The 115,343-nt window shown below is 66.4% G+C and carries 99 protein-coding genes and 1 tRNA gene (2 of these 100 only partly in view); 50 read left to right on the plus strand and 50 right to left on the minus strand.

Annotated features, from left to right (window positions below; genetic code table 11):
• Both hrpB and QW845_RS04705 read right to left on the minus strand, forming a co-directional pair.
• Positions 1 to 1,003 carry the beginning of an ATP-dependent helicase HrpB gene (hrpB, locus tag QW845_RS04700; RefSeq protein WP_315800489.1) on the minus strand. The gene continues 1,472 nt to the left of window position 1, outside the view, so only the first 1,003 of its 2,475 coding nucleotides appear in the window; the start codon lies at positions 1,001 to 1,003; its stop codon lies off the left edge, out of view.
• A 129-nt stretch (positions 1,004 to 1,132) separates the two neighbouring features.
• On the minus strand, positions 1,133 to 2,452 hold the full coding sequence (locus QW845_RS04705) for a UDP-glucose/GDP-mannose dehydrogenase family protein (RefSeq protein WP_315800490.1): 1,320 nt from the start codon (positions 2,450 to 2,452) through the stop codon (positions 1,133 to 1,135).
• 151 nt (positions 2,453 to 2,603) lie between these two features.
• On the opposite strand from QW845_RS04705, the gene QW845_RS04710 reads away from it, so the two are divergent.
• From QW845_RS04710 to QW845_RS04725, 4 genes are all read left to right on the plus strand, one after another.
• Positions 2,604 to 3,656: an acyltransferase family protein gene (locus QW845_RS04710; protein ID WP_315800491.1), complete on the plus strand. Its 1,053-nt coding sequence runs from the start codon at positions 2,604 to 2,606 to the stop codon at positions 3,654 to 3,656.
• A 282-nt stretch (positions 3,657 to 3,938) separates the two neighbouring features.
• Positions 3,939 to 7,016 carry a DNA polymerase I gene (gene polA, locus QW845_RS04715; RefSeq protein WP_315800492.1) on the plus strand — a complete coding sequence of 1,026 codons (3,078 nt, stop codon included), beginning with the start codon at positions 3,939 to 3,941 and terminating at the stop codon, positions 7,014 to 7,016.
• A 996-nt stretch (positions 7,017 to 8,012) separates the two neighbouring features.
• A complete protein-coding gene (locus QW845_RS04720) occupies positions 8,013 to 9,212 on the plus strand; it encodes a glycosyltransferase family 87 protein (RefSeq protein WP_315800493.1) in 1,200 nt (399 codons plus the stop codon).
• 85 nt (positions 9,213 to 9,297) lie between these two features.
• Positions 9,298 to 9,933, plus strand: coding sequence for a LysE family translocator (locus QW845_RS04725; RefSeq protein ID WP_315800494.1), 636 nt, complete (start codon positions 9,298 to 9,300; stop codon positions 9,931 to 9,933).
• A 222-nt stretch (positions 9,934 to 10,155) separates the two neighbouring features.
• Here the strand turns inward: QW845_RS04725 and QW845_RS04730 are convergent, their stop codons facing one another.
• Positions 10,156 to 10,782 (minus strand): glutathione S-transferase family protein, encoded by a 627-nt coding sequence (locus tag QW845_RS04730; RefSeq protein WP_315800495.1) that lies wholly within the window; start codon positions 10,780 to 10,782, stop codon positions 10,156 to 10,158.
• 167 nt (positions 10,783 to 10,949) lie between these two features.
• Between QW845_RS04730 and pyrE the strand changes: the two genes are divergently transcribed.
• Positions 10,950 to 11,507: an orotate phosphoribosyltransferase gene (pyrE, locus tag QW845_RS04735; RefSeq protein ID WP_315800496.1), complete on the plus strand. Its 558-nt coding sequence runs from the start codon at positions 10,950 to 10,952 to the stop codon at positions 11,505 to 11,507.
• A 188-nt stretch (positions 11,508 to 11,695) separates the two neighbouring features.
• The gene (locus QW845_RS04740; protein ID WP_315800900.1) at positions 11,696 to 12,511 is read left to right on the plus strand and encodes a DUF2865 domain-containing protein; all 816 of its coding nucleotides are present in this window, start codon (positions 11,696 to 11,698) and stop codon (positions 12,509 to 12,511) included.
• Positions 12,512 to 12,640: 129 nt separating this feature from the next.
• Here QW845_RS04740 and QW845_RS04745 read toward each other — a convergent pair whose 3' ends face one another.
• On the minus strand, positions 12,641 to 13,072 hold the full coding sequence (locus tag QW845_RS04745; RefSeq protein WP_315800497.1) for a hypothetical protein: 432 nt from the start codon (positions 13,070 to 13,072) through the stop codon (positions 12,641 to 12,643).
• 178 nt (positions 13,073 to 13,250) lie between these two features.
• Here QW845_RS04745 and QW845_RS04750 point away from each other — a divergent pair, with 178 nt between their 5' ends.
• From QW845_RS04750 to QW845_RS04760, 3 genes are all read left to right on the plus strand, one after another.
• Positions 13,251 to 13,553, plus strand: a complete 303-nt coding sequence (locus QW845_RS04750; RefSeq protein WP_315800498.1) for a GIY-YIG nuclease family protein — start codon at positions 13,251 to 13,253, stop codon at positions 13,551 to 13,553.
• A 226-nt stretch (positions 13,554 to 13,779) separates the two neighbouring features.
• A complete protein-coding gene (locus QW845_RS04755) occupies positions 13,780 to 16,287 on the plus strand; it encodes a glycogen/starch/alpha-glucan phosphorylase (protein ID WP_315800499.1) in 2,508 nt (835 codons plus the stop codon).
• A gap of 105 nt (positions 16,288 to 16,392) precedes the next feature.
• Positions 16,393 to 17,208 carry a thioesterase family protein gene (locus QW845_RS04760; RefSeq protein ID WP_315800500.1) on the plus strand — a complete coding sequence of 272 codons (816 nt, stop codon included), beginning with the start codon at positions 16,393 to 16,395 and terminating at the stop codon, positions 17,206 to 17,208.
• Between the two features lie 251 nt (positions 17,209 to 17,459).
• On the opposite strand, the gene QW845_RS04765 is transcribed toward QW845_RS04760, so the two are convergent.
• The 3 genes from QW845_RS04765 to QW845_RS04775 form a co-directional block, all read right to left on the minus strand.
• A complete protein-coding gene (locus QW845_RS04765) occupies positions 17,460 to 19,073 on the minus strand; it encodes a phosphoenolpyruvate carboxykinase (protein ID WP_315800501.1) in 1,614 nt (537 codons plus the stop codon).
• A gap of 109 nt (positions 19,074 to 19,182) precedes the next feature.
• On the minus strand, positions 19,183 to 19,455 hold the full coding sequence (locus tag QW845_RS04770) for a hypothetical protein (RefSeq protein WP_315800502.1): 273 nt from the start codon (positions 19,453 to 19,455) through the stop codon (positions 19,183 to 19,185).
• A gap of 298 nt (positions 19,456 to 19,753) precedes the next feature.
• Positions 19,754 to 20,479: a HugZ family protein gene (locus QW845_RS04775; protein ID WP_315800901.1), complete on the minus strand. Its 726-nt coding sequence runs from the start codon at positions 20,477 to 20,479 to the stop codon at positions 19,754 to 19,756.
• A 217-nt stretch (positions 20,480 to 20,696) separates the two neighbouring features.
• Here QW845_RS04775 and QW845_RS04780 point away from each other — a divergent pair, with 217 nt between their 5' ends.
• From QW845_RS04780 to QW845_RS04800, 5 genes are all read left to right on the plus strand, one after another.
• Positions 20,697 to 21,398 carry a response regulator transcription factor gene (locus tag QW845_RS04780; protein ID WP_006611449.1) on the plus strand — a complete coding sequence of 234 codons (702 nt, stop codon included), beginning with the start codon at positions 20,697 to 20,699 and terminating at the stop codon, positions 21,396 to 21,398.
• Between the two features lie 226 nt (positions 21,399 to 21,624).
• Positions 21,625 to 23,430, plus strand: coding sequence for a sensor histidine kinase (locus QW845_RS04785; protein WP_315800503.1), 1,806 nt, complete (start codon positions 21,625 to 21,627; stop codon positions 23,428 to 23,430).
• Positions 23,427 to 23,888, plus strand: coding sequence for an HPr kinase/phosphatase C-terminal domain-containing protein (locus QW845_RS04790; RefSeq protein ID WP_315800504.1), 462 nt, complete (start codon positions 23,427 to 23,429; stop codon positions 23,886 to 23,888). Before QW845_RS04785 ends, QW845_RS04790 begins: the two co-directional genes overlap by 4 nt.
• A gap of 195 nt (positions 23,889 to 24,083) precedes the next feature.
• Positions 24,084 to 24,485 carry a PTS sugar transporter subunit IIA gene (locus tag QW845_RS04795; protein WP_006611446.1) on the plus strand — a complete coding sequence of 134 codons (402 nt, stop codon included), beginning with the start codon at positions 24,084 to 24,086 and terminating at the stop codon, positions 24,483 to 24,485.
• On the plus strand, positions 24,482 to 24,811 hold the full coding sequence (locus QW845_RS04800) for an HPr family phosphocarrier protein (RefSeq protein ID WP_315800505.1): 330 nt from the start codon (positions 24,482 to 24,484) through the stop codon (positions 24,809 to 24,811). Before QW845_RS04795 ends, QW845_RS04800 begins: the two co-directional genes overlap by 4 nt.
• Positions 24,812 to 24,871: 60 nt before the next feature.
• On the opposite strand, the gene QW845_RS04805 is transcribed toward QW845_RS04800, so the two are convergent.
• Positions 24,872 to 26,476 (minus strand): glycosyltransferase family 39 protein, encoded by a 1,605-nt coding sequence (locus tag QW845_RS04805; RefSeq protein WP_315800506.1) that lies wholly within the window; start codon positions 26,474 to 26,476, stop codon positions 24,872 to 24,874.
• A 116-nt stretch (positions 26,477 to 26,592) separates the two neighbouring features.
• Here QW845_RS04805 and lepA point away from each other — a divergent pair, with 116 nt between their 5' ends.
• Both lepA and QW845_RS04815 read left to right on the plus strand, forming a co-directional pair.
• Positions 26,593 to 28,404: a translation elongation factor 4 gene (gene lepA / locus QW845_RS04810; RefSeq protein ID WP_315800507.1), complete on the plus strand. Its 1,812-nt coding sequence runs from the start codon at positions 26,593 to 26,595 to the stop codon at positions 28,402 to 28,404.
• A 151-nt stretch (positions 28,405 to 28,555) separates the two neighbouring features.
• A complete protein-coding gene (locus QW845_RS04815) occupies positions 28,556 to 30,523 on the plus strand; it encodes a methyl-accepting chemotaxis protein (RefSeq protein WP_315800508.1) in 1,968 nt (655 codons plus the stop codon).
• Positions 30,524 to 30,709: 186 nt separating this feature from the next.
• On the opposite strand, the gene QW845_RS04820 is transcribed toward QW845_RS04815, so the two are convergent.
• Positions 30,710 to 31,108 carry a rhodanese-like domain-containing protein gene (locus QW845_RS04820; protein ID WP_315800509.1) on the minus strand — a complete coding sequence of 133 codons (399 nt, stop codon included), beginning with the start codon at positions 31,106 to 31,108 and terminating at the stop codon, positions 30,710 to 30,712.
• Between the two features lie 96 nt (positions 31,109 to 31,204).
• Here QW845_RS04820 and ftrA point away from each other — a divergent pair, with 96 nt between their 5' ends.
• Positions 31,205 to 32,236 (plus strand): transcriptional regulator FtrA, encoded by a 1,032-nt coding sequence (ftrA, locus tag QW845_RS04825; protein ID WP_315800902.1) that lies wholly within the window; start codon positions 31,205 to 31,207, stop codon positions 32,234 to 32,236.
• On the opposite strand, the gene QW845_RS04830 is transcribed toward ftrA, so the two are convergent.
• Positions 32,210 to 34,423: a putative bifunctional diguanylate cyclase/phosphodiesterase gene (locus QW845_RS04830; protein WP_315800510.1), complete on the minus strand. Its 2,214-nt coding sequence runs from the start codon at positions 34,421 to 34,423 to the stop codon at positions 32,210 to 32,212. The genes ftrA and QW845_RS04830 overlap by 27 nt on opposite strands.
• Before the next feature lie 394 nt (positions 34,424 to 34,817).
• Between QW845_RS04830 and mepA the strand changes: the two genes are divergently transcribed.
• Both mepA and QW845_RS04840 read left to right on the plus strand, forming a co-directional pair.
• A complete protein-coding gene (gene mepA / locus QW845_RS04835; protein WP_315800511.1) occupies positions 34,818 to 35,759 on the plus strand; it encodes a penicillin-insensitive murein endopeptidase in 942 nt (313 codons plus the stop codon).
• A 189-nt stretch (positions 35,760 to 35,948) separates the two neighbouring features.
• On the plus strand, positions 35,949 to 36,467 hold the full coding sequence (locus tag QW845_RS04840; RefSeq protein ID WP_315800512.1) for a hypothetical protein: 519 nt from the start codon (positions 35,949 to 35,951) through the stop codon (positions 36,465 to 36,467).
• A 3-nt stretch (positions 36,468 to 36,470) separates the two neighbouring features.
• Here QW845_RS04840 and QW845_RS04845 read toward each other — a convergent pair whose 3' ends face one another.
• The gene (locus tag QW845_RS04845) at positions 36,471 to 38,264 is read right to left on the minus strand and encodes a potassium/proton antiporter (RefSeq protein ID WP_315800513.1); all 1,794 of its coding nucleotides are present in this window, start codon (positions 38,262 to 38,264) and stop codon (positions 36,471 to 36,473) included.
• A 209-nt stretch (positions 38,265 to 38,473) separates the two neighbouring features.
• Between QW845_RS04845 and QW845_RS04850 the strand changes: the two genes are divergently transcribed.
• The 3 genes from QW845_RS04850 to QW845_RS04860 all read left to right on the plus strand — a co-directional run bounded on the left by QW845_RS04850 (position 38,474) and on the right by QW845_RS04860 (position 41,617).
• Positions 38,474 to 39,793: a mechanosensitive ion channel family protein gene (locus QW845_RS04850; protein ID WP_315800514.1), complete on the plus strand. Its 1,320-nt coding sequence runs from the start codon at positions 38,474 to 38,476 to the stop codon at positions 39,791 to 39,793.
• A 98-nt stretch (positions 39,794 to 39,891) separates the two neighbouring features.
• Complete coding sequence (gene map, locus QW845_RS04855; RefSeq protein WP_315800515.1) at positions 39,892 to 40,716, plus strand: type I methionyl aminopeptidase; 825 nt, start codon at positions 39,892 to 39,894, stop codon at positions 40,714 to 40,716.
• A gap of 97 nt (positions 40,717 to 40,813) precedes the next feature.
• Positions 40,814 to 41,617, plus strand: a complete 804-nt coding sequence (locus tag QW845_RS04860; RefSeq protein WP_315800903.1) for an intradiol ring-cleavage dioxygenase — start codon at positions 40,814 to 40,816, stop codon at positions 41,615 to 41,617.
• Here QW845_RS04860 and QW845_RS04865 read toward each other — a convergent pair whose 3' ends face one another.
• The gene (locus QW845_RS04865) at positions 41,618 to 42,808 is read right to left on the minus strand and encodes an MFS transporter (protein WP_315800516.1); all 1,191 of its coding nucleotides are present in this window, start codon (positions 42,806 to 42,808) and stop codon (positions 41,618 to 41,620) included.
• Between the two features lie 212 nt (positions 42,809 to 43,020).
• Complete coding sequence (mddA, locus tag QW845_RS04870) at positions 43,021 to 43,800, minus strand: methanethiol S-methyltransferase (RefSeq protein WP_315800517.1); 780 nt, start codon at positions 43,798 to 43,800, stop codon at positions 43,021 to 43,023.
• 147 nt (positions 43,801 to 43,947) lie between these two features.
• On the opposite strand from mddA, the gene QW845_RS04875 reads away from it, so the two are divergent.
• The 3 genes from QW845_RS04875 (at position 43,948) to radC (ending at position 46,882) form a co-directional block, all read left to right on the plus strand.
• On the plus strand, positions 43,948 to 45,498 hold the full coding sequence (locus tag QW845_RS04875; protein ID WP_315800518.1) for an alpha/beta fold hydrolase: 1,551 nt from the start codon (positions 43,948 to 43,950) through the stop codon (positions 45,496 to 45,498).
• 60 nt (positions 45,499 to 45,558) lie between these two features.
• Positions 45,559 to 46,098, plus strand: coding sequence for an MAPEG family protein (locus QW845_RS04880; RefSeq protein ID WP_315800519.1), 540 nt, complete (start codon positions 45,559 to 45,561; stop codon positions 46,096 to 46,098).
• 70 nt (positions 46,099 to 46,168) lie between these two features.
• The gene (gene radC / locus QW845_RS04885; RefSeq protein WP_315800904.1) at positions 46,169 to 46,882 is read left to right on the plus strand and encodes a RadC family protein; all 714 of its coding nucleotides are present in this window, start codon (positions 46,169 to 46,171) and stop codon (positions 46,880 to 46,882) included.
• 89 nt (positions 46,883 to 46,971) lie between these two features.
• On the opposite strand, the gene QW845_RS04890 is transcribed toward radC, so the two are convergent.
• Positions 46,972 to 47,694 (minus strand): Crp/Fnr family transcriptional regulator, encoded by a 723-nt coding sequence (locus QW845_RS04890; protein ID WP_315800520.1) that lies wholly within the window; start codon positions 47,692 to 47,694, stop codon positions 46,972 to 46,974.
• A 323-nt stretch (positions 47,695 to 48,017) separates the two neighbouring features.
• Between QW845_RS04890 and QW845_RS04895 the strand changes: the two genes are divergently transcribed.
• Both QW845_RS04895 and QW845_RS04900 read left to right on the plus strand, forming a co-directional pair.
• Entirely contained in the window at positions 48,018 to 49,691 is a 1,674-nt protein-coding gene (locus tag QW845_RS04895) for a PAS domain-containing methyl-accepting chemotaxis protein (RefSeq protein ID WP_315800905.1), read from the plus strand.
• Between the two features lie 90 nt (positions 49,692 to 49,781).
• On the plus strand, positions 49,782 to 50,495 hold the full coding sequence (locus tag QW845_RS04900; protein WP_315800521.1) for a hypothetical protein: 714 nt from the start codon (positions 49,782 to 49,784) through the stop codon (positions 50,493 to 50,495).
• Positions 50,496 to 50,506: 11 nt separating this feature from the next.
• On the opposite strand, the gene QW845_RS04905 is transcribed toward QW845_RS04900, so the two are convergent.
• Complete coding sequence (locus tag QW845_RS04905; RefSeq protein ID WP_315800522.1) at positions 50,507 to 51,367, minus strand: DMT family transporter; 861 nt, start codon at positions 51,365 to 51,367, stop codon at positions 50,507 to 50,509.
• A 112-nt stretch (positions 51,368 to 51,479) separates the two neighbouring features.
• Here QW845_RS04905 and QW845_RS04910 point away from each other — a divergent pair, with 112 nt between their 5' ends.
• On the plus strand, positions 51,480 to 52,928 hold the full coding sequence (locus tag QW845_RS04910; RefSeq protein WP_315800523.1) for a PLP-dependent aminotransferase family protein: 1,449 nt from the start codon (positions 51,480 to 51,482) through the stop codon (positions 52,926 to 52,928).
• Between the two features lie 3 nt (positions 52,929 to 52,931).
• Here the strand turns inward: QW845_RS04910 and QW845_RS04915 are convergent, their stop codons facing one another.
• From QW845_RS04915 to QW845_RS04945, 7 genes are all read right to left on the minus strand, one after another.
• On the minus strand, positions 52,932 to 53,261 hold the full coding sequence (locus QW845_RS04915) for a hypothetical protein (RefSeq protein ID WP_315800524.1): 330 nt from the start codon (positions 53,259 to 53,261) through the stop codon (positions 52,932 to 52,934).
• Positions 53,262 to 53,367: 106 nt separating this feature from the next.
• Complete coding sequence (locus QW845_RS04920) at positions 53,368 to 55,020, minus strand: PAS-domain containing protein (RefSeq protein ID WP_315800525.1); 1,653 nt, start codon at positions 55,018 to 55,020, stop codon at positions 53,368 to 53,370.
• A 155-nt stretch (positions 55,021 to 55,175) separates the two neighbouring features.
• The gene (locus tag QW845_RS04925; protein ID WP_315800906.1) at positions 55,176 to 55,772 is read right to left on the minus strand and encodes an AprI/Inh family metalloprotease inhibitor; all 597 of its coding nucleotides are present in this window, start codon (positions 55,770 to 55,772) and stop codon (positions 55,176 to 55,178) included.
• An 86-nt stretch (positions 55,773 to 55,858) separates the two neighbouring features.
• On the minus strand, positions 55,859 to 56,845 hold the full coding sequence (locus QW845_RS04930) for a 2-hydroxyacid dehydrogenase (protein ID WP_315800526.1): 987 nt from the start codon (positions 56,843 to 56,845) through the stop codon (positions 55,859 to 55,861).
• Positions 56,845 to 57,651 carry an ABC transporter permease gene (locus QW845_RS04935; RefSeq protein WP_315800527.1) on the minus strand — a complete coding sequence of 269 codons (807 nt, stop codon included), beginning with the start codon at positions 57,649 to 57,651 and terminating at the stop codon, positions 56,845 to 56,847. The genes QW845_RS04930 and QW845_RS04935 overlap by 1 nt, the downstream gene beginning before the upstream one ends.
• 2 nt (positions 57,652 to 57,653) lie before the next feature.
• On the minus strand, positions 57,654 to 58,451 hold the full coding sequence (locus QW845_RS04940) for an ABC transporter ATP-binding protein (RefSeq protein ID WP_315800528.1): 798 nt from the start codon (positions 58,449 to 58,451) through the stop codon (positions 57,654 to 57,656).
• Between the two features lie 25 nt (positions 58,452 to 58,476).
• Positions 58,477 to 59,466, minus strand: coding sequence for an ABC transporter substrate-binding protein (locus QW845_RS04945; RefSeq protein WP_315800907.1), 990 nt, complete (start codon positions 59,464 to 59,466; stop codon positions 58,477 to 58,479).
• Positions 59,467 to 59,575: 109 nt separating this feature from the next.
• On the opposite strand from QW845_RS04945, the gene QW845_RS04950 reads away from it, so the two are divergent.
• The 6 genes from QW845_RS04950 (at position 59,576) to QW845_RS04975 (ending at position 68,397) form a co-directional block, all read left to right on the plus strand.
• Entirely contained in the window at positions 59,576 to 60,418 is an 843-nt protein-coding gene (locus QW845_RS04950; RefSeq protein ID WP_409997871.1) for a creatininase family protein, read from the plus strand.
• 147 nt (positions 60,419 to 60,565) lie between these two features.
• Positions 60,566 to 60,847: a hypothetical protein gene (locus QW845_RS04955; RefSeq protein ID WP_315752260.1), complete on the plus strand. Its 282-nt coding sequence runs from the start codon at positions 60,566 to 60,568 to the stop codon at positions 60,845 to 60,847.
• A 348-nt stretch (positions 60,848 to 61,195) separates the two neighbouring features.
• Positions 61,196 to 63,181, plus strand: coding sequence for a carbohydrate porin (locus QW845_RS04960; RefSeq protein WP_315800529.1), 1,986 nt, complete (start codon positions 61,196 to 61,198; stop codon positions 63,179 to 63,181).
• A gap of 396 nt (positions 63,182 to 63,577) precedes the next feature.
• The gene (locus QW845_RS04965; RefSeq protein WP_315800530.1) at positions 63,578 to 64,888 is read left to right on the plus strand and encodes a hemolysin family protein; all 1,311 of its coding nucleotides are present in this window, start codon (positions 63,578 to 63,580) and stop codon (positions 64,886 to 64,888) included.
• Between the two features lie 459 nt (positions 64,889 to 65,347).
• Positions 65,348 to 67,081, plus strand: a complete 1,734-nt coding sequence (locus QW845_RS04970) for an ABC transporter permease subunit (RefSeq protein ID WP_315800909.1) — start codon at positions 65,348 to 65,350, stop codon at positions 67,079 to 67,081.
• A gap of 14 nt (positions 67,082 to 67,095) precedes the next feature.
• Complete coding sequence (locus QW845_RS04975) at positions 67,096 to 68,397, plus strand: nitrate/sulfonate/bicarbonate ABC transporter ATP-binding protein (protein ID WP_315800531.1); 1,302 nt, start codon at positions 67,096 to 67,098, stop codon at positions 68,395 to 68,397.
• Between the two features lie 11 nt (positions 68,398 to 68,408).
• Here QW845_RS04975 and QW845_RS04980 read toward each other — a convergent pair whose 3' ends face one another.
• The 6 genes from QW845_RS04980 to QW845_RS05005 form a co-directional block, all read right to left on the minus strand.
• Entirely contained in the window at positions 68,409 to 68,726 is a 318-nt protein-coding gene (locus tag QW845_RS04980; protein WP_315800532.1) for a cupredoxin domain-containing protein, read from the minus strand.
• Positions 68,727 to 68,735: 9 nt separating this feature from the next.
• Positions 68,736 to 69,257, minus strand: coding sequence for a DUF4142 domain-containing protein (locus QW845_RS04985; RefSeq protein WP_315800533.1), 522 nt, complete (start codon positions 69,255 to 69,257; stop codon positions 68,736 to 68,738).
• Positions 69,258 to 69,353: 96 nt separating this feature from the next.
• Positions 69,354 to 70,040: an RNA polymerase sigma factor gene (locus QW845_RS04990; protein WP_315800534.1), complete on the minus strand. Its 687-nt coding sequence runs from the start codon at positions 70,038 to 70,040 to the stop codon at positions 69,354 to 69,356.
• A gap of 81 nt (positions 70,041 to 70,121) precedes the next feature.
• A complete protein-coding gene (locus QW845_RS04995) occupies positions 70,122 to 71,747 on the minus strand; it encodes an FMN-binding glutamate synthase family protein (protein WP_315800535.1) in 1,626 nt (541 codons plus the stop codon).
• A 213-nt stretch (positions 71,748 to 71,960) separates the two neighbouring features.
• A complete protein-coding gene (locus QW845_RS05000; RefSeq protein ID WP_315800536.1) occupies positions 71,961 to 73,526 on the minus strand; it encodes an acyl-CoA synthetase in 1,566 nt (521 codons plus the stop codon).
• Between the two features lie 210 nt (positions 73,527 to 73,736).
• On the minus strand, positions 73,737 to 74,510 hold the full coding sequence (locus QW845_RS05005; protein ID WP_315715287.1) for a ferredoxin--NADP reductase: 774 nt from the start codon (positions 74,508 to 74,510) through the stop codon (positions 73,737 to 73,739).
• 288 nt (positions 74,511 to 74,798) lie between these two features.
• On the opposite strand from QW845_RS05005, the gene QW845_RS05010 reads away from it, so the two are divergent.
• The 3 genes from QW845_RS05010 (at position 74,799) to QW845_RS05020 (ending at position 78,614) form a co-directional block, all read left to right on the plus strand.
• Positions 74,799 to 75,752 (plus strand): RimK-like protein, encoded by a 954-nt coding sequence (locus QW845_RS05010; RefSeq protein WP_315800537.1) that lies wholly within the window; start codon positions 74,799 to 74,801, stop codon positions 75,750 to 75,752.
• Between the two features lie 112 nt (positions 75,753 to 75,864).
• Entirely contained in the window at positions 75,865 to 77,004 is a 1,140-nt protein-coding gene (locus QW845_RS05015) for an FAD-dependent monooxygenase (RefSeq protein WP_315800538.1), read from the plus strand.
• Positions 77,001 to 78,614, plus strand: coding sequence for a benzoate-CoA ligase family protein (locus QW845_RS05020; RefSeq protein WP_315800539.1), 1,614 nt, complete (start codon positions 77,001 to 77,003; stop codon positions 78,612 to 78,614). Before QW845_RS05015 ends, QW845_RS05020 begins: the two co-directional genes overlap by 4 nt.
• Positions 78,615 to 78,652: 38 nt before the next feature.
• Here QW845_RS05020 and QW845_RS05025 read toward each other — a convergent pair whose 3' ends face one another.
• Together QW845_RS05025 and maiA are read right to left on the minus strand one after the other, a co-directional pair.
• Complete coding sequence (locus tag QW845_RS05025) at positions 78,653 to 79,162, minus strand: MarR family transcriptional regulator (RefSeq protein WP_315800540.1); 510 nt, start codon at positions 79,160 to 79,162, stop codon at positions 78,653 to 78,655.
• Complete coding sequence (gene maiA, locus QW845_RS05030) at positions 79,152 to 79,784, minus strand: maleylacetoacetate isomerase (RefSeq protein ID WP_315800910.1); 633 nt, start codon at positions 79,782 to 79,784, stop codon at positions 79,152 to 79,154. Before maiA ends, QW845_RS05025 begins: the two co-directional genes overlap by 11 nt.
• A gap of 102 nt (positions 79,785 to 79,886) precedes the next feature.
• Here maiA and gtdA point away from each other — a divergent pair, with 102 nt between their 5' ends.
• Entirely contained in the window at positions 79,887 to 80,924 is a 1,038-nt protein-coding gene (gene gtdA / locus QW845_RS05035; protein WP_315800541.1) for a gentisate 1,2-dioxygenase, read from the plus strand.
• A gap of 10 nt (positions 80,925 to 80,934) precedes the next feature.
• Here gtdA and QW845_RS05040 read toward each other — a convergent pair whose 3' ends face one another.
• The 10 genes from QW845_RS05040 to QW845_RS05085 form a co-directional block, all read right to left on the minus strand.
• Positions 80,935 to 81,762: an ABC transporter permease gene (locus tag QW845_RS05040; protein ID WP_315800542.1), complete on the minus strand. Its 828-nt coding sequence runs from the start codon at positions 81,760 to 81,762 to the stop codon at positions 80,935 to 80,937.
• Positions 81,755 to 82,528 (minus strand): ABC transporter ATP-binding protein, encoded by a 774-nt coding sequence (locus QW845_RS05045; RefSeq protein ID WP_315800543.1) that lies wholly within the window; start codon positions 82,526 to 82,528, stop codon positions 81,755 to 81,757. The genes QW845_RS05040 and QW845_RS05045 overlap by 8 nt, the downstream gene beginning before the upstream one ends.
• 42 nt (positions 82,529 to 82,570) lie before the next feature.
• Positions 82,571 to 83,572 (minus strand): ABC transporter substrate-binding protein, encoded by a 1,002-nt coding sequence (locus QW845_RS05050; protein WP_315800544.1) that lies wholly within the window; start codon positions 83,570 to 83,572, stop codon positions 82,571 to 82,573.
• 112 nt (positions 83,573 to 83,684) lie between these two features.
• A complete protein-coding gene (locus QW845_RS05055) occupies positions 83,685 to 83,912 on the minus strand; it encodes a hypothetical protein (RefSeq protein WP_315800545.1) in 228 nt (75 codons plus the stop codon).
• A 137-nt stretch (positions 83,913 to 84,049) separates the two neighbouring features.
• Positions 84,050 to 84,643, minus strand: a complete 594-nt coding sequence (locus QW845_RS05060) for a hypothetical protein (protein WP_315800546.1) — start codon at positions 84,641 to 84,643, stop codon at positions 84,050 to 84,052.
• On the minus strand, positions 84,633 to 85,325 hold the full coding sequence (locus QW845_RS05065; RefSeq protein ID WP_315800547.1) for an alpha/beta family hydrolase: 693 nt from the start codon (positions 85,323 to 85,325) through the stop codon (positions 84,633 to 84,635). The genes QW845_RS05060 and QW845_RS05065 overlap by 11 nt, the downstream gene beginning before the upstream one ends.
• 59 nt (positions 85,326 to 85,384) lie before the next feature.
• On the minus strand, positions 85,385 to 87,400 hold the full coding sequence (locus QW845_RS05070) for a methyl-accepting chemotaxis protein (RefSeq protein ID WP_315800911.1): 2,016 nt from the start codon (positions 87,398 to 87,400) through the stop codon (positions 85,385 to 85,387).
• Between the two features lie 35 nt (positions 87,401 to 87,435).
• Positions 87,436 to 88,329 (minus strand): TRAP transporter substrate-binding protein, encoded by an 894-nt coding sequence (locus tag QW845_RS05075; protein WP_315800548.1) that lies wholly within the window; start codon positions 88,327 to 88,329, stop codon positions 87,436 to 87,438.
• A gap of 265 nt (positions 88,330 to 88,594) precedes the next feature.
• The gene (locus QW845_RS05080) at positions 88,595 to 89,239 is read right to left on the minus strand and encodes an NAD(P)H-binding protein (protein ID WP_315800549.1); all 645 of its coding nucleotides are present in this window, start codon (positions 89,237 to 89,239) and stop codon (positions 88,595 to 88,597) included.
• Positions 89,240 to 89,404: 165 nt separating this feature from the next.
• A complete protein-coding gene (locus tag QW845_RS05085) occupies positions 89,405 to 91,717 on the minus strand; it encodes a Tex family protein (RefSeq protein WP_315800550.1) in 2,313 nt (770 codons plus the stop codon).
• Positions 91,718 to 91,913: 196 nt separating this feature from the next.
• Between QW845_RS05085 and QW845_RS05090 the strand changes: the two genes are divergently transcribed.
• Complete coding sequence (locus QW845_RS05090) at positions 91,914 to 93,974, plus strand: ATP-dependent helicase (protein ID WP_315800551.1); 2,061 nt, start codon at positions 91,914 to 91,916, stop codon at positions 93,972 to 93,974.
• Between the two features lie 238 nt (positions 93,975 to 94,212).
• Here the strand turns inward: QW845_RS05090 and QW845_RS05095 are convergent, their stop codons facing one another.
• Complete coding sequence (locus tag QW845_RS05095) at positions 94,213 to 95,175, minus strand: fatty acid desaturase family protein (RefSeq protein ID WP_315800552.1); 963 nt, start codon at positions 95,173 to 95,175, stop codon at positions 94,213 to 94,215.
• A gap of 14 nt (positions 95,176 to 95,189) precedes the next feature.
• Positions 95,190 to 96,221: an alpha/beta fold hydrolase gene (locus QW845_RS05100; protein ID WP_315800553.1), complete on the minus strand. Its 1,032-nt coding sequence runs from the start codon at positions 96,219 to 96,221 to the stop codon at positions 95,190 to 95,192.
• A gap of 827 nt (positions 96,222 to 97,048) precedes the next feature.
• Here QW845_RS05100 and QW845_RS05105 point away from each other — a divergent pair.
• Positions 97,049 to 98,086, plus strand: a complete 1,038-nt coding sequence (locus QW845_RS05105; protein ID WP_315800554.1) for an LLM class flavin-dependent oxidoreductase — start codon at positions 97,049 to 97,051, stop codon at positions 98,084 to 98,086.
• Positions 98,087 to 98,322: 236 nt separating this feature from the next.
• On the plus strand, positions 98,323 to 98,709 hold the full coding sequence (locus QW845_RS05110) for a hypothetical protein (protein ID WP_315800555.1): 387 nt from the start codon (positions 98,323 to 98,325) through the stop codon (positions 98,707 to 98,709).
• A 39-nt stretch (positions 98,710 to 98,748) separates the two neighbouring features.
• Here QW845_RS05110 and QW845_RS05115 read toward each other — a convergent pair whose 3' ends face one another.
• The 3 genes from QW845_RS05115 to QW845_RS05125 all read right to left on the minus strand — a co-directional run bounded on the left by QW845_RS05115 (position 98,749) and on the right by QW845_RS05125 (position 101,886).
• Positions 98,749 to 100,854, minus strand: coding sequence for a tetratricopeptide repeat protein (locus tag QW845_RS05115; protein WP_315800556.1), 2,106 nt, complete (start codon positions 100,852 to 100,854; stop codon positions 98,749 to 98,751).
• 82 nt (positions 100,855 to 100,936) lie between these two features.
• Entirely contained in the window at positions 100,937 to 101,629 is a 693-nt protein-coding gene (locus tag QW845_RS05120) for a flavin reductase family protein (RefSeq protein WP_315800557.1), read from the minus strand.
• Positions 101,630 to 101,809: 180 nt separating this feature from the next.
• A tRNA-Arg gene (locus QW845_RS05125) sits at positions 101,810 to 101,886 on the minus strand.
• A gap of 398 nt (positions 101,887 to 102,284) precedes the next feature.
• Here QW845_RS05125 and QW845_RS05130 point away from each other — a divergent pair.
• From QW845_RS05130 to QW845_RS05140, 3 genes are read left to right on the plus strand one after another with little or no spacing between them, the layout of a single operon-like run.
• On the plus strand, positions 102,285 to 103,208 hold the full coding sequence (locus tag QW845_RS05130; RefSeq protein ID WP_315800558.1) for a fused MFS/spermidine synthase: 924 nt from the start codon (positions 102,285 to 102,287) through the stop codon (positions 103,206 to 103,208).
• Positions 103,205 to 103,822: a fused MFS/spermidine synthase gene (locus QW845_RS05135; protein ID WP_315800559.1), complete on the plus strand. Its 618-nt coding sequence runs from the start codon at positions 103,205 to 103,207 to the stop codon at positions 103,820 to 103,822. Before QW845_RS05130 ends, QW845_RS05135 begins: the two co-directional genes overlap by 4 nt.
• Before the next feature lie 21 nt (positions 103,823 to 103,843).
• The gene (locus QW845_RS05140) at positions 103,844 to 104,788 is read left to right on the plus strand and encodes a M28 family peptidase (RefSeq protein ID WP_315800560.1); all 945 of its coding nucleotides are present in this window, start codon (positions 103,844 to 103,846) and stop codon (positions 104,786 to 104,788) included.
• Positions 104,789 to 104,797: 9 nt separating this feature from the next.
• Here QW845_RS05140 and QW845_RS05145 read toward each other — a convergent pair whose 3' ends face one another.
• The gene (locus QW845_RS05145; RefSeq protein WP_315800561.1) at positions 104,798 to 106,924 is read right to left on the minus strand and encodes a phytoene desaturase family protein; all 2,127 of its coding nucleotides are present in this window, start codon (positions 106,922 to 106,924) and stop codon (positions 104,798 to 104,800) included.
• Between the two features lie 353 nt (positions 106,925 to 107,277).
• On the opposite strand from QW845_RS05145, the gene QW845_RS05150 reads away from it, so the two are divergent.
• The 3 genes from QW845_RS05150 (at position 107,278) to QW845_RS05160 (ending at position 108,986) form a co-directional block, all read left to right on the plus strand.
• Positions 107,278 to 107,994, plus strand: a complete 717-nt coding sequence (locus QW845_RS05150; protein ID WP_315800562.1) for a hypothetical protein — start codon at positions 107,278 to 107,280, stop codon at positions 107,992 to 107,994.
• Positions 107,995 to 108,095: 101 nt separating this feature from the next.
• Positions 108,096 to 108,692, plus strand: a complete 597-nt coding sequence (locus tag QW845_RS05155) for a YidB family protein (protein WP_315800563.1) — start codon at positions 108,096 to 108,098, stop codon at positions 108,690 to 108,692.
• A gap of 27 nt (positions 108,693 to 108,719) precedes the next feature.
• A complete protein-coding gene (locus QW845_RS05160; protein WP_315800564.1) occupies positions 108,720 to 108,986 on the plus strand; it encodes a GlsB/YeaQ/YmgE family stress response membrane protein in 267 nt (88 codons plus the stop codon).
• Between the two features lie 131 nt (positions 108,987 to 109,117).
• Here the strand turns inward: QW845_RS05160 and QW845_RS05165 are convergent, their stop codons facing one another.
• Complete coding sequence (locus QW845_RS05165) at positions 109,118 to 109,897, minus strand: SDR family oxidoreductase (protein WP_315800565.1); 780 nt, start codon at positions 109,895 to 109,897, stop codon at positions 109,118 to 109,120.
• Positions 109,898 to 110,143: 246 nt separating this feature from the next.
• On the opposite strand from QW845_RS05165, the gene QW845_RS05170 reads away from it, so the two are divergent.
• The 3 genes from QW845_RS05170 to QW845_RS05180 all read left to right on the plus strand — a co-directional run bounded on the left by QW845_RS05170 (position 110,144) and on the right by QW845_RS05180 (position 113,425).
• Positions 110,144 to 111,208, plus strand: coding sequence for an acyl-CoA dehydrogenase family protein (locus QW845_RS05170; protein WP_315800566.1), 1,065 nt, complete (start codon positions 110,144 to 110,146; stop codon positions 111,206 to 111,208).
• 19 nt (positions 111,209 to 111,227) lie between these two features.
• Entirely contained in the window at positions 111,228 to 112,385 is a 1,158-nt protein-coding gene (locus QW845_RS05175; RefSeq protein ID WP_315800567.1) for an acyl-CoA dehydrogenase family protein, read from the plus strand.
• A 233-nt stretch (positions 112,386 to 112,618) separates the two neighbouring features.
• Positions 112,619 to 113,425, plus strand: a complete 807-nt coding sequence (locus QW845_RS05180; RefSeq protein WP_315800568.1) for an enoyl-CoA hydratase/isomerase family protein — start codon at positions 112,619 to 112,621, stop codon at positions 113,423 to 113,425.
• Between the two features lie 57 nt (positions 113,426 to 113,482).
• Here the strand turns inward: QW845_RS05180 and QW845_RS05185 are convergent, their stop codons facing one another.
• The 3 genes from QW845_RS05185 to QW845_RS05195 all read right to left on the minus strand — a co-directional run.
• The gene (locus QW845_RS05185) at positions 113,483 to 114,253 is read right to left on the minus strand and encodes a hypothetical protein (protein WP_315800569.1); all 771 of its coding nucleotides are present in this window, start codon (positions 114,251 to 114,253) and stop codon (positions 113,483 to 113,485) included.
• Positions 114,254 to 114,321: 68 nt separating this feature from the next.
• Positions 114,322 to 115,116, minus strand: coding sequence for an enoyl-CoA hydratase (locus tag QW845_RS05190; RefSeq protein WP_315800570.1), 795 nt, complete (start codon positions 115,114 to 115,116; stop codon positions 114,322 to 114,324).
• 145 nt (positions 115,117 to 115,261) lie between these two features.
• Positions 115,262 to 115,343: the final stretch of an ABC transporter substrate-binding protein gene (locus tag QW845_RS05195; RefSeq protein WP_315800912.1), read on the minus strand. The gene runs 1,103 nt beyond the window's last position; only the last 82 of its 1,185 coding nucleotides appear in the window; the start codon falls outside the window, past its right edge — the gene reads right to left on this strand; it ends in the stop codon at positions 115,262 to 115,264.

Here is a 115,343-nt window from a genome sequence, read left to right on the forward strand (position 1 = left end):
CGGTGCGGCCGGCGCGGCCGCGGCGCTGATCCACGGCGGCGCGCGAAGCCCGCACCGTCTCCAGCCTGGTCAGGCCGATGTCCGGCTCGTAGCGCGGCACCCGGGCGAGGCCGGAATCGACCACGATGCGCACGCCCTCGATGGTCAGCGAGGTCTCGGCAATCGAGGTCGCCAGCACCACCTTGCGCTGCCCCTTCGGGGCGGGCGAGATGGCGCGGTCCTGCACGGCGGAATCGAGCGCGCCGAACAGCGGCACGATCTCGACGCTGGCATCGTGGACGCGCTCGGCCAGCATGGTCTGGGTGCGCCGGATTTCGGCGGCCCCCGGCAGGAACGCCAGCACCGAGCCCGCGTCGGCGCGCAGCGCGGCCGCGATGGTCTCAGCCATCTGGCGTTCGACCGGCGCATCCGGCTTGCGGCCGACATAGCGCGTCTCGACCGGATAGGCGCGGCCTTCGCTCTCGACCACCGGCGCATTGCCGAGCAGGCTGGCGACGCGGGCGCCGTCGAGCGTCGCCGACATCACGAGGATGCGGAGATCCTCGCGCAAGCCCTGCTGCGCATCGCGTGCCAAAGCGAGGCCCAGATCGGCATCGAGCGAGCGCTCGTGGAATTCGTCGAACAGCACGGCGGCGACGCCGGTGAGCTCGGGATCGTCGAGGATCTGCCGGGTGAAGATGCCTTCGGTGACGACCTCGATGCGGGTCGCGCGCGAGACCTTCGAGCCGAATCGTACGCGATAGCCGACGGTCTCGCCGGCACGCTCGCCGAGCGACTTCGCCATCCGCTCGGCGCTGGCGCGGGCGGCGATCCGGCGCGGCTCCAGCACGATGATCTTGTTGGTCCCGACCCACGGCGCATCGCGCAGCGCCAGCGGCACCCGGGTCGTCTTGCCGGCACCAGGCGGCGCCACCAGCACGGCGGTGCTGCTGCGTGCGAGCGTGCCGGACAGTTCGTCCAGCACGGCATCGATGGGCAGCGGTGTATCGAAGCGAAGCGGCAATCGTCGAACCCGTCATTGCCCGCGAAGGCGGGCCATCCAGTAAACGCAGATCTCGCAGATGACGAAGATCGGGCGTACTGGATACCCCGCCCTCGCGGGGTATGACAACGCCATGTCACGCACGCCGCATCACGCGCCCTTCACCGACGGCCGGCCCACGCTCTCGTAGACGAAGCCGTGCGCCGCCATCTCGTCCGGGCGGTAGACGTTGCGCAGGTCGACGACGACAGGACTGGCCATCACCTCCTTGAGGCGATCGAGGTCCATGGCGCGGTACTGCACCCATTCGGTCACCAGCACGATCGCATCGGCGCCCGTCGCGCACGCATAGGGATCATCGTAATAGGCGATCTCCGGCAGCTCCTTCTTGGCCTGCTCGATGCCGACGGGATCATGCGCCCGCACCTTGGCGCCCATGTCGAGCAACCCGGTCACCAGCGGGATCGACGGCGCCTCGCGCATGTCGTCGGTCTCCGGCTTGAAGGTGAGGCCGAGCACAGCGACTGTCTTGCCGCGCAGATTGCCGCCGACGGCATGCGCCACCTTGCGCGCCATCGCACGCTTGCGGTTGTCGTTGACGGCCAGGACGGATTCGACGATGCGCAACTGCGTATCGTAGTCCTGCGCGATCTTGATCAGTGCGCGCGTGTCCTTCGGGAAGCACGAGCCGCCGAAGCCGGGACCGGCATGCAGGAACTTGGCGCCGATGCGGTTGTCGAGACCGATGCCGCGCGCCACCTCCTGCACGTCGGCGCCGACCTTCTCCGCGAGATCGGCGACCTCGTTGATGAAGGTGATCTTGGTCGCGAGGAACGCGTTGGCGGCGTATTTGATCAGCTCGGCGGTGCGCCGCGCCGTGTACATGACCGGCGCCTGGTTCAGCGATAACGGCCGATAGATGTCGCCGAGCACCTTGCGACCGCGGTCATCGTCGGTACCGACCACGATACGATCGGGCCATTTGAAGTCGCGGATCGCCGCACCCTCGCGCAGGAATTCCGGATTGGAGGCGACCACGACGTCGGCCGCCGGATTGGTCTCGCGGATGATGCGCTCGACCTCGTCGCCGGTACCGACCGGCACGGTCGATTTGGTCACGACGACCGTGAAGCCAGTGAGCGACGCGGCGATCTCGCGCGCCGCGGCATAGACGTAGGTGAGGTCGGCGTGACCGTCGCCGCGCCGCGACGGCGTACCGACCGCGATGAACACGGCGTCGGCTTCCGCGACCGGCTGCTTGAGATCGGTGGTGAAATCGAGCCGCTTGGCCTTCACGTTGGCCGCGACCAGCGCATCCAGCCCGGGCTCGAAGATCGGGATTTCTCCGCGATGCAGCGCGGCGATCTTGCTCTCGTCCTTGTCCACGCAGGTCACCTGGTGACCGAAATCGGCGAAGCAGGCACCGGACACCAGACCCACATAGCCCGTGCCGATCATCGCAATTCGCATCGAAACCCATCCTTCAAGGTTAATACTTTCGCGTCTTAAACCATTTGCGGTTCAAGGGGAATTTAGAAAACGGCATGACGTTTGGATGACAGAGAGGAGTATTAACGGCTCTGCCCGACAATGCGGCAGCTCCGCGCCAAAGAGGGACAGCATGACCGCGAATGGTACGCCGAAAACGGCCGGAACCGAGACGCGCATCGACTGGGTGGACTACGCCAAGGGTATCTGCATCATCATGGTGGTGATGATGCATTCGGTGCTGGGCGTCGAGCTCGCCGCCGGCGAGACCGGCTTCATGCACGCCGTCGTCGCCTTCGCCAAGCCGTTCCGGATGCCCGACTTCTTCCTGATTTCCGGCCTGTTTCTGCCACTGGTCATCAACCGCGACTGGCGCACCTATCTCGACCGCAAGGTCGTGCATTTCGCCTATTTCTACGTATTGTGGGTGACCATCCAGTTCGGCTTCAAGGCGCCCGGCTTCGCCGCCGCGTCCGGCTGGCCGCACGCCGGCTATATGTATCTGGAATCCTTCATCGAGCCGTTCGGCACGCTGTGGTTCATCTATCTGCTGCCGATCTTCTTCGTCGTCATCAAACTGACACGGAGGCTGCCGGCGCCGGTGATCTGGGGCATCGCGGCCGGCCTCGAAATGGCGCACATCGTTACCGGCTGGACCGTGATCGACGAATTCTGCGCCCGCTTCGTCTACATCTATTCGGGCTATCTGTTCGCGACCTACATCTTCGCAGTGTCGGACCGGGCCCGCGCGCAGCCCATGCTCGCGATCATCGGCCTGCTCGCCTGGGCTGTCATCAACCAGTCGCTGGTGAACCTCGGCGTCAGCGAGTGGCCGGCTGTCTCCCTCATGCTCGGCTATGCCGGCGCCGTCGCCATCATCATCGCCGGCACGCTGCTGGCGCGCGCGCAGCTCCTCAACGCATTGCGGTTCTGCGGCGAGCATTCGATCGTGATCTATCTCGCCTTCTTCCTGCCGATGGCGGCGACGCGTACGGTGCTGCTGAAGACCGGGATCATCACGGACATCGGAACGATCTCGCTGCTCGTCACCATCGCCGGCGTGCTCGGCGCGCTCGCGATCTGGCGCCTCGCGCTGCGTACCGGCGCCCGCTTCCTGTTCGAACGCCCGATCGCGTTCTGGATCGCGCCGCCAAAGCCGAAGGCTGTGTTGCAGCCGGCGGAGTAGCCACATCCATGGTGTCGTCCCGGGCGAAGACCCGGGACCCATAACCGCCGTCCTCCATGTGAGGCACGCTGTGGCTCCAGCATGCCGCCTCATCACCGCCTGGGAGTGTAGGTCCCGGGTCGGCGCCCCGCCAGCGCTTCGCGCCGTCGGGGCTTGCCTGGGACGACAGCGGAGTTTTTGGCGCGAGCACGGCTCGCAGCCGGCGCCGATTTGCGTGGGGAACGCGCCGGATTCTGCCGTTCCGAGGGTGTCAATCCCGGCCAAATTCCCTACATTGCGGCCATGCCCAAAGCTCCCCAGAAAGCCGCCGCCACGCCCGCCGCCCCTGTGCCTGCCGCCGCCAAGAATTTGGCGAAGGGCGCGGCCAAAGGCGATCATGTGTTCCTGGTCGACGGCTCGTCCTACATCTTCCGCGCCTATCACGCGCTGCCGCCGCTCAACCGCAAGTCCGACGGTCTGAATCTCAATGCCGTGCTCGGCTTCTGCAACATGCTGTGGAAGCTGCTGCGCGACATGCCCGAGACCGACCGGCCGACGCATCTGGCGATCGTGTTCGACAAGTCCGAGGTCACGTTCCGCAACAAGATCTATGCCGACTACAAGGCGCACCGGCCGCCGGCGCCCGACGACCTGATCCCGCAATTCGCGCTGATCCGCGAGGCGGTCCGCGCCTTCGACCTGCCGTGCCTGGAGCAGTCGGGCTTCGAGGCCGACGACCTGATCGCGACCTATGCGCGGCTCGCCTGCGAGCGCGGCGCCACCACCACCATCGTGTCCTCCGACAAGGACCTGATGCAGCTCGTCAACGACTGCGTCACGATGTACGACACGATGAAGGACCGACGCATCGGCGTCGCCGAGGTGATCGAGAAGTTCGGCGTGCCGCCGGAGAAGGTGGTCGAGGTGCAGGCGCTGGCCGGCGATTCCACCGACAACGTGCCGGGCGTGCCCGGCATCGGCATCAAGACCGCGGCGCAGTTGATCACCGACTATGGCGACCTCGAAGGCCTGCTGACTCGCGCGGTCGAGATCAAGCAGCCGAAGCGACGCGAGGCTTTGATCGAGAACGCCGAGAAGGCGCGGATCTCGCGCCAGCTCGTGCTGCTCGACGACAAGGTCGCGCTCGAGGTGCCGCTGGACGATCTGGCCGTCCACGAGCCCGATCCGCGCAAGCTGATCGCCTTCCTCAAGGCGATGGAGTTCTCGACGCTGACGCGACGCGTCGCGGAGTATTCGCAGATCGATCCGGCGGATGTGACGGCGGATGAGCAGTTGAAAAGTGGCGCAGGCACTGCTCCCTCCGTTCCCTCCCCCCTTGTGGGGGAGGGTCAGAGAGGGGGGCGCTCCACGAGCGGTCCCTCCGGAGCACCCCCCTCCCCAACCCTCCCCCACAAGGGGGGAGGGAGCCCTCGCACCGGAGATCCGCGGATAGACAAGTCCGCAATGAGCAAGGGCACGCCCGCTGGTCTCGCCGAGACCAGGGCGGAGGCGGCCAAGAGCGCGCGGATCGATCGCGACAAGTATCAGACTGTCCGCAGCCTGCCCGAGCTGAACGCCTGGCTGGCGCGCGTGCACGATCTCGGCCGCGTCACGATCGATGTGAAGGCCAGCTCGATCGACCCGATGCAGGCGAGCCTGTGCGGCCTTTCGCTGGCGCTGGCGCCGAACGAGGCCTGCTACATCCCGCTGGCGCATCGCCAGGCCGGCGATGGCGGCGGGTTGTTCGATGCCGGGCTCGCGCCCGACCAGATCAAGGAAAGCGATGCGCTTGCGGCGCTGAAGCCGATCCTCGAAACGACCGGGCTGCTGAAGATCGGCTACAACATCAAGTTCCTCGCCGTGCTGCTGGCGCAACACGGCATCATCCTTGCGAATGTCGACGACATCCTGCTGATGAGCTACGCGCTCGACGCCGGACGCGGCTCGCACAAGCTCGACTCGCTGGCCGAGCATGTGCTCGCCCACGCGCTGCTCAGCGAGAGCGAGCTGATCGGCAGCGGCCGGAACAAGCTGACCTTCGAGCAGGTCGCAATCGATCGCGCCACCGCGCATTCCGCGGAAGCCGCCGATGTCATCCATCGGGTCTGGCGCGTGCTGAAGCCGCGCCTCACGGCCGAGCGCATGACCGCCGTCTACGAGACCTTGGAGCGGCCGCTGGTCTCCGTGCTCGCACGCATGGAGCGGCGCGGCATCTCGATCGACCGGCAGGTGCTGTCGCGCCTCTCCGGCGACTTTGCCCAGACGGCGGCGCGCGTCGAGGCCGAGCTGCAGGAGCTGGCCGGCGAGCCGATCAATGTCGGCAGCCCCAAGCAGATCGGCGACATCCTGTTCGGCAAGATGGGGCTTTCGGGCGGCACCAAGACCAAGACCGGCGCCTGGTCGACATCCGCATCGATCCTCGATGACCTCGCCGAGCAAGGCAACGATTTCGCGCGCAAGATCCTGGAATGGCGCCAGGTCTCGAAGCTGAAATCGACCTACACCGATGCGCTGCCGACCTATGTCAACCCGCAGACGCATCGCGTGCACACCACCTATGCCCTGGCGGCGACCACGACGGGACGGCTGTCGTCGAACGAGCCGAACCTGCAGAACATCCCGGTCCGGACCGAGGACGGTCGCAAGATCCGCCGCGCCTTCATCGCCGCACCCGGCCACAAGCTGGTGTCGGCCGACTACTCGCAGATCGAGCTGCGGCTGCTGGCGGAGATCGCCGACATTCCCGTGCTGAAGCAGGCGTTCAAGGACGGGCTCGACATCCACGCGATGACGGCCTCGGAAATGTTCGGCGTGCCGATCAAGGACATGCCGAGCGAAGTCCGCCGCCGGGCCAAGGCGATCAATTTCGGCATCATCTACGGCATCTCCGCCTTCGGCCTCGCCAACCAGCTCGGCATCGCCCGCGAGGAGGCTTCGGCCTACATCAAGCGCTATTTCGAGCGCTTCCCCGGCATCCGCGACTATATGGACGAGACCCGCGAGTTCTGCCGCAAGAACGGCTATGTCGTCACGCTGTTCGGCCGCAAGTGCCATTACCCGGAGATCAAGGCGTCGAACGCCTCGGTCCGCGCCTTCAACGAGCGCGCCGCGATCAACGCGCGGCTGCAGGGCACGGCTGCGGACATCATCCGCCGCGCCATGACGCGGGTGGAAGAGGCGCTGGCGCAAAAGAAGCTGTCGGCTCAGATGCTGCTGCAGGTGCATGACGAATTGATCTTCGAGGTCCCGGACGACGAGGTCGCGGCAACTCTGCCGGTCGTGCAGCACGTCATGCAGGACGCGCCGTTCCCGGCCGTGCTGCTGTCGGTCCCGCTGCACGTCGACGCACGCGCGGCTGATAATTGGGACGAGGCGCATTGAGCTGATAACACGGCGCCCTCCTGCATCATCGACGGTTGGTGGAGGCCTCGCTGTATCGCCGCCCCCTTCTGTCGTCCCGGCCTTGAGCCGGGATCCATACCCCCAGGGAATGGTTTGAGGCGCACTGGTCATTGGCCCTTTGCCCGGCACGACCGCCGCGGCGTATGGGTCCCGGATCGGCGCCGTGCCGCGCTGGCGCGCGTCACGGCTTGTCCGGGACGACAGCGGGGCGAGAAGACGCATTCACGTTTCAAACAACTGACGACAGAATAAGGACAAGGCTTTGCATTCTCGCGGCACATCGTGCCCGAGGCTTGCGATCAGTCGGCCCTTTTGCAACGGCGCAAAGGGCGCAGGGAAGGCCGGGCCCCGACTGAGGCCCGTGGCCCGCCTGCGAAAAAAATGCAGGCGGCAGGTACCACAGGTTCAGCCGGACAGACCCGGCCCTCCCTGCGCGATGGGTTGAACGTCTGCTCCGCGCTCTCCCCGGGGACCGGCTTGTTTGCCCCCGTCACCAGCGCGACACGTGATGTCACGCAGGCTTGGCGCCAGCTTCGGGGCGCCAGGACCACACGGCTTGAACGTCCGCGAGCTGCCAATCGTCCAGCGCATCAGCACCTGACAGGCCCGCGGCCACCGCTCCCCGCCTCTACGTATCGTGACGACGCGTACGCCCCTCTGCATGAGGACGGGATGCACGGATCAAACCATGATTTCGGAAAAATAGCAACAAGAAAGTTTTGGGGCGAGAACGTTGCTTGATGCGGCGGCGACGCCGGCCCCCAACCGAGGTCACTCGGCCCCCGCGGCGATTTTACCTGTCGTTAGGCACGATGAGATCGCGCCTGGTCATCCGGACGACCGGTAACACGGCGTGCAGCGAGCCCTGGCAGGGTTGGAGGGGCACCGCGTGCGCGTGATCGCGTGACGGCATCGACCAACCCTACGCCACGACTGCGCCGATGGCGCCGAACACCCTTGCCTCGACAGGCTCCCATGACCGCGATCTCATCCGCAGCCCACCCCGAGATGCGCGACCGGCGCGCGCTGCTGATCGTGCTGGTCGCGCTCGTGCTCTACAATGGCGCCTATCTCGTCAGCTGGGCGCTGTCCTCGCCGCAGCCGGCGTTCGGTGACTTCTTCGGCCTGTGGTCGTTCGGCAAGTATGCCGCGCTGTCTGGCGCCGGCATCTACGATCCTGTCGCGCTCGCGCGCTACCAGCAGACGCTGGATCCCGCCCTCGGCGGCGGCGGATTTCCCTATCCTTACCCGCCGACCTTCCTGCTGGCGTTGATCCCACTGGGGATGCTGGCGCTGCCTGTCGCCTATGTCTCTTGGATCTCGGTGACGTTCGCGCTGCATGGCCTGGCGACGCTCGGCCGCGACTGGCGCTCGCTGTCGGGCCTTGCGCTGCTCGCCGCGCCGACGACGCTGATCAACGCGATCACCGGCCAGAACGGTTTTCTCTCGGCGGCCTTGCTGATCGGCGGACTGCGCCTGCTCGCGCGCCATCCCGTCATTGCCGGCGTCCTGCTCGGCCTGCTCGCCTACAAGCCGCAATTCGTGCTGTTGATGCCGGTCGTGCTGCTGGCGTCGCGCAACTGGCGCGCCATCCTGTCGGCCATCGCCACGACCGTGATCGTCGCGGTCGTTACCAGCGCTGCGCTCGATCCGTGGATCTGGCTCGAATGGATCGTGAAGTTTCCGAGCTATCAGGCGCAATTGCAGGCCAACCAGCCCAGCCTCGATCACATGATGCCGACGGTCATCGCGGGCCTGCACACGCTCGGCGCGCCGCCGCCGATCGGCTACCTGGTTCAGCTGCTGTTGTCCTGCTCCATCGTCGTGATGGTCTGGGATGCCTGGCGACGCGGCTCAACGCAGCAGGCGATCGCGCTGGTCGCGGTCGGCAGCATCATCGCCACGCCCTATGCGATGATCTATGACATGCCGATGGCGGCGGCGGGGATCGCGATCCACTGGAAGGCGCGGAGCGACGCCGGAGAGCCGATCGCGCCGCTGGAGATCGGCGTGGTGATCGCGCTGGGGGCCTGCCTGCTCGCCATGATCGGGCACTCCGTGCCGCTCGCGGCGGCCATTCTGCTGGTGCTGCTGGCATTGAGCATCGCCGGTGTGTTCGACCGCTCCGGCAGACGGCTGCCGGCGCTGAACGCCGCGCCGCCGCCGGCGGGCTGATTGCTCTCGGTGCAATCGATCGGATGACGATGCGTGATCGTCCGCGCTAAAGCAGGCGGCAGAGATCCCGATCATCGAGCCAGTCATGCCGCACACATCGTCCCTGCTCGCCTTCGCGCTCGTCTCGCTCGGCATGGTGCTGACGCCCGGGCCGAACATGATCTATCTGATCTCGCGCTCGATCACGCAGGGCCACGCCGCCGGCCTGATCTCGCTCGGCGGCGTCGCCACAGGCTTTCTGGCCTACATGCTGGCCGCGGCGTTCGGCATTACGGCGCTGCTGTTTGCCGTGCCGTTCGCCTATGACGCGCTGCGCCTCGCCGGCGCGGCCTACCTGCTTTATCTGGCCTGGCAGGCGGTGAAGCCGGGCGGACGCTCGCCATTCCAGGTGAGGAAGCTCGCCATCGACAGCCCGCGTCGGCTGTTCCTGATGGGGCTCGCCACCAACCTGCTGAACCCGAAGATCGCGATGCTGTATCTGGCGCTGCTGCCGCAGTTCATCGATCCCGCTGTCGGCAGCGTGCTGACGCAGTCGGTGGTGCTGGGCGCGATCCAGATCGTGATCAGCGTCAGCGTCAACGCCATGATCGCCATGGCGGCGGGATCGATCGCGCTGTTCCTGGCGACACGGCCGAGCTGGGCGCTGGTACAGCGCTATCTGATGGGCACGGTGCTCGCGGGACTTGCGGTGCGGATGGCGCTGGAGGCGCGGCGCGGGTGATTTCCATCGGCTCCTCCGTCCTGTCCGCCGAAGCTCCCTTTAGCGACGGGGGATGTGGAAGAGGCCGGCTCACGCGCCGGCATGCGACGGGGCGGGCATGTTCGCGCTAGAGCGATACCGCCCGCGTGGCTCCCCCTCCCCGACCCTCCCCCGCAAGCGGGAGAGGGAGCGCACCGCCGGCGCCGAAGACAGCATCGCCCCCCAGCGACAGAGCAGCGGCCATCAATCCAGCTTCGCCTCCATGCCGCGCTTCACGGCGGGGCGGGCCATCAGGGTATCGTACCAGCGCTTGACGTGGGGGAAGTCGGCCAGATCGACCTTGTGGCGCGGGTGGCGCCAGGCCCAGCCGAGAATGGCGAAGTCGGCGATCGAGAGCGCGCCTGCGACGAACTCGTGCTGCGCCAGCCGGCGGTCGAGCACGCCATAGAGCCGGACCGTCTCGGCCATGTAGCGCTTGAGGCCGTAGGCGCGGTCCTGTTCGTCGGTCAGCGCGATGAAATGGTGCACCTGGCCGGGCATCGGGCCGAAACCGCCCATCTGCCACATCAGCCATTCATAGACCGGGATCCGCTCGGCGACGGATCCCGGCAGGAACTGGCCGGTCTTCTCGGCCAGATAGAGCAGGATGGCGCCGGACTCGAACACGCTGACCGGCTTGCCATCCGGGCCGTCGGGATCGACGATCGCCGGGATCTTGTTGTTGGGGCTGATCGCCAGGAACTCCGGCGCCATCTGGGCGCCCTTGGTGATGTCCACCGGAATGACGCGGTAGGGCAGCGCCATCTCCTCCAGCGCGACCGAGATTTTGCGCCCGTTCGGGGTGTTCCAGGTGTACAGCTCGATCGTCATACGGGCATCCTTCCCAATCGTCCTTGCTTGGTCGCGGGCTCCCATTAGCTCGAAACTGCATCCGGCTTCAAACGTAGCGTTGTTGATGGGACATCGTGGCGGCTGGCCTCCGCCGCCCGCCCCCGATAGATTGCGACACCCAAGAATCCACCCTCAGGGGAAACGCCGTGTCCAAATCCGCCTCCCGCGCCCGCCTTCTCGAGATCATCCGCAGGCGCTCGTTCGGCCGTGGCGAGATCACGCTGGCCTCCGGCCGCAAGAGCGACTTCTATTTCAACCTGAAGCCGACCATGATGGACCCGGAGGGCGCCACGCTGCTCGCCGAGCTCACCTATGAGGCGCTGAAGGACGAAGGCTTCGATTATATCGGCGGCCTGGAGATGGGCGCGGTGCCGCTGGCCGGCGCCATCGCCCAGATCTCCTGGATCAAGGGCCATCCGATCGCGGCCTTCTTCGTGCGCAAGAAGCCGAAGGAGCACGGCGCCAGGCTGGCGATCGAGGGCCTCGCCCGGGACGAGACCCTGGCGGGCAAACGCATCGTCGTGGTCGAGGACGTCACCACCACCGGCGGCTCGGCGATGAAGGCGGTGGAAACCCTGCGCGAGGCCGGCGCCGAGGTGGCGCTGGTGTTCACCATGGTCGATCGCGAGGAAGGCGCCGCCGAGACCTTCGCCCAGGCCGGCCTGCCGTTCCAGGCGCTCTACAAGGCGCGCGAATTCCTCTGAGGCGCCTGGCGCGCGGCGCAATTCACTGCCCGCGCATACCGCTCATTTACCAACGCCCGTTAAGGTTACCGCAAAGCTGATGACGCCGTGCCTTGGGCATGGCGCGTTCGATCGCACATGATCGGGCGACGTGGGTTGCCGCGTCACGGCGTGGCTTTGCGGTGAAGATCCTGGCGATGGAGCGGGCGTTGCGTAGCGTGTTGTCGTTTCGGCGGAGGTCCCGCCACGTCGCTGTCGCGGCGACGGTCGGCCTCGTCGCCGCCGGCGCGCTGGCGCCGCGGATGGCGTCGGCCCAGGGCCTGTTCGACTTCCTGTTCGGCGGCTTCAACAAGCCGCAATCGCAGCGGCCAGCGCAGGGCAGCTCCTTCGATCCGTTCGGCACCAACCCGCAGGCCGCCCCACAGCCGCGCGTGGCGTCTGGATCAGGCGCGGCGTTCTGCGTGCGCACCTGTGACGGCCGCTATTTTCCGCTGACGCGCGGCCTCGCCTCGCCGGCGCAGATGTGCCAGGCGTTCTGCCCGGCGAGCCCGACCAGGATCTATTACGGCTCCAACATCGACTACGCGACCGCCAGCAATGGCGAGCGCTATGCCGACAGCGAGACCGCGTTCGCCTATCGGCAGGCGCTGCGCGCCGACTGCACCTGCAACGGCCGCGATCCGGCCGGGCTGGCGCCGGTCGACCTGTCGCTCGACACCTCGCTGCGTCCCGGCGACGTGGTCGCCACCAGCGACGGCCTCGTCGCCTATTCGGGCACGCGCGGCAGCGGCGGCCAGCCGGCCGACTTCAAGCCGGTCGCCTCCTATCCCGGGCTGACCTCGGACACGCGGGCCAAGCTGAGCGAGATGAAGGTGGCGCCGGTGCGCGCCGAGATGCTGGCGGCCGATGCGCTCGCCGCCATGCCGCCGCCCGAGGCCAATGCCGGCAATGTCAGCGTCGCGCCGCCGATGGCAATCGCGCCGAAGCCGGCCACGGGCCGCGCCAAACGCGCGGACGTGGATTGAATTTTAGTCCTCGTCATTGCGAGCGCAGCGCAGCAATCCAGAGTCTCGCACTCCACCCTGGATGCTTCCGCCTTCGCCCTGCGGGCTTCGGCGGATACGTCGCTGCGCTCGCAATGACGGAACGCTGACCTAGCGTCCCACGATCACGCCGATGACGTTCGGCGCTTCCAGGTACTTTTCCTCGATCGCCGCCCGCGCGGCGGCGCGGTTGTCCGGCGTCAGCAGGCCGCGCTTCTCGGCGAGGATCATCCAGCAGAAGCCCCACCAGTCCGACAGCATGCCTTCGTCGTCGACTAGGTCGTAGCCTTGCTCGGCGGCAAAGATGCGCGCCCGCGCCTCGTCCAGGCCATCGAGGAAGGTGTGGTCGGTGGCCGAGAACAGGTCGTCGGAAATGTCGTCGGTGGTGTAGCCCCAGACCGACATGCACACCGCGTTGAACGCGCGGTCGATCTGGTCGTCGTCGACGGCCCGCCGCCGCGCGGTCTTGTGCAGCCGCGTCAGACTGCGCGCGAAGTCGGCAATGCGGGTCAGGGCCAGAGGATCGAAGGCGATATTGGACATGGGTGTCCTCGCGGGATGCACTGATGCCGGGGGCTGGCGGATCGAATCGCTGTAGGGATAACGATCGCTTGCTAAATTGTTCTTAATTTGTTCTATTTGAAAAAGGAAGTCAATTGTCGTCGTCCCGGCCCCCGAGCCGGGACCCAGACCCACCGCAGCCGATTGTTTGGCACGCGCTATGAGCACTGAGGCCGCATGGACGGTCTACATTCTTGCCAGTGGCCACCACGGCACGCTGTACATCGGGGTGACCAACGATGTCAGGAAGCGCCTTGAATACCACCGTGCCGGGCGAGGGTCCAAGTTCGTCAGCAGGTACAAGGTTTTTCGGCTTGTCTATGTCGAACGTTTCGCGCGCCCGCTAGAGGCGATCGCCCGCGAGAAGCAGCTCAAGAATTGGCATCGCGACTGGAAGGTCGAGCTGATTGAGACGGACAACCCTGATTGGAGTGACTTGTCGGGCCTGATCGTAGGCCGGTGAGTCTGGATCCCGGCTTTCGCCGGGATGACGACGGTCGAGAGACCTCGATCCATCTCTCCCACGCACCCGCAGCAACAGCCTTCCGCGTTCCCTGCCCGGAACCCGGCCTGAACTTTGCATCATTTTCCATCACCTTGCTGTGCGGACCAGCCTTTCCCCGGGTTTCGGACCGCGCGCAACCATCGTATGCTTTTACCGGTTCCTCGTAGCATCACAGGTTTCCAAGGTGACAGATCAGCCGTCCCAGCGCAGCTTCGTAAGCACCGGCCAGCCCGTCGACGAATTGGCGGTCGCTGAGATCAAGAGCGACATCCTGGCCAAGCTTCGCCTCGCCATCGGCAAGGAGGCGAGCCAGGCGACGCAACAGGACTGGTATCACGCCGCGGCGCTGACCTTGCGCGACCGCATCGTGCATCGCTGGCTGACCGCGGACAAGGAGAGCTACGATGCCGGGCGCAAGCGGGTCTATTATCTCAGCCTCGAATTCCTGATCGGCCGTCTGTTCACCGACGCGCTCAACAACATGGGCCTGATGAAGGTGTTCGAGACCGCGCTCGGCGATCTCGGCGTCGGCCTGATGGACCTGCGCAAATGCGAGCCGGATGCCGCGCTCGGCAATGGCGGCCTGGGACGACTGGCGGCCTGCTTCATGGAAAGCATGTCGACGTTGCAGATCCCGGCGATCGGCTACGGCATCCGCTATGATTTCGGCCTGTTCCGCCAGGTCATCGTCGACGGCTGGCAGCACGAATATCCCGACGTCTGGCTGTCGTTCGGCAATCCCTGGGAGTTCCAGCGCCCCGAGGTGGTCTATCACGTCCATTTCGGCGGCGGCGTCGAGCATGTCGACGACAAGGGCCGCGACCGCGCGATCTGGCATCCCGGCGAAACCGTGCAGGCGGTCGCCTATGACACGCCGATCGTCGGCTGGCGCGGCCAGCATGTGAATGCGCTCAGGCTGTGGTCGGCGCGCTCGCCCGACCCGCTGAAGCTCGACGTGTTCAACTCCGGCGACTATCTCGGCGCCTCCGCCGAAGAGGCGCGCGCCGAGGCGATCTGCAAGTTCCTGTATCCGAACGACGAGAGCCCGGCGGGACGCGAGCTGCGGCTGCGCCAGGAATATTTCTTCGTCTCGGCCTCGCTGCAGGATCTCGTCAAGCGCCATCTCGGCTCCGACGGCCAGTTGCGCAGCCTGGCGCAGAAGGCCGCGGTGCAGCTCAACGACACGCATCCTTCGCTCGCGGTCGCCGAGCTGATGCGGATCCTGGTCGACCTGCACAATTTCCGCTGGGACGAGGCGTGGAAGATCACCATCGCGACCTTGTCCTACACCAACCACACGCTGCTGCCGGAGGCGCTCGAGACCTGGCCGGTCGAGCTGTTCGAGCGCCTCTTGCCGCGCCATCTCGAGATCATCTACCGCATCAATGCGCAGCATCTCGCGCTCGCCGAGCAGCGCGCGCCGGGTGATATCGACTACCGCGCCTCGGTGTCCCTGATCGACGAGAAGAGCGGCCGCCGCGTGCGCATGGGCCAGCTCGCCTTCGTCGGCTCGCACCGCATCAACGGCGTCTCGGCGATGCATTCCGACCTGATGAAGGAGACCGTGTTCCACGATCTCAACCATCTCTATCCCGGCCGCATCACCAACAAGACCAACGGCATCACCTTCCGCCGCTGGCTGACCCTGGCCAATCCCAAGCTGACGAACCTGTTGTGCGAGGCCTGCGGCGACGCCGTCGTCGACGATCCGACCTTGCTCTCGAGCCTCGAGAGCTACGTCGCCGACGCCGGCTTCCACCAGAAGTTCCGCAGCGTGAAGCACCACAACAAGGTGCTGCTGGCGCGCCTGATCGGCGAGCGCATGAACGTGCGCCTCGATCCGGGCGCGCTGTTCGACGTGCAGATCAAGCGCATTCACGAATACAAGCGCCAGCTCCTGAACATCCTGGAAGCGGTCGCCCTGTACCAGGACATGAAAGATGATCCGCAGCGCGACTGGGTTCCGCGGGTGAAGATCTTCGCCGGCAAGGCGGCGGCGAGCTACCGCTACGCCAAGCTGATCATCAAGCTGATCAACGACGTCGCCGAGGTCGTCAACAACGATCCCGCGATCGGCGGCAAGCTGAAGGTCGTGTTCATGGCGGACTACAATGTCAGCCTGGCCGAAGCGATCATTCCCGCGGCGGATCTCTCCGAGCAGATCTCGACCGCCGGCATGGAGGCCTCCGGCACCGGCAACATGAAGCTGGCGCTGAACGGCGCGCTTACCATCGGCACGCTGGACGGCGCCAACATCGAGATCCGCGACAATGTCGGCGCCGACAACATCGCGATCTTCGGCATGGAGGCCGACGAGGTCATGCTCCGCCGCAAGCAGGGGCTGGACGCGACCGACGTGATCCACCGGTCACCGCGGCTGGCGCGCGCGATCGATGCGATCGCGACCGGCGCGTTCTCGCCGGACGAGCCCGGCCGGTTCGAGCCCATCGCACATGCGCTGCGCCATCTCGACCACTACATGGTCTCGGCCGATTTCGATTCCTACTACGAGGCCCAGCGCGGCATCGATGCACGCTGGCAGACCGTGCCGGCCTGGACCCGCGCCTCGATCCTCAACGTCGCGCGCATGGCGTGGTTCTCCTCCGACCGCACCATCCGCGAATATGCCGACGACATCTGGAACGTGCCGGTCGGCCCGGTGATGGCACCGGTGCACGCGCAGCGGGCGTGACGGGCCCTTCCCCTCGCCTTCAGCAATGACCCATGACGTCATTGCAGAGGCGTTCCATTGCGTTTCACCTGACGGCCATCATACGATGACCGTCAGGAGGAATGCATGACCGAACCGCCAGTTCACCTGTTCGACGAGGCCACCCGCGTCACCGCCGGCGACAGCCGCTGGCAGGGAAGGACCAGCCCGGACTACTGGGCTTTCGTCGGCCCGTTCGGCGGCGTCACGGCGGCGACCGTGCTGCGCGCCTTGATCCAGCATCCGCAAATCGCCGGCGATCCGCTGGCGCTGACGGTCAACTACTGCGCGCCGATCGCGGAAGGGCCGTTCGATCTCGACGTCCGGCTGGTGAAGGCCAACCGCTCCTCGCAGCATTGGTGCGTCGAGCTGAGCCAGGGCGATGCCGACGCGGCCACACTGGCGACCGCTGTCTTCGCCGAGCGCCGGCCATCGTGGTCGCACCAGCCGGCCGTCAAGCCCGACGCGCCGCCGTTCGATCAGGTCAGGCGCTATCCTGATGCGGGAATGTCCTGGACCAAGCAGTACGACTTCCGCTTCGTGGAGGGACGGCCGGAGTTCGGCAGTCGTTCAGACGAACCGCGCAGCGCCTATTCGCGGCTGTGGATCTCCGACCGCAAGCCGCGCAAGCTGGATTGCCTGTCGCTGCTGTCGATGTCGGATGCCTTCTTCGGCCGCGCGTTCCATGTCCGTGGCGAGTTGATTCCGTTCGGCACGGTGTCGCTGACCACCTACTTCCACGTCAGCCGCGAGGAACTGGCCGCCGAGGACATCACGCATGTGCTCGCGACCGCAGACGCCAAGGTGTTCAACCGCAGCTACCAGGACCAGCATGGCGAGCTGTGGTCGCCGTCCGGCCGGCTGCTCGCGACGACGACGCAGATCGCGTATTTCAAGGCGTGAGCCTGGACGCCGGCAAAATGAACGGTGTCGTCCGGCCTTGAGCCGGGACCCATAACCACCGTCGGCAATTTGGCGAAGGCTGGAGCGGCCAGCATGCCGCATCACACCGCCCTGTGGTTATGGGTCCCGGCGTTCGCCGGGACGACAGCGGTGGATGGGGCTTGAGTTCGCCCCTCTCGTGCATCAGCAGAGGGAGCGGGAAAATAGTAAGAGCCAGCCGCAATGCGGCTGGCCCATTTGCGTTTGCAGCCCTACTCCGCAGCCAGCTTCAGATCCGGCGCCGCAGCGCGGACGTCGGCGTCAACCTGGGCTTCGAACTTGGCAAAATTCTTCTGGAACATGCCGACCAGCGCGCGCGCGGTCTTGTCGAACTCGGCCTTGTCCTTCCAGGTGTTGACCGGGTCGAGAATCTCGCTCGGCACGCCCGGCAGCGCGGTCGGCACCGCGAAGCCGAAATATTTGTCGGTGCGGAACTCGACGTTGCGCAAGGAGCCGTCGAGTGCCGCCGTCAGCAGCGCACGCGTCACCTTGATGGGCATGCGCGAGCCCGTGCCGTACTTGCCGCCGGTCCAGCCGGTGTTGACCAGCCAGCAGTCGACATTGTGCTCGGCGATCAGCTGCCGCAGCATGTTGCCGTAGACCGACGGATCGAGCGGCAGGAACGGCGAGCCGAAGCAGGTCGAGAACTCCGGCTGCGGCTCGTTGCCGAGGCCGCGCTCGGTGCCGGCGACCTTGGCGGTGTAGCCGGACAGGAAGTGGTACATCGCCTGCGCCGGCGACAGCTTTGCGATCGGCGGCAGCACGCCGAAGGCGTCGGCGGCGAGCATCACGACGTTCTTCGGATGCGGCGCGCGGCCCGTGCGCGAAGCGTTCGGAATGAAGTCGAGCGGATAGGCGGAGCGGGTGTTCTCGGTCTTGGAGCCGTCGTCGAAATCGGGGACGCGGTTGTCCTCGTCGAGCACCACGTTCTCGAGCACGGCGCCGAAACGGGTCGACGCCGCGAAGATCTGCGGCTCGGCTTCCTTCGACAGCTTGATGCACTTGGCGTAGCAGCCGCCCTCGAAGTTGAACACGCCGGACGGGCCCCAGCCGTGCTCGTCGTCGCCGATCAGGGTGCGGTTCGGATCGGCCGACAGCGTGGTCTTGCCGGTGCCGGACAGGCCGAAGAAGATCGCGGTGTCGCCCTTCGGCCCAACATTGGCCGAGCAGTGCATCGGCATCACGCCGCGCGCGGGCAGATAGTAGTTGAGCGTCGTGAACACGCTCTTCTTCATCTCGCCGGCATAATAAGACCCGCCGATCAGGACGATCTTGCGGGCGAAATCGATCGCGACGACGTTCTGCGAGCGCACGCCGTGACGTTTCGGGTCGGCGCGGAAGCTCGGCATGTCGATGATCGTGAGCTCCGGCACGAAGGTGTCGAGCTCGATCTTTTCGGGACGGATCAGAAGCGTGCGGATGAAAAGCGAGTGCCAGGCGAGCTCGGTGAAAACGCGCGTCTTGATGCGGAAGGTGGGGTCGGCGCCGCCATAGAGATCCTGCGCGAACAGGGTCTTGCCTTCGGCGTGCTTGATGAAATCCTGATGCAGCGCCTCGAACTGCTCGGGCGTGATCGCCTGGTTGCCCGCCCACCACATTTTTTCGGTGGAGGCGTCTCGCACCGTGAACTTGTCCTTCGGGCTGCGACCGGTGAACTCGCCAGTATCCGCGCAAAGCGCCCCGTCGGCCGACAGCACCGCCTCGCCCGCCGCCAGCGAATACTGATAGAGCTGGGGAGCGCCGAGATTCCAGTGCACCTGCTTGAGGTTCTTTAAGCCGAACTTGTCGGCACCGAAGGCGCCGTTGCGAATACCCGTCTCTTGCACGAAGATCCCTCCTGAGAGCCCGCGTCTGTTGCGCGCAGTCGCGCGCGTTGCGCGGTGACCGTTGCCGTTACATCGCCTTATCGAAGCGCGGTCGCCGACCTAATACTGATCAACGCTGGTCTTGCCAAGACGATCCGGCCCAATTGGTTATTGGCAATTCGTGATGCACGTAGCTCATCTTTTGCCGCGCCATGCACATTCCAGCAGCAGCCACCTGCGCCGCGCTCAGATGCTGCAACGCAACAGATATATCAGCGCGGTTGGGTTTCACGAGGAACGACGAACGACGCTCGAATCGACGGATTCGCGCAGGCAAACGAAGACCAAGCGACGACCGGGCATCCGGCAGCGGCTGTCGCAGCGCCTCGCGGAAACCGATCAAGGGAGGCCGCCCGAGCCGACGGAATGTGCCGGTGATCGGCCGTGTCGTCGCCACACCCGATCAGCCAGCTTCCCTTCACGATGGCCTCGCGCCTGCGGGATCACATCGTCCGATTCTCCCGGCCGCGACGTCAACGAGCTCACTCGCGCCCACGCCACGAAGTTTGCGCGACGCTCACCCTCTGCAGGACATGGAGCGCGCACATCGAGATTCACCACAAGCTGCCTTCATGCGTGAACTTCGCCGTCTTCCGTCACGGGAGATGAGCACAGTCATCAAAGTGGGCTCGAACTACACCTCACTTCGCGCGGGCCTCGTCAGCAAGCCGCACCAGCATCTTGCGCAACGCCCCGGGCGTGGTCACGCGCTCGGGAAACTCGAGCCGCAGCGTCCTGCCGTCGGCCATCAGATCCAATCCCTCCGGGTCACAGCCGCTACACCGCCACTCCGCTGCTTCGGCGCCGAGCAGCTTCGTCGCGTAGAGGGCGAGCGCCTCGCGGTGATCTTCGTTCATGTGATCGACGGCGCCCTGCTCTGCCAGAATCAGTTCGTCAGCAACGGATATATCCGTGAGAAACTGCTCCGGCTTGAGATCGACGATGCGGCCGAATCCGGCGACGAGATGCGCGCCTGACGGACGAATCACGAAGAACGAGAAGTCGGCGAATTCAGCATAGTCCGCAGCGGACGGATGCGCATTGAGATACCGACGGCGCAGCACCTCGCGATTGTCGTCGGTGGCCTGCTCGGCCTTGCCCGACAGCATGATGCGAGATCCCTCGAGCGGATCGCCCGGCGCGCGTTCATCGAGCATCAGCGACACGCGCGAATCGGCAAGTAGATTTCTGGTGTGCACAGCTAATCGCGAAATCAGGATGATCGGAGCACCATCGGACGCGGTGGCGACGTTGACGAGGGAGCAGTAGGGATCGCCAGAACCAACCATCAAGGTCGCAAGGGCGCCCTGCCGGCTTCGGCGCAGCAGGGAATGCGTGACGCGGTTAGGGTTAAAGCTCGCAGACATCGTCTTTCCCTCGTCCATCCAGTTGCAATGAAGGCCTTTTTTCGGCTAAACGGGCCACAAACCTGGGCACGGCACAAGACTTTGCCATGGTATTTGTGGAACTCGGTCACACTTCAGCCCAGCTTGCATTGCTCGTTGACCATGTTCGAAGCCCAAATACGCGGCCCTTATCTTGATTCTCGAAGTCTCGGCGTAACCAGACTCTGAAAGCAGGCTCATGCCCACAATCGCCTTGGTCGATGACGACCGCAACATTCTGACATCCGTCTCCATCGCGCTCGAGGCCGAGGGTTATCGGATCATGACCTATACCGATGGTGCGTCGGCGCTCGACGGTTTTCGGACCAGCCAGCCTGATCTCGCCATCCTCGACATCAAGATGCCGCGCATGGACGGCATGGAGACCCTGCGGCGGCTGCGCCAGAAGTCCGACCTGCCGGTGATCTTCCTCACCTCCAAGGACGAGGAGATCGACGAGCTGTTCGGCCTGAAGATGGGCGCGGACGACTTCATCCGCAAACCGTTCTCGCAGCGCCTGCTGGTGGAGCGCGTCAAGGCCGTGCTGCGCCGCTCGCAGCCCAAGGATCCGACGGCGCTGCCGAAGGAGAACGACGCCAAGGCGCTCGATCGCGGCCTGCTGCGCATGGATCCGGAGCGCCACACCTGCACCTGGAAGAACGAGCCGGTCACGCTGACCGTCACCGAGTTCCTGATCCTGCAGGCGCTGGCGCAGCGTCCGGGCGTGGTCAAGAGCCGCAATGCGCTGATGGACGCGGCCTATGACGACCAGGTCTATGTCGACGACCGCACCATCGACAGCCACATCAAGCGGCTGCGCAAGAAGTTCAAGATGGTCGACGAGGAGTTCGAGATGATCGAGACCCTCTACGGCGTCGGCTATCGCTTCAAGGAAACCTGAGGCCAAGGCCTGAAGCAGGGACCTGAAGCATTGCCTTGCGCGACGTCATGCGAAATTGCGCGCTGACGTCGCGGTCTCGATTGGATAGGCTACGCCTCCTGCGCGTTTATCCGGGCGCAGATGCCGGAACGGGGCCATTGTTGCGGCGAATTCGGGTGCGGCAAGTCGAGTTCTCACGGGAATTCGCCGCACAACCCCTACGAAATTCGGAATCGGAGCACTCACATTGCTCGATCGCACGCAGCTTGACCCAGCAGTGAATGGCCACGACGCCGCGGCGACGATCGCGTCCGACGCGGCGGAGGAGACCCCGAGGGTCTCCGGCTGGCAGCGTCCGCTGAGCTGGCTGCGCCGCGCCGGACAGTTCCTGTTCGCGCTGTCGTTCTCGAGCCTCACCCGCCGCATCGTCTCGCTGAACATCGCCGGCTTGCTCGCACTGGTTGCAAGCATTCTGTATCTGTCGCAGTTCCGCGCCGGCCTGATCGACGCGCGCGCGCAGAGTCTGCTGGTGCAGGCCGAGATCATCGCCGGCGCCATCGCCGCCTCGGCAACCGTGCAGACCAACACCATCACCATCGACCCCGAGCGCCTGCTCGATCTCAAGCCGGGCGAGAGCTACGGCGCGCCGGACGAATATTCGCCGCTCGATTTCCCGATCAATCCGGAACGCGTCGCGCCGGTGCTGCGCACGCTGATCTCGCCGACCAAGACGCGCGCGCGCATCTACGATCCGAATGGCGGGCTGCTGCTCGACAGCCGCAATCTGGAGAACGTGCTGCGGTTCGACCTGCCGCCGCCGTCGAGCGAGAAGCCCGGCTTCGTCGAGCGCGCGCTGATCTCGGTGCGCACCTGGCTCAATCGCGGCGACCTGCCGCTGTACCGCGAATACGGCCCCGAGAACGGCAACGGCTACGAGGAAGTCGCCGACGCGCTGAAGGGCCAGAAGCGCAGCATGGTCAGGGTCAACTCGCGCGGTGAAGTGATCGTCTCGGTCGCGGTGTCGGTGCAGCGCTCGCGCACCATCCACGGCGCCCTGATGCTGTCGACGCAGGGCGACGACATCGACCAGATGGTCACCGCCGAGCGGCTTGCCATTCTGAAGGTCGGCGGCGTTGCCTCCGCGGTGATGATCGTGCTGTCGCTCTTGCTCGCCAGCACCATCGCAGGTCCGGTGCGCCGGCTCGCCGACAGCGCCGAGCGGGTCCGCCGCCGCATCAAGACCCGCGTCGAGATCCCCGACTTCACCCGCCGCCGCGACGAGATCGGCCATCTCTCCGGCGCGCTGCGCGACATGACGGACGCGCTCTACAACCGCATCGAGGCGATCGAGATGTTCGCCGCCGACGTCGCCCACGAGCTCAAGAACCCGCTGACCTCGCTGCGCTCGGCGGTCGAGACCCTGCCGCTGGCGCGCAACGACAACAGCCGCGCCCGCCTGCTGGCCGTGATCGAGCATGACGTGAAGCGGCTCGACCGGCTGATCTCCGACATTTCCGACGCCAGCCGGCTCGATGCCGAGCTGCAACGCCAGGACATGACCCTGGTCGATCTGCGCCGCCTGCTGAACACGCTGACCTCGGTCGCCAACGAGACCAAGCTCGGCACCGACGTCACCGTCGAGGTCCGCTTCGAGGGCCGCGGCGCCAACGACACCTTCTCGGTGCCCGGTCATGATTCGCGGCTCGGCCAGGTGATCTCCAACCTTCTGTCGAATGCGCAATCGTTCTCCGCCGCCGGCGGCAAGGTGCGCATCACCTGCCGGCGCGTGCGCTCGGAGATCGAGATCACCGTCGATGATGACGGTCCCGGCATTCGCGAGGACGCCCTGCAGCGCATCTTCGAGCGGTTCTATACGGACCGGCCGCACCAGGGCTTCGGCCAGAATTCCGGCCTGGGCTTGTCGATCTCCAAGCAGATCATCGACGCTCATGGCGGGCGGATCTGGGCCGAGAACCGGCCCGGCCCTGTCGACGCCGACGGACATCCGACCTCGGCCGGGGCTCGCTTCATCGTCCGGCTGCCGGCGTCGTGACGAACGAAACGGCGAGCATCCATGCATCTGCCGTCCAGGTGGGGGAGCAGGCCGTCCTGATCCGGGGTCCCTCCGGTTCCGGCAAATCCCGACTCGCCTTCGATCTGATCCTCGCCGGACGCGCGGGGCAGCTGCCGCCAACGGTTCTGGTGGGCGACGACCGTGTTCATCTCGCCACACGCAGCGGGGAAATGTGGGTGAGCCCCGCGCCCGCCCTGGCCGGGCTGATCGAGATCCGCGGCCTTGGAATCCGCGCCTGCGACCATGTGTCGGAGGCGAAACTTGGGCTTGTGGTTGACCTGATGGCCGAGGACGCTGCCCGCCTGCCGAACGCCGAATCGCTTCGGATTCACCTCAACGGTATCGAATTGCCACGGATACCCGTGGGGCCGGGTTTTTCACCCTTCCCGATGGTTGTGGCGGCACTTATTACCACCCAGACTTTCATGTTCCGGTAATCTTTCGGCCGATTGTGTGGAGCAAATTGGTAACCATATCAGCCCCACTATCGCGACCGATTAGACCGCCGCCAGCTCCCATTCTGTATGCCAGAATCCGGGAGACTCGCGAATATGCCCCCTTGCGCGAGGGCTCCGGATGGTCAAAGTGGCGCGTTCGTGCGGTGCACCCAAGGCGCCCGCGAGGAGTATCCGATGATTGGCCTGGTACTGGTGACCCATGGGCGCCTCGCCGACGAGTTCAGGGCGGCGCTGGAACACGTCATGGGTCCTCAAAAACAAATCGAAGCGGTCACGATTGGCGCCGACGATGATTCCGATCTCTGTCGCAGCGACATCATCGAAGCCGTGAACCGCGTCGACACCGGCGACGGTGTCGCCATTCTCACCGACATGTTCGGCGGCACGCCGTCGAACCTCGCCATCTCCTGCATGAGCCGGCCCAAGGTCGAGGTGCTCGCCGGCATCAACCTGCCCATGCTGGTGAAGCTCGCCAAGGTGCGCGAGGAACGCTCGCTGCCCGACGCCATCGCCATGGCGCAGGAGGCGGGCCGCAAATACGTCACCATCGCCAGCCGCGTGCTCGCCGGCAAATGAGCGACGAGGATGCTCCGCAGGACAACGTCGCCGGCCCGGCCGTCCCTGCCGGAGCCCTCTCGCGAGAGCTGCTGATCACCAACAAGCGCGGCCTGCATGCGCGGGCCTCGGCGAAATTCGTGCAGATGGTCGAGAAGTTCCAGGCCGAGGTCTGGGTGACGCGCGGCGGCGAGACCGTCGGCGGGCGCTCGATCATGGGCCTGATGATGCTGGCGGCGGCGCCGGGAACCAAGATCCTGGTCTCCGCCACCGGCCCCGAGGCCGACGCCGCGCTGCAGGCGATCACCGACCTGGTGAACGACAAGTTCCACGAAGAAGGCGTGTGACCACCTAGGATCGTCATTCCGGGGCGCGCGAAGCACGAACCCGGAATGACGTGCTCTGGGTTACCTGCCCGGTCCCTGAATATACACCTTCCAAACGATTGCAGGGCCCGCCTGGCCGTGGAAGAAGCGCTGGGTGGTCATCACCAGCGGCTCGGCCTTCGGGGCCTCCTTGGCCATCCAGGCCTCGCAGGCCGCGATCCGGTTGTCGGTGGTGTCGCAGATGCCGATGAACCCCTCGCGCTCGAGGTCTTCCAGCGTGCTCAGGCCGGAACTCCAGGTTTCCTCTGCCGTGTAGGGCACGGTGAACGGCCGCGGGTGGTCCGGGCTGTAGAAGGTCATCGGCGTGTTCATCTCGGAAAAGCCGGCCACCAGCGGCCACGGCGAGCCGAATCGGGCGTGCCAGGCTTTGGTCAATTCCCGCGCCAGCTCCGAACGGGCGCCGTAGCCGGTGGCGCCGTTCGGATTGGCGGCCATCTCGCGCCGGGCAATCCAGGGCGAGACGATCAGCGTGAGCAGCGACAGCACCAGCCAGACGGCGGCGAGCCGCGGCAGCATGACCGACCGCAGCCTCAGCGCAGGGATCGCGATCAGCGCCAGCGGCACCAGGAAGAACAGCGAGATGCCCCAATCGGTCTTCATGTAGATCGTGAAGGCGAGGCCGCCGAGCGGCGGCCCGACGGCAACGATCGCCTGCACCAGCCAGACATTGATCGCCTGGCTCACATTCACGCCGGGATTGGGACCGCCGCGCCAGTTGCGGAAGGCGAAGCGCGGCGGCCAGGCCATCACCAGCGCCGCCAGCGCCAACGGCAAAGCCAGCAGCGCCAGATTGTGGCCGACATAGCCGAGCACGAGCTCGGCGGCCCGGCCGCGGTCCGACAGCGTATAGACATCCCCGGCATAGGTGATGGCGACGAAATCGACCCGCCACAGCCACACCAGATGTGGGATCATTGCCACCAGCATGGCGACGATCGCGACCCACGGCGCGGGCGACGCCAGGAAGCGCAGCCGTTCCGGGTGCAGCAGCGCGGCAAGGCCGATGGCGCCGATCATGGTCAGCACCCAATATTTGGTCATCAGCGCGGCCGCGCCGGCGAGGCCGAGCCACAGGCCGGAGGCGGCGCTGCGCTTTTCGAACGCGTTGAGATAGGCCAACACCAGCAGCGGCAGGGTCAGCAGCTGCACCAGGTCGGCGTTGTACTTGAAGCCCTTGAAATTGAAGATCGGGTACAGCGCGACCATCACCATGACGAAGAAGGCGCGGCGGCGGTCGACCACCTTGAGGCTGGCGAGCCAGACGATGACGAGGCCGCTGCCGTTCACGGCCATCGCCAGCGCATAGGTCGCCCAGTCCTTGACCGGAAACACCGAGAACCACAGCCCGGCGATCCAGCCCGACAGTGGCGGATGCTTGCCGTAACCGAACAGGAAGCGGCTGCCCCAGGCATAGGCCTCGGCAACGTCCATGTGGACGTCCTGCGCCGCCTTCAGATTGGTCAGGATCGCGGTCCACAGCACGGCATGGACGACCACGAAGGCGATGACCACCCAGGCCGACGTTGCAGGCGCCGTGGCGCGCGCCACCAGCCAGGCGGAGATTCGCCGCGGTCCGAGACGGCCGCGCATGCGCGCCGCGAGAGGCGGAAGAGAGGTACTCGACATCCGCCCTCGGTAGCCTGTTTTCGGGCCACGGGGAATCAGCTTGGCGTGAAGAAAGGCCCTGGAAATTCAGCAATATGGTTGCTGGTTGGGGGCTCGGGATGCTATCTGCGCGACCCATGACGACCGTCCCCATTCCCAACTTCCGCAACTTCTCCATCGTCGCCCATATCGACCATGGAAAGTCCACGCTCGCCGACCGCCTGATCCAGATGACGGGCGGCCTGTCGGACCGCGAGATGGCGGGCAAGGAACAGGTGCTCGATTCGATGGATATCGAGCGCGAGCGCGGCATCACCATCAAGGCGCAGACCGTGCGCCTGCAGTACCGCGCCAAGGACGGCAAGGACTACATCTTCAACCTGATGGACACGCCCGGCCACGTCGACTTCGCCTACGAGGTGTCGCGGTCGCTCGCCGCCTGCGAAGGCTCGCTGCTGGTGGTCGACGCCAGCCAGGGCGTCGAGGCGCAGACGCTCGCCAATGTCTACCAGGCGCTCGACAACAACCACGAGATCGTTCCGGTCCTCAACAAGATCGACCTGCCGGCCGCCGAGCCCGAGAAGATCAAGCAGCAGATCGAGGATGTCATCGGCATCGACGCGTCCGACGCGGTGATGATCTCGGCCAAGACCGGCCTCGGGATTCCCGACGTGCTGGAGGCGATCGTCACCCGGCTGCCGCCGCCGAAGGGCGACCGCGATGCGACCCTGAAGGCGCTCTTGGTCGACAGCTGGTACGACGTCTATCTCGGCGTCGTCGTTCTCGTGCGCATCGTCGACGGCGTCATGAAGAAGGGCCAGCGCGTCCGGATGATAGGCACCGGGGCCGCCTATGACGTCGAGCGCGTCGGCTTCTTCACGCCAAAGATGCAGCAGGTCGACGAGCTTGGGCCCGGCGAGATTGGCTTCATCACCGCCGCGATCAAGGAGGTGGCCGACACCCGTGTCGGCGACACCATCACCGACGACCGCAAGCCGGTCTCGGAGATGCTGCCGGGCTTCAAGCCGGCCATCCCGGTCGTATTCTGCGGCCTGTTCCCGGTCGACGCCGACGATTTCGAGACGCTTCGCGCAGCGATGGGCAAGCTCCGGCTCAACGACGCCAGCTTCTCGTTCGAGATGGAGACATCCGCCGCGCTCGGCTTCGGCTTCCGCTGCGGCTTCCTTGGCCTGTTGCACCTCGAGATCATCCAGGAGCGGCTGTCGCGCGAGTTCGATCTCAACCTGATCGCGACCGCGCCCTCCGTCATCTACAAGATGAAGCTGACCGACGGCGAGGAGATCGAGATCCACAACCCCGTGGACATGCCCGACGTGGTCAAGATCGCCGAGATCCAGGAGCCCTGGATCGAGGCCACGATCCTGACACCGGACGAATATCTCGGCAGCGTGCTGAAGCTGTGCCAGGACCGCCGCGGCAATCAGAAGGAGCTCACCTACGTGGGCGCCCGTGCGATGGTCAAATACGACCTGCCGCTGAACGAGGTCGTGTTCGATTTCTACGACCGGCTGAAATCGGTCTCCAAGGGCTACGCCTCGTTCGACTATCATTTGACCGACTACAAGCCGGCCGACCTCGTCAAGATGCAGATCCTCGTCAACAACGAGCCGGTCGATGCGCTGTCGATGCTGGTGCACCGGACCCGCGCCGAAGGGCGCGGCCGCGCCATGGTCGAGAAGATGAAGGACCTGATCCCGCCGCACATGTTCCAGATCCCGATCCAGGCGGCGATCGGCGGCAAGGTGATCGCGCGCGAGACCGTGCGCGCGCTGCGCAAGGACGTCACCGCCAAGTGCTACGGCGGCGACATCACGCGCAAAAGGAAGCTTCTGGAGAAGCAGAAGGAAGGCAAGAAGAAGATGCGGCAGTTCGGCAAGGTCGACATCCCGCAGGAAGCCTTCATCGCCGCGCTCAAGGTCGATAGCTGAGGCGCGGGTCCGCCCCCTGTCCTGGTTTCATCAGCACCATAGGCTGAAGAAAAACCGGATTCCAAAGCGGAACCAGCGCTCCCGTGCAACTACGGTATCTGTTCCTTAATGGTATTCTGGGACCCTTGCTGCAAAGCAAGGAATGCCCCGAATGTCCCGTCTCCGGTCGATCTCCGCCCGCCTGATCATCGCGCTCTCGCTCACCGTCGCCATCGCCTGTGCCGTGCTCGGCACCTTCTCCGTCATCCAGCAGCGCGCCCTGACCCGACTGGCGCTGGAGCAGCAGTTGAAGCTGCAGTTCGACAGCGTGTCGGCAGGCATCGACTATGAAGGCCGCGCCGCGCTGGCGGTGAGCTCGACCCTGGCGGCGCTGCCGCCGATCGCCGATGCCTATCTCAAGGGTGACCGCGACGCGCTCGGCGCCCTGCTCGGCGGCGCCATGACGTCGCTGAAGGCGCAAGGCATTCCGCTGGTGAACGTATGGGCGCCGCCGGCCACCAATTTCTATCGCGTGCATGAGCCGAAGGTGTTCGGCGACGACACCTCGAAGCGCCGCATCACGGTGGTGCAGGCCAACCAGACCGGCCGCCTGATCGCCGGCGTCGAGCAGAGCCGGCTGTCGCTCGGCATCTTCGGCATGACCCCGATCGTGCGCGACGGCAAGGTGATCGCGACCGTCGACGTCGGCGCCGCCTTCGGCAAGGAATTCGTCGAGCGCGCCAAGCAGCGCTTCGGCATCGATCTCGCCGTCTACTGGATCAACGACGGCCAGCCGAAGCGGCTGTCCTCGACGTTCGGCGACGAGACCGTCGCCACCCCGGACGAGGTGCTCGCAGTGTTCAAGGGCACGGCGCTGCTGCGCGATGCCACCCTGGCCGGAAAGCCCGCCGCGGTCTATGCCGGCCAGATCAGGAACTACGCCGGCGACCCGATCGCCGTGCTCGAGCTGATCAAGGACACCACGGCTTACGAGGCCGCCGCCGCCAGCGCGCAGCAGCAGCTGATCATCGGCACGGTCGTGATCCTGCTGCTCGCCGTCATCGTTGCGCTGTTCGTCGCCCGCGGCATCTCGCGCCCGCTGGTCGCCATCACTGCCGTCATGCACCGGCTGTCGAGCGGCGACACCGAGGTCGCAATCCCCGGCGGCCAGCGCAAGGATGAGCTCGGCACGATGGCGCAGGCGGTCGACGTGTTCCGCCGCAACATGATCGAGACGGCCAGCCTGCGCGAGTCGCAGGAGGCGACGCAACACCGCGCCGAGCAGGAGAAGCAGGCGCTACAGCGACAGATGGCCGACCGGTTCGAGGCCGACGTCAAGGGCGTCGTGTCCTCGGTCGCCAAGGCGACGGCGGACATGGAGCGCGTCGTCCACGAGATCACGGTCAGCGTCAACGGCACCTCGCAGCGCACGGCGGCCGCGGCGGCGGCGTCCGAGGAAGCTTCCAGCGGCGTATCGACCGTCGCCGCGGCCTCGGAGGAGCTCGCCTCCTCGGTGACCGAGATCGGCCGCCAGGTCGCGCATTCCAGCAAGGTCGCCGACGGCGCCGTGATCAAGGCGCGGCAGACCACCGAGATGGTCGAGAGCCTCGCGGCCGCCGCCGAGCGGATCGGCGACGTGCTGCGCCTGATCGACGCGATCGCGAGCCAGACCAACCTGCTCGCGCTCAACGCCACCATCGAGGCGGCGCGCGCCGGCGAGGCGGGCCGCGGCTTTGCGGTCGTCGCCGCCGAGGTCAAGGAGCTGGCGGGTCAGACCGCCAAGGCGACGGAAGAGATCGCCGGCCAGGTCACCTCGATCCAGGCCGCGACGTCCGACTGCGTCAGCGCCATCGGCGGCATCAGCGGCACGATCCAGGAGATCAGCGGCATTGCCGCGACCATCGCCGCCGCCGTCGAGCAGCAGGGCTCGGCGACGCGCGAGATCGCGCGCAGCGTCCAGCAGGCGGCGTCCGGCACCAACGAGGTGTCGCAGAACGTCGTCGGCGCCAGCGACGCGGCCGAGCAGTCGCGCCAGCTCGCCGATCACGTCATGGTCGCGACGCGCGACCTCGGCAAGCATGCGAACGACCTGTTCAAGAGCGTCGACACCTTCCTCGCCGGCTTGCGCAAGGCGGCGTAGTGATAGTTGCCGACGCTGCGCCCCCGAAAACCGGTGTCGTCCCGGCCCCTTGAGCCGGGATCCATAGCCACCGGCTGGCGTGAGGCAGACAACTGCCAGCCCCCGTCCCTCGATAGCTCCCGCGGTATGGATCCCGGCGTTCGCCGGGACGACACGGAGGATGGCGTAAGAACCGGGTGCTCAGGTTCAATCGCCGGTCGTGAGCGCAAAGCCCTCGTCCTGCCAGCCGGTGATGCCGCCGATCATCATCTTCACGGGCCGTCCCAGCCGCGCAAGCCGGATCGCGGCGCGGTTGGCGCCGTTGCAGTGCGGGCCGGCGCAGTAGACCACGAACAGCCTGTGGTTCGCGTACTCGGCCATCCGCTCCGCGGTCATGGTCCGGTGCGGGATGTTGATGGCGCCGGCGATATGCCCCCTGGCAAACGAGGCCGGGCCCCTGACATCCACCAGGATGAAGTCCGGAGCTGCTGCATGCAGACTCTCGTGCACGTCCCAGCAATCGGTCTCGAAGGAGAGCATCGCCTCGAAATGGGCGAGCGCCTGGGCTGACGGGGCTGCGGGCACCTCGGTGACATGGGTCGTCATCGTCTCTCTCCTGCGACGTTGCGTGAGCTCCAATCTCGCGCGCTACGCCGGGCGACCCAAGTGACGGATCGGACAAAGTCCGGTAGGTTTCCGCCAATGCAGTCAGCCGCAGCCAGCAGCCCTCCGCACGATCCCGGCCTCGTCGCCGTCATCGCCTATGACGGGCTGTGCACGTTCGAGTTCGGCATCGCGGTCGAAGTCTTCGGGCTGCCACGGCCAGAGTTCGATTTCCCGTGGTACCGGTTCAAGGTGGTTTCGGCCGAGGGACGAAGGTCACGCGCCATCGGCGGCATCGTGGTGGAGGCCGGCGCGCCGCTTGCGCGGCTGAAGGATGCCAGCACGATCATCGTGCCGGGATGGCGCGATCGCAACGAGCGGCCGCCCGAGCGCCTGCTGCGCGCCATCGCGCAGGCGGCGGCGCGCGGGGCGCGGTGCCTGTCGATCTGCTCGGGCGTGTTCGTTCTGGCGGCGGCAGGGCTGCTCGACGGCAGACGCGCCACCACGCATTGGCGGCACATCCCCGACCTGAAGCGACTCTATCCGAATATTCGCATCGAGGAGGACACGCTCTACGTCGACGAGGGCAATGTCATCACCTCGGCCGGCAGCGCGGCGGGCATCGACGCCTGCCTGCATCTGGTCCGGCGTGACTTCGGCAGCAAGGTTGCGAACAGCGTTGCCCGGCGGCTGGTGATGCCGCCGCACCGGGACGGCGGGCAGGCGCAGTACGTCGTCGCACCGGTCCAGGCCCGCCCGGGACGGACGGTCGGCGACGTCATGGATTGGGCACGGGCGCGACTGGCGCAGCCGATCGCGATCAGCGCGATGGCCAAACGCGCCGGGATGAGCGAGCGGACCTTGCTGCGGTCGTTCAAGGACAGCACGGGCGCGAGCCCTGCGGCCTGGCTGCAACAGGAGCGCATGACGCGGGCGCGGGAGCTGCTGGAGAATGCGTCGCTCTCCTTGGCCGATATCTCCGCGCAGTGCGGCTACCGGTCGCTCGAAACGTTTCGGGTCGCTTTCCGGCGCATCGTCGGAACATCACCCGCGGCGTATCGCCGGCGCTTCGAGGCGCGTCCGACATCGGCCGGCGTCGCTCGCTCAAGCCACCAGCGCGTTGCCGGGTGAGGCGCCGTGCATGGCGTCCCGCTGCGCCTGCAACAGCCGGACGATGTCGGCATTGGGCCGGGGCCGGCTGAACAGATAGCCCTGCCCTTCATGGCAGCCCTCGGCGCGCAGACAGCGCAGCTCCGCCTCCGTCTCGACGCCCTCGGCCGTGATCGTCACGCCGAGCCCCTTGCCGAGGCTGACGATCGAGCGGACGATCGCCTGCGCCTCGCGATTGGCGGCGAGACCGCGGATGAAGGACTGATCGACCTTGATCTTGTCGAACGGAAAGCTGCGCAGATAGCTCAGGCTGGAATAGCCGGTGCCGAAATCGTCCATCGAAATGCGGACGCCCAGCGCGCGCAACGCATGCAGGGTGGCCAGCACCTGGCCGCTCTTCTCCAGCACCAGCGTCTCGGTGATCTCGAGCTCGAGCCGGCTCGCCGGCAGGCCCGACTGCTTGAGCACGTCCATCACCAGCGACAGCACATTGCCGACGCGGAACTGCAGCGGCGACATGTTCACGGCGACACGGACGTCGTCCGGCCATTTCGCCGCGTCGTTGCAGGCCTGGCGCAACATCGCGCGGCCAAGCGCCGAGATCAGGCCGGTCTCCTCGGCGACCGGGATGAACTCCGACGGCGGGATCATGCCGCGCTCGGGATGCGGCCAGCGCGCCAGCGCCTCGAAGCCGGTGATGCGTCCGGTCGAGAGGTCGATCAGCGGCTGATAATGCGGCTGTAGCACGTCGCGCTGGATGGCCTCGCGCAGCTCGGATTCGATCTTGCGCCGGCTCTGCGCCCGCGCATCCATGCCGGATTCGAAATAGCTGAAGGTGCCGCGCGTCTCGTTCTTCGCGCGCGACAGCGCCATGTCGGCATTCTTGAGCAGCTTCTCGGCGTCGTCGCCGTCGTTCGGCGCCATGGCGATGCCGATCGTGGCGCCGATCGTCACCGAGCTGCCGTCGATGAGATAGGGATCGGCGATCGCCTCCAGCAGCCGGCGGCAGAGCTGGGCCGCATCCTCCGGCCGCGCCTGCCCTCCCTGCACCACCGCGAACTCGTCGGAGTTCAGTCGCGCGACGATGTCCTCCTGACGCAGGACCGAGCGCAGCCGCTTGCCGACCCCGCGCAACAGCCGGTCGCCGACCGCGTGGCCGAGGGTATCGTTGATCGACTTGAAATTATCGAGGCCGAGCACCAGCACGGCGATCTTCTCGGAGCCGCGCCGCATCTGGGCGAGCTTGTCATCGACCTTCTGGCGCAGCAGGTTGCGGCTCGGCAGGCCGGTCAGCGCGTCGTGCTGGGCCAGGAAGGCGAGCCGCGCCTCGGCGCGCTTGCGCTCGGTGATGTCCATCAGCGCCAGCAGCACCGCGGGCTGGGCGTTGTGGACGAGATGGCGCGAATAGATCGCGAGATCGATCAGGGCGCCATCGGCGCGGACATGCTTCCAGGTGCGCGCCGCCTGCTCCTCGCTGGACTGCTCGCCGGCCCAGGGCGGCTCGCTGTCATAGGCCTGCAGGCTGCGGATGCTGAGCCGCTCGAAGGCATCCCGGCTGTAGCCGTAATGCTGGGCCGCCGCTTCGTTGACGCCGAGCACGCGCCCGTCATCGGTCGCGCAGACGATCATCGGCACCGGATTGCCGTCGAACAGCAGGCGGAACGACTCCTCGCGCTGCTTCAATTCGGTGATGTCGACACGCAGGCCGACGATGCCGCCATCGCCGGTCAGGCGCTCCTCGATCAGGATGGTGCGGCCGTCCGACAGCTTCTGCTCGTGGCGACCGCTCGGATGGAACAGCTTTTCGAGCCGCTCGGCGATCCACTCCTCCTCGCGGCCGGCGGCTTCCGGATAGTCGCCGCGGGCAACGCCGATCCGGATCGTATCCTGCAGCCGGGCGCCGGATTCGAACAGGTCCGAGCTGCGGTTGTAGATTTCGGCGTATTTCTTGTTCCAGAGGATGTAACGGCCGTCGGCGTCGAGGAACACGATCCCCTCGGGAAGAAGGTCGATCGCTTCGATCAGCCGATCATGCGCCTTCTTAGCCTCCGCCATCGCCATTTCGGCGCACTTGCTCCCATCGCCAGGGCCAAGCTTGCGCAGGTTGTGCCGCCGCAATTTCGGGCTTGGCTTGACCGGGTGAACTGCATCGCGGGCGCTTGGCACGCGATTGCGCTTTTTTGCCGTGGGTGGCCGAACGGGCCGCATCGCGTGCCTCACTCTCCTTCTCAAAAGGCAGTTTTCAGCCACGTTTCTGAAAAAATGGTATCTTGATGCAGAACACGACAGCCATTGGTTACGGGAATAGGGAGATGCACTCGCGTATTTGGAGAGTTGAGCCTTGCGCCGAGGATCAACCAAGGGCTGCGGTACAACCAGCGATATGTGACGTCGGTTGCCACCGGCCAGAAAAGACCCGCATACCGTGCAGTGGCCTTGCGCTTATTGTTCATTTACCGAACGAACTCACGCAATTGAACCGAGTTCAGCCAGTTCCGCCAATCCGGCAGCAGGGTTAGAGCCAGGTTAAAATAGCTTGAATGACCTGCTGTTGACGTAGAATTGGGCAACTCGGCCGGTCGGCAAACGCTACACTGGCTTCATGCATGTCCGCCTGATTCTGGTCGCCATCATCAGTTCGGCCGTCATTGCCGCGGCGACCCCGGCCAATGCCCAGGACAAGGGCAGCGTCGAGCCAAAGGCCCTGCCGCCATTGGCGCATCCGGACGATCCGAATACGCCGGCCAAGGAGCTGTTCGCTCGCAGGATCCTGCCGTCGGCGCAACCGACCAAGGTGATTGGAACCTACAATCGCGGCTGCATCGCCGGCGCCGAGCGAATGCCGATCAATGGCGAGGGCTGGCAGGTGATGCGGCTGTCGCGCAACCGCAATTTCGGCCATCCCAACCTGATCGCGCTGCTGAAGCGGCTGGCGACCCGCGCGCACAAGGATGCTGGCTGGCCCGGCATCCTGGTCGGCGATATCGGCCAGCCGCGCGGCGGTCCGGCGCTGAGCGGCCATGCCAGCCATCAGATCGGGCTCGACGCCGACATCTGGCTGACGCCGATGCCCGACCACAGGCTGTCGCGCAACGAGCGCGAGGAGATGTCGGCGGTCATGATGGTTCGGCCCGATCGCCTCGATGTCGATCCGCGCGTGTTCACGAAGGGCCACCTCGCCGTGATCCGGGCCGCCGCCCAGGAGCCGTCGGTGCAGCGCATCTTCGTCAACGCCGCGATCAAGAAGGCGCTGTGCCGGGACGCCAGGGGCGACCGCAGCTGGCTCACCAAGGTGCGGCCGTGGTGGGGACACGACTATCACTTCCACATCCGCATGGTGTGCCCGCCGGGCAACCCGGACTGCCACGGCCAGACCAACCAGGAGGGCGGCGATGGCTGCGGCGACCTCGACTATTGGTTCTCGGACGCGGTGCTGCATCCGCTGCCGCCGAAAGAGCCACCCAAGCCGCCGCAACCGATTACGATGGCGCAACTGCCGCCTGGCTGCCGAGCGGTGCTGCATGCGCCGGACGCCAAGAATTGATTCAGCGACGGCTGACGCGGCGCAGGAATCGCAGTAAGGCTGAATCGCAGTAAGGCTGGATTGCTTTAGAATGACATCGTTCGCGCCGTGAGCGCGACGATCGAAGGGGATGACGGTCCCTCCACCTCCTGTTATCGCGGTATCGAAATGCCGCGCGCCGCTGCGCGGCGCAACAGTCGCGAGTCCGTCATGATCCTGATCCGTCCCGCCACGACTGCCTTCCTCCTCACGCTGGCCGCGAGCTCGGCTGCGGTTGCCGCCGAACCGAGCGGCTGCGACAAATTCAAATGGGACATCGCGCGCGAGCGTGCCGCTCTGACCGCGGCCAACCGCGAGAAGCTGGTATCGGGCGCCGAGATCGCCGCCATCCCGGCCACCGGCATGGTGCTGGAGCTGCGTCCGACGGCCGAGGCCAGGCTGGCGATGCCACCGGAACGCGCGCCCAAGGACGGCACCTTCGCCGGCCTCACGCGGATCACCGCAGCGCCCAAGGCCGGCGTGTACACGATCAGCCTGTCGGCCGCGGCCTGGATCGACGTCGTGCAGGACGGCAAGATCCTCAAACCCGCCGGCTTCAGCGGCGCCACCGATTGCGACGGCATCCGCAAGACCCTGAAGTACGAGCTGGGATCGCATCCCCTGGTGTTGCAGGTCAGCGGCGCGCCGGACAATGCGATTTCGATCGCGGTCCTGCCCGCGGCAGAGTGACGCTCACACTCCCGCAACCGACGACCAGACTTCGGCCAGTCTGCGCTTCATCCGCTCTTTGCGCGTCAGCACCGGCACCTCTTCTTCGTCCTCCGGCAGGCGCAGGCCGACGACGTTGACGCGGCCGCCGGAGATCGAGCGGGCGACCAGCACGATGGTGTCGAGCGCCACGGTCGCGCCTTCCTTCGGCGCGTTGTCGAGGTGGATGTCGAAATAGTCGGCCAGCGTCAGCTTGTCCTCGCCCTCGCCGAGCCTGACGCCATAGATGCCGGCGACCTCGTCGAGCGTATGCTCGGCCGAGACCATGAAGTCGCCGAGCAGATGCGGGTCGGGCGCCGCCGACGGCGGCATGTCGACGAAGAAGCGGTCGAGCGACTCGGCCTTTTCCGGCGGCGCCAGCAGATAGAGGTAGTCACCGGGCGCGATCGGCTCGGCCTCGGGCGGCGACAGGATCTGCTGGTTGCGGATCACCAGGGTCGGCTTCGACCAGGACGGGATCAGGCCGCGGCGGAAGTACAGGCTCTTGGAGCGGATCGAATAGCCGACCAATTGCTGCTCGAGCTGGCCGGGCAGATCGAGTTCGATGCGGCGCGGGCCGCGATCGGTGCGCGGCAGCGCCACGTGCAGCTTGCGCGCGGCGATGCCGAGCGTCCAGCCCTGCGCCAGCAGCGAGATGATCACGACCACGAACGCGACGTCGAAATAGAGATAGGCGTTGGACAGACCGACCAGCAGCGGGATCGAGGCCAGGAAGATCGCGACCGCGCCGCGCAGGCCGGTCCAGGCGATGAACGCCTTCTCACGCCAGTTGAACCGGAACGGATAGAGGCAGAGAAACACCGCGACGGGTCGCGCCACCAGCATCAGCATCAGCGCGACGGCAATCGCCGGCAGCAGGCTGTCGAGCAGCCGCTGCGGCGACACCAGCAGCCCGAGCAGCACGAACATCACGATCTGGGCGAGCCAGGTCGCGGCATCGAGGAAGGTGACGACAGAGTTGTGCGCCCGCGTCGGCCGGTTGCCGACGATCAGGCCGGCGAGATAGACCGCGAGGAAGCCGGAGCCGTGGGCGATCTGCGCCATGCCGAAGATGACCAGCGCAGCGGTGGTCACGAACGGCGCGTGCAGCCCCTGCGGCAGCGAGACCCGGTTGAGGCCGATGACGACGAGGCGGCCGCCGACGATGCCGAACAGCGTGCCGAGCACGGCCTCGCGGACCAGCTCGAACACGAAATGTCCGATACTGCCGTGGCCGACCGAGATCAGCTCGACCAGCATCAGCGTGAGGAACACTGCGAACGGATCGTTGCTGCCGGATTCCGCCTCCAGCGTGGCGCCGACGCGCGGGCGCAGCCGCAGGCCCTGGGCGTGGACCAGCAGGAACACGGCCGCCGCATCCGTCGAGGCAATGACGGCGCCGACCAGCATCGCCTCGGTCCAGCCGAGGTCGAGGGCATATTTCGCCACCGGCGCGGTGATGAAGGCGGTCAACAGCACGCCGACGGTCGCAAGCACCATCGAGGGCGCCAGCACGGTGCGGATGCTCTGGAAGCGCGTGCGCAGGCCACCGTCGAACAGGATCAGCGCCAGCGCGACGGAGCCCACCAGATAGGTGGTGCGGACGTCCTGAAACTCGATATGACCAGGGCCGGAATCGCCCGCCAGCATGCCGATCACCAGGAACACCAGCAGCAGCGGTGCGCCGAAGCGCAGCGCCAGCAGGCTCGACAGGATGCCGGCCATGACGAGGACCGCACCGAGGAGGATCGCAATGCTGACGGCGTCGAGGGATGTCATGAAAAAACGTTGATGAATCCGAGTTTTACATCCTTATCGTCGCCACACTTGCACGCCAACCGGATTTGCTCTTATCGCGGCGATATGCCCATTTTTCCATCCTTGCCAGCGTTCGGGGTATATTTCGCGGCAATCGCCCGTGACGAAAACGAACTAAATCCCGCTGATCCGGCCAACCCGCGCCCCTGTTCCCCTCCGAGACCCCGCTGATGGACCTCGACCTGAAAGACGTTCTCGAATTCCTGCAGACCGTTGGCCGCTCGATCGGCGCCGAGGTCACTTCGCCGTGGTTCTATCTTCAGCTCGGGCTGGTGCTGAGCGGCGCCGGCATCGCCTTTGCCGCCAGCGCCGCCGTGCGCGCCCGCATCGACATGACCTCGCTGGCGATGGGCTGGCCGGGCCCGCTGCGGCAGCTGCTGCGGGTGCTGCTGGAGAGCGTCACCACGGTCGTGTTCGTGATCCTGATGCGGATCGCCCGCACCGGCATGTTGCTGTGGACCTGGCCGAGCCGCAGCTACCTGCTCGCCGTCGCGCTCAAGCTGGCGCTGGCCTGGCTGGTGATCCGGCTGATCACTTCGGTGATCCGCAGCACCTTCATCGTGCAGATCGTGTCGATCTCGGCCTGGCTGGTCGCCGCGCTCAGCATCATCGGCCAGCTCGACAATGTGGTCGACGCGCTCGATTCCATCTCGGTCGTGCTCGGCGGCCTCAGGCTGACGCCGCTGCTGGTGATCAAGCTCGGCGTGCTGCTGCTCGCGGTGCTGTGGCTGACCAACGTCGCCAGCAATTTCGTCGAAAGCCGCATCACGCGCTCGACTGACCTGACACCATCGATCCAGGTGCTCCTGATCAAGATGGTCCGCATGGGCCTGATGATCCTCGGCGTTGCGATTGCGATCAGCGCGGTCGGCATCAACCTGTCGGCGCTGGCGATCTTCTCCGGTGCCGCCGGTGTCGGTATCGGCCTCGGCCTGCAGCGCATCGTCGCCAATTTCGTCGCGGGCATCATCCTGCTGGCCGACAAATCGGTGAAGCCGGGCGATCTCGTCACGATCGGCGACAGTTCGGGGCGCATCAGCGCGATGAACACGCGCTACATCTCGGTCGCCGCCGGCGACGGCCGCGAGTTCCTGATCCCGAACGAGGATCTTGTCACCCAGAAGGTGACCAACTGGACCTACACCGACAAGAACACGCTGGTGAAGGTCAATTTCGGCACCAACTACGACGCCGATCCCCGGGTCGTCTGCAAGCTCGCCACCGAGATCGCGGCCGAGACGCCGCGCACCTTGAAATCGAAGGCGCCGAACTGCCTGCTGACCGAGTTCACCGAGGCCGGCATGAAGTTCTCGCTGACCACCTGGATCGCCGATCCCAGCTACATGGACAGCGTCAAGAGCGAGGTGATGCTGGCGCTGTGGGAGGCCTTCAAGCGCGAGGGCATCCGGGTGCCGTATCCGGTGCGAGAGCTTCGCGTTCGCGGCGGCGCGCTGCCGGTCGAGACCACGCTCGAGGTGCCGACCGGCTAGGGCGGCAGATTCAACCGTACAGACCCGGCTTGCACCGGGCGGCACGATCATTAAATTAGACGATCACCCCGCGACATGTTCGAGAACGAAACAGGCCCATGAACTATATCGAAGCGACCGACGCCGCTGCGCGCAAGAACGGCCAGATCAAGCTGCACGGCCCGAGCGGCTTTGCCGGCATGCGCAAGGCCGGCGCGCTGGTGTCGAAGTGCCTCGATGCGCTCACCGACATCGTCAAGCCGGGCGTGCCGACCTCCCGAATCGACGATTTCGTTCGCGACTTCGCCTTCAGCCATGGCGCCTATCCGGCGACGCTGATGTATCGGGGCTATCGCTACTCGACCTGCACGTCGATCAACCACGTGGTCTGCCACGGCATGCCGAACGACCGGCCGCTGAAGGAAGGCGACATCATCAATGTCGACGTCACCTTCATCGTCGACGGCTGGTACGGCGATTCGAGCCGCATGTATGCGATCGGGCCGATCGCGCGCAAGGCCGAGCGGCTGATCGAGGTGACCTACGAATCGATGATGCGCGGCATCGCCGCGGTGAAGCCCGGCGCCACCACCGGCGATATCGGCCATGCGATCCAGAGCTTCGTCGAGCCGCAGGGCATGAGCGTGGTGCGCGACTTCTGCGGCCACGGCCTCGGCCGGCTGTTCCACGACGAGCCGAACATCATCCATGTCGGCCGTCCCGGCGAGGGCGTGCTGCTCAAGCCCGGCATGTTCTTCACCATCGAGCCGATGATCAATCTCGGCAAGCCGCATGTGAAGATCCTGTCCGACGGCTGGACCGCCGTCACGCGCGACCGCTCGCTGTCGGCACAGTTCGAGCACTCGGTCGGCGTCACCAATGACGGCGTCGAGATCTTCACGCTCTCGGAGCGCCATGGCGAGAAGCCGCTGACGCAGGTGTGAGCGGGCTGCCTGGCCCAATGGTCGCCGGGCGTCCGATTGTTGCCATGCCGGGCTGATCGACTGCCGCTTCCATCGCATGCGACCGCGGGAGGCTGCTCTGACCAACGCAACACGCCGTGGCGTCCTCGGCCTGCTCTCGGCGGGCGCAGCGCTGCTGACGCCGCCGGCCCGCGCAGCGTCGGAGACGGCTCCCGCGTCGGCGAATGCCGACGAGGCCTGCTTCCTGACGCCGCAGTCGGAATCCGGTCCCTATTATCTCGATCCCAAGCTGGTGCGCGCCGAGATCGCCGAGGACCGGCCGGGCGTGCCGCTCAGGCTGCGTCTTCGCGTCATCGAGGCCGGCACCTGCGCGCCGGTACCAGGCGCGCGCGTCGACATCTGGCACTGCGACGCCCGCGGCATCTATTCGGGCTATCCCGGCCAGAGCGACACCCACAAGCTCGACCAGAGCGGCAAGACGTATCTGCGCGGCACGCAGATGGCCGATGCCGCCGGCTGGGCCGGCTTCAGGACGATTTATCCCGGCTGGTATGCCGGCCGCGCCACCCACATCCACTTCAGGGTGTTTGTCGACGACGCCACGGCGCTGACCGGACAGACGTTCTTTCCCGAGGCGCTGAACGAGTTCATCTACACCAACGTGCCGGACTACACGGGACGGCCGAAGCAGCGGCTGGTCATCAATGCCAATGACCGCGTCGCGACCGAAGCCGATCCCGAACACCGCGCGCATTGCGCGGTGAAGGAGGAGCGCGACCACTATCTCGCGACCCTGACGCTCGCCGTGAGCCGCAAGCCGGCCGCCGCGGTCGAGATGCCCACCGGAAAGCTGCCGCCGGCGCCATGGATCAAGGACCGGCTCGCGGCGCTGGTGCCCGGGCTCAAGCGCAGCCCGTTCTGATCAATTCGGCTCGGTGAACTGATAGGCCAAAGCGGCGAGCGGCAGCGCCGTGCCGAGCGCGGCGGCGGCTGTCCAGCCGCCATGGGCGTATGCCCAGGCACCGAGACCGGAGCCGGCGGCGCCGGCGACGAAGAAGGTGGTCATATAGAGCCCGTTCAGCCGGCTGCGCTGGCTGGCGCCGAGCACGAACAGCACGCGATAGCCGAGGATCAGGCTGAGCTGCGCGCCGCAGTCGATCGCGATGGCGGCGATCACCAAAGTCGCCAGCGACCAAGGGGTTCCGAGCGGTGCCGCCAATGTCAGCGCGAAGCCGAGCGCGCACATCAGCATCGAGGCGATCGTCGCCGGCCGCGTCCAGCCACGGTCGGCGATGCGGCCGGCGACCGGCGCCATGATCGCGCCGGCGACGCCGGCCAGCGCGAACAGTGCGATGCCGGTCTGCGACATCCGGAAATCGGGCCCGGCCAGCAGCAGCGGGGACGTGGTCCAGAACACGCTGAAGCCGCCGAACAGCGCGGCCTGGTACAGCGCACGGCGGCGCAGCGCCGGCGTGTCGCGATAGAGCTCGACCATCGAGCCGAGCAGCTGGCCGTAGCTCAGCCGCGCCTGCGGCTCGCGCGGCGGCAGGGCGAGGCGCAGCACGACGGCCAGGATCAGCATGGCGAGCGCCGAGGCGGCATAGATGACGTGCCAGGACGCATGCGCCGCGACGAAGCTCGCCAGCGGCCGCGCCAGCATGATGCCGAGCATCAGGCCGGTGGTGACGTTGCCGACGGTGCGGCCGCGGATCGCCTCCGGCGCCATGTGCCCGGCATAGGGGATCAGGATCTGCACCGCGACCGAGCCGAAGCCGATCAGCAGCGCCGAGAGCAGGAACGTCGACGGGCTCGTCGCCAGCGCCGCGCAGCCGAGCGCGGCCGCGCCGACGATGATGGTCGTGATGACGAGCTTGCGGTTCTCGATGAGATCGCCGAGCGGCACCACGAACAACAGACCCGCGCCGTAGCCGATCTGGCTCATCGTCACCAGCAGTCCCGCGAGCTGCGGCCGCAGCCCGAGGTCGGCGCTGATCGGCCCGATCAGCGGCTGCGCGTAATAGATGTTGGCGACGATCAGCCCGCAGGAAAAGGCCAATAGCAGCGTGATCCAGGCCGACAGCGAGTCGCCGGAATCGGACGTGATGGTGGTCAACGTGGATCTCTCTCGGGGAGGAACGGCAGGCCATAGGGCCCGATGAGAACGGAGGCTGTCGATCTGCGATTTTGCATCGCAGCATTCAAGCCCGACATAGGTGCTGAGGTCCCCCGCTCCAATTCACGTCTGCGTGGGCGCTGCATCGAGCAAGTCCGCAATCAAAGGCGAGCGCGCTCGACGAGGCCCTGGCGACGTCGAGCCCGCGCCGGCTACTGCGCGCCGTGCACCTCCGTCTCGGTCTCGGCAGTCCGCCGGCCGCCGATCAGCCGCGGCAGCAGCATCGGCACCCGGCGGCGGTAGCGCTGGTAGGTGTCGCCGAACTGGGCGACCAGATCGCGCTCCTCAAGCTGCAGCCCGAGCAGGATGTAGGCTGTGCTGAGGGCGGCGAACAGCAGGTGGCCGAGCGACATCTCAGGCGTGGCCCAGAAGGCGAGCAGGAAGCCCAGCATCAGCGGATGACGCACCAGCCGATACAGCAGCGGCGTTCTGAAAGGCTGCGCTGTCCCGGCGCTGCCGCGAAGCGCAAGGACCGCCTGGCGCAGGCCGAACAGGTCGAAATGATCGATCATGTAGGTCGAGGACAGCGCGATGATCCAGCCGAGCCAGTGGAGGCCGGTCAGCACGCCCGCGGCAACACCCTCGACGTGCCAGACCGGATTCGGGATCGGACGCCATTGCCAGAACAGCAGCAGCAGGATCAGGCTGGACAGCAGCACATAGGTGCTGCGCTCGACGGCCGCCGGAATGATGCGCGTCAATGCGCGCTTGAAGGCCGGCCGCGCCATCACGCTGTGCTGGATCGCGAACAGCGCGAGCAGCAGCACGTCGACGACGACGGCCTCGGTCACGGCGCTGGACACGCCGACGTCGATCGACTTGGCCGTGAGATAGTTGTAATTGCCGACGAAACCGACCGCCCATACGAACGACCCAAGAAAGACGGCATAGCTCGTGATGGCGTAGAGCATGATGAGGAGGCGTCCGGACATGAATGTTTCCTTGTTGCATCGAGGACGGCATGGCCGTGATCGAGACGCCCGATCCTGGGATCGGTCACGTCTCGTGCGAGCCTGAGCCCTTACCAATCGACCGTCCCCCGAGCGTCCCCCGGACGCAGCCATGCAGGTCGCATCCCGATGGTTCAGTTCCGCGTCCGGACATTTGGCTTCCCCGAGCTGCATCGCGACGGTCAGCCATGCCCGCTGGCGCTGCGCAAGGGCCTCGCCCTGCTGGTCTATCTGGCGGAAGCCAAAGGCCCCGTCGCGCGGGACGTGCTGGCGACGATGCTCTGGCCCGAGAGTTCGGAAGAGGTGGCGCGCGCAAGGCTGCGCCGCCTGCTGCACCGGCTCCAGCTCACGCTCGGCGACGGCTGCCTCACCATCGATCGCGCGACGGTTCGATGGGCCGCCGCGGTCGAGCTGGAGGTCGACTCGGGGTTGTTCGAAACGGCCTGCGACCGCGGCGAATTCGAGCTGGCCTGCCGCCTCTATTCCGGCGACTTCCTGGACGGCTTCACGCCCGGCGACTGTCCGCAGTTCGAGGAATGGGCGTTCTTCCGGCGTGAAGCCCTGCGCGGCCGGGCAGTCCAGGCGCTGGAGCGCGTGGTGCAGGACCGAAGCGCGGCCGGTGATCATGGCGCCGCCACGGTCCATGCCGCACGCCTCGTCGCGTTCGATCCGCTCAGCGAGGTCTATGGCCGCGCCCTGATCCGCAGCCTGCTGCTGGCCGGCGACCGCGCCGCCGCCGAGCGCCATCTCGGCGCCCTGACACAGCGGCTGCGCGACGAGCTCGGCGTGCCCCCCGAGGCGGAGACGCTGGCGCTGCTGGCGCAGGGCGTCGCGGCCCACGGCGAAAGCGCGCCGCCGACGCGCTATGTCCTCGGCGACGGCGTTCATCTCGCCTATCAGACCTACGGCGCCGGTCCGCTGGACATTCTGCTGCTGCCCGGCTTCGTCTCGCATGTCGAACGGATCTGGGAGGAGCCGCGCTGCCGGGCCTTGCTGTCCGCGCTCGCCAGAATCGGCCGTCTGATCCTGTTCGACCGCCGCGGCATCGGGCTCTCCGACCGGGTCGGTTTCAGCCCGAGCGTCGAGGCGACCGCGCGCGACATCGCGACCGTGCTCGACGCCGCCGGCAGCCGGCGCACGGTGCTGCTCGGCGCCTCCGAGGGCGGACCGGCCTGCATCACCTTCGCGGCCGACCATCCCGAACGTGTCGCCGGGCTGATCCTGTTCGCCTCGCTCGCCAAGGGCAGCGCTGCGGCCGACTATCCGCATGCGCTGCAGGCCGGCCAGTACGGCATCTGGCTGCGGCAGCTCGTGGCCGGATGGGGCGGACCGGCCGGCATCGAGACGTTCGCGCCGAGCCTGGCCGGCGATCCCCAGGCGCGCGCCTGGTGGGCCGGACTGCTTCGCGCAGCATCCAGCCCCGGCGCCATCAAGGGCCTGCTCGAAGCCTTCAGCGATATGGACGTGCGCCACCTGCTCGCACGGATATCCGCACCGACCCTGGTGCTGCACCGTCGCCACGATCGCGCGGTGGTCGTCGGGGCCGGGCGGCATCTCGCCGGCCAGATCCGCCACGCACGTTTCGTCGAGCTCGACGGCGCCGACCATTGGATGTTCGCCGGCGACCAGAGGCCCGTCCTCGCCAGCATCGAAGCCTTCCTCCGCGGTCTGCCATTGTAAGCAGGATCGCCGGACTGGCAAAATGGACGTCGTCCGGTGCCCCAGGAGGACTCGATCGCCATGGCCGAGGATGCAGCATTCCATCGCGAGCAGACCCAGGTCGCCGCCGGCATGGCCGCAGCCGCGCTGATCGCGATCGCGGCCATCGGCGTCGCGCTGTGGCGAGGCGACGGCCCTGCGGAGCCCGCCGCAGAGCGCCTCGCCATCGCGCTGCGGCTCGATCTGTTCGTGATCGTCTGGCTGCTCGCCGCGATCGGCAATGTCGCCCGGCTGCGCTTCTTCTCGGCCCAGGACATCGCCGGCAGCGCGACCACGGTCGCGAGCGATGCGGTCCGCAGGGGAAATGCGATCCTGCAGAACACGCTGGAGCAGGCCGCGCTCGCGGTCACGGTGCATCTCGGCCTGGCGGCGACGCTGCCTCATCCCGCGCCGCTGCTGCTCACGCTCGTGATCCTGTTCGGCCTCGGGCGGCTGCTGTTCTGGCTCGGCTATGCCTGGGGCGCGGCGGGCCGCGCCTTCGGCTTTGCGCTCACCTTCTATCCCACAGCGTTTTCGCTCATCGTCGGCCTCGCCGTCGTGCTGACGGGACGCGCGGCCTAGCAAGGCGCGCCCCATGGCGCGCGAGCACTTCGAGGTTGCAAAAATGCGGCATCACGGCATGCTGACGCCGATGCCCGAGAAAGCCCCTCCTTCCAACGATACGCCGCCGGACACGCCGCACTATCACGGCCACCGGCAGCGGCTGCGCGAGCGCTTTCACAGCGCCGGCCCCGACGCGCTCAACGACTACGAGCTGCTGGAGATGGTGCTGTTCGCCGCGCTGCCGCGGCGCGACGTCAAGCCGCTGGCGAAGGCGCTGCTGAAAACGTTCGGATCGTTCGCCGAGGTGATCCACGCGCCGGAGCCGCGGCTGCGCGAGATCGACGGCGTCGGCGACGCATCGATCACCCAGCTCAAGCTGATCGCCGCCGCCGCGCACCGCATCGCCAGGGGCGAGGTGCGGCAGAAGCACGCGCTGGCGTCCTGGCAGGACGTCATCACCTATTGCCGCACCAGCATGGCGTTCGCCGACAAGGAGCAGTTCAGGCTGTTGTTTCTCGACAAGCGCAATCAGCTGATCGCCGACGAGGTGCAGCAGACCGGCACCGTCGATCATACGCCGGTCTATCCACGCGAGGTGATCAAGCGGGCGCTCGAATTGTCGGCCACCGCGATCATCTTGGTGCACAACCATCCCTCGGGCGATCCGACGCCGTCACAGGCCGACATCCGGATGACCAAGACGATCGTGGAGATCGCCAAGCCCCTGGGAATCACGGTTCACGACCACATCATCGTCGGCAAGAACGGCCACACCAGCCTGAAGAGCATCGGGGTGATGTGAAGGCTACGCGGATGCGATGACCTCCTGCCCGACGGCGGCGCAGCTCCGAGCGGCATTTGCGATGCCTCGTACGGCGAAGGCGGCTCAGGCTATGTCAGCGCACCCGCGTCCTCGAGCGCCGGCAGGTCGTGCACGATGATGCTGCCCTCGCTGATCGTCAGCATGCCACGATCGCGAAACTGCGCCAGGATGCGGCTGACGTGAACGGTGGTAAGGCCGACCGTGTCGGCGATGTGCTGCTGGCGCAGCGGCAGCGAATATCTTCGAGATTGATCGAGCCGGCCCGCGTTAGCCCGTCTCATCAGGCTGAGAATGAGAAAGGCGATCCGGCCTTCGGCGGGGCGCTGTCCCAGAACGCTCGCGAGCTCATACGCGTCCGACCTCTCCTGCAAGAGCAGCTCGAACCCGAGCGCCACCAGGGAGGGATCAGTCAGGCACTTCCTGCGCAAGGCGCCGGCGTGGAAAGCGCAAACTTGGACATCCGAGAGCGACTTGACGGAAAAATCCGCACGCGACGGCACGTTCGAGAAGATCATCCGGACGGACGCAAAATCTCCCGTGAACAGGAACTTCACGATCTGCCGCCTGCCGTCGCTGAACGGCAGATAGCGGAACGCCCATCCACTGCAGAGGACGATGATGTCCGAGTCGGTTCCTACGGGATGGCCGGCCGCGACCGTGAAGAAGCGTTGATCCAGCTCCTTGAAAGCCGCTCGATCGCCGCACGACGCAAAGATAGCTCCGCAAAATCCCTTGTCGCTGGCAGGACAAGAGGCACATCTCGTCGGCGGTCCGATGTCCTGTCTCCCCATCAGGGGCGCTTCTCTGTGCGCATCACGGCAGCATTAAATCAGGAACGATCCCGAGCACAAGTGCATAACATTCGTTAAACGCCGAAGCGCAAATCTTAAGAAGATTTCGCCACTTTCGTCGATGTTAGCTGGCTCGCGAACGACGCGAATCTCCCCTGCTAAGAGCCGAGATGCTGTCGGCTGAATTAGTTCAGTGTGCCGGAAGGTTCGACGGCAGGTCGTTCGTTCGAGCCGTCCCCTTCTCTGCCGCCGGTAGATGCGTACAGCTAACAACCCGCAAATACCATCATCGAATTCGCTCCCATCTGGAAGGACTCCGCTCGATGTTCGCTCGCAAGACCGCTGGAGGCGCAGAGGCTCAACTCGCTGCCATCAGCCGCTCCCAAGCCATGATCGAATTCGACATGGACGGCACTATCCGAACGGCGAACAAGAACTTTCTCGACGCACTTGGCTACCGTCTCGAGGAGATTCAGGGCAAGCATCATTCGATGTTCGTGCCCGCGGATCAGCGCGAGAGCGCGGACTATCGCGCGTTCTGGGCCGCGTTGAACAAGGGAGACTTCCAGGCTGCGGAATTCAAGCGGATCGGCAAGGGCGGCCGCGAGGTTTGGATCGAAGCCTCGTACAATCCGGTTCTCGACGCCAAGGGCAAGCCCTGCAAGATCGTCAAGATCGCCATCGACATCACGGCCAAGAAGATCGCCCACCTCAAGGACAGTGGCAAGATCGCCGCGCTCGACCGCTCTCAGGCCGTGATCGAGTTCAACATGGACGGCACGGTCACCACGGCCAACGAAAACTTCCTGAAGGTCATGGGTTATGAGTTACGGGAAATCCAGGGCAAGCACCACAGCATGTTCGTCGAGCCCGCCGAGCGCGACAGCGCGGCCTATCGCGACTTCTGGGCCAAGCTCAATCGCGGCGAATACCAGGCGGCCGAGTACAAACGGCTCGGCAAGAACGGCAAGGAGGTCTGGATTCTCGCGTCCTACAATCCGATCCTCGACGAGCGGGGCAAGCCGTTCGCGGTGGTCAAGTTCGCGACTGACGTCACGGCCGCAAAGCTGAAGACCGCCGATCTGGCCGGCCAGATTGCGGCGATCGGAAAGTCGCAGGCGGTGATCGAGTTCAACATGGACGGCACGGTGATCACGGCGAACGACAATTTCCTGGCCGCGCTCGGCTATACACTCGGCGAAATCAGCGGCAAGCACCACAGCATGTTCGTCGAGCCAATCGAGCGCGACGGCGCCGGCTATCGCGACTTCTGGGCCAAGCTCAACCGAGGCGAATATCAGGCCGGCGAATACAAGCGGATCGGAAAGGGCGGCAGGGAGGTCTACATCCAGGCGTCGTACAATCCGATCCTCGATCTGAACGGCAGGCCGTTCAAGGTCGTCAAATACGCGACCGACGTCACGAAGCAGGTTCTGGTGCGAATGGGCAACGAGCGCGTGCGCGGCATGATGGAATCGGTTGCGGCCGGCGCCGAGGAGCTCAACGCCTCCGTGCGCGAGATCTCCGAGGCCATGACCAAGTCGCGGGAAACCGCGATGGGCGCAGTCGATCGCGTCGGGGCGGCGGACACCCAGGCGCAGCATCTCTCCGCCGCGACGCAAGCGATGAGCGGCATCGTCGAGATGATCGACAACATCACCGGGCAGATCAATCTGCTGGCACTGAACGCGACGATCGAATCCGCCCGCGCCGGCGAGGCCGGACGCGGCTTCGCCGTCGTGGCCTCCGAGGTGAAGAGCCTCGCCAATCAGGCCAAGCACGCCACCGACAAGATCGGGCAGGAGATCGAAGGTCTCAACAACATCTCGGGCGAGGTGGTGCTGGCGCTCGGCGAGATCAAGCAGGCCATTCACAATGTGAGCGAGTATGTGACCTCGACGGCGGCAGCCGTCGAGGAGCAGAGCACGGTGACGACCGAGATGTCGAACAGCATGCAGCGCGCGGCGAGCGAAGCCGCCAAGATCGCCGCGGGATAGACGAGCGGGATAGACGAAACGTCGGGCCGGTTTGAACCGGCCGTCTTCCCGCGCCGGCTAATGCTGGCGAAGCGTGGAGAGGAACGACGGATGCGCGCGGCCTTCATCGGACTGATCCTGGGCGTCCTGCCCCTCACGGCGGCCGCCGCCTACGACGCCAACGATCCCGCCAATTGCAATGGCGTCGGCTGGGATGATGCGCGGCCGCTCGTCGTGGCCAAAGTGAGCGGCCAGCCGCGGGTGAACTTCGTCAAGAGCCCCTATGACGACGGCTTCAAGGCCGCCAGCTGTCCCGCTGCGACCGACGCCTGCCGGAAGAAGGCTTACCTCGTCCGCGACGACCTCGTGCTGGTCGACAGGACCCGCGGCGCTTTCGTCTGCGTCAGCTACCAGCAGCCGCATGCGAAGGCACAGATCTGGACCACCGGCTGGTTGCCGCGCGCTGCCCTCACCGCCGTCGAGCCGATGGCCGCGCCGACGACAGCCGACTGGACCGGAAGCTGGGAGCACCCTGGAGGGGGGCTGACGATCAGGAAAGAGGCCGGCAACCGGCTCCGGATCGAAGGCGATCAGGTGCTGCCGGCCGGGCGCGAGTTGCGCAACGGATCGCTCGGCGCCACGGCAGAGCCGAAGGGCGGCCTCATTGCCTTTGTCGACGACGGCAGCACGCCGTTCGAGCGGCCGAATGCCGGCGACGAGTGCCGCGTGCGCCTGCAGCGAATCGGCGCGCTTCTGCTGGTCGAGGACAACAATGATTGCGGCGGCGCCGGCGTCAGCTTCACCGGACTCTATCATCGCAAATAGCCGCCGACGGCTTACGCCCAGCGGCGCGCCATCGCCACGCAGACGACGACGATTCCGGCTGCGGCAATCATCGTTGCCGACACCGGCTCATGCAGCAGCAGGCTCGCGAAACCGAGGCCAAGGAAGGGCTGCAGCAGTTGCAGTTGGCCCACCGTCGCAGTGCCGCCACGGGCGAGCCCGCGGTACCAGAAGGCGAAGCCGACGAACATGCTGAAGACGGAGACATAGGCGAGGCCCAGCAACGCCGCGGCCGTGATGTCACGGGATGCGGCGGGCAGCGTCAGCACCGCCATCAGCAGCATCAGCGGCGCGGACAACAGCAGCGCCCACGAGATCACCTGCCAGCCGCCGAGCCTGCGCGTGAGCATGGCGCCCTCGGCATAGCCCAGGCCGCAGACGATGATCGCGGCGATCATCGCGAGATCGCCGATCGGCGACGCGACGCCATCCTGCGACAGGGCGAAGCCCGAGACCGCCGCAGCCCCGAGCGCAGCGAACAGCCAGAACAACGGCCGCGGCCGCTCGCCGCCGCGCAGCACGCCGAACAAGGCGGTCGACAGCGGCAGCAGACCGACGAACACGATCGCGTGGGCCGAGGTGATGTGCTGGAGCGCCAGAGCGGTGAGCAGCGGAAAACCGATGACGACACCGAGCGACACGACTGCCAGCGACGCCAGATCGCGCCGGCCGGGGAGCGGCTGACGCAGCAGCATGAGACAAAGCGCGGCCAGCACGGCCGCGAGCGTCGCGCGTGCGCCCGTCAGGAACAGCGGCGAAAAACCCTCCAGTGCCGCCCGCGTCGCCGGCAGCGAGCCGCTGAAGATCGTCATGCCGACGATGCCGCTCCCCCAGCCTTCGATCGATCCCTTCATGCACGGCTCCTCCTCGCAGATCCCATAGCCCGACCAGGCTTGTTGCGGCAGCGACAGACCGATACAATTTCCACAATCTGTATTGGTGCAAAGGGCGACACACTTGGGAGAAGTGACGCGCGATTCCCGCCGGGGCGGCACGCGGACCATCGCCGTGGTCGATGCGATCCGGCAGCGCTTGGCGACGCGCGCGCTCAGCGCCGGCCAGCGTCTGCCCTCGATCCGCGCCTTCGCCGCGGCGATGGGGGTCTCGCCAGCCACCGTCGTCGAGGCCTATGACCGACTTGCCGCGGAAGGCGTGATCCGCGCCCGGCGCGGCTCCGGCTTCTATGTCGCCGATACGGCGCTGCCGCCGCTGGCCCTCGGCGATCGCGAGCCGCGCCGTCCGCGCGCGGTCGACCCGTTTTGGGTGTCGCGGCAGTCGCTCGACGCCGGGCCGGGAACGCTGACGCCCGGCTGCGGCTGGCTGCCGGCCGAGTGGATGCCGCAGGACGCGCTGCGGCGCGCGGTCCGCGCGCTGGCGCGCGGCGGCGGGCGGGTGCTGAGCGACTACGGCGCTGCACGCGGATCGGCGGCGCTACGGCGGTTGCTGCAGGGCCGCCTTGCCGCTATCGGCATCGACGCGTTCAGCGAGCAACTGGTGCTGACCTCGTCCGGTACGCAGGCGATCGACCTGATCTGCCGCATGCTGCTGCGTCCCGGCGACGCCGTGCTGGTCGACGATCCCTGCTACTTCAACTTCCTCGCCCTGCTGCGCGCGCATCAGGCGCGGATCGTCAGCGTGCCGATGACGCCGGGCGGACCCGACATCGCCCGGTTCGAGGCAGTGCTCGCGGCCGAGCGCCCGCGGCTCTACATCACCAATTCCGGTCTGCACAATCCGACCGGGGCGACGCTGTCGCTGCAGACGGCGCACCGGCTGCTCAACGCCGCGTCAGCGCATGACACGATCATCGTCGAGGACGACATCTACGGCGATTTCGAACCCGCGCCGTCGCCGCGGCTCGCCGCGCTCGACGGGCTTGCGCGGGTGATCCTGGTCGGCAGCTTCTCCAAGACACTGTCGGCCTCGGTGCGCTGCGGCTACATCGCGGCGCGCGCGGACTGGATCGAGCCGCTGATCGACCTGCAGATCGCGACCGGCTTCGGCGGTCCCGGACAATTCGCCGCGGAGACGTTGACCCAGGTGCTGACCAGCGGCAGCTACCGCAAGCACGTCGAGGACCTGCGGGCACGGCTTGCGCGAGCGCGGCCGCGGGTGGCGGCACGGCTGCAGCGCATCGGTATCGCCCCATGGCTGATGCCACGCGGCGGCTTTCATCTGTGGTGCAGGTTGCCGGACGGCTGTACGGCGATCGAGGTGGCCCAGGCCGCGCTCGAGGAGCACGTGGTGCTCGCGCCCGGCGACGTCTTCAGCGCGGCGCAATCCGCCGCGACGATGATGCGCTTCAACGTCGCGCATTGCGAGGATCCGCGCGTCATCCAGGTGCTGGAGCGCGCAACCAAGTCGCCGGCCGCGCGTTCATCGCGCGGCCAAGCGGCCAATTCGGCCGACGGATAAGGCTTAGTAGCAGTAGCGCGGATGCGCGCGAACCCAGGAGCCGTCGCCGCGTTGCAGATAGCAGCCGTTGCGATAGGAATAATAACCGCCACGACGGCGCTCGCCGTCGGCCGCGATGGCAGCTCCGGTGCCGGCCCCGATCACCGCGCCGATCGCAGCACCACGGCCGCCGCCGATCGCGCCGCCCAGAATCGCGCCGCCGGCGCCGCCGAGGATGGCGCCACCCAGCGCGTCCTGCGCGGCAGCCTGATGCAGCGGCGCTGCGACCGCAAGCATGAGCAGCGCGGCAGCGCCCAAGCGCGTGGCGAAAGGAATCCCCAGACGTCGGATCATGAACAGGTCTCCGTTTCGGGCACGCTATTCCACCCGGCGGGGCCGTTCTTGATGCAGATCAAGGCGACGTCAAGGCAGCAGGATCCCGGACTGCTGCGACAAGGCGTCAGGCCGCGGCGCGTTGTTCCGGCGTGCGATCCTCGATGATATTGAGAAGATATTTCGGCGCCCCCTCGCCGATCGAGACCGGCAGCCGGCGCACCACCACGTCGCGGCGGCGGTTGCCGGGCATCTCGACGCTGTGCGCCTTCGGAGTTTCATCGGACACGTCGGCCAGCAGCTGGCGATCGAAATCCTCGATGAGGGTGCATGTCGGCTCTGGAAACAGGTCGCGCGCGGCGCGGCCGATGATCTCCGACCGCGGCAGACCGAACAGGACCTCGGTGGCGCGATTGACGAAGACGTAACGCAGCGATTCCGCATCCTTTGCCACCACCGCCTGTGGGATGTTCTCGAGCAGGGCGGCGAGGAAGTATTCGGCGCGCGCCAGGATACGCTCGTTGCGGCGCTGGGCGGTGAAATCCTCATGCGTTGCGACCCAGCCGCCGCCATCCATCGGACGCTCCGACACACGAATGATGCGGCCGTCAGCGAGCGCGACCTCGACGATCTCGGCTCTTCGCTCCTTCATGCGCTCGCGCAGCGCGGCGAGGAATTCCGACGGCTTCTCACGCATCAGGCCGAGCTTGGCGCGATGCGCGAGGATTTCGCGCATGTGCGCGCCGGGCTTGGCGATCGACGCCGGAACACCGTAGAGCTTGCGGTACTGATCGTTGACCATCAGCACATAGCCGAAGCCGTCGAGCATGATCAGGCCCTGGGCCATGTTGGCAACCGCCGCATCGAGCCGCTGCTGGCTGCTGATCGCACCCTGCTCCAGCTGCTCGTGCTGGCGCAGGATGTCGGTGTACTGGCGTTCGATCTCGACCTCGTGCTGCTCGAGCTCCTGCAGGCGGAACGCACCGTCCTGATAGGTCGCGACGGCCTGCGCGACCCGTCCGATCTCGTCATGACGCCGCGCATGCGGAATCTTGAGCTTGATGCGGCCGGCGGCGATGCGGTCGGTGACGCGGGCGATGTCGAGCAGCGGCATCAGCACGCCGCGGCGCAGCGCCAGCGCGGCGGCCGCGATCAGCGTGATGATCACCGCTCCGAGCGCCCCCAGATAGAACGCGGCCATGCCGCGCGCATCGGCCGCCTCGCCGAGCTCGCGAGTGCGGTCGGCATAGAGCCGCGACAACTTCTCGAGGTCCTCGTTGAGCGCGGTGCGCACCGCGCGATTCTCGTCATTGTCGCCGAGCTCGCGCGCCGCCGACGATCCGACCGAAATCGTCTGCCGCGCCATCTCGGTGCGGAATGCGACGAACTGTTCGATCCGCTTCTTGAATGGGGTGAATAGCGCGGCGTCACCGTCGGTGACCTGGGCTTCCCACTCCTCCACCACCTTGCTCAGCTGCGCCAGCTTCACGAGCTGCGCATCGGCATAGCGCCGCGCGACGGTGCGGTCCGCCGACATGTAGATGCCGCGCGATTCCATCACGACCGCGTAGATCAGCGCGTTGGTCCGCTCGGTGTTGCGGGACGCCGCGGCAAGCGCTTCGAGCCGATCGTAGAACAGGCGCTGCTCGCGCAGCGCCGACAGCGCGCCCAAAGTGGACAGCATCACCAGGACGGCGAATGCGGCCGCAGCCGCGGAGATCTTGTCGTTCAGGCTGAACGACGGCAGCGACCTGTTGAACCGGCGCAATAGCTCACGCATGGCGGGCTCCCTGGGTGGAGTACAACCATCAGACGCACAATGCGTAAACAACAAGTTCCGATGCGTGGAACCAGCGCGCAACCAGTCGTTAACCAAACGGTGCCGGAACAGACGTGCCCGCCGCGCAGCAGGGCCTCAGCGGCGCGCGGCTCGCCTTACTGCCTGAGCATGATCAGCGGATTGGCGCTGTCGGGCACGAGCCGCCACTGCGCATTGTCGTCCGCTTCGAACCGCCAGGTCTCGCCACGGTCCGACATCAGCATCATCTGGCCATGCTCGAGCCGCCATTGGCTCGGTGCGAACGCCGCGACGGCGGGATCGCATTTCGGCTTCACGAACACCTGGAAATTATCATTGCCGGCGTCGTTGTTGGTCAGCACCAGGCTGCAGATCGTGGCGCCGTTGCCGCGGACCATGGCCCAGTCGCCGATCATCTGGTCCATGGATTTCGCCAGCGACCGCGCCGCCGCCAGGTTCTGCAGGATGTAGACGCCCTCGCCCTGGCGCAGGCCTTCGAAGATGCCGGCCTCGACCTCGGTGAAATCGATCACCGCCTCGCCATTGGCGGCCTGGAGGCTGACGATGTCGAGGCCCTTCACGTTCCAGCCGGCGATGTCCTTGGTGAAGGGCAGCGCCGTGGCGCAGCTCGGCTCCAGCTCGAGCTTCTGCCCGCGCGGCGCGACGTCCGGCTTCAGGGTCACGACGCAGGTCTTGCTGCGCTCGGTGGTCGCGAGCTCCCACTGCCCGATCATCGCCTTCTTCAGGCTGGCGGCGTCTTGTGCGACGACAGGGACGCCCGCCACCGACAGCAGCGCGATCAGCAATGGGAGCGGACGTTTCATCGGCGACCTTTCACCGGCGTTTCCGGAACGGGCGTCAGCGGCGGCTTGCCGGCAAACCAGACCTTGAGGTTGTCGACCACCAGCTGATCCATTGCGTTGCGGGTTACGATGGCAGCCGAGCCGATGTGTGGCAGCAGCACGACATTGTCCATCGCCTTGAGCGCGTCCGGCACCGCCGGCTCCTTCTCGAACACGTCGAGGCCGGCGGCGAGAATGGTGCCGGACTTCAGCGCTTCGACCAGAGCCTGCTCGTCGATGACCGAGCCGCGGGCGACGTTGACGACGACGCCGCGCGGTCCGAGCGCCTTCAGCACCTCGGCGTTGACGATTTTGTTGGTGCCGGCACCGCCAGGCACGATGACGACCAGCGTGTCGACGTCCTTGGCCATCGCGAGCAGGTCGGGATAGTGTTTGTTGGCGACGCCCGCCGCCGGGTTGCGCGAGTGATAGACGACGGGGACGAGCGACGCTTCGAGCCGGCGCGCGATCGCCTGGCCGATGCGGCCCATGCCGACCATGCCAACGGTGCGGTCGCGCAGCGAGCCGACGCTGAGCGGATAGGGCTTCTCGCTCCACTCCCCCGAACGAACGAAGCGATCGGCCTTGATGAATTCGCGGCACGTCGCGATCAGGAGCCCGAGCGCCACGTCGGCGACCTCCTCGGTCAGCACGTCCGGTGTGTTGGTGACGATGATGCCGTGCTGTCCGGCGTGCGCGGCTGCGATGTGGTCGTAGCCGACGCCGAAGCTTGCGATCATCTCGAGCTTCGGCAGCATCGCCATCACGGCGGCGTCGGTCTTCACGGTGTGGAAGGTCACGGCGATGCCGCGGATCCGGCCCTTCACGTCCGCCGGCAGCGCTTCGAGATCGGCCTGCGTCGTCGCATGGTGCACGTTGAAGCTGTCCGGGAATCCTTTTTCCAGGATCGGCCGCAGCGGCCCATAGACCAGAACATCGATCTTGTCAGACGAAGTCGCCGCCATCAGTTGTCCTTTCCAAGCGCGCTCTCATGCCAGCGCCGTAAAACGAGGTGCGAAACTAGCGCCAGCAAGCCATAAATGACAATCCCGGCGACCGACAGCAGCACCAGCGCTGCGAACATGCGGGGTATGTTGAGACGATAGCCGGATTCCGCGATGCGATAGGCGAGACCGGATCCGGCACCAGCGCTGCCCGCCGCGATCTCGGCGACGACCGCGCCGATCAGCGACAGGCCGCCGGCGATGCGCAGGCCGCCGAGAATGTAAGGCAGCGCCGCCGGCAGCTTCAGATAGCGCAAGGTCTGCCAGCGCGAGGCGCCATAGAGCTGGAACAGCCCGGCGAGATTGCGATCGACCGAGTTGAGGCCGAGCGCGGTGTTGGACAGCACCGGGAAGAAGCCGACGATCCAGGCGCACACGACCACCGCCGTCTGCTGCGGCAGATAGATCAGGAGCATCGGCGCAATCGCGATGACCGGTGTCACCTGCAGCACGACGGCATAGGGAAACAACGCCCATTCCAGCCATTTCGACTGGTTGAACAACAGCGCCAGCGCGATGCCGCCGAGCGCTGCGGCGATGAAGCCTTCGAATGTCGTGATCAGGGTCGTCAGCAGCGATTGCGCGAGAATGTCCCAATCGGCGACAAGCGTCTTCAGCACCAGCAGCGGCCCGGGCAACACATAGGGCTGGATGCCGTTGAGGCGCACAACCAGCTCCCACGCCGTCATCGCAGCGACGAACACGATCGCGGGAAAGGCGAGGCTCGCAAGCCGCGCGCCCGAGAGGGACGATTCTCGACCCTGCATGCTCACAGCGCATGCACTCCGGTATAGGCCGGTGCGAGCGCGTCAGAGACCCGGCGGCAATCATCGGCATAAGCCGGCGAGGCACGGAACGCATCATCGCGCTGGTCAGCGTCGATCCTGATCTCGGCACTGAGCCGGCCGGGTCGCGCCGTCATCACCAGCACGCGCTGCGACAGATAGACCGACTCGAACACCGAATGGGTGACGAACACGACCGTCATGTTCAGCCTGCGCCACAGCTCCAGCAGATCATTGTTGAGGCGGAAGCGCGTGATCTCGTCGAGGGCAGCGAACGGCTCGTCCATCAGCAGGATGCCGGGGTGCGTGACGAGCGCGCGCGCCAGCGAGGCGCGCATCTTCATGCCGCCGGATAGTTCGCGCGGAAAGGCGTCGGCAAAATCAGCGAGACCGACCTGCTCGAGCGCCGCATCGATCCTTGGACGCGCCTGGCTCGCCGGCACCCGCGCAAGCTTCAACGGCAGGCCGACATTGTCGCGCACGCTGGTCCAGGGCATCAGGGTCGGCTCCTGGAACACGAAGCCGACGCGATCGCCGGGATGCGCCTCTGACGAGGCGGCGACATCCACCGTCCCGGCGCTTGGCGCCACCAGACCCGCAATCAGGCGCAGCGCCGTCGACTTGCCACAGCCGGAGGGGCCGAGCAGCGAGACGAATTCGCCTTTGGCGATGGTCAGATCGATCGGCCCCAGCGCGGCGACGCCGGACTCGTACACCTTGGTGACGCCGCGCAGGCATACCGCGGTCGCAACGGCGCGCTCGGACGAAGGGGGTGAGCTCATTTGCTAAAAGCGCCGCTCGAGCGTCCTACTTCTTCGGCCGGAGATCGATGCCGACGCCCTTGTTGACGAAACGCAGCGTATACGACTTGCGATAGTCGATCGTCGACTTGACGACGCCGGCCCGCACCATCTTGTCGAAGAAGCTCGCGACGCGCTCGTCCGTCATGGCGCCGATGCCCTTCTCCACGCTGTCGCCGGAATCGACGATGCCGTACTCCTTCATCTTGGCGACCGAATAGGCAAGGAGATCATCGGTCATCTCCGGGTTCATCTTCTTGATCAGCGCGTTGCCCGCGGAATTGTCGCCGTAGATGTAATTGTACCAGCCGATGATCGAAGCATCGACGAAACGCTGCACCAGGTCCGGCTTGCTCTCGATGAGGTCGCGCCGCGTCTCGATCAGGGTCGAATAGGTGTTGAAGCCGTTGTCCGCGAGCAGGATCACGCCGGGCTTGAAGCCGGCGGCGCGCTCGACCGCGAACGGCTCCGACGTGACATACCCCTGCATTGCGCTCTGCGGCGTAGCGATGAAGGGCTGCGGATTGAATGTGTAGGGGCGGACATTCTTCTCGGAGAAGCCGTATTCCGATTTCAGCCATTGATAGTAGCTGGAGATGCCTTCCTTGGAGACGAACAGGGTCAGCGGCTTCAGCTCCTCGAGCTTGGTGATCCTGGACTCCGGATGGGTCAGGAACACCTGCGGATCCTTCTGGAACATCGCCGCGATCGACACCACCGGCACGTTGTTGGCGACGGCGTCGAACGACATCAGCGTATTTGCGGCCATGAAGAACTCGATCTTGCCGGAGATCAGCAGCATGCGGTTGTTCTCGTTCGGACCGCCCGGCACGATCGTCACGTCCAGTCCGTAGCGCTTGTAGGTGCCGTCGGCGACCGCCTGGAAGAAGCCGCCATGCTCGGCCTCGGCAACCCAGTTGGTGCCGAACGAGACCTTGTCCAGCATCTGGGCCTGAGCCGCCGAGATCAGTCCGGCTACGACCAGCGATGCCGCCATTAACGTTCGCGACAGAAGCGCCTGCGCCATGTCTGGTCTCCCCGGTTCTTTCTGGCTGAACATGCTAAGATCAATCGGTGATAACTACCCTGCCCGACGGACGAAGGAAATGGCCCGCGCGATGACCGTGCCGCCCCGCGACTGGACCGAGCTGCACTGGCCGGATTTTGGAGCGCCCGACTCGGGAACGCCCGAGACCGCGCGCTGGATCGCGGTGCTGCCGCTCGCCGCCACCGAGCAGCATGGGCCGCACCTGCCTCTCGGCACTGACGTCTACATTGCCGAGGCTTATCTCGCGCGCGTCCGCGCGCTGCTGCCGCCGGCGCTGCCGGTGACGGTGCTGCCGGTGCAGCCCGTGGGGATCTCGACCGAGCATATCGACTATCCGGGCACGCTGACCGTGCGGACGGAGGTCGCGCTGCGGAGCTGGCGTGCTCTCGGCGACAGCGTCGCGCGCGCTGGACTCAGGAAGCTCGTGATCGTCACCAGCCATGGCGGCAACAGCGCTGCGATGACCCTGGTCGCGCAGGATCTGCGCGCTGATCACCGCATGCTGGTGGTGACGACGTCATGGTCGCGCTTCGGTGCGCCCGATGGGTTGTTCTCGGCCGATGAGCTGCGGCACGGCATCCACGGCGGCGCCGTCGAGACCTCGATCATGCTGGCCTGCCATCCCACGCTGGTGCGCACCGATGCCATCGCCGCTTTCCCCTCGCGCGGCGCTGAAATGGAAACCACCTGCAAGGTGCTCTCGACGCAGCGGCCGGCGCCGATGGCCTGGCAGACGCAGGACCTGAATGCGAGCGGTGCGGTCGGCGATGCCACGCAGGCGTCGGCGGAGAAGGGCGAGCGCGTGCTGGACCACGGCGCGCGGGCGTTCTGCGCGCTGCTGGAGGACGTCGATAACTTCGACGTGAACACGCTTCGCCGCGGCCCGTTGCCGGGCTGCTGAACCGAGGCCAAGCCCCTGTATCAACGAACGAATTTTCAGGGCGCCGGGCACCTCATCCGGCGATTCGAACCGGTTTCGAAAAGGCTCCGTCCAATTTGGCAAGCGGCCGACGCCGGCCGCCCCAATAGCAAACAGGAGCCTTCGACCATGTCGATCAAGACCAAGATTGCCGCCCTCGCACTGACCGCGCTCGCCGTCACCGGCAGCATCGCGGCGACGTCGACGCCCGCTGCGGCCAACGGCTTCCACCATCATCACTGGGGCTGGGGCGTCGGTGCCGGCCTCGTCGGAGCCGCCGTCGTCGGCAGCGCCATCGCCGCCAGCAACGACGGCTACTATTACGGCGGTGGCTATCGGTACTGCCGCTGGGTGCCGCAGTACAACGTCTACGGCCAGTATGTCGGCCGCGTCAGGGCCTGCGGCTATTGATGCTGGGCGCTCGCCTCGCCCCGCCCAATCACGGCCAAGGCCCGCCTCGCCCCATCCGCCACGGCCGGGCTTCCACCTGCCCCGATCCGCGATCTCGACAACCCGCCGGCCGCCCCGGGCGGGTTTTTTGTTGCGCAGGCGCCACACCCGCAATCAGAAACCGAATGAACCAGCCCTGCGCTTGCTGTTGCGAATTAATCGCAATATAAATCATCCCTAAATCGCCGCAGCTCATCCACACTTCCGATCGAACATCATCTACTCCGTAATCTTCTCGTGACTGTGCGCGGGCAATCAGGTGTGACGTTGCCGGTGTCGTCGTGTGCCTCGCCTTGGGAATCTGCTGCCATGATCCGTTCGAACTGCACCCGGGAGACGATCGCGACCGCCGCCATGATCGCCGCGCTCGCCGCCCCCGCTGCTGCCGCCGACCTGCCGGTCAAGGCCCGGATGGCACAGACGGTGTTCGACTGGACCGGCCTCTATGTCGGCGTCCATGCCGGCTATACCCGTGACCATGCCCGGGCGACCCTGACCGACCCGAGCGGGACGGCCAGCGCCGGCAGCCCGTTCAGCGGCCTCACCGGTGGCGCGCAGGCCGGCTACAACTGGGTCACCCGCTCCGGCCTGCTGCTCGGGCTCGAGGGCGATTTCAGCTTTCCGAACTATCTCACCTCCAACCACACCGTCGCGATGCTGGGCACACCCGGCTCGAACGTCTCCGAGCTGTGGGACTATGTCGCCACCGCCCGCGGCCGGGTCGGCTACGTCAGGGGCGACTGGCTGGTCTATGCCACCGGCGGCCTGGCCTGGACCGGCGGCCGCTTCATCAACACCACTGCGGCCGGCGACACCGAGAAGCTGCTGACGACGCGGCTCGGCTGGGCCGCCGGCGCCGGCATCGAGCGCAGCTTTGCGCCGCATTGGAGCTGGCGCCTCGAATATCTCTACAGCCATTTCGAGAACGCCGGCGTCCGCTTCTCCAACGGTGCCAGCTACAATTCCGCGCTCGAATTCCAGACCCTGCGGGTTGGGCTCAACCGCAAGCTGGACTTCGCCGGCGGTCCCGATCTGAAGCTCAAGAGCGATCCGTCCGATCCCGAATCCGACCGCTGGGAGATCCACGGCCAGGCGACCGTGCTCGGCCAGGGCTATCCGGCGTTCCGCGCCGCCTATACCGGCGCCAACAGCCTGACGCCCGCGCGCCAGTTCCAGGAGACCTGGAGCAACAGCCTGTTCATCAATGCGCGGCTGTGGGACGGCGGCGAGGTCTATTACAATCCCGAGCTGCTGCAGGGCTTCGGCCTCAGCAACACCGTTGGCCTTGGCGGCTTCCCCAATGGCGAGGCGCAGAAGTCGGACTTTCCATACCCCCACTACAACACCTCGCGCCTGTTCCTGCGCCAGACCTTCGGCTTCGGCGGCGAGCAGGAGCAGCTCGGCAGCGGCCAGTTGCAGCTATCGGGCAAGCAGGACGTCTCGCGGCTCACCGTGCAGGTCGGCAAATTCCCCGTGCTCGACGTGTTCGATGGCAATGCCTACGCCAAGGACGCGCGCAAGGACTTCATGAACTGGTCGGTGTGGGCGCCCGGCGCCTTCGACTACGCCGCCGACAAGCTCGGCCTGACCTACGGCGCGACAGCCGAGCTCAACCAGAAGAGCTGGGCGCTGCGCGCCGGTTATTTTCTGGTCGACGCGACCTCGAACTCGAACAATTTCGACATGAAGGTGTTCAAGCGCGGCAGCTACGTCGTCGAGCTGGAGACGCGCTATCAACTGTTCTCGCAGCCCGGCCATCTGCGCACCATCGGCTTCTTCAACAATACCTTCTCCGGCAGCTACCGCGAGACGCTCGACAATCCCGCGCTCAACGCCGACATTACCCAGACCCGTCGCGGCCGCAGCAAATACGGCTATGTCGTCAGCTTCGACCAGGCGGTGACGGACGATGTCGGCCTGTTCGGGCGCTGGAGCTGGAACGACGGCAAGACCGAGATCATGGCGTTCACCGACATCGACAACAGCCTGTCGCTGGGCACCTCGATCAAGGGCACCCGCTGGGGCCGTCCCGACGACACGATCGGCCTCGCCGGCGTGACCAACGGCCTGTCGCGCGACCACCGCGCCTTCCTCTCCGCCGGCGGCCTCGGCCCCTTGATCGGCGACGGCGCGCTGAACTACCGGCGCGAGAGCATCATCGAGGCCTACTACGCCTATTCCATCAACAAATACCTGACCTTCACCGCCGACTACCAGTTCGTCAACAACCCCGCCTACAACGCCGACCGCGGCCCGGTGTCGATCTTCTCGGGGCGCTTGCACGGGGATTTCTGAGGAGCGGTCGCGCAGGCGTTGCGCCCTGCGGCCTGACGCCAGTGAGAGCCGAAACTGGCGCTCCACAAAAGGTGTCGTCCCGGCGAACGCCGGGACCCATACCGCGGACGCCATCGAGGGACCTCGCTGGCAGTTGTCCTGCCTGATCGTCAGCGCCCGTGGTGGCGGCAATTCGTCGCCGTTCCGAGTGCCTTCGATAGATCGCGCGGTATGGGTCCCGGCGTTCGCCGGGACCACACGGGAGGTTCAGGAGCTGCCCGTGCCTCAAGCGAACCAGCCTCCCACTTTCAGCCCTCCCATGCACGCCACCTCCGCACACCGGCATTGGGCGCTTGCCGTCCCCATATGCTAGGACCTGTCCCCATCCTGCCCCTCCGGGCGCCAGACAAGGTCGAAATGCTCTCCGTCGAACTCGCCATCATCGTCGTCCTCATCGTCGTCAACGGACTGTTATCCATGTCCGAACTCGCGATCGTGTCGTCGCGTCCCGCGCGGCTGGCGCTGCTGGCGGAAAAGGGCGTTTCCGGCGCCCGTCGGGCGCTCGCGCTGGCGTCCGATCCCGGCCGGTTCCTCTCGACGGTGCAAATCGGCATCACCCTGGTCGGGGTGCTCTCCGGCGCATTCTCCGGCGCCACGCTCGGCCAGCGCCTGACGCAGTCGCTGCTGGAGCTCGGCCTGTCGGCTTCCGTCGCCGACATCGTCGGCGTCGGCCTCGTCGTCACCATTATCACCTATGCCACGCTGATCGTCGGCGAGTTGGTGCCGAAACAGCTCGCGCTGCGTGATCCCGAGGCGATCGCCGTCCGCGTCGCGCCGGCCATGCAGTTGCTCGCCAAGGTGTCGCTGCCGCTGGTGGTGCTGCTCGACCTTTCCGGCAAGCTGATCCTGACGCTGCTCGGCCGCTCCGGCGAGGCCGAGGAGAAAGTGTCGGAGGAAGAGATCCATCATCTGGTGCGCGAGGCCGAGACCGCCGGCGTGCTCGAGCCAGGCGAGAAGGAGATGATCGCCGGCGTGATGCGGCTCGGCGACCGTCCGGTCGGCGCCATCATGACGCCGCGGCCCGAGGTCGACGTCGTCGACCTCAACGACGACCCCAAGGCCATTCGCGAACTGCTCGCCAAGAGCCCGCATTCGCGCCTGCCGGTGTCGGACGGCGAGCGCGACCGTCCGATCGGCGTGCTGCAGGCCAAGGACCTGCTGGCGGCGTATCTGCGCGATGAGACGCCGGACCTGCGCAGCCTGGTGCGCGAGGTGCCGATCATTCCGTCCACCGTCGATGCGCGCGACGTGATCGCCATCCTGAAGGTGGCGCCCGTGCATATGGGGCTGGTGCACGACGAATACGGCGCGTTCGAAGGCGTGGTGACCGCGGCGGATATCCTGGAGTCGATCGTTGGCGCGTTCTCCTCCGAGGAGGGCCCGCCCGAGCCGGCCTGCGTCCGCCGTGACGACGGCTCGCTGCTGGTCTCCGGCTGGATGCAACTCGACGAGTTCGCCGACGTGCTGGCGATCGAGGTGCCGCCGCATCGCGGCTATCACACCGTCGCAGGCCTCGTGCTGCAGCACTTCGGCAGCGTGCCCGAGGTCGGCCAGAGCTTCGAGCTGCAAGGCTGGCGCTTCGAGATCATCGACCTCGACGGCCGCCGCATCGACAAGATCCTGGCGACGAGGCTCGCGCCGGACGGCGGCGAGCCGAACGTGGGGTGATTGAGCCCCACTGCTGCGGCCCGACCAGTGCGCTCCCTCTCCCGCTTGCGGGGGAGGGTTGGGGTGGGGGCGCCACAGCGGCAGTCGCTCCCGGAGCATTCCCTACCCGCATCGCACCTGACGATGCGATGCGACCTCCCCCGCAAGCGGGGGAGGCGCTGACCGTCGTCGGCGCGACAGATGTGACCCGGCGTCTCCGTACCGATGGAGCCCCAAGCCAAGCCGCATCTGCGTTCGACTAGCCTCGTCGCGGGAACGTGAAGAGGCTGCCTGCGTATCCTTTGATAGGCCGGACCGAGAGGCCGGATCCCGACCGCTCCGCTTGATATCAAACCATCACACAGGGCACTTAGGGTGCGGATTCGGCCGGCACTGTCCGGCCGACCAGCCCTCAAGCCACGACACGGCCACGTCCGCAGCCTCCGCCGATGGTTGCGGCCGACCAGACGAGACATGCCGATGCTGCTCCGGGACATCAGGACGACCGTGCTGCGCGAAACCGTGCGCCCCAATATCTGGGACGTCGTCGCGCTGATCATCGTGGTCGGCGCGATGGTGCTGATCGTCTATGGCGGCGAGCAGACCACCCAGCCCTTGTCCGCGCTCGACACCGCCCCTGTCTCGCTCGATCCGTCCAACCTGCCGCTCTACGCGCTGCGCACCACCTTGCGCATGCTGCTCGCCATCGCGTGCTCGCTCGTCTTCACCTTCGTCTATGCGGCGCTCGCGGCCAAGAGCCGGCGCGCCGAGATCGTGCTGATCCCGCTGCTCGACATCCTGCAGTCGGTACCGATCCTCGGCTTCCTGACCTTCACCGTCGTGTTCTTCATGAACCTGTTTCCGGGCCAGGTGCTGGGCGCCGAGCTCGCCTGCGTGTTCGCGATCTTCACCAGCCAGGCCTGGAACATGACCTTCAGCATGTACCAATCGATGCGCAACGTGCCGAAGGACCTGGAGGAGGCGACGCGCAGCTTCCACCTCTCCGGCTGGCAGCGCTTCTGGCGGCTCGACGTGCCCTATGCGATGCCCGGCCTGATCTGGAATGCGATGATGTCGATGTCCGGCGGCTGGTTCTTCGTCGTGGCGTCGGAGGCGATCACGGTCGGCAACACCACCGTCACCCTGCCCGGCATCGGCTCCTATGTCGCGCTCGCCATTCAGCAGAAGGATCTGGCGGCGATCGGCGCCGCGCTGCTGACCATGCTGCTCGTCATCACCGCCTATGACCAGCTGCTGTTCCGCCCGATCGTGGCCTGGGCCGACAAATTCCGCTTCGAGCAGACCGCCTCCGGCAATCCGCCCACCTCCTGGATGCTCGATCTGTTCCGGCGCACCCGCGCCCTGCGCTCGCTGTCGATGCCGTTCGCTGCGCTCAACCGCACCTTCTCGAACCTGCGGATCAACTGGCCGAAAGCCTGGAGCGGCCCCGTGCGCCACGCGCCGCCGTCGCAGATGGTCGACGGTCTCTGGCTTGCCGTGGTCATCCTCGGCTGCGTCTATGCCGGCTGGAAGACCTATCTCTATCTCTCGGCGACGCTGGCGCTCACCGACGTCCTCACCGCGATCGGCTACGGCCTGATCACGCTGATCCGCGTCGCGGTGCTGATCGCGCTGGCGTCGCTGATGTGGGTGCCCGTCGGCGTCTGGATCGGGCTGCGGCCGAAGCTCGCCGAGCGCATCCAGCCGCTGGCGCAATTCCTCGCCGCCTTCCCGGCCAACCTCGCCTTCCCGGTGTTCGTCGTGCTCATCGTGCGCTTTCGCCTCGACGCCAATGTCTGGTTGAGCCCGCTGATGATCCTGGGCACGCAGTGGTACATCCTGTTCAACGTCATCGCCGGGGCCAGCGCCTTCCCGACCGACCTGCGCGAGGCCGCCGCGAGCCTGCATCTCACCGGCTGGCGCTGGTGGTTCAAGGTCGTGCTGCCCGGAATCTTCCCCTATTACATCACCGGCGCCATTACCGCCTCCGGCGGCTCGTGGAACGCGGCGATCGTCGCCGAGGTCGCGAGCTGGGGTGATACCCATCTCACCGCAAGCGGGCTCGGCGCCTACATCGCTGCGGCCACCGAGCACGGCGACTTTCCGCGCGTCGTGCTCGGCATTGCCGTGATGTGCATTCTCGTCACTCTGTTCAACCGGCTGCTGTGGCGGCCGCTCTATGCCTTCGGCGAACGCCGGCTGCGGCTCGGCTGACCGGGAGAATTGTCATGCGCGACCAGGTCAAGGACTCATCGCTGATCGAGATCAAGAGCGTCAGACGGCTGTTTCCCAAGGGCAGCGGCGAGGATCTCGTCGTGCTGGAGAAGGTTGACCTCACGATCCGCGCCGGCGAGATCGTCGGCCTGCTCGGACGCTCCGGCTCCGGCAAGTCGACGCTTCTGCGGATCATCGCCGGCCTGGTGTCGCCATCCTCGGGCGAAGCGCGCTGCCGCGGCGAGATCATCGCCGGCCCGCCCGTTGGTGTCGCCATGGTGTTCCAGTCGTTCGCACTGTTTCCCTGGCTGACCGTGCTGCAGAACGTCGAGCTCGGCCTCGAGGCGCTCGGTGTCGACAGCGCCGAGCGGCGCAAGCGCGCGCTGGCCGCGATCGACCTGATCGGTCTCGACGGTTTCGAATCCGCTTTTCCAAAGGAGCTCTCCGGCGGCATGCGCCAGCGCGTCGGCTTCGCCCGCGCGCTGGTGGTGCATCCCGACCTGCTGCTGATGGACGAGCCGTTCTCGGCCCTGGACGTGCTGACCGCCGAGACACTTCGTACCGACCTCGTCGATCTCTGGACCGACGGGCGGCTGCCGATCAAGTCGGTGCTGATGGTGACGCACAACATCGAGGAAGCGGTGCTGATGTGCGACCGCATCCTGGTGTTCTCGTCCAATCCCGGCCGCGTCGCCGCCGAGTTCAAGGTCGACCTGCCGCATCCGCGCAACCGGCTCGATCCGGCGTTCCGCCAGCTCGTCGACAGTCTCTATGCCCGCATGACGCAGCGGCCCGAGCCGAAGCTGCCGAGCACCGCCAGCGCCGGCGTCGGCATGGTGCTCAGCCACGTGTCGTCGAACTCGATCTCGGGCCTGATCGAGACGCTCGCCGGCGAACCTTATAATGGGCATGCCGACCTGCCGGTGCTGGCGGGCCATCTGCAGCTCGAGGTCGACGAGATCTTTCCCTTGGCCGAGGCGCTGCAGCTCCTGCGCTTCGCCCAGCTCAGCGAAGGCGATCTGACCCTGACCGAGGCCGGACGGCGGTTCGCGCATCAAGAGACCGACGAGCGCAAGAAGCTGTTCGCGCAGCATCTGATGGAGAACGTGCCGCTGATGGGGCTGATCCGCCGCGTGCTCGACGACCGCCCCTCGCACGCCGCGCCGGCCGCGCGCTTCCGCATCGAGCTCGAGGACTACATGTCCGAGCACTATGCCGACGAGACGCTGCACACCATCGTATCATGGGGCCGCTACGCCGAGCTGTTTGCCTATGACGAGCAATCCGAGACCTTCAGCCTGGAAAACCCGCATTGAGGCCAGCGGCGTCACGGCGCGATCGTCAGGGTCGCCTTCATGTTGGGGTGAAAGCGGCAGTAGTAGTCGACCGCGCCCGCCTTCTTGAGGACCGAACTCACCGTCTTGCTCGGCGGCAAAATGACATCGAATGCGCCATCCCGCGCCGTCGCCGTATGAGCCAGCGCATCCTTGTTGACCCATTCGACGGTGTCGCCGACCTTGGCCGAAGCCGCGGCCGGCGAGAATTCGAGCTTGTCCACCACGATCCGGATCGTGGCCGCGCGCGCCGGAACGCTCACGGCGGCGAGCACAACCATGCTCACGAGAGTGATGCGTCCCGACAGCATCGGATCGTCCTACTTCAGATCCGCCGCGACATGCTCGGCGTGCTGCTCGTGGCCCTGGAACAGCTTCAGGCCGGTCTGCAGCAACTCCTTCAGCTCGGCGTTGGTTGCGGACGGAATGAGCTGCGTCTCCAGCGCGCCGTTCACCGTCTTGTGGTAGGCGACCTCGTTGGCGATATAGGCCTTGTCGAAGGCCGCGCCCTTGAGCTTGCCGAGCTCGTCGAGCTTCTCGCTCGCCTGCTTCGACAGTGCGCGGCTGGTGTCGTTATCCTCAGGCGTGACTTTCAACTTCTTGACGAGGGCGAGGGCCTGCTTGTTGACCGCCTCGTGGTCACGCACCATGCCTTGGGCGAACTCCTTGACTTCCTTGCTCCCGGATTTGTCCAAGGCCTGCTTCGCCGCCTTGATGTCGATTTCGCCGGCTGTGTAGGCGATATGCGCGATCTGCGGATCGCTGAGCTTGGCGCCCTGCGACAGGGCGGCGCTGCTCGTGACGCAGAGCGCGACGGCGATCGTGCCGATATGCTTGAACATGGTTCTCATCTCCTGTGGCGCCGGACCTCGTGGCCGGCGGGTGAATGGCTGCACAGGGATTGGATGAAAAGCGGGAGCCGACGTTCCCGGGAATCTTCACGCCGGACGTCGAAGACGATCGAGCACGGCGTCGGTCAGCCGCTCGCAACGCGGGCCGGCGAAGGGAAACGCGTCCAGAAGGACGGGACCGATCTGCTTTTCGACGTTCTCGCGCAACATGCCGCGGGCGCGATGCAAGCGCGTCTTCACGGTCTCGGGCTTTAATCCGAGCAAGTCCGCCGTCTCGTCGATGCTCATCTCCTCGATCACGCGGGCGATGAACACCAGGCGAAACGGCTCGGACAGGTCATCGATCGCCCGTTCGACGACGGCCTGGATCTGGCGCTGCGCCACAGACTTCTCCGGATCGCTCGACGTAGCGGGAAATTGGATCACCTCGGCCCCTGGCCTGTCTTGGTGCTGCACATCCAGTTGCAGTGCGGGCCGTTGTCCGCGCAGGCGTCCCATCGCCTCGTTCATTGCGATGCGGACCAACCAGGTCGACAGGCTGGACTGGCCGCGAAACTCGTCGAGATGGGTGAGCGCCCGGACATAGGTCTCCTGCACGACGTCCTCCGCCTCACTGTCATTGCGCAGGATGCCGCGGGCGATCCGGAACAGGCGACGGTTGTTGGCCTGGAGGATGGCCCGGATGGCGGTCTCGTCCCGGGCTTTTGCCCGTCGGATCAGGTCATCCTCGCCGCTCGTCGCCGCGGAGACTGTGGTCGCTGTGGTCCAAGGCATTGTCGATCATCCAAGCTGAGCACGCGTGGCTTAGATGGAATTGGAGCCGGAAGGTTCCCAAGAACAATCACGCAAGGCGTTTTACTGCACCGCCGCGAACGTATCGGCTCGCGCCATCGCCCAGGCGTCGCGGAAGCGGACGTCCTGGGTGCCGTCGAGCAGCTCGCCAGGACGCAGCGCCGGATACAGCTTGGCAAACGAGGACACCTCAGTGGTCGACGTCCGCTGTGAGAAGTGGATCGGCCGCAGGTCCTGCGGATGTTCGAGACCGGCGGCGGCGAGCAGCTCGGCCAGCGCATGCAGGGTCGCGTGATGATAGTTGTAGACGCGGTCGAGCTTGTGCGGGACGACCAGCGCGCGAGCGCGCGTCGGATCCTGGGTGGCGACACCGGTCGGGCATCTGTCGGTATGGCAGCTCAAGGACTGGATGCAGCCGAGCGAGAACATGAAGCCGCGCGCCGCGTTGCACCAGTCGGCGCCGATCGACATCGCGCGCGCCATGTCGAACGCGGTGGCGATTTTGCCGGAGGCGCCGATCTTGATGCGGTCGCGGATGCCAAGGCCGACCAGCGCATTGTGCACGAAGCTGACGCCCTCGCGCATCGGCATGCCCAGATGGTCCATGAACTCGAGCGGCGCGGCACCGGTGCCGCCTTCATTGCCGTCGACCACGATGAAGTCGGGATAGATGCCTGTCTCCAGCATGGCCTTGCAGATCGCGAGGAATTCCCAGGGGTGGCCGATGCACAGCTTGAAGCCGGCCGGCTTGCCGCCCGACAGTCGCCGCATCTCGCCGATGAACTGCATCATGCCGATGGGCGTCGAGAACGCGCGATGCGCCGGCGGCGAGATGCAATCCTCGCCCATCGAGACGCCGCGGATCTTCGAGATCTCCTCGGACACCTTGGCGGCCGGCAGCACCCCGCCATGGCCAGGCTTGGCGCCCTGGCTGATCTTGAGCTCCACCATCTTGATCTGGTCGTGGCTCGCGACCCGCGTGAACGCCTCGGGATCGAACGTGCCATCATGACGCCGGCAGCCGAAATAGCCGGAGCCGATCTCCCAGATGATGTCGCCGCCCATTTCGGCGTGATAGGGACTGAAGCCACCTTCGCCGGTGTCGTGGGCGAAGCCGCCCTTCTTCGCCCCGCCATTGAGGGCACGCACCGCATTCGGGCTCAGCGCGCCGAAGCTCATGGCGGAGATGTTGAACACCGAGGCCGAATACGGCTTGGTGCAATCCGGACCACCAATGGTGATGCGGAACTTCTCCTCCGCATGCGGCTTGGGCGCGATCGAATGGTGCATCCATTCGTAGCCCTCGCGGTAGACGTCCTCCTGGGTGCCGAACGGGCGCTTGTCGAGCTCCATCTTGGCGCGCTGATAGACCACCGCGCGGGTGTCGCGCGAGAACGGCATGCCGTCCTTTTCGCTCTCGAAGAAATACTGCCGCATCTCGGGCCGGATCTCTTCGAGCAAGAACCGCATATGTGCCGAGATCGGATAATTGCGCAGCACTGCGTGGCTCTTCTGCACGAGATCGCGGATGCCGAGCAGGGTGAGCGCACCGAAGATCAGCAGCGGGATCAGGACGAGATCGAAGATCTTGCGGTCGTAGATGCCGAGGATCAGCAGCAAAGCGGTCGCCGTGGCGCAGATCGTCAGCACGATGAAGCGCGGCGAGAACGGGAGCAGCAGCGTATCCATGGGAGGCCTCGGGGCAGCTCGTGGAAGGTCCGGTGTCACGATAGTACTGCTATCGCGAAGCAATCGTTACACAAGCGCGCGCAATCGGCCATCGATGATATCACAACGTCGATAGCCCAAGGCTATCGGCTGCGGCACTGCGAGATCGGCCCACGGCGCCGTAGCGGCCTCGGCGCCTCCCCGCCGAGACACGCGATCGCCAAAGGCAGCTGCTTACCCCTCCGCAAACAACCCCGAATGCGCCTCGCGCAACTGACGCTTCAAGAGCTTGCCGCTCGGATTCTTGGGCAGCGCATCGACAAACACGATCCGCTTCGGCGTCTTGAAGGTGGCGAGCCGTGCCGAGGCCTGCTTGAGCACCGCCTCCTCGGTCAGCTCGCAGCCGGACTTGACCACGACCATCGCCACGACCGCCTCGACCCAGCGTGGATGCGGCAGGCCGACGACGGCGACCTCCGACACTTCCGGAATCAGATACAGCGCCTCCTCGACCTCGCGGCTGGCGACGTTCTCACCGCCGGTCTTGATCATGTCCTTCTTGCGGTCGACGATGGTGATGTAGCCTTCGTCGTCGATGGTCGCGAGATCGCCGGAATGAAACCAGTCGCCGTGGAAGGCGGCGGCAGTGCGCTCGTCGTCATGGAAGTAGCCGAGCATCAGATGCGGCGAGCGGTGCACGACCTCGCCGACCTCGCCCGGGGCGACATCATTCATGTCGTCATCGACGACTCGGGTCTCGACGTTGAGCACGGCGCGGCCGCAACTGCCCGGCTTGCGCAATTGATCGTCGGGTCCGAGCATCGTCGCCAGCGGCGCGATCTCGGTCTGGCCATACAGATTCCACAGACGCACCTTCGGCAGCCGCTGCGCCAGCTCGCGCAGCACCTCGACCGGCATGATCGAGGCGCCGTAATAGCCCTTGCGCAAAGTGGACACGTCGGTGGTCTCGAACAGCGGCGAGCGCAGAATCGAGATCCACACCGTCGGCGGCGCGAAGAACGAGGTGATGCGATATTTCGCGATCAGCGGCAGCAGATTGTCCGGCGTCGGAAACGCGGTGATGATGTTGGTGGCGCCGACATAGATCGACGGCCCGAAGAACACGTCGAGCTGCGCGCAGTGATACAGCGGCAGCGCGTGGAGGGTGACATCGTCGGCGGAAATGCCGGCATCGACGATACAGCTGACATACTGCCAAATGACGGCGTCATGGGTCAGCATCGCGCCCTTCGGCAGCGACTCCGTGCCGGAAGTGTAGACGATCTGCGCGACGTCGCCTCCGGCGATCTCGACGGCAGGCACCGTCGCCGTCGAGGCCGCGAGCTCGGCAAAATCGATCATGTCGGCCTGCCGCTCGCTCGAACCTTCCGACGGCAGCCAGATCAATTGCTCGACCGCCGGCACCAGCGCCTTGGCAGCACGTGCCACGCCGGCAAAGCCGCTGTCGGTCGCGAGCAGCCGCGCGCCCGCATGCTTGAGGATGTAGGCGACCTCCTCCGGCTTGAGCATGAAATTGATCGGCACCAGGACAGCGCCGAGCCGCGCCAGCGCGAAGCGCAGGGCGGCAAAGGCATGAGAGTTGCGCGCGAGGATGGCGACCCGCTCGCCCTTGCCGACGCCGCGCGCGGCGAGGCCGGCCGCGAGGCGGTCGACGATGGCGTTGAACTCGGCGTAGGTCCAACGCGTATCGCCGCAGATCACCGCCGTCTTGCCTGGCGTGCGCGCCGCGCTCCGCCGCAGGAGGTCACCGAGCGTCTGTCTGCGAACGATGGAATCCATGGCCGTACCCCTCATTGTATCGGGGATGGCCGCCGCTCGGGCAATCCAAGTCCCCTCCCTGTGTCGCGCCGGACGTCTGCAGGTCCGGTCTTGCTGCCGAAAATCGCACGGCCGCTTCGAAACGCGCAAGGAGGATATTGCCAACGAAAAGAGCGCCCCGATTGCGTCGAGGCGCTCTTTCGAAAGTGTCAAAGTCGGAAGCTTGGCGGCTCAGCGCTCGACGAACGCTTTCTCGATCACGAAATGGCCGGGTTCGTTGCCGCTGCCTTCGAGGAAGCCGCGGGATTCGAACATGGTCTTGAGCTCCTCCAGCATCGCCGGGCTGCCGCACATCATGATGCGGTCCTTGGCGATGTCGAGCTCATGCTGGCCGATATCGTTGAACAGCTGCTGCGACGAGATCAGGTCGGTGATGCGGCCGCGGTTGCGGAACGGCTCGCGGGTGACGGTCGGATAATACTGCAGCTTGCCGTCGAGCAGCTCTCCGAACAGCTCGTCCTCGCGCAGCTTGGCGACGACGCTCTCGCCATAGGCGAGCTCGGCGACCTGGCGGCAGCCGTGGACCAGCACGATACTCTCGAAACGCTCGTAGACGTCGGGATCCTTGATCAGGCTGGCGAACGGGGCAAGGCCGGTGCCGGTCGACAGCAGCAGCAGCCGGCTGCCGGGCAGCAGGTTGTCGGGGATCAGCGTCCCGGTCGCCTTGCGGCCGACCAGGATGGTGTCGCCTTCCTTGATCTTCTGCAGCCGGGAGGTCAGCGGACCGTCCTGCACCTTGATGCTGAAGAACTCGAGTTCCTCCTCGTGATTGGCGCTCGCCATGCTGTAGGCGCGCAGCAGCGGCCGGCCCTCGACCTCAAGGCCGATCATCGCGAACTGACCATTCTGGAAGCGGAAGCCCGCATCGCGGGTGGCTCGGAAGGAGAACAGGGTGTCCGTCCAGTGGTGAACGGAAAGAACTTTCTCTTTATAGAACGCGCTCATGTCGTTTGTTTTTTCACGTGGGCTGAAGTTGGAAGAAACAAGTCGTGACGGAGGCAGGACCGCAAAAACCCTATAGATCCAGCGATTTCGGCGCCTGATGTACGTGAAAACAGCGAATAATCAACCCGCGTGGACGCACCATTGATCACGATCAAATGCATGCCGGCTGATGCCCGGAATCGCCTCGATCGGCCGTTCATTCGTACACAAACGATGTGGGTAATTTACTTGCCGAGATTCCGATTTTCCAGCACTTTAATTCCGCATCTCCGGCCCAATCCTTGAGCAATGATTAACCATCCGCAGACCCAGCTCGCCGCCATCACCCGCTATTGCGTCGAACGAGGCATCGCGCTCGACGTGCGGGAGGACGGCTGGTTGCTGGTGCTCGAGGATGCCACCCGGCGTCACCTGATCTTCGGCTATGATCTCGGCCTGAACAGTGCGGTGGCGCACAGGCTGGCCTGTGACAAGGCGGCGACCTCGGCGCTGCTGAGAGCCGACGGGATTGCCGCGGTTCCACACGCATTCTTTCTGGCGCCGGTCCTTGGCGGCCAGTCCGGCCAGACGGCCGAGGCCGTGCTGGCGCTGCTCGAAACGCATCCGCGCGGGCTGGTGGTCAAGCCCAACGAGGGCACCTCGGGGCGGTCGGTGGTCCGCGTCACGGCGAAGGATGACCTGCTGCGCGCAGTGAACGGCATCTTCGAGACCGACGCGAACGTCGCGATCGCGCCGCTCATGGACATCATCGACGAAGTCCGGGTCGTGCAGCTCGATGACGCAGCCATGATCGTCTATCGCAAGCAGCGCCCCATCGTGATGGGCGATGGCGTCAAGTCGCTCCGCGACCTCGCGCTGGCGGCCACTCCGGCCGCGGGACACGCGCAACTCCTGCGGCGCCTCGACGCAGAATTCGACGCGTCTGCGCTGCGCGCCGTCGTGCCGCGTGGCGAGCAGCGCCTGCTGAGCTGGCGCCACAATCTCGAATTCGGGGCTCAACCCGAGCTGCTCGAACCCGGCGCGCAACGGGACCTCTGTGCTGCGCTCGCCACCGCGGCGGCGCGCGTCATCGGCATCCGCTACGCATCGGTCGACCTCGTGCTGGCCGATGGACGCTGGCAGGTGCTCGAAATCAATTCGGGCGTGAAGATGGAGGCGCTCGGCCGGCATGCGCCGGAGCTGGTCGAGAGCACTTATTTCGCCGTGCTCGACACCATCTTCGGCAGAGGCCCACCGAAATGACGCGCGGCCGGCGGCCCGATCTCCAGCAATAAGATTTCTCTGGCCTCGATCAGGATGAGGGATTAGTCTCCGGTCCAAAATAAACAGTATACTGTCAATATGGAGGACGTCCTTGCGCATCGCCGTGCTCGGCGGCGGCCCTGGCGGGCTGTATTTCGCCTATCTCTGGAAGAAGCGGCACCCCGCCGCCGTGGTCGATCTGTTCGAGCAGAATCCGGCTGGAGCGACCTGGGGCTTTGGCGTCGTGTTCTCCGACCAGGCGCTTGAATTCCTGCGCGCCGACGATCCCGACACCGTGGACGCGATCGCGCCGCGCATGGAGAGCTGGCGCAACATCACGCTCAATCTGCGCGGCGAGACCGTCGAGATCGACGGCGTCGGCTTTTCCGCGATCGGCCGGCTCGAGCTGTTGAAGCTGCTGCAGGCCCGCGCCGAGAGCGTCGGCGTCGTCGCCCGCTACGGCACGACCGTCCAGTCGCTAGACCAGCTCGCAGGCTACGATCTGATCGTCGCTGCCGACGGGCTGAACTCGCTGGTCCGCCGCAGCTTCGAAGGCGATTTCGGCTTCTCCGTGTCCTACTCCAGCAACAAGTTCGCCTGGTACGGCACGTCGAAGACATTCGCGACGCTGTCGCAGACCTTCGTCGCGACCGACCACGGCAGCTTCAACGCGCACCATTATCGCTATGCGCCGGACATGAGCACGTTCCTGGTGGAATGCGATCGCGCCACCTGGCACGCTTATGGCTTCGCCGAGATGTCGGTCGATGAATCCCGGCGCGTCTGCGAGCAGGTGTTTGCCGCCACGCTCGATGGTCACGCGCTGGTCTCCAACCGATCGGTATGGCGCAATTTCCCCTGGGTCTGGAACGAGCACTGGTGGCACCGGAATATGGTGCTGATCGGCGACGCGCTGCATACCGCGCACTTCTCGATCGGCTCCGGGACGCGGCTGGCGATCGAGGACGCGATCGCGCTCGCCAAGGCGCTCGATGCCGAGAGGAGTCTCTCCGACGGCCTCGCCCGCTATCAGGCCGAGCGGCAGCCAATCGTGAAGAAGCTGGTGACGGCGGCCCGGACCAGTAGCGACTGGTATGAATCCTTCCCGGCCCACATGACGCTCGGCCTGTTGGATTTCGCCTACAGCTATATCACCCGGTCCGGGCGCATCGATGATTCCAGGCTGCGGGCGATGGCCCCGCAATTCATGGCCCGCTACGAGGCAGCTCGGCGCACGGGAGCGCACGGATGACGAACGAGATCGCCGACAAGGTTCCGCGCGACAGCGCCGGCGCGCGCGAGATCGGCTTCGCGATTCCCGCCCGCTACAATGCCAGCCGTGTGCTGTTCGACAATCTCGCCAGAGGCAACGCCGACAAGGCTGCGCTGATCGGTCCCGCCGGCCAGCGCAGCTATGCCGAGCTGTGTGCCGACGCCTGCCGTTGGGGCAACGGCTTCGCCGCGCTCGGGCTCAGCCGCGGCGATCGTGTCCTGCTGTTCCTCGACGATACACCGGCCTATCCGGCCGCGTTCTTCGGCGCAGTGCGCGCCGGCTTCGTGCCGCTGCTGATCAACACGCTGACGCCGCCGGATCTGCTGCAATTCTATCTGGCTGATTCCGGCGCCAAGGTCGCGGTCGCCGACGCCGAGTTTGCCGCACGGTTCGACGCCCAGGCCTGCGCCGAGACCGCGCTGCGCACGCTGATCGTCGTCAACGGCGATGTGCCGGCCACGGCCGTCGCAACGACGGTTGCCGTCGATGCGTGGATGCACGACTTCAGCGATCAGTTGGCGGAGGCCGACACCCACCGCGACGAGATGGCGTTCTGGATGTACTCGTCCGGCTCCACCGGTCGCCCCAAGGGCATCGTCCATCTGCAGCACGACATGGCCTATAGCGAGCAGGCGTTCGCGCGCAACGTGCTGCGGCTGACGCCGGACGACATCTGCTTCTCGGTGCCCAAGATCTTTTTCGCCTACGGTTTCGGCAACGCGATCACCTTTCCATTCTCGGCCGGAGCGACGACGCTGCTGCTGCCCGGCCAGCCGAAACCCGCCGCCATCTTCGATGCGATCAGCCGCTTCCGTCCCACCGTGTTCTTCGGCCTGCCGACGCTCTACACCGCGCTCACCAAGGCCGAGGGTGCGAAGGAGGCGGACTTCTCGTCACTGCGGCTCGCGGTCTCCGCGGCCGAGGTGCTCTCGGCCGAGGTCTTCAACGGCTGGAAGAGCCTGACCGGCCTGGAGATCGTCGAAGGCCTCGGCTCGACCGAGGTGCTGCACGTCTATCTCTCGAACCGCGAGGACCGCAAGAAGCTCGGCGCCGCGGGCCTGCGCGTCCCCGGCTACGAGATCGCGCTGCGCGACGGCGAAGGACGCGAGGTCGTCACCGGCGAAGAGGGCATTCTCTGGGTACGCGGCGACTCGAACACGCCGCTCTACTGGAACCGTCCGGACAAGACCGCGGAGACGATCCGCGATGGCGGCTGGATCTACACCGGCGACCGTTTCGTGCGTGATGCCGACGGCTTCCATTTCTTCCGCGGCCGCGCCGACGATCTGGTCAAGATCTCCGGACAATGGGTCTATCCGCTCGAAGTCGAGCTCTGCCTCGCCGAGCATCCCGATATCCGGGAGTGCGCCGTGTTTGCGCACGAGTTGCCGGATCGTCGCATGAGCCTGAAGGCCGTGGTGGTCACCAACGGCAGATCCAGGGACGAGCCCGCAACGGTCAAGGCGCTGCAGGATTACGTGAAAACGAAGCTGCTGCCTTACAAATATCCGCGCGAGATCGTGTTCCTCGACGAGTTGCCGAAGACGGGCACGGGCAAGATCGATCGCCAGGCGGTGATGCGGCTGTGAATCGACGCCGTCCGCCCGAGAGCCGCGGAGCTCCGCGATCAGCCGGCCTTGCCAAGATGCTCCAGTGCATCCTCGGCGCGCAGCGGCACCCGCGAGACCTCGTTGTTGAGATCGACGAGCTGCGCCAGCAGGGCCATCAGCATCTTGCGATCCGCGGCCTTCAGCGGCGCCAGCATGCGGGCCTGGGCGCGATCGACCGCCGGCATGATCGCACGGAGCAGTGCGCCACCCGTTCTGGTCAGGTAAAGGAGCTTGACGCGCTTGTCCTCGGCCGACGGTTTGCGCTCGATATGGCCCTTACTCTCCAGCCGCTCGATCACGCTGCCGAGCGTCGAACGGTCGAAGGCGATCACCGCCGACAACCGGGTAGCATCGATGCCCGGGTGCGTCTGGATCGCGACCAGCGCCGCGTATTGCACCGGCGTCAGGTCGAACTCCCGACACTCCTCGACGAAGATCGACACCGCAATCTGCTGCATCCGCCGGAACAGATAGCCCGGCTTGGTGTAGACTGCGTCCATCGTGATGTCGGGCGGCCTACTCGGCATCGGGCTGACGCTCCGGAGCAGCATCGGCGAAGGCCGGCAGCGCCTTCGCCGCGGCTTCGGCCTGCAGCAGGCGCGGGAACGCTGCGACATCGACGCCGAAGCGGCGTGCATTGCCGAGCTGCGGCACGAGACACAGATCCGCCAGGGTCGGCGCGGCACCGAAGCAGAATGGTCCGGGCTCATGCTTGATCAGCGCTTCGCAGGCAGCGAGCCCCTCGCGATTGGCCCAGCCGGCCCAGGCCGTGACCTTGTCCTCGGGCAGGCCGAGCTCCCGGAGCCGCGCCAGCACCTTCAGGTTCTGCACCGGATGGGTGTCGCAGGCGAGCACCTGCGCGAAGGCGCGGACCTGGGCGCGCCGCAACGGATCCTTCGGCAGCAGCGGTGGCTCAGGATGGGTCTCGTCGAGCCATTCGATGATCGCAAGCGACTGGATCAACGCGACGCCGCTGTCGTCCTCGAGCGCGGGGACCAACCCCTGCGGGTTGAGCGCGAGATAGGCGGGCGCGCGCTGCTCGCCCTTGCGGAGGTGATGCGGCAGATGCTCGGCCGTGAGACCCTTGAGGTTGAGCGCTATCCTGACTCGATAGGATGCGCTGCTGCGGAAATAGCCGTGCAGCTTCATCATGGCAGTCCTCCCGATGCGATGGCTCTGGTTGTATTTGACGGTAATCAAATTGGCAGTATACTGTCAATTAAGAACGACATCTGATCATGGGAGGGACGCATGGCCGCGGTTTCGACACCAGAGCGCGAGGCGTTCTACAAGAAGATCGACGGCGAAAACATGACGGCGCTGTGGACGGTGATGAGCGATCTCATCACGCCCGAGCCGAAGAGCGCCTGTCGCCCGCATCTATGGCAGTTCGCGGCGATCCGCGACTATATGATCGAGGCCGGGCGGCTGATCACGGCGAAGGAGGCCGAGCGGCGCGTGCTCATCCTGGAGAATCCCGGGTTGCGCGGGCAATCCAAGATCACCACCTCGCTCTATGCCGGCGTTCAGATGGTGATCCCGGGCGACGTCGCCCCCGCCCATCGGCACAGCCAGTCCGCATTGCGCTTCGTGCTGGAAGGCAAGGGCGCCTTCACGACCGTCGAGGGCGAGCGCACCCTGATGGAGCCGGGCGACTTCATCATCACCCCGTCGATGACCTGGCACGATCACGGCAATGAGACCACCGAGCCGATGTTCTGGCTGGACGGCCTCGACATTCCGCTGGTGCAGTTTCTCGACGCATCGTTCGCGCAGGGCGCGCAGGAGGACCAGCAGAAGGTCGCGCGCCCCGCGGGCGACAGCTTCGCGCGCTACGGACATAACCTCCTGCCTGTCGACGCCAAGCGCAGATCCAGGACATCGCCGATCTTCAACTATCCCTACATCTATACGCGCGAGGCGCTGGAGAACGCGAAGCGCAGCGAGGAATGGGATGCCTGCCACGGGCTGAAGCTGAAATTCTCAAATCCCGAGACCGGCGATTTCGCGATGCCGACGATCGGCACCTTCATCCAGCTGCTGCCGAAGGGCTTCAAGACCGCGCGCTATCGCTCGACCGACGCGACCGTGTTCACCGCGATCGAGGGCAAGGGCCGCAGCCGCATCGGCGACCAGACCTTCGAATGGGGCCCGCGCGATCTGTTCGTCGTTCCGAGCTGGCAATGGGTCAGCCACGAGCCGGACGAGGATGCGGTGCTGTTCTCGTTCTCGGATCGCCCGGTGCAGCAGAAGCTCGACCTGTTCCGCGAGGATCGCGGCAACGCGTGACGCCGGTCCGTCACCGCCAGCGCAGCAGCCGCGCCTCGAGCATGCTGATCAGCCGGCCGACGACGAGGCCGAACAGCGACAGGATCAGGATCCCCGCCATCAGCTGATCGGTCTGCATCAGGTTGCCGGCCTGCAGCACGAAAGTGCCGATGCCGGTCTCGGCGCCGATCATCTCCGCCGAAACCACCAGCATCAGCGCCACCGACGCGGTGATGCGGAAACCGGCGAGGATCGATGGCAGCGCCCCGGGCCAGATCACGCGGCGGACGATGGTCGGGAACGGCACGTCGAAGCTCTGCGCCATGCGGATCAAATTGCGCGGCACCGCATCGACGCCGCTATAGACCGAGATCGTGGTCGAGAAGAACACGCCCAGCGCGATCGTCGCGATCTTCGGCTGCTCGCCGATGCCGAGCCAAAGAATCAGCAACGGCAGCACGGCAATCTTCGGAATCGGAAACAGCGCAGAGACGAACGTGATGCCGATGCTGCGCGCAATGCGCCAGAGGCCGATCGCGAAGCCTGTGACGATGCCTGTGGCCGTGCCGAGCGCCCAGCCGGATACGATGCGCACGAACGAGGCCGAGACATGCTGCCAGAGCGCGCCGCTTTCGGCCAATCGATACAAGGCGCGCAGGATCGTCAACGGCGTCGGCAGGAACAAGGGATTGACCAGCGCGAGGCTGCCGACCACTTGCCACAGGCCGAGCGCCGCCGCGAGCGCGAGCCAGCCGGCCCAGCGGCTCGCGGCCGGAGTGAAGCCGCCACCCCGGAACGGCACCTTCCGGCTCTGCGCACCGGCGACCTCGGGCGGTTCGGCCGGGGATCGTTCAAGCATTCTGGACCTCGCGCTCGGCATCGATCGCCTCGCTCCGGATCAGCCCCCAGAGCTCGTTCTGCAGGTCCATAAGTTGCGCGCGCACTCCGGCGTCACCGCGGCTGCGCCGCGTCGCCGGGACGCTGACGACCCTCCGGATGCGGCCAGGACGGCGCGACAGGACGACGATGCGATCGGCGAGCCGCACCGCCTCCTCGAGATTATGCGTGACATAGATCGCCCCCATGGTGCCGTCGGCCAGCAGATCGACGAAATCCTCCATCAAGAGCTCGCGGGTCTGCGAGTCCAGCGCCGACAACGGCTCATCCATCAGCAGGATTGCCGGGCGGACCGCCAGCGCCCGGGCAATGCCGACCCGCTGGCGCATGCCGCCCGACAACTGCTTGGGATAGACGGTCCGGAAGTCGGCCAGCCCGGTCCGCTGCAACGCATCGTCGACGGCGGCGGCGCGCTGCTGCGTCGACAGCGATGTATGGAGGAGCGGAAACGCGACGTTATCGGCGGCGCTCGCCCACGGCAGCAGCGCGAAGTCCTGGAACACGAACGTCAAGGGATTGAGGCTGCCGGGCGGCGGGGCTCCGCGCAGCAGCGCCTGCCCCTTGCTCGGCTGCAACAACCCGCCGAGGATCGACAGCAGCGTGCTCTTGCCGCAGCCGGACGGTCCAACGATGGCCACCACCTCGCCGGCTCCCACCGTGAACGACACGCCATCGAGCACTTCGAGCGCGTCGAAACGGTGGCTGATGGCCTCGGCGATCAGGTCCATGTCAGATGATCCCGCTGCAGGTCCGCACCGCGCCTGCCCTCATCAATCCGGCTTCACGAGGTCTTTGGCGATGATCGCAGCCGCATCATAGCCCTGGTCCGCGAAACCCTGCGCCTGAAGCCATTTGATCTGGCTGTCGATGTTCTTCACGTCGAGCTTGCCGTCGGGATCGATATAGGCGCAATTGCCCACGACCTGCTCAACCGGCAGGTTGGTGTACTTGCCGATGATCTCCAGCAATGGCCTGGTCTTGTCGTCGATGGCGGCAGTGCCGTCCTTGACCGAGGCGAGCACGACATCATGATACTCGCGCTCGGCGCGCTGAAGCGATGCCAGCAACTTGCCGACCAGGGCCGTGTTGGCCAGCGTCTTCGGCCCGGCGAACACGCCGGAGACCTGCCACGGCGTCTCGTCGCCGACCCAGCCGAGATGTTTGACGGCACCCTCCTCCATCAGCTTGCGCGCGACGGAAACCGGCATCAGCGCCGCGTCAACGGTCTCGCCCTTGATCGCGGCCGACATGTTGGACATCGACTGAAGCGGCACGATCTTCACGTCGCCGAGCTTGAAGCCGTATTTGTCGGCCAGCAGCCCCACCGAGTAGTGAAAGCTCGACCCGACCTGGGTCATCGCCACGCGCTTGCCGGCAATGTCCTTCGGCGTCTTGAGACCTGCCTCATAGGCCTTGTTGCTGGCAAAGTAGCCGATCAGCGGAAAGCCCGGGCGGTCGCGGCTCATGCCGGCGATGATCTTCAACGCGCCCTTGCCTGCAAGGTTGTACAATCCCGCGGTGAAGGCGGTCACCCCGACATCGACGTCGCCCGTGGCCGTCGCCACGGCGATCGGTTGCGCTGCATCGAAAAACTTCAGCTCGACGTCGAGGCCGGCGTCGCGGAAGTAGCCCTTGTCCAGCGCGATGAACACCGGCGCGGACGAGGACAATCGGAGGACGCCGATCCGGAGCTTGGCGTCGTCCGCCAGCGCGGCGCTGATCGATACGAGGCTCCAGAGCAGCCCCAGGACGACGCCAACGTATCGGAACATCACACTCTCCAAGATCTGGCGCCCCGCATACCCCGGCCCCATAACGCCGACTTGTTGCAATATTTCGCGCCTGATGTCGCGCCAAATTTTCGGGAGTCGGGAGATCGCAGCCTCAGAGGCCGGGCGTCTTGCTCCAAGCCGCCGCGTCCATCACTGTAACGCGTATGAGGTAAACGCCCCTGCAATCGGCGGTCCGGTTCTTTGCCGCGACGGTGAGCTTCCTGCAGGGGCCACGAAACGTCTCGATCCCTTTCAATCCATACTCTGCACGGACCGACATGGCCGGCAGGCTCGCCGCGCCGAGGGCCAGCAGCCAAACGGATGAAGCTGTCTTTCTCATCGCGATCTTCTGACAAAGTGGATATTTCCGAGTGGGCCGGATTTGCCGCGTGGACCGTACGATCGCGAGTGACGACCAGCGACGCCGCGACGAGCTCTCCTGCTGGCCCATCCTGCTTGTGCACAGAGCTGACGGCCTCAGAAGGTCTGCATCACCGGCTTCTCGCCATTGGACATGAATAGCCCTTCAAAGCGGCCGATCTCGCTGTCGGCGGTGCATTCGATCATATCTGGTCCCTTGAACGGATTGCCGTGGCGGCATTGCCCCTTGGCCGTCACCTTGTTGATCGCCGTCCGACTTTGGCCAAAGATCATCATGTCGACCGGTGTGACGAACTTGTCGGGGCCGGGTTGCTCCTGCAGATCGCCACGATTCGAGAACGTGACGATGCTGCCGTCGAGCAAGGTGAAGTAAAAGCCGGTGCGCTGATCGTCATAGTCGGTGTTGAGCAGCGTGCCCTTGCATTCCAAGCTGCGATCCTTTCCAGCGACGATGAGCTTCTGGCAAGTCCCCTTCACGAGCACCATGCCGGTCAGCCTGGCATCGGCGAGTGACAGCGTTGCGGAGAGCATCAGCACGCCGAGCGCGCACACCGACACCGGCAAATTCATCGAACTCCCCCTCTCCGGCCGTTCAATATGACTGTGCCTCAACCTCCGGCGACATGAAAGTTCTATTTTTGTTCTCGTGCCATTTTCTTGGAAATGGACGCTCGGCGCATCAGCCGGCACGCCCCTGGAGAGTCTCCAGCCACGCCGCAAACGCCTCCGTCAGCTCCTCCATGACGGCCTGATCATTCCGGCCGGAGCGCGCAGGCACGTGGAAGGCGTGGTCGGCCTGATCGAGCCAATGCAACGTCGCGCGCGGTCCCAGCCGCCTCACGACGGGCGCGAGCAGCTCCATCTCCGCAAGCTTGTCGCGCGTCCCCTGCAGGAACAGCATCGGGACCTCGATCGCGTCGAGATGATCGGCGCGCGCAATGGAGGGCTTGCCGGCGGGGTGAAGTGGAAAGCCGAGAAAGGCGAGCCCGGCCACGCCCGGCAGCGGCGCTGCACTCTGCGCCTGCGACGTCATGCGCGCCCCGAACGACTTGCCGCCCGCGACGAGCGGCAGCCCCGGACAGAGCCGCGCGGCCTCCGCCACGGCCGCCCGCACCGCGGCGTGGGCGAGCGCGGGCGGATCAGGGCGCTTGCTTCCCTTCTCCATGTAGGGAAACTGAAAGCGCAGCGTCGCGATGCCGCGTGCGGCAAGGCTTGCGGCGGTCTGGCTCATGAAGACGTGGCTCATGCCGGCGCCCGCGCCGTGGGCGAACACGAAACAGGCGCGCGGCCGAGGCGGGGCCATGAACAGCGCGGACACGACGCCCGCGCCGTCGACGGGAAGCGCAAGGGAGCGCGGCTGGTGCTCGGTCATGCCCCAGAGTGCGAGCCGGCGTCCCCTGCGTCAACTCCAGTGACCACCGGCTTTGCGGCTCAGGCCGCGGTCCGGATCGTCTGCAGGAAGTCGGCGACATTGCTCCTCAGCGAAGCGGCCTGCTGCTGCAGCGCGGCGGCCGCCGCCAGCGCAGCTTCAGCGCCGGCATCGGTCTGCCCGGCCACGTTGCGCACGTCGCCGATCTCCTGCGTCACCGCCGCCGTGCCGCTGGCCGCCTGTTCGACGTTGCGGGCGATCTCGCTGGTTGCGGCCCCCTGCTGCTCCACCGCGGCGGCGATCGCATTGGAGATCTCGGCGATCTCCCGCACCGTCGTTCCGAACTGGGCGATCGCGCCGACCGTCTCCTGCGTCGCGCTCTGGATGGTCGCAATCTGGCTCGAGATCTGCTCCGTCGCCTGCGCGGTCTGCGACGCCAAATTCTTCACCTCGCTCGCGACGATCGCAAAGCCGCGGCCGGCCTCGCCGGCACGCGCCGCCTCGATGGTGGCGTTGAGCGCCAGCAGGTTGGTCTGGCTCGCGATCGCCTGAATCAGTTGCACGATGGTGCCGATCCTCTCCGCCGCGCTGGACAGCCCGTCGATCAGTTCGGACGTCCGCTGGGTCTCGTGCGTCGCCCGGGTCGACACCGTGACCGAGCGCTGCACCTGGGAGGATATCTCCCTGATCGAGGCCGCGAGCTCCTGGGTCGCCGAGGCCACGGTCTGCACATTGACGGACGCCTGCTCGGCCCGGCTGGCGACCGCTTCCGCAAGGCCGCGGCCGCGTTCGGCGACGCGTGCCAGCTCGCTGGCGCTCTCGCCCATCTCGGTCGCACGCCCGCCGACGCCGGTGATGACACCCTGCATGCCCTGCTCGAACCGGCCAGCCAGATCGGACATCATGCGGGCGCGCTCGGCCTCCGCAGCTTCACGCTGTGTCGCCGCTTCCTGCTCCATGCGGCGGACAGCAAGCGCATTGTCACGGAAAATCTCCACGGCGCGCGCCATCCGGCCGATCTCGTCGCGCTGTTCACCACCGGGAATCGGCTGATCCAATTCGCCGGCCGCCAGCGACTGCATGCGGTCGGTCATGCCGCGGATCGGGGTGGACACGCTGGCGCCGATCAGCCAGGCCAGCACCGCGCCGAAGATCACCGCTGCGGCTGCGGTCACGATCACGGTCTGCTTGGTATCTTCGACCGCGACGCCGGTCCGCGCCGCCTGCTCTGCACGCGCGGTCCCAAGCTGCCGGTTGATCTGGCTGACCTGGGTATCGATCGAGGCGCTCGCCTTGGCGAGCTCCGCCTGCTTGGCGCGCAGGTCCGCGGCCACCTTGATCACCTCCTCGAGCGCGGCGGCGTCCGCCGTCAGAGCCTCTTTCAGCGCCGCAACCAGCGCCTTCAGCTTGGCATCATCGACACTCGCGATCTCGGCCTCCGTATCGGCGATCGCGAGCTTCGCATAGACGAAGGTCAGCCGCGCATCGTCGGCATCGCCATTCGACAACGTATTGGTATAGCGCATCACCGCGATGCGAACCGCATCGACGACGCTGGCCAGACGTAACGGATTCATCAGCGGCTCGCTGCCAGCGCGATTGGCGAGGGCCACCTGGATGCCGCCCATGTTGATTCCGGCAGCGGCGCCCAATGCGTCGGTCTTGGTCGTCGCCGCGCGCAGACGGTCCACGGCCTCGGCTGCGGCAGCGAACGACGAGCGGTAGGCCGCCAGCGCGCTTCGCACCGGGCCCACGCCTTCAGCCAGCACCTTCAGACTGCCGGACTGCTTCTCGACCTGATCGGCGAGACCGCCGACGGCGTCGATCGCCTTGCTGGCCGCATCCTTGTCACCGACGTTCCAGGTGCGGATGAATCTCTCGACCGCGCCGTTGGCACCGAGCAGCGCGGCACGCACCTGCGACATGCCGGCGTCCCCGGCCGCGCTGGTGACGAGTTCGTCCACAGTGCCGCCGATGCGCCCGACCTGGACCATGGCGAAGCCGCCGAGCAACACCAGGAAGCTCAGGATGAGGGCGAAGCCGCCGAAGATTCGCGGGCGGACGCCGATCCAAGACATCAGAGAAGACAATTTCATCGATTTGCCCGGCTGTTTCACGGAGTGGACCTGATGGTGGCGAGCAGCTCCTTGCCGAAGCGCTTCTCGAAGTCGGCATCGAGCGGCCTGACCGCATCGACGAAGGTCTTGCGGTCGAAGGTCTCGATCACCTCCATGCCGGCCTTGCGCAGCTCTTCGAGCTTCTGCGCATCGAGTTGGGCCTGCCAGGTGACCTCCGCAGCCGCCTTGGCGGCGGCAACCAACGCATCACGATCCGCCGCATCGAGATGGTCGAACATCGCGCGGTTGGCGACGAAGGCGATCGGCGCGAAGAAATGCCCGGTCAGCGTCAGATATTTCTGCACCTCGTCGAAGCGATTGGCCGCGATGGTGGCGACCGGATTTTCCTGACCGTCGAGCCGACCGTCCTTGAGCGCGGCATAGACCAGCGGGAAATCCATCGGCATCACGTCGGCGCCGAGCGCCTTGAAGGTCATCTGGTAGACCGGATTGGGGATCACGCGGATCTTGAGGCCCTTGACGTCATCGACGGTACGGACCGGGCGCTTCGAGTTGGTGAGATTGCGAAAGCCCTGCTTGCCCAGCGCCAGCAGCACCAGTCCCTTGTCGGCGAACTTGGCGCCGATCGCGGCGGCGACAGGCCCTTGCGCAACCGCCTTGGCATGCGCGGTGTCACGAAACAGGAACGGGATGTCGAAGACGCCGAGCTCGGGCACCACCGCGCTGGCGATGCCGCCGGACACCACGGCCACGTCCACCGCGCCGCTCCGGGTTGCAGCCAGCACCGCCGCCTCGCTGCCGAATGCGTTGCCCGCACGCTCATCGATGATGAGCCGCTTGCCGGCCAGCGCCTGCAGCTTCACGCGAAATTCGTCCGACCCGACCTGCTGCGGATTCTGAACCTGCGAGTTGAAGACCAGCGACACCATTCGCGGAGACGCCGTCGCCGCTTGGGATCCGAGCAGGGTTCCCACCAATGCCAAGAAACAAAATTCAAGCAGCTGTCTGCGCATGAAACACCGGGCTCGTTTTTCCTCGATGCACAACTAACAGCCAGATATGGTTAAGATGTTAAGACCCCGACAGTCGCAGGCGATGAGCCGTATAACTACGGAGATCGCCGAACCCCACCAATCGAATTCGCTTTTTCATAAATGGCGCGACTTGGCCGCTACGCAAGAGCGGCAGGCTCGATCATCGGCGCATGGCCCCTGACAGCATCACTCGCTTGCCGGCCACCGTAGGAACAGCCATGAGCAGCGCGTTGGCGACGTCCGCCGCGGCGATGGGCTTGTAGTTCGCCGGGATCAGGAAGCCGATGATGTTGTTCAGCCTGTTGCCCCATTCCTCGCCCGGCCGGCTCGGCTGTCCCAGCTCCGTCCGCGCGCCGACCAGCAGCGAAGGCCGCGCGATCACCAGTCCCTCGAAGGGCAGCGCGGTGAGCTCATCCTCGAGCTCACCCTTCACCCGGCTATAGAAGACGCGCGACGTGCTATCTGCCCCCATCGCGCTGACCAGACCGACGCGCCTGGTGCCGCTCGCGAGCGCGGCCCTGGCGACGGCGAGGTTTGCGTCGTGATCGATGGCGCGGAAGGCGGCCTGGCTCCCGGCCACCTTGATCGTGGTCCCCAGAGCCAGATAGAGCTCGTCGGCCGGCGGCAGGGACGGCAGCGCGGTGAAATCCACGACATGGGCCGTCAGCTTGGGTGAAACGTCAGGGGGCGCACGGCGGCCGACGACGTGCACATGATCCACGGTCGGATCGGCGAGCAGACCGCGAAGCAGCTCCCGTCCCACCAGCCCGGTTGCGCCGGCCATGATCACGGTCCGGTTCGTCATGCGCGGTCCCCACTCACAACCCGCCGACCAATGTACGCGTGGCCGCGGAGATAGGGAAGGCGGCAACGACACGACGCCGAATGCCACGACGCCGAATGCCATGGCGCCGCAGAGATGGCGCCGCAGACGAGACATGCCCTCCGCGGCGCCTCATCACCATCCGCCTCAGGCGCCCTTGCGCCGCTCCGCGGCCTTGGCCATCGCCGCGGCGAACGCGCCGCCGCCGGACGGCTTCTCCTCACGCGTGGTCATGCGCCCCGCAGGCGGCCGTGCGCTGGTCCGCTTCTCGCCCTTGGCCGGCAGCGGATCGGACAGCCGAAGCGTCAGCGAGATGCGGTTGCGCGGCACGTCGACGTCGAGCACCTTGACCTTCACGACCTGCCCCGGCTTCACCACCTCGCGCGGATCGTTGATGCGCTTCTCGGACATCGCCGAGATGTGGATCAGGCCGTCCTGGTGCACGCCGATATCGGCAAAGGCGCCGAAAGCCGCGACGTTGGTGATGGTCGCCTCCAGGATCATGCCCGGCTTGAGATGGGTGATCTTCTCGACGCCCTCCTGGAAGGTCGCGGTCTTGAACTCCGGACGCGGATCGCGGCCCGGCTTCTCCAGCTCCTTGATGATGTCGGTGACCGTCGGCACGCCGAAGCGCTCGTCGGCGAATTTCGCCGGATTGAGCGTCTTCAAGGTCTTGGTGTCGCCGATCAGCACCTTGATGTCGCTCTTTGTCGTCTCCAGGATCTTCTTCACGACCGGATAGGATTCCGGGTGCACGCCGGAGGCATCGAGCGGGTTGTCACCGTCGCGGATGCGCAAAAAGCCGGCGCACTGCTCGAACGCCTTCGGCCCGAGACGCGGCACCTCCTTGAGCTTGTCGCGGGTCGGGAACGGACCGTTGGCATCGCGATGCGCGACGATGTTCTGCGCCAGGCTCTCGCCGATGCCCGACACCCGCGCCAGCAGCGGCGCCGAGGCGGTGTTGAGATCGACACCGACGGCGTTCACGCAGTCCTCGACGGTCGCATCGAGCGCGCGGGCCAGCTCATACTGATTGAGATCGTGCTGATACTGGCCGACGCCGATCGACGCCGGCGGCACCTTGACGAGCTCGCCGAGCGGATCCTGCAGTCGGCGGGCGATCGAGACGGCGCCGCGGATCGAGACGTCGAGATTGGGGAATTCCTTGGCGGCGAACTCCGACGCCGAATAGACCGACGCGCCGGCCTCCGAGACGATCGCCTTGGTCAGCTTGAGATCCGGCTTCAGCTTCATCAAATCGTTGACCAGCTTCTCGGTCTCACGCGACGCGGTGCCGTTGCCGATGGCGACCAGATCGATGCGATGCTTGATGCAGAGCTGCGCCAACGTCAGCATGCTCTCGTTCCACTGCCGCTGCGGCTCGTGCGGATAGATCGTCGCATGATCGACGAACTTCCCGGTGCGGTCGATGACCGCGACCTTGACGCCGGTGCGGAAGCCGGGATCGAGCCCGAGCGTGGCGCGGCCGCCGGCGGGCGCGGCGAGCAGGAGATCGCGCAGGTTCGCGGCGAACACGCGCACCGCCTCCTTCTCCGCCTCCTGCCACAGCCGCATGCGGATATCGAGCGCCAGCGAGGTCTTGATGCGCGTGCGCCAGGCCCAGCGCACGGAGTCCGACAGGAACTGATCGGCCGGGCGGCCCTGCCGCGAGATGCCGAATGTCACCGCGATGCGGTTCTCATACAGCGTCGGATCCTTGGAGTCCTCCGGCTCGCCATCGCCGAAATCGAGCTGCAGCACCTCTTCCTTCTCGCCACGCAGCATCGCGAGGATGCGGTGCGACGGCAGCTTGGTGAACGGCTCGGAGAAATCGAAGTAGTCGGCGAACTTGGCGCCCTCGGTCTTCTTGCCATGACGTACGGACGATTTCACCGCGCCGCGGGTCCACATCTCCTCGCGCAGCGAGCCGACGAGATCGGCATGTTCGGCGAAACGCTCGACCAGGATCGCGCGGGCGCCGTCGAGCGCGGCCTTGACGTCCTTGACCGGATTGTCGCCGTCCTTCTTGATGAATGCCTTCGCTTCGTCTTCCGGATTCTTTATGGGATCGCCGATCAGCATGTCGGCAAGCGGCTCGAGCCCGGCTTCCTTCGCGATCTGCGCCTTGGTGCGGCGCTTCTCCTTGAACGGCAGATAGATGTCCTCGAGCCGGGCCTTGGTGTCGGCGGTCGCGAGCGCCAGCTCGATCTCCGGCGTCATCTTGCCCTGCGACTTGATGCTCTCGATGATCGCGGTGCGCCGTGCATCCATCTCGCGCAGATATCGCAGCCGTTCCTCCAGGGTGCGCAACTGCGTGTCGTCCAGCATGCCGGTCGCCTCCTTGCGGTAGCGCGCGATGAACGGCACGGTCGCGCCGCCGTCGAGCAGGTCGATCGCGGCCTGGACCTGGGCATCCCTGACGGCGAGCTCAGCGGCAATGATGGAGGCAAAATTCGACACGGTGTTCTTCCGAGATTCGTGACGGGGCTGATTGGATAGGAGTGCACGCGCGCCAGCGCAAGCGGCTGGCGGACGCTCTGTGGGCAACCGTGGCAAAAAAGACCGGTTGCGAATCATGTAAAACGCTGCCGCGACCGGGCCATCGCGTTGCACATGCGGCGCAAATCACTGATTCTTGCAGGCTGAGGGACGATTCGTGCAGGCCACGGCTGCGACATATCTCGACGATCTCAATCCGGAGCAGCGCCGCGCCGTCGAGCATGGCGGTGCCTGCGCCGCGCCGGGCCCGCCGCTGCTGATCATTGCCGGCGCGGGCTCGGGCAAGACCAACACGCTCGCGCATCGCGTCGCGCATCTGCTCGTCAATGGCGCCGATCCGCGCCGCATCCTGCTGATGACGTTCTCGCGCCGCGCGGCGAGCGAAATGAGCCGCAGGGTCGAGCGCATCGCCCGCAAGGTGCTGGGCGGCCAGGCTGAGGCCGTTACCGCGGGCCTGACCTGGGCCGGCACGTTTCATGGCCTCGGCGCGCGGATGCTGCGCGACTACGCCGAGCGCGTCGGCCTCGACCCTGTGTTCACGATCCATGATCGCGAGGATTCCGCCGACCTGATGAATTTGGTGCGGCATGAGCGCGGCCTGTCCAACACGCAGCGGCGCTTCCCGACCAAAGGCACTTGCCTTGCGATCTACTCGCGTTGCGTCAACGCCGACATGCCGCTGGAGGAAGCGCTGGTGCGGCATTTTCCGTGGTGCGCGGAATGGGCCGGCGAGCTGAAGGGCCTGTTCGCCGCTTACGTCGAGGCCAAGCAGGCCAATGCCGTGCTCGACTACGACGATCTGCTGCTGTACTGGGCGCAGATGATGGCGGACGACACGATCGCGCGGGAGATCGGCGATCGATTCGATCACGTGCTGGTCGACGAATATCAGGACACGAACCGGCTGCAGTCGCAGATCCTGCTCGGCTTGAAGCCGACTGGGGCGGGCCTCACCGTGGTCGGCGACGATGCGCAGTCGATCTACGCCTTCCGCGCCGCCACGGTGCGCAACATCCTGGACTTTCCCGATCAGTTCAGCCCGCGCGCCGACATCGTCACGCTCGACCGCAACTACCGCTCGACCCAGCCGATCCTCACGGCGGCCAATGGCGTGATCGGGCTGGCGCGCGAGCGCTTCACCAAGAATCTGTGGACCGACCGCACGAGCTCGCGCAAGCCGCAGCTCGTGACCGTCGGCGACGAGACCGACCAGGCGCGCTACATCGTCGAGCAGGTGCTGGCGAAGCGCGAGGAAGGCATCGTGCTGAAGCAGCAGGCCGTGCTGTTCCGCACGTCCTCGCACAGCGGTCCCCTGGAGTTCGAGCTCACGCGCCGCAACATCCCGTTCGTGAAGTTCGGCGGGCTGAAGTTCCTCGATGCCGCCCACGTCAAAGACGTGCTGGCCTGCCTGCGCTTCGTTGCCAACCCACGCGACCGCATCGCCGGCTTCCGCGTGCTGCATCTGATCCCGGGCATCGGCCCGGCGTCGGCGCAGCGCCTGCTTGATGCCGTGAGTGAAAGCGCCGACCCGATCGCGCGGCTGTGCGAGCAGCCAACGCCGGCGCGCGCCGGCGAGGACTGGACCGCGTTCGTGCGCACGCTGGAGCAGTTGCGCGTCTCGCAATGGCCTGGAGATATCGAGCGCGTCAGGCACTGGTATCAGCCGCATCTCGAGCGCGTCCACGACGACGCCGAGGTCCGCACCGCCGATTTGCTGCAGCTCGAGCAGATCGCGAGCGGCTATCCCTCGCGCGAGCGCTTCCTCACCGAGCTGACGCTCGACCCGCCCGACGCCACCTCCGATCAGGCCGGCGTGCCCCTGCTCGACGAGGACTATCTGATCCTCTCCACCATCCATTCCGCCAAGGGGATGGAGTGGAATTCCGTACACGTCCTCAACGTCGTCGACGGCTGCATGCCATCCGATCTCGGCGCCGGCTCCAGCGCCGAATTGGAGGAGGAACGCCGGCTGCTCTATGTCGCGATGACCCGCGCCAAGGACGATCTGCATCTCCTGGTGCCGCAGCGCTTCTTCGTCCACGGCCAGCCGGTGCGCGGCGATCGTCATGTCTATGCCTCGCGCACGCGGTTCATTCCGGAGGCCCTGGTGCCGCTGTTCGAGCGCACCAGCTGGCCGCGGGTGCAGAGGGGCGCGGCGGTGGCGAGCCAGGGGCCGCGCATCGATCTTGGCGCGCGCATGCGCGAGCGGTGGCGGTGAGCTAACGGGGCAGCAGCGCTCGCACGGTGCTCATGACTGCGCCCTCTCCCCTTGTGGGAGAGGGCATCGATACTATCAGCATCATACTCGCTCGGGTGAGGGGTCTCTCTCCATAGCAAGACCATCTCTGCGGAGAGAGACCCCTCACCCGGCATGATCGAGCGTTGCTCGATCATGCCACCCTCTCCCACAAGGGGAGAGGGTGCACCGTCTGCGCGGCGATAGGTCGGGCACAAACTCATTTGCTTCCGAACTTCGTTCCATCAAACTGATCGCGAAACCAGGCCCAGGTCTGCCGCGTCACTTCGATGTAGCCCTGCCCGCGATACTTGATCTCGCCGTCGACGATCGCATGCAGCTTCGGCAGCGCGTGGAACGGCACCGCCGGATAGGCGTGGTGCTCGACGTGGTAGGGCATGTTCCACGCCAGCCAATGCACGATCCGCGTGGTGAAGGTGGTGCGGGTGTTGTGGAAGGCGCTTCTGGTGTGATCACAACCGGTGTGCTCGGCGTAGAGATAGGGCCGGAGGATCAGTTGGCCCAGCAGCAGCGGCAGCACCCAGATCCACAGCAGCAGCGCGCTGTGCAGCGCGACCGAGCCGATCAAGAGCAGCGCGTAGCCAGTGGCATAGGCGCGCGCCTCGCGTACGATGGTGGCGCGGCGGCCGGCAGGCACCCACGGCACCGTCACCTCGCCGGTCACCGCATGCTTCAGCAGCAACCTGAGACGGCCGGCCACCTGGACCAGGCCGGAATAGGCGATCGCAAGCTGCGTCTCCGAGCGCGGCTTGGGGCCGACGATCAGCTCCGGGTCGCGCTCCGGATCCTGGGTATGGCGGTGATGCTCCCAGTGGAACAGGCAGTAATATTCATAGGGCAGTCCGATCAGGAAACCGGAGAGATTGCCGATCGCGAGGTTGAGCCTGCGGCTGTCGAACGCGGTCTTGTGCGCGGTCTCGTGCACCGCCATGAACAGGAAGGCGATCAGCACGCCCTGCACCGGCAGCAAGGGCAGCGCCCAGAGCACACCATGCGTTGATGCGATCACTCCGATCAGCGCACCCACTCCGATGATCGCGCCGTAATGGCTGAGCGTGCGCAGCGCGCCTTGCGCGTTGGAGCGCGTGCAGAGCTGCTGCAACACCTGCGGTGTCAGCAGCTTCGGGCGGGGCGCGAATTCGTCGCTGGGAACATCGGTCATGTCGAACTCGGGTGTCAGCTCTGGAGAAGGGTCGAGACGTGGGCGTTGATGAAGTCGCGGTCGGCCGGAATGCGAATCGGGTTGCCGGCACGATGGCCGTGGATCGACGGGATCGGCCGCAGCTCGGCCGAGCGGGCGCTGACCAGCTTCGGCAGTTCACGCTCGTTGTCGCGCCAATCGAAATAGCGGTCGGTCCGGCCCGGCATCAGCAGCATGCGTGCGGTGATGGCGCCCAGCGCCCGATCGAGATCGCCGCCAAACGCCGCGCAGGCGCTGATGTCGCCACCCTGCCAGATCGCGATCTGCGCCAGCAGATTGTCGGCATCGCGATGCGCGAAGGCGGTGTCCCAGGTCGCGGCGAGATAGTCCTCCTGCGAGCCAAAACCCTGCTCGCGCCAGACCTCGTCGCGGTAGAACTCATAGGACATCGCCCAGCCCGCATAGATGCGGCCCATGGCGCGCAGGCCGGCGACAGGCTTCTCGACGAAGCGGCCGTTGCGGAACGCGGGATCGGCCGTCAGCGCCGCCTTCACGGCATCCAGGAACAGATGGTTATACGGCGAGCAGCGCGCGCTGCCGCACACCACCGCCGCACGCTCCACCATGTCCGGATGGAGGGCGGCCCAGTGATAGGCCTGCATGCCGCCCATCGACCAGCCATAGACCAGCGCGATCCGGCTGATCCCGAACTGTTCCTCCACGAGCCGGCGCTGCACCGCGACCGCGTCATGATAGCTGATCGACGGGAACGGGGCGTCGCCGAACAGTTCGCGCGTATTCGAGGGCGACGACGACAGGCCATTGCCGAACAGGTTCGGAATGATGATGAAGTAGCTGCTCGGATCGAGCGCGCCGCCGGGCGCGACCAGCCACTCGGTGTCGACGTGCTGGGCGCCGAACGAGGTCGGATAGAGGATGACGTTGTCCTTGGCCGCGTTCAGCGTGCCGTAGGTCTTGTAGGCGAGCCGCAGTGACGGGAACGTCACGCCCGATTGCAGCACGACGTCGCCTGCCTCGAAGATCTGATAGTCGCTGCCGGTCGCCATGTGCGTCATCCCGTGTGATCGATGATCGGAGCCTAGGTGATGCGCGGCCGGGCCACACGCCCATTTTTTGGCATGGCATGACCGCACAACAGGCGCGGCCGGCCATCGCATCGGCCGAGGTCATGCGTTTGCGCTCTCGCGGCCGCGCAAGCCCGAGCCTTGTCCGGATCGTTCGCCCTCCGAAACGTGAGGGCGCAGGGAAGACCGGGAGCTCGCCGCCCCCATGGCCCGCCTGCGAAAAAAATGCAGGCGGCAGGAACCACAGGTTCGGCTGGAACATCCCGGCCTTCCCTGCGCGATGGTCTTACAGCTGCTTCGCGATCTCCCTGGGGACCGGCTGTCTTGCCCCCATCGTCGGCGCGCTGCGCTTCCGCACCGCCGTCCGGCTTGACCTCAGCATCGGGAGGCCAGGACCACGCGACTTGACTGTCCGCAACGGATCGTTCGTCGGCGCGACAAAGTCACGCTGCGACCCGCTACGGCCACCGCATCCCCGCCTCGCGTCTCGTGACGACCGCGCGTACGCCCCTCATCGATGAGGCAGGATGGATACAATAGAGCACACTTTCTGGAAAAACGAAAGAACTATTTTTGCCGTCTTGACCTTCACGCGGACGGCGGCCGGAGCGGCCTTCTCCCCCCTCTCTCCACCGTCATGGCCGGGCATGACGTGCCTGAAGCCAACAGACGAGCTCTCCACACACGGGATTCTGTCGTTGCCGCACCATCGAAACCCTGTGTTTCGCTCCAGCCGCTTGCAATCCGGTTCCGCCCCTTCCAGCTGACGCCTGGACGCCGTATGACGGCCCGACGCAATGGAATGAGACATGACCACACAGATCGAATTCGGCCTGGACACGTTCGGCGACGTCACCCGCGGCACCGATGGCGACATGGCCTCGCACGCCCAGGTGATCCGCGACGTCGTCGAGGAGGCGGTGCTGGCCGATGAGCTCGGGCTCGATTTCATCGGGCTCGGCGAGCACCACCGCGGCGACTTCGCGATCTCGGCGCCCGAAGTGGCGCTGGCCGCGATCGCGGCGCGGACCTCGCGCATCAGGCTCGGCTCGGCGGTGACGGTGCTGAGCTCGGACGATCCGATCCGCGTGTTCCAGCGATTTTCGACGCTGGACGCCGTCTCGAACGGTCGCGCCGAGGTGATCCTCGGCCGCGGCTCCTTCACCGAGTCCTTCCCGCTGTTCGGCTTCGATCTCAAGGACTACGAGGCGCTGTTCGAGGAGAAGCTCGATCTGTTCGTCAGCCTGCTGCCGCAGCAGCCGCTGACCTGGCAGGGCAATCTGCGCCCGCCGCTGCGCGAGCAACTCGTCTATCCACCGGTCGAGCATGGCCGGCTGAAGGCCTGGATCGGCGTCGGCGGCAGTCCGGAGTCCGTGGTGCGCGCGGCGCATTACGAGCTGCCGCTGATGCTCGCGATCATCGGCGGCGATCCCGCGCGGTTCGCGCCCTATGTCGAGCTCTATCATCGTGCGATCAAGCAGTTCGGCCGCGCGATGAATCCGATCGGCGTGCACTCGCCGGGCTATGTCGCCGACACCGACGACCAGGCGCGCGAGGAGCTGTGGCCGGACTACAAGACCATGCGCGACCGCATCGGCCGCGAGCGGGGCTGGCCGCCGATGGGCCGCGACGAGTTCGTGCAGGAGGCCGATCACGGCTCGCTCTATGTCGGCTCGCCGGAGACCGTGGCGCAGAAGATCGCCGCGACGATCAGGGCGCTCGGCCTGTCGCGGTTTCAGTTGAAATATTCGGCGGGGCCGTTGCCACATGCCAGGCTGATGCGGAGCATCGAGCTGTATGGCAAGGTGGTGGTGCCGAGGGTGCGGGAGTTGCTGGCGGAGCGGTAGGCTGCCTCCGCGGTCCTTCACCACGCCCGCAACCGCGCCCGGCCCTGCATCACGGGACCGGGATCAAAGGCGCGCGCGAAACGGCTCGTTCAGGACAATCCAAGCGAGCCGATTAAGAGAGCCTTCGTGACACGCAGAATAAGCTCGACGTCGCGCGCGCCTGCTCCGATCAGCGGGCGCAATCCGATCGGCTGCCCGGAGGCAGCCGACAATCTCGCGAGACTGGAAACGAACCGATGCTGCTGAAGATCATCGCGGTGGTTTACGGACTCTGGTTCGTCCAGGCCGCCCTGGACTCCGGCTTCTACGATACGCCGGCTCATATGGTGAGCTCGACGCTCGCGCTCGGCGGATTGCTCGCGCTGTTCGATCACGCCTTCAGGATGGGCTTGCTCTCCGCCAACATCTGGCGGGTCGTTGCGCTTGTCTACGTCGCCGACGGCCTGGTCCACGTGGTCCCGGGCGCCAAGGGCCTGATCGAAGCGCAACGTTTCGAGGTGCTGGCAGGCGCTGCGGCGATCAGCTTCGTTTTCCAGCTCCCGATGCTGTTCAGCTTGTGGCGATTGTCGTTTCCGTCCGCGCGCTCGGATCAGACCGGTCTCGCACGCATCGCCACGCGATAGGCGTCGGACCTCATAAGCCTTCGACGTCCGCTCTCGGCCTCAGACCGGCCCGGGCGACAACAGCCCGCGCTCACCCGCCGCCAGCCGCGCAAGCTCCCCGGCCGTCCGCGCCAGCACCCCGTCCCAGGCCATCGGCTTCTCCTGCCTGAACAGCCGCATGGTCGGATACCACGGGCTGTCGGCGCGGTCGCGCAGCCAGCGCCAGTCGAGCGCATAGGGCAGGAGCACCCAGACCGGGCGGCCGAGCGCGCCGGCGAGATGCGCCACCGATGTGTCGACGGAGATGACGAGATCGAGCGCGGCGACGGCGGCCGCGGTCTCGGCGAAGTCGCTCAGCAGCGGCGCGAGATCGATGACGTCGGTGCCGAGCTCGGCGAGCCCTAGCGCATCGCCCGGCCGCGGCTCCTTCTGCAACGAATAGAGCTGCACGCCCGGCATCACCAGCCGCGGCAGCACCGCCTGCGCGGTGAGCGAGCGCTGACGGTCGCCCTTGTGCCTGGGATTGCCGGCCCAGACGACGCCGACCTTCAACGACGGCGCGCGCCCGAGCACGTTGCGCCACGCGGCCATCTTGATCGGATCGGCGGCGAGGTACGGCACCTCGGCCGGGATCGTCTCCAGCGTGGTGCCGAAGATGCGCGGCAGATCCATCAGCGGCGCCTGCAGGTCGATTGGCGGCAGCGGCGCGCCGCGCGGCACCACGGTCACGCCCTCCAGACAGCGCAGCAGGGGCGCGATCGCCGGCTGCACCTGCAGCACGACCGGGCCGCCCATCATCCTGACGCGATCGACATAGCGCACGAATTGCAGCGCGTCGCCGATGCCATATTCGGCGAACAGCAGCAGGGTGCGTCCGTCGAGCGGCGCGCCCTGCCATTCCGGCGCGTCGAAGCGCGGCATGCCCGCGGAGAGGTCCGGACAGTCGCGGCCCCAGCGATGCTCGGCAAAACCGTTCACGAGGTCGCCGCACATCAGCAGGAAATGCGCGTGATTGTAGCGGGCGAGCGCATTGTCGGGCGCCAGCGCGATCGCACGATGCGAGGCGGCCAGCGCGGCGTCGATGTCGCCGGCATTACGCAAGGCAACCGCGAGATTGGCGTGGCCCTTGGCGTAAGCCGGATCGGCGGCGACCGCACGGCGATGCGCCGCGACGGCCTCGATGGTCTCGCCGCGCATCTCATGGATGATGCCGAGATTGGTGTGCGCCGGGGCGTGATCGGGCAGCAAGGCCAGCGCGTGCTCGCAGGCGGCCATCGCCGCATCGAGCTGGCCGGTCCCGCACAGGCAGGCCGCGAGATTGCTGAGCACGACCACATCGGTGGGATCGAGCACGGCGGCGCGCCGATAGGCCTCGACGGCCTCGGCCGGGCGGTCGGCCTCATGCAGCGCGTGCCCGAGCAGCCGCGCAGCCTTGGCATCGCCCGGCGCGAGATCGCAGGCCCGACGATAATGGACCGCGGCCTCGGCAAAGGCGCGCTGCCTGTAGAGCACATCGCCAAGGCTGAGATGCAGGCCGGCATCGGCCGGATGGACGGCGAGCGCATGCTGATAGGCCGGCACCGCCGCCGCATGATTTCCCTGGTCGGCGAGCACATGCGCCAGCGCCCGCCACGCCTCGGGGTAGGCCGGGTCGCGTTCGAGCAGCGCACGGTAGACGGCTTCGGCCTCCGCGAGGCGGCCCTGACGCGTCAGGGCCAGCGCGAGATTCCAGCGCGCATGCGCGAGCGCAGGATCGAGCGTCAGCGCCTGGCGATAGGCGGCCTCGGCCTCGGCGAAGCGCGACAGCTCCAGCAGCGCGCTGCCGAGCCTGCTCTGAATCGCCGCATCGAGCGGCCGCAACGCCGCTGCGCGCGCGAACGCATCGGCGGCGCCGTTGCGCTCGCCTTTCACCGCGAGCGCGTCGCCGAGCGTGACATAGGCCGGCGCATGATGGGGATCGCGCGCAAAGACGCGCCCGAGCAGCTCCGCGCCCTCGGCCATGCGGCCGTCGGCGAAGGCGAGGATCGCGGACAGATGCAGCGCCGGCAGATGATCCGGCACCGCCTGGAGGATGTCGCTGCACAGGGCCTTGGCCGGTCCGGCGCGCCCCGCATTGTAGTGATCGGCCGCCTCGATCAGCAGCCGGTCGACAGCCACAGACCCCATGATGTCCTTGACCTCTTGCACCCGGATGCAAGCTTGAACGGGCGACCGGGCGATTCCAGGCGAGACCCGAGGCCGAGCCGGCTCAGCCTGCCGCCACCTCCATCCGCGCCGGCACCATGCGCGCACGCTCGACATCGGGCGTGCGATAGGCCGCCTCCGGAATGGTCCCGAGCCGCGATTCGTGAACGCGCGCGCCGAGGCCATAAAACTGCTGGAAGCTCATGATCAGCGGTCGCCATTTGTCGGGGTCGATGCGGTCGCGGACGCCGTCAGTCAGGATGGCGGGATCGACATGGACCCGCTGCACACGGACCTCGAAGCACTGGATGTGCCCCTTCAGGATCGCATCGTCATCGGCGACGCCATGCACCGCCTCGACCCGCGCCTCGAGCTGGACCGGGCATTCGGCCACGCGCGGCGCCGCGACGGTCTCGGACGCGATCGCCGTCAGCCCCGCCGTCGCAAACTTGTCCGGCTGATGGCGGTAGCCCTTGCGCTGCTTCATCGGCGGCACCGGGTCGGATCCCGTGGTCAGCGCCAGGCGATCGACGGCGGCCACGAGATCGACCGACGGCAGGTTCAGCACGCATTCGCCGGTACGCCGCATGTTCTGCGGCGTCTTCGATCCCGCCGCGAGGCCCAGCATGCAGCGCCAGCCGAGCCAGAACGCCGACGACATCGGCGCGAGATTGAAGCCGCCATCCTCGTTGACGGTGCTGATGAGGACGACGGGCGTCCCGAAATACAGGATGCCCGGCTCGATCGTCGTGTGCATGGATAGCTCTCCAGGGTGATGCATTCGGCGGCGATGGCGCGCCGCGCGGACGGGGCTCAGGCCGCCGTCTCACCCGGAGAAGCTCCTCGATCGCGGCGGCGCGCTCCACCCGTTTCCCGAGCGGATCACACGCGCGACGGTTTGATCTGGAGAGGTCTGCGCGCGCAATGCTGCGGCAGATGGCGATCCCGGCATGACTCGAACATGCGACCTACGGTTTAGGAAACCGCCGCTCTATCCAGCTGAGCTACGGGACCGGAGCCTGCACCAAGGTGCAACTGCTTCGCTGGTCTCCATAGCAGACCCGGCCACCGACCGGAAGCCTCTCCGGTGATCGCCAGCACGGCGTGGATCACCGTGGCACAGCGCCGCGCGGCAGGTTCGCGGGTCCGTTTCGGCGCGGGGAACGTCTCCGCGCTGGACCGCTCGAAGGGGCTGCCGCGATCACACCCCCGTTGGCCGGGCCGGTTTGACTATCCGGGAGGCAGCCAATGGTCTAAGAGAACGGCGCCGATGCGGAACCGGCCTCGGGATCGCCGTATTGGTCGTGCCTGAGCGCATCTCTGACCGGAGGATAGCCGTCCTGCGGAGCCGGAGCCGTCAGGTTACATAGACCTCACCCATCATTTTTCAGCCGAGGGAAACGATCAAGTCGATGCTCATCCGGTCGGTCATTTCAGGCGCGCTCGCAAGCTTCCTCTTCGTCGCCGCCGCAGGCGCGCAGGGCACCCGCAACCTGCTGGAGTCCAAGGAGTCGCTCTACAACAACATCTATGTCTATGAGCAGGCGCCTTACCGCAGCATGACCTTCGGTCACAACCGGCGTATCTATACCGAGAGCGTCTACAACACCCGCGACGAGCTCGACCTGCCGGTCGACTATACCCGCTTCATGACCGCGAGCGTGATGTACGCCAAGGATGTCCACTCGATCCTGGAGATCGGCTTCGGCGGCGGCCGCACCGCCTGGTACCTGCACCGCTTCCTGCCCAAGGTGCAGGTGACCTCGGTCGAGCTCGATCCGACCGTGCTGGAGCTCGCCAAGAAATACTTCGGCATCAAGGAGGAGCCGAACTTCCACGTCGCCAACCGCGACGGCCGGCTGTTCGTGCAGGAATCCAAGGAGCGCTACGACATCATCCTGATCGACGCCTATCGCGGGCCGTTCGTGCCGTTCCACCTGCTGACCAAGGAATTCTACCAGCTCGTCAAGGACCATCTCGCCGAGGGCGGCGTGGTGGCGCAGAACGTCGAGCCGTCGACCATGCTGTTCGATGCCGCGGTGAAGACCATCCACAGCGTATTCCCGCAGGTCGACTTCTACGAGGCCGGCGGCAACATCGTCATGGTCGCCTATCCCGGCGACGAGCGGAAGGCGGAAGATCTCGCCGGCATCGCGCAGGAGCGCGACAAGGAATTCGGCTTCCGCTACAAGCTCGCCGACATGCTGGCGCAGCGCAAGCGCATCGACATCGACAACGGCCAGGTGATCGACGCCAAGGCCAAGGTGCTGACCGACGACTTCGCGCCGGTCGAGGCGCTGAAGAGCATCGAGCGCCACAACAAGAAGCTGCCATGAGCGAGCACGTGTCCCGCGCCGGCATGCTGGCGATCTATGTCTGCTCGTTCCTGGTCGGCTGCGTGCTGATGGGCTTCGAGATGCTCGGCAGCCGCTACCTCAACCCGTATTTCGGCAGCGGCATCGGCGCCTGGGCGAGCCTGATCTCGACCGTGCTGTGCGCGCTCGCGATCGGCTATTTCGCCGGCAGCGCCATCGTCGACCGGCAACCGTCGACGCGCACCATCGGCACCATGATCCTGATCGCCGCCGCCTACATGGCGCTGGTGCCGGCGACCGCCGATACCGTGATGGCCGACATCCTCGACAGCATCGGCGACGGGCCGATGGCGACGCTGATGGCCTCGACCGCGCTGCTGCTGGTGCCGCTGACCCTGCTCGGCACCTTCTCGCCGATCGCCGTCAGCCTGCTGACGCGCTCGGCCGGCGAGGCCGGCCGTGTCGCCGGCCTGGTCTACGGCGTCTCGACCATCGGCAACGTCGTCGGCACGCTGGTCACGACGTTCGCGCTGATTCCGACCATCGGCTCGCGCGCCATCACCTATTATTTCGCCGTGGTGCTGGCTGGCTGCGCCGGCATCCTGTTCATTCCCTTCGGCAAGAAGCCGTCCTGACATCGTTGAAGAGCTTTTCGGATGACCGAGTTCTGGCCCCGCCTCGCCGCCACCGCGACAACGGCCGCGTTGCTGCTGACGTCGCCGGCCGCCCACGCCGCGGACGCAAAGATCGAGTTGTGGGACGGCCAGCGCGCGATGTCCGTCATCGCCGATCTCTTGCGCTTCACGCCGCGCTCGATGGGTGAGCCGGGGCATCAGAAAACGATCGACTACATCAAGGACGCGATGGCCAAGAGCGCGGCGGATGCGGTGCTCACGCAGAGCTTCTCCGCCAAGGGTGACGACGGCAAGGCGATCCCGCTCACCAACATCATCGCCCGCTTCCAGGTGCAGAACCCGCGGCGCGTCATCGTCGCGACCCATTACGACAGCATCATCAAGGCCTATCGCGATCCGAAGTCGCCGGATGCGCCGATGCCGGGCGCCAACAACTCCGCCTCGGCGGTGGCGCTGCTGCTGGAGACCGCACGCGTGCTGTCGCTGTCGCCGCGGCCCGACGTCGGCATCGACCTGATCTTCTTCGACGGCGAGGAAGGGCCGAAATCGCTCGGCGCCGGCGATCCGACCTGGCGTCCCCTCGGCTCGCCGCATTTCGCGGCCAACCTGAAGACCTATTATCCGACGCACAAGCCGGAGAAGGCGGTCGATTTCGACATGGTCTGCGACAAGGATCTCAAGCTGCAGCCGGAGCCGTCGTCGCTGGCCTCGGCGCTGCCGGAGGTCAAGAAGTTCTGGAGCATCGGCAGCCGGATCGCGCCGCAGGCGTTCTCGCCGGAGCCCACGACGTACCCGATCAGCGACGACCACACGGCGCTGCAGCAGGCCGGAATTCCGAGCTTCCTGGTCATCGACTTCGACTACGAGCCCTATTTCAACACCACGCAGGATACGATCGAGCAGTGCTCGGCGCAGAGCCTGGAGACCGTCGGCCGCACCCTGCTGCGCTACCTCTACACGCCCTGATCGCCGCGCTCATGCCGCCTTCGGCGGCGCTGTCATTGCGTCCGATGCGACATCTGATACGCGCGCCAGCAGGCCGGGCACGAGCGCCTCGGCCGCCTCCGCGCCCGAGATCACCACGGCCTCGACGCCGGCTCCGGCATTGCCGCCGCCGGCGATGACGAGATTGCGCACCGGCGCCTTGGCGCCCTTCAGCCGTGCCGATCGGGCCACGCCATAGATCGCCCCGGCGCTGGCGAGGTCATAGCGCGCATAGGTCACCGGGCTGGCGTCGGTGCGGTAGACGATATGCTGCGACAAGCCGGGAACGACGGTCTCGGCGGCGGCGACCATGGCATCGCCGAGCTGCTGCTTGCGGGCCTCGTAGCCCGGCGAGCGCCGCCACGCCTTCCAGTCGTCGCCGCCCTCGTCGGGAAACCAGCTCTTGGCCTGTTCGTGAGGAACGAGGGTGATGATCGTCATCGTCGCATGGCCTTCCGGCGCCGCCGACGGATCGAGCTTGGACATTACCGCGAGGCCGATCCCCATCGGGGAGTCGAGATGCGCGGCGGGCGCGACGTCCGGCACCATGTCGAGGCCGAGATGCACCGAGAAGCACGACGTCGCCGGTACGAGGGCACGGGCGCGCTCGCGAAAGCCGGCCGGCAGATCGTCGGCCTTCAGAAGCTCGGTGAAGGTGCGGCCGAGATCGGCATTCGAGACCACCGCCTGCGCGCGGACCGTGCGGCCATTGCCGAGCACGACGCCGGCGGCGCGGCCCTGCTCGACCAGGATGCGGGTGACCCTGGATTTCAGATGCACCTCGCCTCCCCGGGCGGTGACCGCCTCTGCGAGCACGTCCGCGAGGTGGCCGGAGCCGTCGACCGGATAGAAGCCGCCCTTGAAATAGTAGCCGAAGATCGGGACCATCTGCGCGCAGCTCAGCGTCTCGCTGCCGTCGCCGAGATAGCCCGACAGCGCATTGAGAGTGGCGATCAGCTCGGGATCGGAGACGTGGGCGGCGACGAGTTCGTCGAACGGGCGGTTCATCCAGCGGTACGCCTGCGGATGCTTGCGCGGGAAGGCCAGCATCTCCTCCAATGTGGCGGGCATGCCGGGAATGCCGCTGCGACCCTGCCCCGTCGCATACATGCTCTCGAAGATGGCATGGATGGTGTCGAACAGCCGGGTCAGCCCGTCCGCGCTGGCTGGAAACATCTCGCAAAGCAGTCGGACATAGGCGCGCCAGTCCTCTGGCACCTCGATGCGCCGGCCGGCGAGACGGTAGGAGTGGGTGACCCGCCGCCATTGGATACGGTCAGCGACGCCGAGCCGGCGCAGCACGCCGTCGACCGGCCCGCCGGGCCAGACGCCGGAGAAATCGTGCGGCCCGGCATCGAAGCGATACAGCACCGGCTTGTTGTCGTGGTGCGCCTTGCGAAGATAAGTGTGGCAGAAGCCGCCGGGCACGACGTGGTGGTCGAACACCTTCACCTTCAGCCCGGACTCCGCGAGCAGGGCCGCGGCCGTCAGCCCGCCGATTCCAGCGCCGATCACCGCGACATCGCAATCGGTCTCGGCCGCGGAGGCGAAGCCCGGCGCCGGCCAATGGCACTCCTCGCGCGCGGCCCGCATGCGCAGCAAGGCCTGGCGAATTGCGAAGCGGGGGCCGAAGATCGAGATCAGCGCGCCGCCGACGACGATCGCCGTCGTGATCCAGGAGGCGACGCTGGCCCAGCGGCACAGGCCGAGCACCAGGAACAGCACGCCCCAGAGCCCGGTCATCAGCATGTTGATCAAATGGAATTGGGGCGTCGAGGCGCTGTCGGCATAGGCCGACCGGGAATAATCCCCGGTCCAGGGGCGGCCGACGGCGAGCGAAGCGAAGCTGATGAGGCCGAGCCCAGCGAAGGACAGCCACAGGGCATTGCCGGCCGTCCAATTCGGCGCGACGTCGTTGGCGATCGCCAGCACGACGAAAAGGGCGAGGCTTCCGAGTTCCAGCAGCGCGAGCTCGCTACGGGAGGCGCGCCAGACATTGGCGGCCAGCGCCAGGGCCAGCGCGGACCACACCGCCCATGCCGGCTGATGCCAGGCCAGCAGGGTCCAGAACACGACGAACGGCAGCAGCGCCAGCTTGACCGTGAGGAACACCTTCATCGCAGCCTCCTCCGCGCCGGGCGGCGCAATCCATCTTTCCAGTGTCAAGATATTCATAGGAGCGCTTGTGCGGTCCAGTCAACACCAATCTTTCCATCGTCAAGATTAGTTTCGTCAACTACGGCGGGATGAAAATGGTGGAAAAAAGCTGCGTATCGTTCCGGCGCCACAGCAAGGTGCGATTCACGAACGGCGCCGCCGTCATTGCCGACCCGACTGTGGCAACGAGATCACGGAACCACGGCAGATAAAGAAGAAAGTCGCAAATTACGCAGCATTGGAGTCACACATCGCCGCAAATTGGCGACAATCTCCCGTCATCTGAGGCGGGGAGCCGCTGAGGATTGCCGTTCGTGTACCGACCCCACTTGCCAATTCTGGTCTTTGCAGCGATCACCTGCCTGCCTGCGGTGCAACCTCAACGCGCGCATGCGGAATGGTGGAGCCGCTCCCCGACGGATTTCGAGGAGTGCGCCGACGCCGCCGAGAAGTCCGCCTCCAAGGAGGAGAAGACCGCGGCGCTGGCGCAATGCAACGCCAAATTTGCCGGGAGACGGAAGCCGGGCGGCGGCTATGTCTACTACGACTTCATGCAGGACCGCAGCTTCGACATCGCCGGGCCCAATCCCACGGCTGAAGAGCAGAAGTTCATCGACCAGCAGTATACACAATACCTCGAGCGCCAGCGCCACGCCGACATGAGCTCGGCAATGATGTCGCGGCCGCAGACGCAGGACCTCCAGCCCTCGCTCCGGGACATGACGGCGCGGGCCGCGATCGAGCCGCCGAAGCCGGCCATGCCGGCGCCGCCGCCGCAACGGCCGAGCAAGCCGCCGGCCGCGACCGCGCAGGGCGGCTTGCCACCGCCGGCGTCGAACGTGGAGGCACGCGCCCGCATCAAGGCAGCGCAATGCGCCAAGGATGGCTGGCGGCGCGATTCGTTCTCGTGCAACTTTCCGGTCCTGTCGGAGAAGCTCGACGAGCTGAAGCGGATGTTCACCGGCCCGAGCCAGACTGCTGCCGCACCGCCCGGAGCCAAGGCGCCGAAACGGGCCGAAGCCCGGAACTGAGCCGCGCGCGACACGTTCCCCTGTGCGACCCTTCTGACCGCGGCTTGTAACGCTCCGTGCAAGCCAATAGCTTTGTCGGCGTGGGGCGCAGGAGGCAGGTCATGGGTCTACTCGATATCCTCAACGGCATGCAGAACGGCCCGAATGGGCCAAGTCATCCGGCCACGCAGAAGAGCGGCGGCATGTCGCCAATGACGATGGCGATCCTCGCTTTGCTGGCGTGGAAAGCGGTGAAGCATTTCTCGCAGAATGGGCAGCAGCCGAATGCGGCGCCCGCGCCGGTCCCGCCGTCTCAGCCGACCGGGAATCAAGGCGGACCGCTCGGCGGTGCGCTTGGTGGCGGATTGAGCGGCGGCCTCGGCAACATCATCGCTGGCGGACTCGGTGGCCTGCTCGCCGGCGGCGCCGCCGGCAGCGTCTTGTCCGGCGGGCTCGGCGATCTGCTGCGCCAGTTGCAGGACAAGGGCCATGGCGACACCGCGAACTCCTGGGTCTCCCCCGGCGAGAACAAGCCGATCTCGCCCGGCGACCTCGCCAATGCGCTCGGCGCCGACCAGATCGATCAGCTCACCGCGCAGAGCGGGCTTTCGCGCGACGAGCTGTTGAACGGGCTGAGCCAGTACCTGCCGAAGGTGGTCGATCAGCTCACGCCGGACGGGCGGCTGCCGACCGAGCACGAGTTGGCGAGCCGGATCTGAGCGCGACCTTCAGGCAAGGATCATGTCATGCTCTATATTTTGATCGTCGGGCTGGTCGCCGGCTTCCTCGCCCGGCTTCTGTCGCCGGGACCGAACAACCCCTCCGGCTTCATCCTGACCGCCGTGCTCGGCATCGTCGGCGCATTCCTCGCCACCGCGGTGGGACAGGCGATCGGGCACTATGGTCCGAACCAGGGCGCCGGCTTCATCACCGCGACGATCGGCGCCGTGGTGGTGCTGTTCATCTGGAACAGGCTGGTCGCCAGCGGCACGATCCGCGATTTCAATCGCTAGCGCGCTCGCTCCAAGCGCTCTCACTCCAAGTCATTGCCAGCCAGGCGGCGACGCAATCCAGCACCAACAAGGTCTGGACTGCGCCGTCGCGTCGGCTGTTCACCACGACGGCGTCGCCCCAAGAAACGGCGTCACCCCAACAGATGCATCCCCGCATCCATGCGCACGACCTCGCCGGTCATGTGGCCTGACGCCGGGCTCGCCAGGAACGCCACGAGCTGCGCGATATCCTCGGCGGACGAAGCCGCGCGCAGCGGCACCCGCGCCACCACCGCATCGCGCACCTGCTTGGCGCCGGCCTCGCCGCGGCCCTTGGTGAACCACGGCGTATCGATGTAGCCGGGGCAGACGGTGTTGATGCGGATCGCTGGCGCCAGGGCGCGCGCCAGCGACAGCGTCATCGTGTTCAGCGCGCCCTTGCTGGCGGCATAGGCAACCGACGAGCCGACGCCGCTGATGCCGGCCACCGACGAGACGTTGACGACCGCGGACGCACGCGCCGTCGCCTTGGCCGCTGCTTCCAGCAGCGGCCGTGCGGCGCGCACCATCTGGAAGGGGCCGATGGTGTTGACCGCGAAGATGCGCTGGAAATCCTCCGCCGAAAGGCCGTCGAGCTGATCGTGCGGGACGTGCTTGGTGGTGCCGGCATTGTTGACGAGGGCATCCAGCCGGCCCCAGGCCGCGGCGGCGGCGACGATCTTGCGGCAATCCTCGTCGCGCGACACGTCGCCTTGAATGACGACGACCTCGACTCCTTCCTTGCGGCAGAGATCAGCGGTCTGCTCGGCTTCACTCTTGCTGTTCGAATAGTTCACGACGATGCGCATGCCGGCCTTCGCCAGCAGCAACGCGGTCGCGGCTCCGAGGCCGGACGCCGACCCCGTCACGACCGCGCACAGACCTTCAGCCATTCCGCACCTCCCTGTTTGCCTTTGCCTGTTACCTTGCTTCTTCTTAGCCAACATCGCTGCATCTGCAAAATCGGCAAAATCTCCGCAGCGCGGAAATCGCTCGCCTCCATGCGGCGAGCGGACGGGGCCCTGCAGCGCGCTACGCTTGTCAGGGCCATCGCTTGCGCCCATCATGCCGGCAAGACATCGCCGGCGCGCGCAGGACATGGCGCGCCGAGACCGACGACAACGAGGGCGAGGAGCGCTGTGGCGGAAGCTGAGAACATCGTCGTTGCGACCGCGGAGAGGATCTTCGCCGATCTCGCCGACCCGCAGACGATCAACCACGACAAGGACGGCCGCTGGACGGCGCCGCTGTGGCAGGCGCTGAGCGAGGCCGGCCTGACGCTCGCCTGGGTGGGCGAGGAGTTCGGCGGCGCCGGCACTGACCTCGCCGACGGCTTCGAGATCATCAATGCCGCCGGCCGTTTTGCGATTGCGGTGCCGCTGGCCGAGACGCTGCTCGCAGGCTGGCTGCTGCAACAAGGCGGCATTGCCTCGCCCGACGGCGCCATGACGATCGCGCCGGCTCATCCGAGAGACCGGATCACGCTCGACGCTGACGGCACCTTGTCCGGCCATGCCCGCGGCGTGCCGTTCGCCAGAGCCGCGCAGCATGTTGCCGTGCTCGCGCAAGGCGGCGACGGCGTGTCGATCGCGCTGGTCGAGACCGCGCGGCTGCGCATCGACGCGGGCCTCAACCTCGCCAACGATCCCAGCGACACGGTGACGTTCGACAAGATCACGCCGCTGGCATGCCGGCCGGCGCCGGCCGGCTTCGACGCCACGACATTGATGCTGATGGGCGGCGTTGCCCGCGGACTGCAGATCGCCGGCGCGCTGGATCGGCTGCTCGCGATCAGCGTCAACTATGCGGGTGAGCGCGTCGCCTTCGAGAAGCCGATCGGCAAATTCCAGGCGGTGCAGCACAATCTCGCACGGCTGGCCGGTGAGAGCGCCGCCGCGAGCGCGGCCGCGACATCGGCCGCGGATGCGATCGCGCGGGCCGCCGCGTTCGACGACGCGGTGTTTCTCGAAGCCGCCGCGGCCAAGATCCGCTGCGCCGAGGCCGCCGAGAAGGGCGCGGCGATCGCGCATCAGGTGCACGGCGCCATCGGCTTCACCACCGAGCACATCCTGCATCGCTTCTCCTTGCGCGCGCTGGGCTGGCGCGACGATTTCGGCTCCGAGAGCCATTGGGCCGTCGAGCTCGGTAAGCGCGTCGCCGCACACGGCGCCGATGAGCTGTGGCCGCTGGTCGCCTCGCGCTAACGACGAAGAGGATTGCCGCATGACCGCACTTCGTTTCGATCCGATCCGCCTGCCGAGGGAATGCGAGGAGCTGCGCAAGGAGGTGCGCGCCTTCCTCGCTGATGAGATCGCGGCCGGCACCTTCAACCCGTACCAGCCCAAGCGAGAGGATGCCGACGCACGTGAGTTTGCGGCCCGCGTCGGCGCGCGCGGCTGGATCGGCATGACCTGGCCGAAGCAATATGGCGGCCACGAGCGCTCGTTCCTGGAGCGCTACGTCGTGACCGAGGAGATGCGGGTCGCCAATGCGCCTGTCAGGCGCTTCTTCGTCGCCGACCGGCAGAGCGGGCCGATCCTGCTGCGCTACGCGCCCGAGCATATCAAGATGGAGATCCTGCCGCGCATCTGCCGCGGCGAGCTGTGCTTCGCGATCGGCATGAGCGAGCCGAACTCGGGCTCCGACCTGTTCGCCGCCAAGACGCGCGCGACCAGGACGGACGGCGGCTGGCTGATCAACGGCTCGAAGATCTGGACCACGTCGGCGCACATGGCCGACTACATGATCGCGATCTTCCGCACGTCGCCGGCCACCAAGGAGAACCGTCGTCATGGCCTGACGCAGTTCCTGGTGAACATGAAATCACCGGGAATCAAGGTGAACCCGATTGGGCAGATCACCGGGCAGAAGGAGTTCAACGAGGTCGTCTTCACCGACGCCTTCGTGCCGGACGATCATCAGCTCGGCGAGATCGACGGCGCCTGGAAGCAGGCCACCTCCGAGCTCGCCTATGAGCGCTCGGGGCCCGAGCGTTTCCTCGAAACCTACTATGTGCTGACCGAGCTGGTGCGCGCGGTCGGTCCCAACCCCGACACGCGCAGCGCGGAGGGCATCGGTCGCCTGGTGGCGCAGCTACACACGATGCGGCGGATGTCGGTGTCGGTCGCCGGCATGCTGCAGGCCGGCAAGGAGCCGGTGGTCGAGGCCTCGATCGTCAAGGACGTCGGTACGGTCTGGGAGCAGCAGCTGCCGCATCGCGTCCGCGACCTCGCCGCGTTCGTCGAGGACAACGCAGGAAATCGCGAGACCTTGGAGAGCCAGCTGACCTTCGCGATGCAGACCGCGCCGAAGCTGACCATCCAGGGCGGCACCACCGAGGTGCTACGCGGCATCATCGCGCGCGGGCTGGGGTTGAGGTGATTGTAGGAGCCAATTCGGCTTGCTCGGTGCACCCTCTCCCCTTGTGCGAGAGGGTGCCGGAGATGCGAAGCATCGGAAGCGGGTGAAGGGTCTCTATCCGCACGGCCAACTGCCGAGAGAACCCCTCACCCGCCTCGCCGTCGCTTTCGCGTCGGCGATCCACCCTCTCCCACAAGGGGAGAGGGTGCACCAGCCGTACCGCTGCATTAGGTAACTAATCAGGAGACCCCACCATGACCCACTTCCCTGACATCGGCGTCGAGATCCACGGCCATGTCGGCCTGATCGAGATCCGCCGGCCGCCGCTCAACTTCTTCGACATTTCGCTGATCAACCAGATCGCCGATGCGCTGGAAGGCTTCGACCGCGACATCGAGATCCGCGCCTCGGTGCTGGCGGCGCAGGGCAAGGCGTTCTGCGCCGGCGCCAACTTCACCGATCCGGCGCGCCAGGCGCAGGAAGCGGCCGGCGCCAAAGGCGATCCGGCCGACAGCCTCGGGGCGATCAACCATCTCTACATGCAGGCGGTGCGGATCTTCCGCTGCAAGAAGCCGGTGGTCGCCGCCGTGCACGGCGCCGCGATCGGCGGCGGGCTCGGCCTCGCCGTCTCGGCCGACTTCCGCGTCACCTGTCCGGAGGCGCGCTTCTCGGCCAATTTCACCAAGCTCGGCTTCCATCCCGGCTTCGGGCTGACGGTGACGCTGCCGGAGCTGGTCGGCAAGAACAACGCCGAGCTGATGTTCTACACCAGCCGCCGTGTCACCGGCGAGGAAGCGCTGAGGATGGGCCTCGCCAATGAATGCGTGCCGCAGGACCAGGTGCGGACGGCCGCGATGAAGCTCGCCGCCGAGATCGCCGAATGCTCGCCGCTCGGCCTGCTGTCGACCCGCGCCACGATGCGCGCCAACCTCGCCGACCGTGTGATGGCCGCGACCGAGCACGAGCTCGCCGAACAGACCAGGCTGCGCGCGACCGAGGATTTCAAGGAAGGCGTCAAGGCCACCGAGGAGCGGCGCTTCGCGAACTTCAAGGGGCGGTGACGAACCGCGAGCTTCGATCGTCGGCATGGCCGGGCTCGTCCCGTCCATGCCGATCGACTAGTTGGCGACCGCCCCCTGCAACGCGAAGGCAACGCCGCCAATTGTGAAACAGCCGCCTGAAACTGCATAGCCACGGGCGCGCGCGGCGTCGGCCACACGCGCAGCATCGGCGACGCGGAACGTCAGGCCGCTCATGAGCTCGCGCTCGCCGGGTTCGACACGAATACCGGCGTTCGGCAATTTCAACTGCTGAACACCATCTCGGGCAGACGGCACCACATCGAGAATGCGCCCCCAATGCGCGGCGAGCGCGGCCGGCTCGGGGCTCTGCAGCACCACCTCGGTCATCGCCGTCGTCACGTCGCTGCGGATCGCGCGCGTCCAATCCGGCCCAGCGGGCGGATAGGCGCCGAGCACATCGTCACTGCCCGCGGTGTGATTGAGCTCGATGAAGGCGGCGCGGCAGTCACGGGGATGTAGTTGCACGCCGTGATAGGGCGGATGATCGATCACGTTGGCGGTGCGCACGCCCATCGCATTGGCTCGGGACGCGCGGCCATCGGGATCATCGCAGGCGAAGATCGCCATGTAGCCGCCGCGGCCGCCGGTCTTGTCGAGGAAGCGTCCGGCCGCGGTGTCCTCGCGGGTCGGCGCGATCACCTCGAGCAGGATCGGCCCGACCGGCAGCAGCGCATTCTCCAGCCCGTATTTGCCGACATGCGGGTCGCGATAGCAGATCTCCAGGCCCATGATCGCGGCGATGTCCGAGACGACGGGCTTGAGGCTGCGGGCGACGAGACAGATCTGGCGCAGGTGGAGGTAAGGCATGCAGTCCTCCTCGAGGCTTTACCTGTTCACACAGGCCAGCGGCTTCAGCAGCGTCATTGCGAGCGACGCTACCGCCCCTGGAACAGCGGCGCGCGCTTCTCGACGAAGGCTTTCGCCGCCTCCCTGTGGTCCTCGGTGTCGCTGCAGCGCGAGTGATGCATCGCCTCGGCGTCGAAGCAGGCCTCCAAGGTCATCGTCTCGGCATTGTTGATGTTGCGCTTGATGTAGCCGAGCGTCACGCTCGGCCCCTGCGCCAGCGACATCGCCAGCGCGCGCGTCGCTGCTTCGACCTCGGCATCGGGCACAACCTTTGTCACCATGCCCAATGCGAGCGCCTCCTGCGCCGTCAGGACCGGCGAGGTCAGATACAGCTCCCGCGCCTTGGCGCTGCCGAGCAGTTGCGTGAGGAAGTAGGTGCCACCGAAATCGCCCGACAGCCCGACCTTGGCGAAGGCCGTCGTGATCTTGGCCGACTCGCCGGCCACGCGCAGATCGCAGGCCAGGGCGATCGACAGGCCGGCGCCGGCGGCCGCGCCGTCGATCTGCGCCACCACCGGCTTCTGCATCTGGTGCAGCAGCCGCGACACCTCCATGCGCTCGCGCAGGGTCGTCACCTTGGTCTCGAACGAGGGCGCGGTCTTGGCTTCGGCCATCGCCTTGACGTCGCCGCCGACGCAGAACGTGCCGCCGGCGCCCTTGAGCAGCACGGCGCGTACCTCCGGATCATTGGCGGCGCGATGCGCCGCCTCGACCAGGCCCTTGGTCATGTCGCTGTTGAGCGCGTTGCGCCGCTCCGGCCGGTTCATCGTGATCGTGAGCAGGCCGGCCTCGACGTGCTGCAGGACGGTGGTGTTGGTGGTCATGGTAGCCGCTCCGCTGTTGCTCGTGATGGTCTCGTCATTCCGGGGCGACGCGCGAGCGTCGAACCCGGAATCCAGAGCTGATTGTCTCACATCGAGATTCCGGGTTCGCGCTCACGCGCGCCCCGGAATGGCGGCCGTTCGGCCGTTACTTCTTCACCAGCGGGCAGCGCGACGCTTCCAGCGGCTGGAACGCCTCGTTGCCCGACACGGTCGCGAGCAGCTTGTAG

The organism is Bradyrhizobium sp. SZCCHNS3002, from assembly GCF_032377435.1.
GTDB lineage: Bacteria > Pseudomonadota > Alphaproteobacteria > Rhizobiales > Xanthobacteraceae > Bradyrhizobium.

Coding starts and splice junctions, on each gene's coding strand:
- QW845_RS04705 (WP_315800490.1), bottom strand. CDS start 2,452: ATGCGAATTGCGATGATCGGCACGGGCTATGTGGGTCTGGTGTCCGGT.
- QW845_RS04710 (WP_315800491.1), top strand. CDS start 2,604: ATGACCGCGAATGGTACGCCGAAAACGGCCGGAACCGAGACGCGCATC.
- polA (WP_315800492.1), top strand. CDS start 3,939: ATGCCCAAAGCTCCCCAGAAAGCCGCCGCCACGCCCGCCGCCCCTGTG.
- QW845_RS04720 (WP_315800493.1), top strand. CDS start 8,013: ATGACCGCGATCTCATCCGCAGCCCACCCCGAGATGCGCGACCGGCGC.
- QW845_RS04725 (WP_315800494.1), top strand. CDS start 9,298: ATGCCGCACACATCGTCCCTGCTCGCCTTCGCGCTCGTCTCGCTCGGC.
- QW845_RS04730 (WP_315800495.1), bottom strand. CDS start 10,782: ATGACGATCGAGCTGTACACCTGGAACACCCCGAACGGGCGCAAAATC.
- QW845_RS04745 (WP_315800497.1), bottom strand. CDS start 13,072: ATGTCCAATATCGCCTTCGATCCTCTGGCCCTGACCCGCATTGCCGAC.
- QW845_RS04750 (WP_315800498.1), top strand. CDS start 13,251: ATGAGCACTGAGGCCGCATGGACGGTCTACATTCTTGCCAGTGGCCAC.
- QW845_RS04760 (WP_315800500.1), top strand. CDS start 16,393: ATGACCGAACCGCCAGTTCACCTGTTCGACGAGGCCACCCGCGTCACC.
- QW845_RS04775 (WP_315800901.1), bottom strand. CDS start 20,479: ATGTCTGCGAGCTTTAACCCTAACCGCGTCACGCATTCCCTGCTGCGC.
- QW845_RS04780 (WP_006611449.1), top strand. CDS start 20,697: ATGCCCACAATCGCCTTGGTCGATGACGACCGCAACATTCTGACATCC.
- QW845_RS04795 (WP_006611446.1), top strand. CDS start 24,084: ATGATTGGCCTGGTACTGGTGACCCATGGGCGCCTCGCCGACGAGTTC.
- QW845_RS04800 (WP_315800505.1), top strand. CDS start 24,482: ATGAGCGACGAGGATGCTCCGCAGGACAACGTCGCCGGCCCGGCCGTC.
- QW845_RS04805 (WP_315800506.1), bottom strand. CDS start 26,476: ATGTCGAGTACCTCTCTTCCGCCTCTCGCGGCGCGCATGCGCGGCCGT.
- lepA (WP_315800507.1), top strand. CDS start 26,593: ATGACGACCGTCCCCATTCCCAACTTCCGCAACTTCTCCATCGTCGCC.
- QW845_RS04815 (WP_315800508.1), top strand. CDS start 28,556: ATGTCCCGTCTCCGGTCGATCTCCGCCCGCCTGATCATCGCGCTCTCG.
- QW845_RS04820 (WP_315800509.1), bottom strand. CDS start 31,108: ATGACGACCCATGTCACCGAGGTGCCCGCAGCCCCGTCAGCCCAGGCG.
- ftrA (WP_315800902.1), top strand. CDS start 31,205: ATGCAGTCAGCCGCAGCCAGCAGCCCTCCGCACGATCCCGGCCTCGTC.
- QW845_RS04830 (WP_315800510.1), bottom strand. CDS start 34,423: ATGCGGCCCGTTCGGCCACCCACGGCAAAAAAGCGCAATCGCGTGCCA.
- mepA (WP_315800511.1), top strand. CDS start 34,818: ATGCATGTCCGCCTGATTCTGGTCGCCATCATCAGTTCGGCCGTCATT.
- QW845_RS04840 (WP_315800512.1), top strand. CDS start 35,949: ATGATCCTGATCCGTCCCGCCACGACTGCCTTCCTCCTCACGCTGGCC.
- QW845_RS04845 (WP_315800513.1), bottom strand. CDS start 38,264: ATGACATCCCTCGACGCCGTCAGCATTGCGATCCTCCTCGGTGCGGTC.
- QW845_RS04850 (WP_315800514.1), top strand. CDS start 38,474: ATGGACCTCGACCTGAAAGACGTTCTCGAATTCCTGCAGACCGTTGGC.
- map (WP_315800515.1), top strand. CDS start 39,892: ATGAACTATATCGAAGCGACCGACGCCGCTGCGCGCAAGAACGGCCAG.
- mddA (WP_315800517.1), bottom strand. CDS start 43,800: ATGTCCGGACGCCTCCTCATCATGCTCTACGCCATCACGAGCTATGCC.
- QW845_RS04875 (WP_315800518.1), top strand. CDS start 43,948: ATGGTTCAGTTCCGCGTCCGGACATTTGGCTTCCCCGAGCTGCATCGC.
- QW845_RS04880 (WP_315800519.1), top strand. CDS start 45,559: ATGGCCGAGGATGCAGCATTCCATCGCGAGCAGACCCAGGTCGCCGCC.
- radC (WP_315800904.1), top strand. CDS start 46,169: ATGCCCGAGAAAGCCCCTCCTTCCAACGATACGCCGCCGGACACGCCG.
- QW845_RS04890 (WP_315800520.1), bottom strand. CDS start 47,694: ATGGGGAGACAGGACATCGGACCGCCGACGAGATGTGCCTCTTGTCCT.
- QW845_RS04895 (WP_315800905.1), top strand. CDS start 48,018: ATGTTCGCTCGCAAGACCGCTGGAGGCGCAGAGGCTCAACTCGCTGCC.
- QW845_RS04900 (WP_315800521.1), top strand. CDS start 49,782: ATGCGCGCGGCCTTCATCGGACTGATCCTGGGCGTCCTGCCCCTCACG.
- QW845_RS04905 (WP_315800522.1), bottom strand. CDS start 51,367: ATGAAGGGATCGATCGAAGGCTGGGGGAGCGGCATCGTCGGCATGACG.
- QW845_RS04915 (WP_315800524.1), bottom strand. CDS start 53,261: ATGATCCGACGTCTGGGGATTCCTTTCGCCACGCGCTTGGGCGCTGCC.
- QW845_RS04920 (WP_315800525.1), bottom strand. CDS start 55,020: ATGCGTGAGCTATTGCGCCGGTTCAACAGGTCGCTGCCGTCGTTCAGC.
- QW845_RS04925 (WP_315800906.1), bottom strand. CDS start 55,772: ATGATCGGGCAGTGGGAGCTCGCGACCACCGAGCGCAGCAAGACCTGC.
- QW845_RS04930 (WP_315800526.1), bottom strand. CDS start 56,845: ATGGCGGCGACTTCGTCTGACAAGATCGATGTTCTGGTCTATGGGCCG.
- QW845_RS04935 (WP_315800527.1), bottom strand. CDS start 57,651: ATGCAGGGTCGAGAATCGTCCCTCTCGGGCGCGCGGCTTGCGAGCCTC.
- QW845_RS04940 (WP_315800528.1), bottom strand. CDS start 58,451: ATGAGCTCACCCCCTTCGTCCGAGCGCGCCGTTGCGACCGCGGTATGC.
- QW845_RS04945 (WP_315800907.1), bottom strand. CDS start 59,466: ATGGCGGCATCGCTGGTCGTAGCCGGACTGATCTCGGCGGCTCAGGCC.
- QW845_RS04950 (WP_409997871.1), top strand. CDS start 59,576: ATGGCCCGCGCGATGACCGTGCCGCCCCGCGACTGGACCGAGCTGCAC.
- QW845_RS04955 (WP_315752260.1), top strand. CDS start 60,566: ATGTCGATCAAGACCAAGATTGCCGCCCTCGCACTGACCGCGCTCGCC.
- QW845_RS04960 (WP_315800529.1), top strand. CDS start 61,196: ATGATCCGTTCGAACTGCACCCGGGAGACGATCGCGACCGCCGCCATG.
- QW845_RS04965 (WP_315800530.1), top strand. CDS start 63,578: ATGCTCTCCGTCGAACTCGCCATCATCGTCGTCCTCATCGTCGTCAAC.
- QW845_RS04970 (WP_315800909.1), top strand. CDS start 65,348: ATGCTGCTCCGGGACATCAGGACGACCGTGCTGCGCGAAACCGTGCGC.
- QW845_RS04975 (WP_315800531.1), top strand. CDS start 67,096: ATGCGCGACCAGGTCAAGGACTCATCGCTGATCGAGATCAAGAGCGTC.
- QW845_RS04980 (WP_315800532.1), bottom strand. CDS start 68,726: ATGCTGTCGGGACGCATCACTCTCGTGAGCATGGTTGTGCTCGCCGCC.
- QW845_RS04985 (WP_315800533.1), bottom strand. CDS start 69,257: ATGTTCAAGCATATCGGCACGATCGCCGTCGCGCTCTGCGTCACGAGC.
- QW845_RS04990 (WP_315800534.1), bottom strand. CDS start 70,040: ATGCCTTGGACCACAGCGACCACAGTCTCCGCGGCGACGAGCGGCGAG.
- QW845_RS04995 (WP_315800535.1), bottom strand. CDS start 71,747: ATGGATACGCTGCTGCTCCCGTTCTCGCCGCGCTTCATCGTGCTGACG.
- QW845_RS05000 (WP_315800536.1), bottom strand. CDS start 73,526: ATGGATTCCATCGTTCGCAGACAGACGCTCGGTGACCTCCTGCGGCGG.
- QW845_RS05005 (WP_315715287.1), bottom strand. CDS start 74,510: ATGAGCGCGTTCTATAAAGAGAAAGTTCTTTCCGTTCACCACTGGACG.
- QW845_RS05010 (WP_315800537.1), top strand. CDS start 74,799: ATGATTAACCATCCGCAGACCCAGCTCGCCGCCATCACCCGCTATTGC.
- QW845_RS05020 (WP_315800539.1), top strand. CDS start 77,001: ATGACGAACGAGATCGCCGACAAGGTTCCGCGCGACAGCGCCGGCGCG.
- QW845_RS05025 (WP_315800540.1), bottom strand. CDS start 79,162: ATGCCGAGTAGGCCGCCCGACATCACGATGGACGCAGTCTACACCAAG.
- maiA (WP_315800910.1), bottom strand. CDS start 79,784: ATGAAGCTGCACGGCTATTTCCGCAGCAGCGCATCCTATCGAGTCAGG.
- gtdA (WP_315800541.1), top strand. CDS start 79,887: ATGGCCGCGGTTTCGACACCAGAGCGCGAGGCGTTCTACAAGAAGATC.
- QW845_RS05040 (WP_315800542.1), bottom strand. CDS start 81,762: ATGCTTGAACGATCCCCGGCCGAACCGCCCGAGGTCGCCGGTGCGCAG.
- QW845_RS05045 (WP_315800543.1), bottom strand. CDS start 82,528: ATGGACCTGATCGCCGAGGCCATCAGCCACCGTTTCGACGCGCTCGAA.
- QW845_RS05050 (WP_315800544.1), bottom strand. CDS start 83,572: ATGTTCCGATACGTTGGCGTCGTCCTGGGGCTGCTCTGGAGCCTCGTA.
- QW845_RS05055 (WP_315800545.1), bottom strand. CDS start 83,912: ATGAGAAAGACAGCTTCATCCGTTTGGCTGCTGGCCCTCGGCGCGGCG.
- QW845_RS05065 (WP_315800547.1), bottom strand. CDS start 85,325: ATGACCGAGCACCAGCCGCGCTCCCTTGCGCTTCCCGTCGACGGCGCG.
- QW845_RS05070 (WP_315800911.1), bottom strand. CDS start 87,400: ATGTCTTGGATCGGCGTCCGCCCGCGAATCTTCGGCGGCTTCGCCCTC.
- QW845_RS05075 (WP_315800548.1), bottom strand. CDS start 88,329: ATGGTGTCGCTGGTCTTCAACTCGCAGGTTCAGAATCCGCAGCAGGTC.
- QW845_RS05080 (WP_315800549.1), bottom strand. CDS start 89,239: ATGACGAACCGGACCGTGATCATGGCCGGCGCAACCGGGCTGGTGGGA.
- QW845_RS05095 (WP_315800552.1), bottom strand. CDS start 95,175: ATGACCGATGTTCCCAGCGACGAATTCGCGCCCCGCCCGAAGCTGCTG.
- QW845_RS05100 (WP_315800553.1), bottom strand. CDS start 96,221: ATGGCGACCGGCAGCGACTATCAGATCTTCGAGGCAGGCGACGTCGTG.
- QW845_RS05105 (WP_315800554.1), top strand. CDS start 97,049: ATGACCACACAGATCGAATTCGGCCTGGACACGTTCGGCGACGTCACC.
- QW845_RS05110 (WP_315800555.1), top strand. CDS start 98,323: ATGCTGCTGAAGATCATCGCGGTGGTTTACGGACTCTGGTTCGTCCAG.
- QW845_RS05115 (WP_315800556.1), bottom strand. CDS start 100,854: ATGGGGTCTGTGGCTGTCGACCGGCTGCTGATCGAGGCGGCCGATCAC.
- QW845_RS05120 (WP_315800557.1), bottom strand. CDS start 101,629: ATGCACACGACGATCGAGCCGGGCATCCTGTATTTCGGGACGCCCGTC.
- QW845_RS05130 (WP_315800558.1), top strand. CDS start 102,285: ATGCTCATCCGGTCGGTCATTTCAGGCGCGCTCGCAAGCTTCCTCTTC.
- QW845_RS05135 (WP_315800559.1), top strand. CDS start 103,205: ATGAGCGAGCACGTGTCCCGCGCCGGCATGCTGGCGATCTATGTCTGC.
- QW845_RS05140 (WP_315800560.1), top strand. CDS start 103,844: ATGACCGAGTTCTGGCCCCGCCTCGCCGCCACCGCGACAACGGCCGCG.
- QW845_RS05145 (WP_315800561.1), bottom strand. CDS start 106,924: ATGAAGGTGTTCCTCACGGTCAAGCTGGCGCTGCTGCCGTTCGTCGTG.
- QW845_RS05155 (WP_315800563.1), top strand. CDS start 108,096: ATGGGTCTACTCGATATCCTCAACGGCATGCAGAACGGCCCGAATGGG.
- QW845_RS05160 (WP_315800564.1), top strand. CDS start 108,720: ATGCTCTATATTTTGATCGTCGGGCTGGTCGCCGGCTTCCTCGCCCGG.
- QW845_RS05165 (WP_315800565.1), bottom strand. CDS start 109,897: ATGGCTGAAGGTCTGTGCGCGGTCGTGACGGGGTCGGCGTCCGGCCTC.
- QW845_RS05175 (WP_315800567.1), top strand. CDS start 111,228: ATGACCGCACTTCGTTTCGATCCGATCCGCCTGCCGAGGGAATGCGAG.
- QW845_RS05180 (WP_315800568.1), top strand. CDS start 112,619: ATGACCCACTTCCCTGACATCGGCGTCGAGATCCACGGCCATGTCGGC.
- QW845_RS05185 (WP_315800569.1), bottom strand. CDS start 114,253: ATGCCTTACCTCCACCTGCGCCAGATCTGTCTCGTCGCCCGCAGCCTC.
- QW845_RS05190 (WP_315800570.1), bottom strand. CDS start 115,116: ATGACCACCAACACCACCGTCCTGCAGCACGTCGAGGCCGGCCTGCTC.